The organism is Criblamydia sequanensis CRIB-18, assembly GCF_000750955.1.
Lineage (GTDB): Bacteria > Chlamydiota > Chlamydiia > Chlamydiales > Criblamydiaceae > Criblamydia > Criblamydia sequanensis.
Map to the genome: position 1 here is coordinate 1 of NZ_CCEJ010000011.1, position 101,262 is coordinate 101,262.

Genomic DNA, 101,262 nt, shown 5'->3' on the forward strand with positions numbered 1-101,262 from the left:
GTTCTCTGTAAGGGCTTTTTTTTGCCCTCAAGTTTTTTATATTTAGGCTATGAAGATTTTTTTTCACCTATTTTAATTAGTAAAAAAAAGTCTTCTTTCTTATATGTGAAGATTTTTCACTCTTAGATTAAATCGATCGAATATTTTTAGTTAAGTTTCCTAAGAAAAGGGATTTTTTTTAATTCGTTAAATACATCTTCAGAAATTTCAGCATCTGCGAGAAACTCTTTTGGATACGCGCCCCAACTTCCCCCATTCTTTATTAGAAATTTTATGATTTCCTGAGAGGCCCCTAGTTTAATGCACCATTCAATAATTCCTACTTCACCCCCAAGATAGGCGGGCAACTCTACATTGATAGGGGCTTTATGAGTGACTAAGGCTTGAATGGTTTCTAAATTGCAACCGGCTTGGATTGCAAGGGGAAGAATATAACTTTCTTGAGGGATAGACCTGGACATTTTTTTTAGTTTGCTAAGGGTAAATCGGAATGCGGCGTGTTTGGAAGTCAAACTTCTCTCATCGTTACAATAGGCATATATGGAGGATAGTTCAAACTCATTTTCCTCCTTAAACCAGTACGAAAGTTTTTTTTGCTTGATCGTGGGCTTTGAAAGGAGCGCTTCACTCACTCTTTCAATAGCTATTCTTAAAATAGATAAAATTTCTTTATTATTCTTTGGTTTTTCATAGCTTAGAGGAAAATATCCCGATACAAAATCAATCACCTCATGGATTTCTTTAAGAACTTCGTTATCTTTCGCGTTCCTTCGCACTCTTCCAAGAAGACTTTGAGCCAAGATAATAGCATATTCATTAGTCTTTAAGAGAAAGTTTACTATTTGATCAAAACGAAGGCAAACGAGGCGGGTAGTCTTCAGCTCATCTGGAGACAGATGAAAGAAAATCGCAGCTATTAGTTCATCTGGCACGACACTTGTATAATTTGGTGTTTCCATAATTATCCTTAAATTTTATTAACTAATTTGTTAATAACAGTAAGGAAAAATTATTATAACTTAAAAGAATGGTTGTGCCTGAAGCTCGGTGAGTTTATTCATTAAGGCTTCTTCTGAAAAAGGAAAAGCGGAGCCAAGCTTTAATTTTTCAGATCTCCAAAGACAAGATTGTTGATCAAGAAGAAACCCTTTGAAAAGGACAAGTCTAAGCGAGTCTATTGTAAGAGAGAAGTTCAAATGTCTTGAAAAAGCCTCTATAGTTCTTCTTAAGGTTAATTGAAAGGCGCTATTTTCTAACCCTTCTAAGGGTTTTGAATAAGCTATGACTGAATAAAAAACGTCATTTAACCCATGACGATGTAGAATTTTTCCTCGTTCATAAAAAAGGGATCTCATTTTTAAAAGAGAATTTTCTTTTGTTTTTCCAATAAGCAAAAATTGTCCTGACTCAGTAATCGTTAAAGAAGTTTCTCCATTAAACGAAATTTCGAAAGGGGGGCTATTTTCAATAATAGAGGGGGCGTAATCCATAAACGTCTTTTTTTCTGGCGACTTTGGTTTCCCCCTTTCTTCAAGAAGAGAACTAAAAAGTTTTTGAGGTTCTTTCTCTCTTTGTATCTCAATAAGAGTAGCGTGCACTTGAAAATCCGAATCATAAAGGACTAAAGCTTTTTCCAACTCAAAAATCACAAATACTTTTTTAATAAGTTCTTGGGCTTCCTGGATCAGATTTTTCATTCGAGAATCTTGAAAAGGAAGCCCCATGACAAGGGTCATCCCAGCATACAAACTTGCATAATTCTGGTTGGTTTTCTCAACCTCCTCTAGTTTAAACAAAGGCGTTTGAGATTGTGAAGAACTTTGTAAGATCTGCATGGATTTTCCGTACTATTAGAAAATTAATTATTAAAAATAGAATTTTTACTAGAAATAATAGAAAGCTATAACTCTATTGTTTTTTTATTGGGGATCTGGTCCTTCAAACCTTCTAAAATGAATGTCCTTTTTTGTCTTTACTCGCAAGCCGAGCTTATGACTTATCAGAAATTTATACAAAAATCAATCGCAGAAAAGCATTATTAGAGTTTTAGCTTTTGGTGCTGCAAGAGATTTTCTAATTAAAACCAATCCCGATCTTTTAATTCATTTAGAGGGGTTAGAAGAAATAGGTGAGGAGACTCATCGAGAAGTCTGATATTTTTGTCCCAGGTTTTGGATCCGCTATTTAATTGGAGATTTTAAAGAAAATAACCCAAAAGTTGAAAATTTTTCAATTGGCTACTATGAGCCTTTTCAATCTTTTCAAGACCATGCGTTTGCAAACAGACTTTTCCAAAGAGAAGAACCCATTTCTCTTGATGCTCTTTTAGACCCATGCTTTGGAAAGGTAAAAAATTAGACAAAGCTATTCTTACTATATACTTGGCAAGGCATGCCCAAATAAATTTCAATATTCAAAAAAGGCCTGCAGCTTTTGTTGTAATCATTTATCAGATGGAAAAATGTTCCATAAAAGAAATGACTTGGATAACTTTCTTAAAAAGCCTTAAGCAAAATCGAAGAATGTCTTTTTACAGGAAATCTATTTGAAGCAAGGACCGGGGCTTTCTCATCATCATCAAATAAATCATCCGGACTTGTATTGGCTGTATTGACAATCAAATACCATCGTTGGCCCTTTGGGGGCTGTGGGAGTTGTGCTTGCGTGTCTGTTTCGCAAGCATTAAAAGCCGCATAAAAATAATGACCGTTTTCACGATCATCTTTAAAAGTACAGGCGATAAATTTGGTTTCCTCTTCCCAGTTAGGAAAGTAGGGTTTTTTACTATGCCAATCAACATCTTCATTGGTTAGAAAACGACCCATTCTAAAAATAGGGTATTTTTTTCGTAAGGAGATTAAGCCTTTATAAAAGCGATAGTAATCTTTTTTAGCTTCAAGCTCATCCCAAAGGAACCAATTAAGATCATTATCTTGACACCAACTATTATTGTTGCCATAGCGAGTATGACCATATTCATCTCCCATAAGCAACATGGGAACGCCTTGCGACAGCATTAAAGCAAGGTGGAAATTCTTCATTTGACGAAGGCGAAGCCTTAAAATTGCGGGATCTTTGGTTTCACCTTCAACCCCTGAGTTCCAACTTAAATTATTAGGATTACCATCCCTATCATCTTCCCCATTAGCAGAGTTATGTTTTTGATTATAGGAAACAAGGTCTCTTAGCGTGAAACCATCGTGGGCAGTAATGAAATTTATCGATGCTTTTGGAGATCTATTCCCAAAAATATCATCCGATCCGCAAAACCGTCTCGCAAAATCGCGGTTGACACCTCTATCCCCCTTGATAAATCGCCGCATGGTATCGCGGTATTGATCATTCCATTCACTCCATCTCTCTTCATCAGGATTAAATTGACCAAGCTTATATAAACCCTGGACATCCCACGGTTCTGCGATTAATTTTGTGTCTGCAAGCAATGGGTCTTCACTGATCTCTTCAATAAGTGGAGATAGCCCCAAAGCTTCTCCTTTAGTTCCCCGATTCATGATGGTCGCTAAATCAAATCGAAAACCATCCACATGCATTTCAGAAACCCAATAATGAAGGCAATCAATGATCATTTCACGAACAATCGGGTGATTGGAATTAAAAGTATTTCCGCATCCTGTAAAGTCCATAAATTTGGATCTTGAGTCCAGCATGTAATAAACAGGTAAGTCGATCCCTTTAAAGGAAAGGGTTGGCCCAAATTCGTTTCCTTCGGCGGTGTGGTTGAAGACAACATCCAAAATGACTTCAATCCCATTTTTATGCAGTTCACGAACCATAGTTTTAAATTCTTTAACGCATGAAGCAAAATCTTTCGAAGCTGCATATCGGCTCATCGGGGAAAAAAAGTTTACTGTAGAGTAGCCCCAATAGTTAAATAGCCTTGACCCGTTAAAGATATTATAGCGTTTAAACTCGCACTCGTTAAATTCGTGGATCGGAAGAAGCTCAACGGCATTGACACCAAGATCTAACAGGTAAGGGATTTTCTCGATAATTCCAAGGTAGGTGCCTGCATCTTTGACATTGCTTGAGGAGTGTTTTGTAAACCCTCGAACATGCATTTCATAAATAATTGTTTCTTCCATCGGGATTTTGAGAGGCTTATCATTTTGCCAATCAAAAGAGGGGTCTTTTAAAATGCACCCAAGAGGCTGATAGGGAACTTTATCATCCCCCCATTCCTGTCTTGCAAAAACAGCTTTGGCGTAAGGGTCTAAAACAGGGGTTTCGACATTTTCATAAAATTTTGTATATCGGCCTTTTTGTTTAATCTTAAAAGCATAGCAGCTATTATCCGGAATATTTGTGATAAAGGTATGCCAAACATCGCCTGTTTTGTTATTGTTTCTATCGAAAACAAATTCGCCAATGACTTTTCTTTCTAAATCATAAAGCAGCAAGGTTACTTCTTCAGCATGCCTTGAATAAAGGGCAAAATTGACACCGCCTTCTTGAGAGCTCGCCCCATAGGGAACAGGATTTCCCTCGGATTGGATCATTTCCGCCATATTTTAAAGTCCCTAATTTTCTTAGATATCTAACATATCAAAAGTTTTTTTCATAATCGCAATTTATTTACCTATTTTTTTTTAATTGAGCTATCGTGAAGTTACTTAAAGCTACCAAAAATAAGTTAAATTTAAGCGGTTTATATTTAAGAGGTTGTTTTGCATCGCGTGCCTGTTTCAACCTATCGTTTACAGCTAAACTACCTATTTGGCTTAAGGGACTGTTTGGGGTTACTGGATTATTTTCAGGAACTTGGGGTTGATTTCCTCTACCTTTCTCCTTTGTTTGCAGCTCGGAAAAAAAGCTTGCATGGTTATGATGTCGTTGATTTTTCAAGTATCAATTCAGAAATCGGGTCAGAAGAAGACTTAAAAAAACTCTCGGAAGAATTAAAGAAAAGAGAGATGGGTCTTCTTCTTGATTTTGTCCCAAATCATATGTGCGTAGAAAGCTTAGATAATAAGTGGTGGCAAGATATCCTTTTTCGGGGTGAAAAATCTATTTACTCAAAAGTGTTTGATATCGATTGGCAATCTGAAAAAAAGGAACTTAAAGGTAAAGTTCTGGTTCCCTTCCTCGGGATTCCTCTAGAAAAAGCATTAGAGAAAGGGGAAATTGAGGTTAAGACTTTCGATAATACTCCAAAACTTTGTTATTTTGAGTCTCAATACCCCATTTGTGAAGAAAGCACTCCCTTTTTAAAAGCCTTTCCCGAACTTGTTTTTCGCCAACATTATTTGCTTTCAGATTTTCATCGAGGCTTTGTTGATCTTAACTATAGAAGGTTTTTTTATATTACTGATTTAGCAGCTCTTAGGGTGGAGGTGCCGCAAGTCTTCGATGCGGTTCATGAAATTCTCTTTAAGTGGATAGATAAGGGTTGGATTCAGGGTTTAAGAATAGATCACATTGACGGACTTTATGATCCAAAGGGTTATGTTAATAAATTAAAAGAAAAAAAAGACATTTATCTTGTGGCAGAAAAGATTCTTGGCTTTAAAGAAAAGCTCTCAACAGATTGGTCGTTTAGCGGTACCACAGGCTATGAATTTTTAGCTCAATCTCAAACGCTATTTTTAAAAAAAGAAAATAAAAATGCCATTCTTGAAACCTATCAAACCTTTACAAATGATTTTAGCTCCAAAGAAAAGATTGAAAGAGAGTCTCGCAAATTTGTTTTAGACCATCCTTTTCAATCTGAAGTGAATAGACTGATCAAAGAATTTAGTGCCTTGGATCTTGGGATTGACAATAAAATGGCTCAAGAAATTATTATGGAGCTTCTTTTATCCTTTCCGATCTATCGAACCTACCTAAGAAAAGGGGATTATCAGGAAGAAGACATGGCTATTTTGAAACAGGTGCTTAATGAACTTGAGAAAAAGTTTTTGTCACTTCCAAAAAAGCAATGGGAAGCTTTTAAAAGTTGTTTTCTAGACCAGGAAAAAGCTGAAAATGCTTTTGTCATGCGCTTTCAACAAACAACCCCCTCTGTTATGGCAAAAGGGATTGAAGATACGGCCATCTACCGATTTTTTCCTTTACTATGCTTATCGGAGGTGGGCCTTTCTTATGACTATTATGGCCAGGATAAAGATGATTTTCATGAACATAATCTTTGGGTGAATAGCTCGTTCCCAAACTCTCTTTTAGCCACTTCAACCCACGACAGCAAATATTCTGCCGATGTCAGATGCCGTTTATCGGTTTTAACCGAGATTCCTGAAATTTGGAAAGAAACCCTTTTTTCCTTCTCTGAAATGAGTGCGGGATATAAGAAAAATGGAACTCCGGACAAAAGGGAAGAGTATTTTATTTATCAGACGTTAATTGGCCTTTGGCCCTTACATGATCTCAAAGAGGATGAATGGCAATTTTTTCATGATAGGATTTGTCAATTTCTACAAAAAGCTATGAGGGAAGCTAAGCTTAAAACTTATTGGATTGAGCCTAATTTAGTTTATGAAAATGAAATAGAACAGTTTGTCAGCAACCTCTTACGGGACAAAACGTTTAAACAATCGGTTTATTCCTTTGTTCGAAAAATTGAAACGGCGGGCTTACTCAACTCTCTTTCTTTATTAGTATTAACACTAACCTCGCCCGGTGTCACAGATATTTATCAAGGGAGCGAAAGTTGGAATTTTTCTTTAGTCGATCCTGACAATCGCCAAAAGATAGATTTTAATAAGCTTAAAGATTCCCTTTCTGAAATTTTTAAAGTGGAAAATTTCGATCCCAAAAACCTCATAGGTGACTTAGAGAGCGGCAAAATCAAACAGTATCTTTTAAAAAAAGGGCTTCATTTTAGAAAAAAGCAGAAGGATTTATTCTTAAAGGGATCCTACATTCCATTAACGCTTTCCGGCTCTAAGGCAAATCAAGCGCTTTCTTTTTTAAGAAAAACTGAAGAGAAAGCTTTTATTACGACAGTTGGCAGGTTTTTTCAGAACGAATCTGATCCTTTAAAAATGGATTGGGAAGATACGGCCATCATTTTGCCGCAAGAAGAAAGCCATGCCTCTTTTAAAGGTCTTTTTTTTAATGAAGAAATCGAAGGGAATAAACTCTATTTGAAAGATCTTTTTCAATTACTGCCAGTCTCTATTTTAGAGAAGAGCTTTCAAAAGAAGTAAACTTCTTTTGAAAGCAATTTTTTAGCCTATTAATTGAGAAAGAGTTTCCTCTTTCAAAAGCTCTAATATCGCTTTTGCAATATGAGGATGGTAATCCTTGACAATCTCTTTTCCTTTCAAACTGACAATAAATCTAACAACAAAATTCTCCCACCGTTTTGAGAAATTTTTACCTTTAGACGGAAAAATTTTTCCAATAAGCTCAGAAAATATGTCCTCTTTTGAAAGCATTTTCTGTAAAACCTCTTTGACTTCGGGAATGGCATCTTCAATATTTTCTGAGTTAGAAATTACGGTTTTAATAATCTCTACATCCTCATCAGTTAGAATATTTTTTATAGCTTCAATAGCTTCTCGTTTACTCAATAGAATAATCAATTTATCAAATAACGAACCGCTGCCTTCCATAATTTTCTCAAACCTTTGAGCAAATTTTTTTAAAGAAGAAGGATCCCTTTTTTCTAACAGGGGTTCTCTTTGCTCAAAAATACGACAAACAGTGTTCATTAAGTTTATAGCAAATCTTTTTCCGGGGCATTCTATGGAAACTGGCCTAGGCCTATCTAAAGCAGCTTCAACTTGTTCAAGAAATTTTTCAGGGTCGATTTCTTCGCCAAATCCTTTTGCAATAGCAAAATCCATATTACCTGCTTCCCAAGGAAGCGCTTTATTGGCTTCGCCGTTAAATAAGGTGTAGATTTTGCTTGCGATAGCTTCATTAACAGTTGATCCGCCCGGCTTTGAAATCAAAAGGTTACCCATACGCATTAAAGCCGCAATGTATTCCCCGTCTTTTCGTCCAAGGGCATGAACTGCAACATTAGGGTTAGTGTGGCCTTCACAGGCTTTTATTGTGGATTCCTTTTTTTCTTCACCACCGCATAGAGCAATGACATGAACTTTTTCCTTGAAAGAGTTTTTGTGGTTAGCGATAGCTTTGGAGTAATCTTCAACAGCAGTCCCAACTCCTTGAGCACCCATCATAATAAGAACTACCTTATCCTCTTCTCCAATTCCAAGTTCGAGACGAATTTCATCTATTTTTTCCTGCATGTCTTTTGTTTTTTTTCCAAAAGCTTCCCGAAGTGGATAGCCTATAATCTCAAAATTTTCTTCATCGAATTGAGAACTTAGCGGTCCTGTTATTATTCTGTCAGAAAAAGGAAGACCGATGTGAAAGTCTTTCCCCGGGTTCTCTATGCCTCTAAAAAAGTGTCTTGCTTCGATGTCTGTTGTTAAAACGAACATGGGGATGCCGGCTTCTTTTGCAATTTCCCAAGTCATCCTATTTGCGATAGGAAATACACTGATAATGAGATCAGGTTTAAATTTTTCAATTTGGTCTATTAATACAGGTCTAACTTGGATAGGGGCTGCCGTAATTTCAGCGATGGGCTGAAGATAGGTTAGGACTTCAAGCATCCCGAGGTGTCCGCCCTTTTGAAAGGTATTAAACAGTTCATTGCCGCCCATTTCATCAAAAGAATGGTCAATTTTTACTTTAAAAAATTCTCCAAGTGCTTTTTTCACAGCCTCAGCTGATGCTAAGTGGCCGCCGCCGCCGCCGTTTGTCAAAACTAAAATTCGTTTTTTTTCATTTCCGAAGAAATCATACCATTTTTTAGAGGAGGGGTCCCAGGTATTTAAGGTTTGCATCTCTATAATTTCGGAGCCTAGGCTTAGAGTTGTTTCTAAGGCTTCTCCTCCAATCTGGTTTAAATTTTCACCATTTAAACTTCTTCCAATTAGGTTTGTAAAAGAAGAAGCAGCTTTTAAGACAAAATCATTAATCATATGTATTATCTTTGTGTTTTTTTATTAATTAACACACAAATTATAATAAACATCTTTAAAGATTGTATTAATATTTTATTTTATTTAAAATAATTATTATTAAATAAATTAATTGGAATAGTGTTACAAAATTGGGAAGAAAAGGGGGAGTTGAATGCCCGGGGTAGAAGCCTTGACCCCCGGAGCAAATGAGTAAAAAATTATTCCGAAAGCAACTGTTCGGCTATTTCCTTAGCTAATTTTCCATCTACAGTATTATTGATCTTCATGATGCTTTTCATAACAAAGCCAAGATCTTTTTTTGTCTTAGCTTCCGAATCAATAATCGCCTGTTCGACAATTTTTCGAGTTTCCTCGGGAGAGGGGGTTTTGGGTAAAAATTCCTGAACGATTTCGATCTCGCTTTTTAAGCGTTCGACAGCTTCTCTACGATTAGCAGAGTCTGATAGTTCCATAGCTTCTTTTAAACTGCCCAAATAAGTTTTAAAAAGTTTTATCACTTCGCTATCCGGAAGATTGCCCCTAGCATCGACAGTTAATATTTTAGACTTCAGCATGCGTAAAGTGTCGAGCCTTAATTGATCACGGTCTTTCATGGCTTGTTTGATATCTTCATTGATTTTTTCTATGAGTGTCATGAGCGTTCCTTTTATTAGTTTTTTTAAGGTTTATGTTCAAATGCCTTCAACAGCTTAAATAGCCTTATCATTTTTTCCCTAACCCAAAGTTTAGATTCTAAAAAAATTTCAGTAACAAAAAAAGATGGTTTGAATAACTAATTTATTTGATTCTTTAATGATTCTTAATGAATTTATTTTAAAATAAAAAGATAATTTAACAAAAATTAGAGATTTATATGCTGGATAATTCACTCGTCAATCCCTCTTTAACTTCTGAAAAATACACCAAAAAATTTAACTATTATGCGACGGCCCTTTGTAGTTATAAAGGAAATGATATAAGAATTTTTAAGTTTGATTCTGAGGATTCTATAGACCTAAATGGCAAAGTGGTAATTCAGATAGAGAAAATTACATTAAATAAGGCGCTTGAGAAGCTTAAAAAGAATTATGAAAAACTTTCTGAAGAGAAAAAGAGATCCTCGGAGGTAGCTGATAAAGTTAATAGAGTCCTTGAAAATAGCTACCTTAGAGGGGATAAGAGGCTTTCCTTCTTTGAACCTATTTTTAATCTTAAAGCTGAAGACTCTCTTCTTTTGAAACAACTCTTGGAAAATTTAAAGCTTAAAGAAGAAGAAACTTCTTTTTCAAAAGACGGTTTAAATTTTAGCAGCTATATCTTAAAGAACTCTCTAGTTTTAAAAATGATAGACTCTGATAAAACCGAAATCTGCTTCAAATTATATCCAAAAGCTAATGGCAAAGTTGAAATTATAGCCAAAGGTGAGCAAAAGAAAGTTTTAATCAAAAAATTAAAAATAGAGGGAATTTATGATGAGCTTGTGCCGGCAATTAAACAAGCGATGAAATCCGGTGTGATTGACGCCATGAATAACTCTTTGTGCGTTAGACTCGGGTTCACAAAAAATGAAATCCTTATGGATAAATCAGGGATTGAAATAGAGGTTCAGCCAAAATCTGAAATTCTGTCTTTTGCGCTAAGAAGAAATGAAAAAGAAACTTCTTTTACATTGATAAGAAGCGATAATGCAGTCTTCTTAAAAAAAGAACCGGAAGGTAAAATAATTTACCAAACTTTTTTTGAAAAGCTCACGCTTGAAAATATCCTTAAAAGGATGACTCAAGAATTTGATTGGAGTGAAGAGGCTCTTAAGGGAGAAAAAGAAGATGAGCATGAAAAAATCGCTTCCGATAAATTATTTTCTCTTATGGGAATTAGAAAAAACTCATTTGTTTCCTATGTCGATGGCATTAAAATAGGATTTTTTAAATTAGACGAAACTATAATTGCAATTAATGCCGAGTCTAAATTTGGAAAGCAGGGTCCATTTTTTGTATTGACTTTTGCTAAAGGAAGATTAGATCTATTTGATGTTACTACAAGAAGCCTCGTTTACAGGACTTCCCTTCAAGATTTTGATTTAGAGAAATTAAAACAAGTAGTCGCTTGCAACTCAAACATTGTCGATTCAAAAGACCTATTTGAATCCTCTGTTCTCAGGATGCTCGGTTCTATGGAGATAACTAAGAAAAAGCTTATAAAAAAGACGGTAGAACTAAGCATAGACCCGAAATCACGAGTGGGCGACTATAAAAAAGAGGGATATAGAAAAATTTATGCTCTCTTAGATGCCTATAAAGTAAGAGATAAAATCAAATTAGATGAATCGATGACGGTAGGGGAACTTTTAACAAAAATTAAAAAACTTAAAAAAAACGGTCTAACGGACTCTGTCGGTTTTAAAGCGATGAAATTGGTATTGGATGAATCCCTTTTAGCCAATGAAGCTCTATCCTTAGATGATAAGTCTCTTTTAGAAAAACTGATACAAAGAAACAAAGAACAGAGAAAAATCCAAAAAAAACAAGAGACTTTATTCGAAAATTGGGAAAAATATAAATCGACTTCCGATATCAAAGATAAGAAACATTTCCAGAAAAATAAATCTAGCCTTACTGAAAAAGTATTAGAAGAAGTACTTCGCCATGAAAATGAAGAGGTCGGAGTTCTTATTTCGACCGGATGGAAAGGTCATCATGTGAATGTTGAATGCCTTTATGAAAATGGCACCTATAAAATTATTATTGCAAATGCGGGGGATGGTTCTGAAACAAATAGACAAGTTTATGAAGCAAAAGGCCGTCATAAAACCCCTAGGTTAAATAAGAAAAAAGGAATTACCGTAAAAATCTTTGAAACAAAAGACAGGGAAATTTTTAGAAAAACATTAGGCAATGTTTTGGCCTTCGAAGGGGTTTGTTCTAAGAAGAAGGTTGAAACTAAATTTGATGCTCTCTTTGATGGTTTAACTCTTGTGGAAGATTATTCCATCCCTCCAAGGCCATGGCAGACGACATCAAACTGTGTGGTTCGAAATCAACAAGAGTCTATATTTTATATTTGCCAAAGAAATGATAGGGTGTCTCTTGCAAACCAACTCCAAAAAAATTTAGAAAAGAATCTAATCAATAGAGCGGCCTTAGTGGAATCTGAGTACCCTTCTTTGAAAGATGGGTTGGAAGCGCATAAAAAAATTCAGATTGAGCCTTTACGAAAAGGCTCTTGCACTATGGTTTTAAAGGACCATAGAAAAGATACGGTGCATTACATCCCCCTTGGAAATGGCATCAAAATGGTTCTTGGAAGAAAAGGGGATATGCGTGTTTCGGATTATAAAAAATCAATTTCAAAAAGGCATGCTGTTTTAGAAGAGAAAAAAGGAAAGTTTCTTCTCTCTCTTCATCCGAAGAGCCATTCGGAAGCAAGAGTTTATATTCACAGAAATGACAAAAAAATAAGTCTCAAAAAAGAGAGCAAGGTTAAAAAGATACCTCTTAACAAAGGGGATATTCTTTACTTTAACCATAAAGCTCAATTTTTGATAGTTTAACCGATTGATGCAGAGTTATTTTGAGACGGCATTCATGATAGCCAAAAGATCTTTATCGCTCGATATTTCTTCGACACTTGGCTTAAAGCGATAACACCAATTCGGATAGGAAAAATCGGCAGGGTTATTAATCCGCTCTTTGGAAGGGTCTTTTTTTGAAAGATGAGGAACAAAAGAAAGATATTCTTGCAAAAGATTGATGTGAAAAAGACTGGAACTTTTGTGGCTTGCTTCTAAAATTTGAAAAAGCAGATTTTCTGAGCTTTCGCTTAAGTCAAGATGTTCATCATGGCAGTATCTTTTAAAGTCATGAGGATGTGCTATTGCCCAGCCTTTCAAAGTCTCTGTGTCATGAGTCGACACCGTCGTCATGCTGATTTTAGAAAAAGAATTCAAGGGATGAAACTTTCCATGCAAGCCTTCTCTTTCCCATCTTAAAACCTTTGTCCCGGGTATTCCAAGATTTAAAAGAGCTGCCCTAACGCTATCCGGAACAACTCCTAGGTCCTCAGCTATGGGAAAAAGAGGCGATGCTTTTAAAAACTCAGATAAAATTTTTGTCCCCGTCGGAATCCAAAGCGATTCATCAGAAGGCAAGAAAACACCTTTTGTTGCCGGATCGCCTTTATTAATGGCCCAAATGCGAAATAATCCGACCAAATGGTCTAAACGATATATATGATAAAACTCGCTTGCGATTTTAAGTCTTTTTTTCCAAAAATCTAAAACTTTTTCAAATTTGTGTTCCCAATCATAAACAGGAAAGCCCCAGTATTGACCTTCTTCTGAAAATTGATCCGGAGGCGCTCCTGCGACTTTTCCTTTAATAAAGAGATCTTCATTTTCAAGGACATCGGCACTATCAGAGGAGAGAAGAATCGGGATATCCCCCTTGAGAAAGATTTGATTTTCTTCGGCGTATTCCTTCACTTGTTTTAATTGCTTAAAAGAAAGGAATTGCAAAAACGAAAAGAAATCCATTTCCTTTTGAAGGTTATTTTTATTTTTTTTAATTAAGAGCCATTTCTCGCGTTCAAAAACACCCAAATGCTCTCTTGCAGCTCTATATAAAGCGTAAGATTCAAGCCATGAAGAATGGTTTTGAGTGAATTTAAGGTATTCGGGCGAATTTGAAAGGGATGGAAAACATTTATCGAAGTATTCTTTTAAAAATTGAGTTTTTAGTTTTGCAACCTTTTCATAATCAATTATTTCTTTTTGCCAACCCGGTGGAAAGATCGGGTAGGGAGGATGCAAGTTTTTTAAAGGAAGGTCATGCAAGGATAAATGAATGGGGTTTAAGCCATTGGCAGTTAAAGCGCTGTAAGGGCTAGGAAGGCCTCCTGTATCGTTAAGTGGAAGCAACTGAATGACATCAAATTTTGTTCCTTTTAACCAATCGATAAGAGGGATTAAGTCTAGAAACTCGCCGATGCCTGAGCTTTTCTTGCTATGGAGAGAAAAAAGAGGAAGGACTATTCCATGGTGGGGACGAAAGCCGACTTTTTGCCATTGCTTTTTTGAAGGCAAGTTAGAAATTGGATCTGAGACCATTTCCTTTAACTCTTTAAAGTTCAAAACTTTTAAAATTTGTGTTCTATCGTGTTTAAATTAAACTTTATTCTAAAAAAACTTTTGAGTTGAATTAAAAAAGTATAAATATTTATTTATTTAAAAATAAGCTATTTATACACAAAAAACCTTACTCATGGTGCTAAGTTATGTCTAACGAAAAGAGTAGAAGCATTGCTTATTTCTCTATGGAAATTGCTCTAGAATCAGCTATGCCTACTTATAGCGGCGGTTTAGGCGCCCTTGCAGGGGATACAATACGTTCTGCAGCAGATCTTAGAGTACCTATGGTTGGGGTTAGCCTTCTTTATAGAAAAGGGTATTTCTTTCAGATCTTTGATGAAGAGGGCAATCAATCGGAAAAGCCTGCAGAATGGGTGATTGAGAATTTTCTTATTAAAACCCCGGGCAGGGTCACCCTTAATTTAGAAGGGCGAGAGGTTATAATTGAAGCCTGGAGGTATGATGTCCTCTCAGCGCATGGTTTTGTGATTCCGGTATATTTTCTTGATACCGATGTAGAGGGTAATGATGAAGAAGATCGAGTCCTTACCCATAAGCTTTATGGTGGAGATGCAAGGTATAGATTATGCCAGGAAGCCATTCTCGGCATGGGCGGGGTCCGTATGCTCCGTAATTTGGGCTACAACAATCTTCATACTTTTCATATGAATGAGGGCCATGCAAGCTTATTAACTGTCGAGTTATTGGAAGAATCCGCAAGACAAGAGGGAAGGTCTGAAGTTGATCAAGCAGACATTGACAAAGTAAGAAGAATGTGTGTTTTTACAACCCATACGCCTGTCCCAGCAGGCCATGATCAGTTTCCCTTAGAGCTTGTAAAAGAAGTCTTAGGCCAGCGCGAAATCTTCGAGCTAAAAAACGTCTTTTGCCATGAGAGCATGCTCAATATGACCTATTTAGCCTTGAATTTAAGCGATTATGTCAATGGTGTGGCGAAAAGGCATGGTGAAATTTCAAGGTTAATGTTCGGCGGCTATGCGATCGAGGCCATCACAAATGGCGTCTACGCACCTTTTTGGGTATCTCCTCCTTTTCAGGAGCTTTTCGATCGTTATATCCCAAATTGGAGGGATGATAATTTTGCTTTTCGCTATGCCTTAAGCATTCCTTTAGAAGATGTTTGGCGCGCCCACTTAGAAGCGAAAAAATTGCTTGTCGATTATATCGCTCGGAAAACAAACATTGCTTTAGATATGCATGCTTTCACGATTGGCTTTGCAAGACGGGCGGCAGCTTATAAAAGAGGTGATCTTCTTTTTTATGATATCGAACGATTAAAAAAAATTGCTAGATACCATGGCAAAATTCAGATTATTTATGCCGGCAAAGCGCACCCAAATGATAAGGAAGGAAAAGAGCTCATCAGGCGCATATTTAAAGCAATGGATGAGCTGAAAGAAGACATTAAGGTCGTTTATCTCGATAATTATGACTTAAAATTGGCAAGACTATTAACGGCCGGATCTGATATTTGGCTAAATACGCCGAGAGCTCCGATGGAAGCCTCGGGAACAAGCGGCATGAAAGCTGCCTTAAATGGGGTTCCCTCGCTAAGCATTTTAGATGGCTGGTGGATAGAAGGGTGCATAGAAAATATCACCGGATGGGCGATCGGAAAGGCTCCGAACGGAGATGATTTTGATTTTGAACAAAATGGCAATTCAGAAGATCAAGAGGACGCGATTTCTCTTTTAGATAAACTTGATAATGTTATTTTGCCCATGTATTACGGCGATAGGGAAGATTTTATTCATGTTATGCTAAATGCTATCGCCTTGAACGGCTCTTTTTTTAATACGCAGAGAATGGTTCAACAATATGTTCTTAATGCCTATTACAGGTATCGAGCCCTTGCTGACTGATCCACATTTTTGAAGCCTTCATTTCTAAGTCTGCAAGATAAGCATTCTTCGCAGCTTAAGCCCTCTTGGCTTGGTGAATAGCAGCTGAAAGATAGTTCTATGGGTGCTTTCAGTTTTTTTCCAAGCTGAATGATCTCGCTTTTATCCAGATGAACCAATGGCGTGCAAAGCTTTATCGGTTTTCCGAGATTGGCATTTTTTGAACCTATATCTAAAACCTTTTGAAAGGCCGAAATAAATTCGGGGCGGCAATCGGGGTAAGCATTGTAGTCCAATTTGTTGGCGCCATAGTGAATCTCATTTGCGTCTATGGTTTCTGCAAAACCCATGGCAAAAGCAAAAAACAGGGTATTTCTTGCAGGGACATAAGTCGTCGGAATATCATTTACTTTTAATTCTTTTATCTCACGGCTTACCTCGCCATCTCCTATAAGACTAGACCCCCTGAAACAATCATTTGGCAGCTTTAGCGTTTTTATTGTTAAACCATAATGAGAAGCTATTTTTTGAGCCGAACTAAGTTCGACAATGTGCCTTTGGCCATAATCAAAGCTTAAGAGGAAAACTTGTTTTTTTTCTTCGAGGGCCTTGGCAAGTAAAACAGTCGAATCAAGTCCGCCGCTGAAAAGAATAATCGCTTTCATACCCCTTTAGTATCCTTTGACCAGATAAATTTATGGATTTGAAGATTAAGCCTTACCGCGATTTTATCTCTTTTTATCCAATCTATCAGCAGTTTTGAATCCAGCTCATCGTGGACAGGAGAGAATAGCGGCTGTTTTTCTCTTTCAAATAGACCGAATTTTCGACAAATATCCAAAGAATAGCGATAGTCAATTTCGTCTTTGATCACGAATTTAACTTCATCATTATTTTTTAGATGGTTGAGGTTTGAGAAAAGATTTTTGGACTCCATTCCGCTTCCGGGGCATTTGATATCAAGAATGATAGCGACTTTTTCAGGTACCCTTTGAGTGCAAAGCGAACCGCTTGTTTCAAGGGAAACTATATAACCAAGGTCTATTAACGCTTGCATTAGAGGGTAAACGTTTTCTTGAAGCAATGGCTCACCCCCTGTGATACAAACCCATTTTAAATGGTTTTCTTTCACTTGTTTTAGAATTTCTTCGAGGCTATAGGCATCTCCTCGGCCAAAAGAGTAGGGAGTATCGCACCATGTGCATCTTAAATTGCAGCTTGCGAGCCTAATAAAAGTCGTTGGAAGACCGCTAAAGCTTGTCTCTCCTTGCACGCTTCCAAAAAGTTCAATAAGTCTTAGTGTTTTTGTATTGGTTTCCATACAAGATCATTTTTTAAAAAAAGATATTGTAAATCATTCACCAATAATAGAAAAGAAATTAGAAAGAGAGAAAGCTAGAAAGTAAACAGTAAAATTGGCAAATTTTAAAAAAAGCAAAGAAATAATTTAAAGGGGTAAACAGCATGGAAAAAAAGCTGATGAGGGTTGCGGTAACCGGGGGCGCCGGTCAAATTGCCTATAGCCTTCTTTTTCGAATTGCCTCAGGGGAGCTCTTTGGTAAAGATCAGCCTATTGCTTTGCAAATTCTCGAAGTTCCGGAAGTTTTAACTCAACTTGAAGGAGTTAAGATGGAACTTGAGGACTCAGCCTTTCCTTTGCTCAAAGAAATTACAATAGGGAGCGACCCTTATACGATTTTTGAAGAGGTGGAATGGGCCATTCTGATTGGGGCAAAACCAAGAGGACCAGGAATGGAGAGAAAAGACCTTCTTTTGGAAAATGGTAAAATTTTTGTTGAACAGGGTAAAGCGTTATCAGAGTCAGCTTTAAAAGACGCTAAGGTTCTTGTAGTTGGAAACCCTTGCAATACGAATGCCCTTATCACTCTCGACAATGCGAGGAATCTAAAAAAAGAACATATTTTTGCAATGACCGCCCTTGATCAATCAAGAGCTGAAGGGTTTCTTGCAAGTAAAGCGAATGTTGGCGTCAGTGAAGTTAAGAATATGACGATTTGGGGCAACCATTCCTCAACCCAAGTCCCCGATTTTTATAATGCTAAAATTCATAGTAAAAGCGCAGCCGAAGTAATTGGCGATGAGGCGTGGTTAAAAGATGTTTTCATCCCAAAAGTGCAAAAGAGGGGAGCTGAAATTATTAAAGCTCGAGGAAAGTCCTCTGCAGCCTCGGCCGCAAATTCGATTATCAGAACGATTCAATCCATCATATATCCCTCTCATCCGGGAGATAGCTTTTCACTTTGCATTTTTAGTGAAGGCAATGAGTATGGAATTGATGAAAATTTAGTTTTTTCTTTCCCTTGCCGATCCCTTGGCGGCGGAAACATTAAAATCGTCTCTAAAATGAAAATGAATCCTTTTCTTGAAGAAAAAATTAAATTATCTGAAAAAGAGCTTATAGAAGAGCGAGAACTTGCATTTGCAAAAACCATCTAACAAAAGAGCTTGCGAGAGAGAAACGAATATGGCAGAACAACCTCAACTATCCGAAGAAGTTCTTTTTACAATTAAAAGGGAAAACTTAGACTCAGGCCTAAGAGGTTATCCTGTTGGGTATTGCACCTCATCTTCTGTGGATCCGAATAAGGGGCTTTTTTACGTCGGCAGAAAAGTGCCCGATCTTGTTCATTGGGAGCCTGAAAAAGTCATTTTTCTTCTTTATTATGGCTATGAAGGGACGGATCAGGAAATTAAAGCTTTTAAAGAAGATTTGAAAAAAAGGGCGCCCCTAAGCGAGAAGACCATTCAGCATATTAGACAGCTTCCTAAAGATGGCCATCCCATGAAGCTATTTTCAGCAAGCCTTCTTGTGCTTGGGATGATCGAAGGCAAAAATGACTATCATGAAGATTGTTTGAATGTGATAGCCAAAATTCCTCTTCTTGGAGCAGAAGTCATTAATTATCATGGTGGTTTTAAGGGAAAACCCTTTGATCCAAACCTTGGCTATATGGAAAATTTTGCCAATATGCTGGGGGGACCGTCTTCCGGAAGCCCTGATTTAAAAGAGGCCCTGACTCTTTTTAACATCCTTCACTATGACCATGGAGGAGGGAACCTTTCTACTTTTATCGGCAAAGGAGTAGCATCAGGGCTTGAAGATATGTATGGCTCGCTTGCAGCTTCTATGTGTGCGCTAGCCGGGCCAAGACATGGAAGGGCCAATCAAGATTGTCTTGAGTTTACAGAAAAAGTATTAAATGAAGTCGGCGAGAATGCAACAAACAGCCAAATTGAAAATTTAATCAGAAAACGATTGGCTGATAATGAACTTATTTTTGGTTTTGGGCATGCCGTCTTAAGAGTTGAAGACCCAAGAGCCACCATTTTATATGAGCTGGCAAAGAAAAAATATGCCGACAAGCCTCTTGTAAAAATTGCTTTAAAATTGAAAACCGAAGGCACAAAAGTACTTTCGGAAAACCCTAAGATTTCAGACCCTTTTCCAAATGTGGATGCCATATCAGGAACGATTCTTTCGGTTAGCGGTTTTCCTTATCCTGAATACTTTACTATTCTATTCGGGATTTCAAGATGTGTTGGCATTGCAAGACAAATTGTTTATGAAAGGCTTGAAGCTAGGGATAAAAAGGGAACCCCTATTTATAGACCAAAATATCTTTACAAATCTCGTGAAAGCAACTAATCTTTTCTAAAGATAAAGACAACAAAAGAACTACTTATGACTTTTGATGAATTACGCCTAATTTTTAACCGAGCTTTGAAGTACTCTTTTAACCTTCGAAAAAATGCCGTGGTCTTCGGGGTTCTTTCCCTAGCCGGACTTCTCTTTGTTTTTTTTAGGAGCCTCTCGATCGGTGCCGGTAGATGGTTAAGCCTAAGCTTGACTTTCCTCCCCATATTCCTGGGGGCGGGTCTCCTGCTTTCTTTAGGGGTTTTTTTAATTCGTATGTATCATGATGAAATTAAAGGCAAACCCATCGGGATTAAGGCTTTATTTTCGAAATCCTGGGATGTCATTTTAGGTTCAAGCTATTTCTCCATACCTATTGTCTTGCTATACTTAATCTTATGGATGATTCTTGGCATTTTTGTGCTCCTAAGCGAAATCCCGCTCCTCGGGCCATTTTTCTATGCCATATTGGCGTTTGGTCCTTTTCTTATAAACTTTTTATCCTTGGTTCTTTGTATCTTAAGCGGAGCGCTTCTTTTTTTTGTGGCTCCTTCTATTGCCTTAAGAGGCTTAAATGCTCTTAAACTCTCCCAGACTCTGACGGCTCGTTTTAAAGATGATGCTTTTACGAACATCTTTTTAGCGATTGTCGGGTTTCTTCCCTTTGCCTTAATGCTATTTTTCTTGATGCTAGCCGCTGAAATGAGTGGAAAACTCGCTTTTAACCCGCCTCAATACCCTGCTTTCGCAGCTTTGCAATGGTTTTTCATGATGATTCCCTTTGCTGCGTTATTAGCTCCTGCCGTGACTTTTTTCTTTAATTTTTCTGCAGAAGCGCATGTCATGATGAAAAATCGATTGAAATCGGAGCCTAACCCTCAAAAATAGACTTCTTTTAAGAGAAGTCTAAAAAATAGACTTCTTTCAAAAGAAGTCTAATAGGTTCGTTTACAGCTTAAATCCTCTAAGATAAGCTTGGCTAACATTTCTCCTAAAAACGAGTGGTAGAGAAGCCCTTTGGAGCCAAGGGCAACAAAAGCATAAACCTTACTTGAAATCTGTTTAGCAATTGGAAAGTGGTTTGGAGCAGTAAGCCTTATGCCGCTTTCAACTTTTACAGGTGTTTTCCCGGCAAGAGGCGGATAAAGCTCTTTAATAAGGGGCATCAAATGAGTATAGGCGAATTCTAGATCGGCTGTATTATCCTTATTGTTTCTCTCAAAAGTCGCCCCTGCATAACAGGTTTTCCGCCCCTTTTGCATAACGATATAGCACTTTGAATTCAGAGCTTTTGCCAAAGGGGTCCACTCGCTCGGCCAATCAAAAATTAGTCCTTGTCCTTTTACAAATCTCAAAGGAAGGGAGCTAAGCTCTTGAAAGCTCGGGCTATAGCTTCCTGAGGCTATCACAATGGCGTCAAAGCCGGTTAGCCGACTAATATCCTCACCTTTTTCTTTAAGAAAAATAGCATTTCCAGCCCTTAATAGATTTGCAAGACCGTCCAAATAGCTTGGCACATCAATGGCAAGAGCCTCTTCTATGTAAAGGGAAGGGGCGTAGGGTGCGCCTTTTACCGTTTCAATGGTTTCTTCAGGGCTTAGCCATTTTAAAGCGAGATGAGATTTATTTTTTTCATAAGACTTTTTAAAGGGGTCTACTTGCTCTTCTTTTGTCGCTACACGCAAAATTCCCTTATGCAAAATACAACTGTCAATAAGCTTTTGATCCACAGTTTCGATAAGTTTTTTTGAGGAGTAAAATCCTTCCAATCCCTTCGGGCTTAAAGAGGCTCTTGCGCCTCCAAGGGGATGCAAAAGACCCGCTGCCACTTTTGATGCTCCGCCTCCAATTCCTTCCGGATCAAAAAAAGTCAATTCAAGAGAGGGCAAAAGGGAACTTAGATGATAGCCGAGAGCAAGCCCTGCAATACCGGCTCCTAGAATGGCTATTCTTTTTTTTTTATTCTGCATGAAAATAAGTCGTGCTTTTGATAAAACTTGTTTTTCCAATTAAACTTATATTTTAGTTAAGTGAATAGGATATCGTAATTAATCAATCATTATCAAGAGTTTGAAGAAATGGATCCCAATATTTCCCCAAATGTCAGAAAAAATATACGCAACTTTCTGATGGTTCTTTTCTCCGCTGTTGTCTTTGGACTTTTAATCTCTCTTTTCTTTGTTATTTACTATAGCCCTTTAGAAAAATATCGAGCTAAGGATACCCTGATTTCACCCAAAACGGCCGCCTCTTTAAAATTGAATCTTCCTATTGATTCAAAACAAACAGCCACTTTTTCCTTTAGCGGAATCAGCTTCACCTATAAGGAAAATAATTCCCAAAAAGATGTGACCCTTCCTGTCAAACTTGAGGATTATCATAAGTTTTACGATTCATTAAACCATGACTTAAGTGAAACTAATAAGGAAACAAGAGAAATCCCTTTTCAAAATGGGCTATCGGCCAGTATTGATATCAAAGTGAATGACCCCTTCTCAAACCACGAAAAGGTGCTCCAGCATATTGAAATCGGTAAGTTCGGGGATCATTACAGGGTTCAGCTTTTTCAAGATAACAAGCAAGAGCCATGGGCTTATTTTTATCACCCCGGCGTTCTTCAAGAAGCAAAGTCCCTATTTATTCAAAGCGGGTCTCAATAGATGGAATCCACTTTTTTATTTTTGGGGACAGGAGGCTCGCTTGGGGTGCCTGTTGTCGGATGCAGCTGCCCCATATGTTTATCTCATGATAAAAAAAATAAACGGTTAAGGTCGTCGGCTCTTATAACCACTCGAAACAAAAAATTTTTAATAGATTGCGGCCCAGATTTTAGACAGCAAGCGTTAATACATGGCATCAACTCAATTGATGGTTGTCTTATAACCCATATCCATCATGATCATACCGCAAGCATTGATGAGCTTCGCGTATTTACATTTACAAATAAAAAATCTTTGCCTTGCTTGATGTCACCTGAAACTGCCTCTGACATTAGAAGACGTTTTGATTATCTTTTTTTAGAAAGTGAAAGGGAAAAAAGGAGCCTTTCCATTTTAGATATTCATGAGCTTCCAAAAAAATCAGGAAAGATAAATTTTGAAGGAGTTGAGGTTATCTATGTCGGATATGAACAATCGGGCACATCTGTAACAGGCTATCGTTTCGGAGATCTTTCCTATATTTCTGATATTAAAATCTATGATGAGGATATTTTTGATTTTTTAAAGGGGACAAAGATTTTAATTGTATCTGCTCTTCGGTTTACCCACTCCAATTTGCATTTTTCTGTGGATGAGGCTATCGATTTTTCCAAAAAAATCGGAGCTTCAAAAACTTTTCTCACCCATCTTTCCCACGAACTTGATTTTGAAAAGACCTCCGCCTATTTGCCGGATAACGTACATTTAGGCTACGATGGCCTTTCTTTTAATTTCTGAACCGCTGCCTTTATTGATTTAAATCGCTGACTTGATTTAAACTTATTTCAGAAAATCAAGTTTAATCACCAGGGGTGCTGAAGCTTTTCTCACGAATGGGAAATGTTTTTAGCTGAGAGAGTCCCTAACAACCTGATCCGGATAATACCGGCGGAGGGAGAGTGAAGATGTTCCCAAAAGCATCCTTTTATCGGCTTTTAAAAGCCATTTCCAAATGCTGTAAAGAGAGAAATAATTTTATATTTTCAGGCGGTAGAAATGTCTGAAAATATTCTAATTCCCGAGATCAAGAAGAAGGCTTCTCTGCCAAAAGAAGTTTTTATAGGTTGGCTCACAAGCTTATCGGAAGCTTATAACACTGCTATTTTTAGTTTCCTAGCCCCGATGCTGGCTCTTTTCTTTTTTCAAAATGAAAATAGTTTTACGTCCCTTTTCTTTTCTTATAGTTTTGTTTTTTTAGGCTCCTCTTTGTTTTATCCCCTGGGCGCTTTTTATTATGGAACTATGGGCGACGCGAAGGGAAGACAAAAAACTTGCGTCTATTCCACCCTTGGACTTGCAATTTCAACAGGGCTCATTGCTTTTATTCCCGAAGGCACCTATGGTGCTTTCTTCCTTCTTATCCTTATTTGCGCGCAACATTTTTTTTCAGGCGGGGAATACTATGGCTCGATTGTGTTTTCGATTGAGCATGCAGACAAAGAAAAAAGCGGGATTTTAAGTGCCTTAAGCTGTCTTTTTGCAAGTTTTGGACTAGCGCTTGCCAACGGCCTTGCGTACTTTCCATTATTGAAAGGCAATGAACTTTGGATGAAAAGCTGCTTCATTATTGGAGCTTTAGGGGGGATGGTAAGCTATCTTCTAAAAAACTATTGTCAAGAAACTCCGGCTTTTAAATCCTTACCCTTATTGGCGGGAAAAGAAACAAAAGTCTTTGAATTCATAAAAAAAAGAAGCAAAAGCCTTTTAAAAGTTGTTATCGTTTCAGCTCTATTTATTATTTCTTATAATTTTATTTTTATCTTTCTCCCTTTACATCAAAATGGAAGTGAAACAAGCGATTCTTTTAAACCTCTGATTTTTTATGGTTTTAGCATTCTCTTTGCAGGATTTCTAGCTGATAGATTCGGTTTAAAGCGGGTCTTAATGTCCGGAATTCTTTTGTTTTCCCTAACAGTGACCCCTCTTTGCCTTTTTAAAATGGATTTATGGGTTAGACAGATTATTCTAACGTCTTTTGCCTCTCTTATTATAGGGCCCATTCATAGCTTTATGATGAATCAGTTTGAACCAAAAGAGCGCTGCAGAGGTCTTTTCATAGGATCTGCCATAGCTATGTCCTTATTCGGTGGAAGCACGGTACCGATTTGCTTACTACTTTTCTTTAAGTTCAACTCTTTGGCGGCAGCCTCTCTTTATCCAATGTCCATAGGGGCAGCATCGTTTATCTATCTTTATCAAGAGATTGAAGATTGCGGCATACGGATTGTAAAGATTCCGGCCAAGTCCGCCTAATCCTTAGGATAAGCGAGGAAAAAACTTGTTAATCAATTCTTTAAGCAATCAAAGGCTGTTTGCTTTCAAATAGCCGCATCCCTTACCATATAAGCGTCTCATTAACATAGTTCTTTAAGGAAAACCCCTATAACACATATGACAAATACTTTTTTAAAAGACGAGTCCCAGTTCAAAAAAAAGAATGCTCTTCTTGTTTCAAGCTATCAAGATTATAAAGAGAAGGAACTATGTTTAGAGCACCTGAAAGAACTTCATTTGCTTTGTGAAACTTTTGGTTTATACCCGCTTGATCAGATGGCTTGCCACTTAAGAAATATCTCTTCGGCCACCTTTTTAAGTAAGGGGAAGCTTGAGGAGATAAAGGAAAAAGCTCATGCGCTTCAGGCAGATGTTATAGTCTTTGATGATGAGATAACTCCTGGCCAGCAAAGAAACTTGGAGAAGCTATTAGAAAAACCTGTCATCGATAGGACCGAAATTATTATTGGTGTTTTTGCGGATAGAGCGGAAACTAAAGAAGCAAGACTTCAAGTTGAATTGGCTGAACTTAAATATCAGGCTCCTCGTCTTAAAAGGATGTGGACGCACCTTTCAAGACAAGCGGGTACTGCAGGCGGCGGCAAGGGAGGGGGAGGAGGCTACCTTAAGGGCGAAGGCGAGAAGCAAATTGAAATCGATAGGCGTATTCTTAAGCGTAAAATTGCTCAGCTTGAAAATGAAATTGCAGAGGTTCGAAAAACTAGAAATGTTCAACGGGCTCAAAGGGAAAAAACGGGAATTCCGGTGTTTGCCATCATTGGGTATACAAATGCCGGCAAGTCGACTTTATTAAATGCTTTGACAGGCGCATCAGTTTTTGTTGAAGATAAGCTTTTTGCCACACTTGATACGACAACAAGAAAATTTACCTTGGATAATAACCAGGAAATCTTATTGATCGATACGGTAGGTTTTATCAGAAAATTGCCTCACCATTTGGTGGCAGCCTTTAAAAGCACTCTTGAAGAGGCACTAAGAGCAGATATCTTGATTCATCTAATTGATTCGAATCATAAGATGTCCTTAGAACATGCAGAAGTGGCTACAGATGTTTTAAAAGAACTCGGGGCTAAAGATAAACCCATTATTACAGTTCTAAATAAGATTGATTTAGCTTCAGAATCCGGGCAAATCTCTAAACTTCGTCTTCAATACCCTAAAACAGTTAGGATTTCAGCTCTCAAACAGATTGGGTTTGAAGAATTAAAAGAAGCCATTAAACAGGAGATTAAGTCCTTAAGACAAAAGATGCGGCTTAGAATCCCTCAAAATCAATACCATCTTGTTAGCGAAGTTATTCGAGAGGGGACTGTTTTATCTCAGGAATATGATGAAAATGACATTCTAATGGAGGTGAATTTGCCTCATCGCCTTGCAGGAAAACTAAAGCAATATGAGAGGAGTTAGACTTCTTTTTAAAAGAACCCTAGATAAATTTTCGTTTTAATTGACCTCTTCTTTCTAAAGATGCTAGAAAAGAAGCTATCTTAAATCAAAGGCAATTTTTTAAATGGCATCACTAAATTCCATCGGGATCCGGGAAACATCCGCACACTCATTAGAGGATCCAAAAAATGAAAATGCAAGTCCCATTTATACTCTTGCTAAAAGAGCCCTTCTTTTTGGCACATCAAGCGGTTTGTCACTGATAAAAGCAAGCTTGATCACCTCAAATTTTGAAAAAGAGATTGACCTAGAGCTTAACAGGATCATTAAACTTTCTCCGCCTTCATGGCATTTATCAAAGTTTTTACACCTCGTATTCCAATATGTTTCACCGCACCTTGTGAAAGCTTTACTTAATTATTTGCAAAAAAGCCATGCCGATAAGTCTATCCTTAATCATTTTGTAAACAGCCAACGCACTTCCCTGGAAAATTATGCCATTTTTATTTTTCTAAGATTATCCGGCAATCTCATCCAATTTTATAAAAACGAAGATGTAAGAAATAAAGAAGAGGATGTTTTTCTAGGAACTTTAGCCTTTTTTTTTCGATTTCTTAAACAAAAGCTAAAACCCTTACAAAGCGAGCTTAGAGCCCTTGACGGAGAGGTATGTGAAGAGGCTAGAAGAACAAAACTTGAAATAATAAGACCTGTCTCGGAAGAAGTTTTAAGAATGCTTGCACCGGAAGATCATTTTGAGCTATGTCCTGAGAAAGGAGTCGCTCTTAAATTGCTCTTGGCGCCTTATTTTTGGACCTTCGTAAAAGAAACCGGCTTTCCTCAATTGATTTTATTTTTAGATCAATTTTTCTTTGGCGGGCTTCCTTTAGATAAGAAGGAAAAAGAATATTTAAAACTGCCGGGCGGCGAGCTGCTTTTAAAAGCAGTACAAGGGACAGTTGATGCTTTTTTTACGCAAATTAATTTTGCGGCTAGCCCTATTTTTGCACAAGTGATTGATCTTGGTATTAAGTTCATTTTACCTAACCTTTCAACCTCTTTAATACACGATTGGGTTAAAACCCGGGTGATGCGAATTCACCAAGTCGACCCTAAAGCTTTCCAATTTGTTTTAAGTGCTATTAAGAAACAGATAACTGCGCTAATAATAAAGCTGTCGCTTGCAAAAATTGATCAAAAAAAAATTAAGAAAGAAGGCAGTCTCTATAAATTCTTTTTAGACTCCTTTGTTAAGCGGGGAGAGTTTTCCTTTGACTTTCTAACATCCGAAGAATTTTTGAATAAAAAAATCCAATCGATTCTGGAGCCTTTCTATTCCTTTTCGAGCCACCCCAAAGTCATGGATGAGATTTTTGATTTATTAAAAGGAATTTCTCATTCATTTTGTAAATTTGCTGAAGAGCAATCTCGGTTTTTTGAATCGGAAGAGCAGGTCAAAAATCAACTTTGCCTGGCCTTATACAACAAAGAAATTTTTTTAGATTTGGCAAAGGAAGGTTCCAGTAACTTATTTAAGGAATTTCTTGAAGAAATCAGTGAAGTAAAAAGAGAGGATTTGAAAGATCGATCGCGTCTTTTTGAACTGACAGGCACAGCAAAAATTGTTAATGAAGTAAATAAATTTTTGGAATATTTAAGTAAAAATGCGGTTTCAAACCTCTTTAACGGGGACTTAATCGCTTTATTATCAAAAAGCAATGAGGCCTTCCTTTCAACAAATGAAAAAAAATCTTTTCAAGAGTTTCTAAAGCTTTTAGCAAACTCAAATGACCCGTCTCTTATTAGCTTAAGAGCTCTTTTAGAAAAACAAACGAGATTATTTTTTTTGCGCGGCTTAGCGGTTTTAATAGAGAAAACTCCTGACTTATTGGATGAAGGAGAATCTTCTAAAGAATTTTTTTTAGTGAATATTTTTTTCTATCTGATAAAACTTTTCGAAAAAAGAATAAGGTCTCTAAAGGATCTTTTCGATGAGGATAATGCGGAAGAAAAGAAAGCTGCTTTCATAAATTTATCGAAAGACTTTGCATCCTGGGTATTAAAAGAGCCTGAAACTTGCGAAAACACACTATCAAATAACATGGGGGCTTTTCTTAGGGAAATTGTCGAAACAAAAGTTCTTCCGCAGGTTTTAGAAGAGCTCTTATGGCACTCCTCAAAAAGGCTTCGCTATATAGAGGATTTTGACACAGAGTTAAAATCCATCTATGGAACAAATTACCCATCCGAAGCTTTTCATCTTTTAGAAAGTTTTTTATTGGAATTTCTTCCTCACCTTTTTAGGAGCAGGAGCGAAAAAATATCCGAATTTTTTATGGAGGTGCTATTAAAAAATTTAAAACCCATACCTGATTTCGAGCCGGCCTCAAAAATTGTTTCCGATAACAAATCTGACCTTTTAGCTTTTCTAAGTAAAAATTTTTCAAGGCTTGGTCAGCTTAATGAAGCCATAACGCTTACTGCAGAGAAAAGCAATAGTATAAAAGCCGGATATTCTTTCTTTGTAAGGTATGTCCTTTATGAGGGCTTGCCTAACTTTATTAACTTCAGTCATAGATTCAAACTTATCGATAGGGAAATACAAAATAACTCCGATTTTATTTTACCTGTGGTTATTAGAGTTTTAGATTTAGCGGCAGATCACTTTCGCCACATCAATAAAGTGACAAAAAGATTAAATAAAAAAGCAGCCTTTGATGTCACTCAAACTGAAATGCTTTTAGGTTTTAATGTGAAAGTGCACCCGGCTCTTTCCCTTGATCCAAAAGCTTCCTCCCAAGAGATTGACAAGATTAAATTAGATAAATTCTATCGACCGCTAACTAAGAACTTATTTGCCCTTTGCAATTCAACAAAAGAAAGTCTTTCCGTACACCCCTTGCTGCAAGGCCCCATCTTTAAATTTGTGGAAGAAGACCTTTTCCCCATGATCCTTTATGAGGTATTAGACTCTATTTTAAAGCCGGCGACTTTAGATACTTTTACAGCTCGGGCTTTATCTTCAGTACAAAAATCTTTTTCTTTAGTGATTCGAGAAGCCGAAAAAGAAGAAGAGGATAATTTAATCGAAGATGAAAAGCAAAAAGAGTTGAATCGAGCTTCAGGCGCTTTTGTGCTTCAGCTGATTGAACTTATCCCTAAAACTCTAGGAAAATCCCTTTTTAAAAGTGATAAAATTAAAAATTTGACTGCCGAGAAAGTAGGCCGATCAATTAGAAAGCTTTTATTAAAAAAAATATCCCTTATAGAATCTGTGAATACAACTTTTCGAGATGGACTTGCTCTCGCGCATCCCGGACAATTTGAAGGGGAGAGAGAGAAAGCCTCTTTTAAAACGCATCGGGTTAAAACACTTGCTAATGGAGAAACGGAGTTAGAGCCTTGTCCTCCTTCTTTTAATTTTCCGAAAACAGAGGACGCTGTAAAACAGAAAGATGCTGAAAATCAAAAGAATTCGTTTGAAAAAGAAAAGGAATTACAACGCCTTATGGCCGATACTTTTATGAATCAATTGGAAACTGCTATTTTTGGATTTATAGACAAGAATTGGACTAAATTCCAGGCGGATCTAGATCAAACAATAAAAAAAGCCTTTGGACATGTGGGCTTAAAGATAAAACGCATTTTAGACCTTGTTTTTTGCCTTGTTTTTATTAAAATCATAGGCACGATACTCAAGTTAATTTTTCTTCCCTTCTATAAGATTTTTTGGGGCTTGCTCTATTTACACGCTCTTGGAAAAGCTCGCGATATTCTTCTAGGAATGCATATGCCTGTGCATGAGTCTTTATTTTATAAGGCAACAGAGGCAATAGTTGAGGATTTTAAAAAAGCTTCCCATTAGAAGACCTTATAAAAATCTATATAATAATAAATAAACACAAAAAAAATAATTTTAAATCCTTCCGTGTATTTCTAAAAAGACCCATGTAAAATCATTTCTGACATTTAAAATTTACATAAAATTAATTTTAAACCTATTCTAATGGCTTTTTTTCTAATTATTATACTTATCTTAATATATAATTAATGATGAATAGATAATCTAATAGTTATTAATAAAGAACTATTTTCGAGGACTTATGCAGTTTTTTAATGCCATATGGGGAAAAGGGGCTGCCCCTGCGGAGACAAAACCTACCCAAGGTCAAGCAGGATCTTCACATGCCGGAGGCGTTTTAAACACAGATAATGGACCAAAAAAGGTTCAACCAAAAAAAGAGACCGGCGGTCTTCTTGGAACTTTATTTAATAATAGTTTCGTTCAACAAGCTGTCATGTGGTCCGCCTTTAAATCAGAAGATCAAAAGCCTTGCAGGGAAAAAGTTGAAAATACCCTTGGTCCCGATTTTGTTAAAGTCGCGGAAAGTTTTGTCCCTGCGTCCGAGGACCTTGTAAAAAACTCTCTCCAGGAGAACTGTGCTTTTTTACTGCCTCTCCTTGAAAATAATAAAGAGTTTCTTCGTGAATTCATCACCACCGCTTATTTAAAACTTTTTGGAAATGTAGCCGCTAATATTCAAGAAAGCGGAAGAGCCACAGGCGATGGTGGGGAAGTGATGGGAAAGTTGAATTTATAGATGTCTTAAGTTTCCTCTTTGAAATCTCAAATCGTCATTTTGATATTATCCGTGAAGACTATTTAGAGATTGAGCAATCTTATCAGGAGCTTTTGGGTGCGGCTTCATCAGATGAGCAAAGAAAAGAGCTTGAAAAAGAGAAAAACGCAAAACTTGCGGCTCTTTTTGAGCCGATGTCGGAAGAAATCCTGTTAATTTGCTACCCGAACGGAAAAGAAGATTTAGGGGTTGGCAAACTTTATAGTGGAACTTTATGGAGCGCTTTAAAAGCGTCGGTGATGCCGGCTTTTTCTGAAGCCCTCTTTACTTTGATTGATAGAACCCACCATGAGTCTGATAAAGATATCAGGGCTTTAAGACAGCCGGGCGGAGCAGCCTTAAAGGAGCTTGCACCATTACTTGGTAAAAAAGGGATAGGGCTTGCAAAAGAATCGCTACAGGAAGAGAAAGTCGCAAACCTTCTTTTAAGACCCTATCTTTCTTCAAATAAGGACCTTGCCGATACCACAATTAATGCTTTTGTCAGAACAATGAGCCGTGCTGCAAACTCATCTGATCCAAACATTCAAGAGGTGTTTAATAGATTAGAAACCCAGAGCACAACTCTTATCCTGCACGCTTTAACACAGCTTGGAGTTCAAAATAAAGAATTTAAAGGCAATCTAACTGCCAAAGCAATGGATGCCCTTCTTGATATTTTTGCCGAATTTTTCGTAAACCAGAACGAAACTCTTTTGCATAAGCTTAAAGAATTTGAGCAAATAAGCGATCCGAAAGAAAGGGAAAAAGCGCAACATGAGCTTTTTAAACCTCTTGTAGAAGAACTTTTAGAAAAAACCAACTTAAAAAATGACCCTCTAGTCCGATTATTCGGAAAGCCGCTTCTTTATAACATTGTTTTTAGCTTGCATGAGAAGTTTATCGGTTCACAATCTACTCTTTCTGACTACAAAGAAAGAATGCTTAAGGTGATGCTCGGTCAAACAGAACCGTCTGAAGTGGTATTTCAAGATAGCCAAGTTTCCTTTGATGAAGAAATTAGCCGTACATTTGAAGGCCATAAAGAAAGCGACGTTGATTTAGAGTTGGGAGATCCCTCATTAACGCCTTCCAAAGAAAAAGAAGTGGACGACTCGGAAATTATTAGGGAAAGCGCCCCCTTAGCTCGGGCTCCAATTGAAACTCAAGAAAGAATGCCTGCGGAAGTACAAGAGAGCAGGCCGGCTCAATTATCGGTTTTAGAAACCTTGCTAAACGCATCTGAAAGCGAGGAATCGCTTGATAAGTATGTTCTATTTTCAGATAGTATCGACGGGGTTGAAAAATCTCTGGGGATTCTTGCAAAAGATATTACAGACCTTGCAGCAAGCACCGTTCAAAAAAATAAGGCAGCCATTGCTGAAACCATAGCTAAAACTGCAGGTCTTGGAAATAAAGCGGAAGGTGAGCTTGTAGATGCGATTCATCAAGTTGTGGGTGAAAGAGTCGAGGCTTCCGAGAAGTCCTTGCAGTACGCACAAACTTTAATTCAAAACACTCTTTTCCGAATCTTTGTCCTAACTGCTGAAGCGGAAGGAAAAGATCCTGATCTTTTAGCGGCCAAGGTCATTCATCGAATCACTTCTAGACTTGGAGAGCAAATTCCGGTTGTTGAAAAAGACATACGTGCGATTCTTGCAAGAGACGATCTTGCAGAAGAAGAAAAAAAAGTTGAAATTGCTAAACTATTTATTCCGGTAGCCCGTGAAATTTTGGGAGTGGCCGGTAAAAATTCAGACGGGTCCTTAAAAATTTGGAGCAGCCTTGGCATTGCTAGGGAATGGGAGCCTCTTGTTGAGTCTCAAGTCGAGCAAATTCTACCTCAATTCTTAAGCCGGCTTTATATGGATATGACAAGCTGGGTTAGAAGCGGCTCTAAAGTTGAGCCTGTCTTAGAAACTGTTGCATCAAATGTACCAACAGTTACAAAAAAACTGACAGACTTTATTGAAGCTTTTATACCTCTCTACGTTAAGCAAAATGCAAAACAAATCAATAAGCTTGTGATGAACAATGCTAATAAATATTTTGCCTACCTAAGTCCGGACGATAGAGCTAAACTTGGCTCCCTTATAGAAAGAAATATTGTGGCTGTTTCGCAAGAGGAAGGGATGAACCCGGCTTACCAAGCCGTTGCAGCTTATGCAAAAGGTTTTGTGACAAATGTTTTAGGTCAAGGCCTTATCAATTTAAATGAAGCCGAGAATATGGATAAAGTAAGAGACGTGAAGACCGGGGATACCCTCTTGAATCCGTTCCTTTTGAATATGTTTATATCGGTTATGAGCGAGTCTTCAGAACACTTTAAAAAGATTTCTAGCTTGCAAACAGCCGGAAAACCTTCTTATGCTCTCGATCACCAAGAATTGCTTAAAGAGTTTAATAAATCAGGCCTTTTGCACCAAGCTCTGGCATTCGACATGGATCCAACTAAATCAGAGGCTGAAAAACGTCAACAGCGACTTGAAAAATTCTTTAAGCCGCTCGCGGCCGATCTTCTTGCCATCGGGGGAAAAACGACTGTCCCGGATGATTTCCCGATGACTGAGATGCTGGATAAAGAAGAAGTTTGGACGACTTTTAAAGAGAAGATGCTGCCTGAGATGTTAATGGGTCTTTATGACGAACTCTTAAAACCTTCCAACATCCATAAGGTGATGGGGAATGTTATAGACTCTCTTTCTGAAACCTTAAATATGATTGATGAGAATGATGCAGAGGAAGAAAGAGAAGTCGCTACCTTAAAAAGCCTCAATCCGGCTCAAAGAGCCCTTAATGAAGAAGCAGGTAAGCTAATTCATAATCTTGTGGGCATGTTTCCGGTTTCTGCAACCAAGTTCTTATTCAGCGTTGGAAAAATCAATAAAATGTCGGCTGAAACTTTAGGGGCCAAAATTCTTGAACAAACTAATTCCAATTCTCTTGCGGACCTTGTGAATCATCTTTTAGCGGGCGTTGAGTTTTCTCTTCCAAGCGACCCTCCGAAAACAGAAGCTGAGATTAAAAGAGAAGAAAAAGCCTTAAGTCAAGAAGTTAAAGACAAGATGAGAAACTTAATTAGCAGCGAAGCTAAAAAACAAACTAGAAACTTTGTAAAAAATACCCTTAACAGTTGGAATAAATCTTTAGAGAGCTCGGTAGAAAAATACTTTGGAAAACCGGGTCTTGCCGTAAAGAATTTCTTCGGGTCCATCTTAAGCGGCATTTCAAGTTTTATTATGCCGGTTCTTAACTTTATTGTTTTCAAATGCCTATGGGTGATAGTGGACTGGTATATCGGCTTTAGAGTAAGCGAAGTTATGAAAGACACTTCCATGCCTATCCATGAGAATCTAGCTTTTCGAATGACCGAAAGAGTGGTCAAACAGATGAGAACTGAAGTGGATGCAACCCAAAAAGCTAAGGAAGAAGCGCTTCGCGCTGACAAGATACGAAAAAAAATGGATGAAGAAAAGTTGAAGCGGGAAAGAGAAGCAGCTCTCAGATCTCAGCTTGTCCATTAATTTTTTTCGTCGAAATCCTATATTAGACCTTTTTACGAAAACCTCTCATATAACTTGGTTCTCGCAATTCATAATTAGCGTAAATTTTAGCTTGTTGTCGATGGCCTGATCAAGTAAGTAGAGTCGTCCCGAACCGGAGAAAATCCTCCTACATGAGAGCCTTCTTTTGAAATTCGCAAAAGCGTTTTAATTATCAACAATTGTTTAGATCATGATAGAAAACTTCCTGAAATTTAAAAGGAAGTTATTGATGACCTGCCATTCATTAACCCCCTGGATATATAAGACTTGAATAATACACAATCGTTAGGTCCCTCATTTTTCATGGTTGGATTATAAAGGATTTGCTAAAATTTACGGCTTAAAACAGAAGAAAGTTGGGTAAAGCGATATCTTCTATTTGTGCTATGTTCAAATTGTTTTGGTCTTTCTTAATCAACTGATCCTAATTCCTATTATTTGATGAACATCGCTTTCTACTATTCGGGAGTAAGAAATCCTCAAGGGGTAAAGACTTTAAACTGGTTGTTTTCCCTTAGAGGCTCAGGCTGTGAGCCTTCTTCTTTATTACACCTTGCTCAAATGCTTGAGCTACCCGGCAATCTGTGTTTGGTCGATTTTCCAGGAAATAGCTTGCAATACAGAAGGAATCTTTAAAGATTATGATTGTCATGAGTGGTTTAATTTGATGATAGGGTAAGCGCTTTGAAAATCCGGGTGTTGTCAGGCCTTCTTTTGGGGAATTATCTCCCTTTTAACGAGAGAACTCGAAAACCATTTAGTTGGGTTTGTGGCTTTGAACTCGACCCCGAAATTATGGCTAGAACCCGCCGCAACATGTGCTAAGGAATATAACTTACCGGACTTTGATCCAAAAATGTAAACATTCATCCAGCATCCTTCTTAAGAAACATTCGATAGAATTATGGATGGTTACATTGCTATCTCCTTAATAATAAATAAGCAAAAAATGGGTAATTCAATTAGGTATAATTATGAATTTTGAAACAAATTCTTTTAGTATAGATAGAGATAGCTCTTTGGATATTTTCAAATGGGGACCGTATGTTTCTCATGTTGAGCCTGAACCTGTATCCAATATCCTTAATTCAAGCCCAAAATCCGTAAAACCTAAGAGATATCGTAGATCCTATAATACAAAAGATGAATCCCGTGTAAAAAAGGCTTGGTTTATATTTTTAGAATTGCTTCCCCGATTTATTTTGTTTAGATCACAAGAACAATTACTTTCGCAACGTTTTTTGAGGGAGATTGAGTTAGATGATGACAGTGATGTGATGCAAAAAATGAATGATTTGTTTTCAGACTTGCCTCATACAGAGGAACAACTGCTTAACCTTGATGGAAAGGTTAATATGTTTTATTCAAAAGAATTACATCCATCAGGTTCAATAGGTAAAATGATCCTTCTTGCTAAATCTTCTAGGGGGAAATATAAATTAACTCCTCACAAAACTCTTATGAACCGTATTTATGAAGAAGTGCAAAAGTTTAACACGGAAATTTGCGAACGCTGGGAAGTCTTTATTTTAAAGCATCATTTTAGACTTGTTAGTCAGGAAATAAGTGACTTTCAAAAAGGGTATAGACTTTCCAAGGTAACACTTAGGGAATCAAATCGAATTATTACATATGTATTAAATAAATATTTTCGTTCGAATTCACCTAAACTAAGAAGTTCTTTTTATCATCTTCTTAATCCGGCGGTACAACAATTAACAAATTGTGAAGAAAAACTAATTAGCGATTTGTGCGAGTTTGAAAAGAAAGAAATTGATATTCAAAATAGTGAGATTCAGCCTGAATTGAATAGACTTACTGCTGCTCGTGAGGCCTATTTGACAATTTTAGAGGATATTGGGGATGTGGTGGAAGAATCTATTCCTGAAATCAGAATAGAAGCTGAGAGATCAAGAGAACTCCTTATAAAGAAATTGGTAGGATTTGATCAATTTCTTACAGATAAAATGAACTCAACCCAAAGTGCCTTTGAGTCCCTGAGCCTCTCTTTGAAGGGGTACGATGACACAAGTGAGATATGCAGAAAGAGAATTGCAACTCTAAAGAAAGAAATCACGGAAAATGAAGATAAAATCAGAGTTCTTGAAACCAAGATTAGCGCCTTAAGAGAAGAGCAGCGATCTAAACTTACAGGGGTCATTTACCAACTTGAGGAAATGATAAAAGAACATAAATTATCCTATTCGGCAAGTCTCATTCAGCCCGGACAAGTTCCAAAAATGCAAAAAGGAATAATCAATAAAGAAACAAGAGAGAAGTTTTTTAAATTGATTAGGGAACGTGATTGTTTGACTTTAATTATAGAGACGGAACATTTTTCAAAAACAAGTGCTGAATATTATCAAGAGATTTCAGAATTGGAAGATGAAAATAAAAAAATGTTGGTACAAATCAAAGAAGAAGAGTTGAGTCTTGCTCAATGTGAAATGGGTAAATCTTGTGACTCATTTAGTTTTTCAGACAGTGAGGAGCAAATTCGCTGTCTCACGAATATTCAAGATTATTTTCGGGGATTTTTAAAAAAAGAATTATTATATAAAGAAGGTCCTTGCAAAAAAGAAAAACAGTCTTCCGAAGGAGAAAAAGAAATCTAACCAACTGTTCATCACATTTCTGATGGGTATCAATAACAAGGTAAAGACTAAGAACACAAGTTGAGATCGTTGAATGACCTCTAGCATAAAAAAAACTCTAAAATCGAGTCTGTAAATTTTTATCTGTAAAAAATGATTAACTGAATTTTAGTAAAAAGCCGGCACTTATAACTCTCCATAGCCAAAACCTCCTTAGGTCAGGGCGAAGTGCCCCTGGCTTTAGATATAAACTTCCAACCTGCTTAGCCAGATTTAAATTCCAACTACCGGCTTTTTTATAAAATTCCGACTTTTGAAACACATTGTATATATATTCTTTTTAAGCTATCCTAATTGACCTTAAAACCTTAAAAAAAATGTTATGACTCACCAAGAAAGACAGAAGTACCGCGTTGTTTCCCTGGGCTGCCGAACCAATCAATATGAAGGGCAAGCTTTTCAAGATCAATTAGAAGCCTCAGGCTTTAGTTTGGCAAGTCAAAATGAAGCTGCCGATATTTGTATTGTTAATACGTGTACTGTTACAGAACAGGCGGATTCGGCCAGTCGGCATGAAATAAAAAAACTAAAAAAAGAAAACCCCAACAGTAAAATTATTGTCACGGGTTGCTTTGCTGAGAATCATCCGGAAGACGCCGCTTCAATTGCCGGAGTCGATAAAGTCGTCTCAAATAAGGATAAGGAAAACCTTTTATCTCTTGTATACCCTGAGAAAGAATTTCCTGAATTCAGCGTTAAAAGATTTAATGCCAATACAAGAGCTTTTGTAAAAGTCCAAGATGGCTGTAACTCCTTTTGCAGCTATTGCATTATTCCCTATGTGAGAGGAAGGTCTCGCTCAAGATCTTTAGACGATATTCTAAAAGAAATTCAAGACCTGATCGATAATGGCTTTAAAGAGATTGTCTTAACCGGAATTAATATTGGAGACTTTGACGGCGGTTCGGAAAATCCACCTGTACGGCTTGCAGAACTTGTTCGAAAAGTTGACAGTATGGAAGGGATACATCGTATACGAGTTTCTTCAATTGATCCCGATGAAGTGGACGAAGACTTAGCCGACGCCATTTTAAACGGAAAAAAGACCTGCCATTCCATGCACGTCGTTCTTCAATCCGGCTCTAATGTTATTTTAAAGAGGATGAATCGAAAATATACAAGGCAAATCTTTTTTAAGACGGTGGATTTTTTAAGAAGCGAGAGTCCCGACTTTACTTTTACAACAGACATTATCGTCGGTTTCCCGGGTGAAACAGAAATAGACCATCTAGATACTTTATCTGCGATGAGAGAGGTCCGTTTTGCAAAAGTCCATATGTTTCCCTATAGTGATCGAGAAAGAACTAAGGCGTCATCCATGCCAAATAAAGTCTCTCCTTCCATTATCAGTCGAAGAAAACAAGAAGTCTTACGTTTATCCGAGAAGCTAAGTTTTGAGCTGAGAGAATCTTTTTTAGGCAGAGAAATGACAGTCTTAACAGAAAAAAGAGAAGGTCAGGGAAAGATAGAGGGGCATACCGAAAACTTTCTAAATGTTTTGATCCAATCGGACACACTTAAACCAAATGAGATTGTTCGTGTTAAATTAATTGAAAATACACCTGCCGGATTGATCGGAGAGCTTCTCTAGAATTTCGAAAGAAGTCCAATATTAAAAAGAAAAAATAGTTAAAGAATATGCATATCAGGATAAACGATCGTTTTCGCCCCTTCACAAGAAAGCCTGGAACACTTTTGCTTATCCCCGGCACTTCTTTAGGGGTTAAAATTTATCCTGCGAAACTTTTTTTCTTCGAGTTGGATTCTAAAACTCCAAATCCCTTATTTGAGATGGACTTAAATTTTGAGGGGATTGCGAGCCGTTTTTTAGCCCTTGCTGATCTAGAAAGAGGCAGAATCCAAGTACAGTTTAACACATCTCAAGGTGAAAGAGTGGTCTATCGATTGCTTAGAGAGGAGAATAAAATCCTATTTGTCTTCGATAAAAAACCAAGTTCACTTACCCTTTGGCTTAACAAAAACCCAACTATAGAAGAAGAGTTCTTTGTACTTCCCTACAGTCCGAAGGGCGAGCAAATTCCCGTCAAGGAGAGACTTTCTTTAGGTGTCAATAAAGCCCAAGATTTTGATAAAATTAAAGAGAGAAGCTCTTTAAAAGAGTTAATACCCCTTTGGTTTTTCCTTGGTAGTCTGACCCCGAGAGGCAAAGACCCTTTGCAGTCTTTCTCAAAAAAAGAAGAGCTTGAGGATTTCCTTGAGAAAACGCTTCAGCTAGAGTTTTCTGGGATTCTTGCCCCTGATGCTTCAAAAACCTCTTATCTAGCCCCTCATAATAAGCCCTTAGAACACTCTCCTTTTTCGATTTTAAACGAGGGCTATCTTCTTATTAAATCCCTCTTCATTCAGGAAACGGAAGACACCCTCTTCATTCTTCCTCATCTTCCTCCGTTTTGCAAGACAGGACGTCTTAAAGCTGCTCTAACTAATGGGTTTATAGAGCTTGAGTGGAGAAAACATAAGGTCTTAAAACTAATTTACCATTCTTTTGAGGATCAAAAACTCAACCTGAAGATGGGAACTCTTATCAAGCAATGTCGTTTTTCTGACTCAAAGGAAAGCAAAATTAACATTACTAACTTTCTTAATATTTCCTTTAAAAAAGGTCATTCTTATTACTTTGATAAATTTATCATTTAAAATACTATAAATTACCTCAAAAAAATGATAAACTTATCTTGGAGGTAATTATGGTGTTTTTACCTAAGGATTTGCCTGCTCCCTTACAAAAAAAGCTATCGGTTTTGTCGGAAACAGAAGTCGTTCAGCGACTTAAGGAATCCAATGAAGACCTTGAGCTTTTCCTCTCCGCGGCCTCCGTTGATAAGGCTTGGGCAAATGATAGAAAAGCTTTTGTCTTACATAAAAAATTAATCCAAGTCATCCCTTTTTCAAATAGCCGGACTGCTTTAAAGATTCTGGAAATTTGCGAATCCTCCGATTTTTTCTTTGATCGATTTAAAGAAATTGCGGGCTCTTCAAAAGAACTTATGAAAAGCTGCTTAAAATCAGCTTTGAAAAATCCCAAGTGGTTGCAGGAACATGCCAAAATTCGAAATCAACTGGTTGAAGTTTGTTTCAACCATCAATTTAACCGGGGAAAAATTTCTTCAGCTTTAAATAAGTTGGTTCAAAGCCAGGACTTCTTTCTTGAAGGGTCCGCTGATAAACTAATAGAAGAGGCTATAAGGAATAAGGATGATAATTTAGCTGCTTTTTTAATCGAGAAAAAAGCTTTTGTTCAACCGGCAGTAAAAGAAGAGCTTTTTTCTCTTTTAATTCAATCGGGTAAAGCAGAGCTTGTTGAATCGGTAAAGATCCTCTTAAAGCTTATTTTGCTTCGTTCTATTGAAGATAGACCTCGAGACATAATGAAAGAATTACTCTTCCATTATGATTATTTGATTCGGTTTGATAAAAAAGAAATTGAAAAACAAAAGAAGAGCCTGCTTATCGTAAAGTTATGTGCTGCTGCAGGTTTCAAACAGGAAGAGAGCAAACCATCCCAAACAACTTCCTTCTTAAGAAAAGATAGCCTTCAAATCGAAAGAGAGAGAGTCCTTGAACCCGTAAAGAAAAAGGCGGAAGATTTAAGCATAGGGTATGAAGCTTTTCATGCGCTTCCGGAAGAGGAAGTTCTAAAAAAAATATCTTCTTCAAAAGAACTTATAAAATTGGTGGAATGGCTTAAATACACACCTTTAGCAAAAACATGGCTTGAAGAGCATCCAAGAGTACTAAATATTATAAAAAATGAATTAAGCAACGCCAAGTTGATTGATCAAAAAAAAGAGTTTTTTAGCGTTCTCCATACCTTAAAAATCCTAGAAAATAAGGATTATCAAATCTTATTAAAAGAGGCGATAGAAAATAACGATGAAAGTTTTGCCTTCTATCTTATTTCGGAGCTAGACCCTTTTGTTTTAAAAGGCGGGTTTCAAGGTAGATCCTTTATAGAAATAGCCGTCGATCATTTTGGTTTTTATTCAATTGCGCTAAAGCTTATAGAAAAAGGGGTTTCAATCCTTCCTCTGCTTAATCAACAGGGGATCCTTTTTCAAACCCTAGGCAACGCTTTAGGAACGCTTAAGAAATCAGAAGACGCGATTAAATTTTTAAATGAGCTTGTAAAAAACAAAAGAGTCTTTCAAGGGTTGGATTCTAGTGATAGGTTAAAAATTTTCAATTTACTGCTATCTGACGAGTCGAATTTAGGTGAAGAATTAGCTATTAAATTTGTTCTAGTTGACAAATCCTTCATTACCTTAAGAGATGAAAACGGAAATACTCTTTTGCATAAAGCCCTAATGGAAAGGAACTATAAACTGGCAGAAGTTCTTCTAACTCTTGCAGATGAACATCTTCTTAAAAGTCCCAATAAGGAGGGGATAACACCCCTTTATCTAGCTTTAGAAAAAGAAAGAACAGAGTTTATCTATTTTCTTTTAGATAGCGGGGTGTCCTTAAGCGACCCGGTAGACAAGGATGGAAATACAGCTCTTCATTTAGCTTATATTAGAGACGAATATTTTGTGATTCAAAGTCTGCTTAATTATGGTGCACACCCTTTTATAAAAAATTATAAAGGCGAAAGAGCAATCGATTTATCTAAAGAGACTGATGACAGACCCCCTCCCTTAATTGATAACGAAGAAAGTTTAGAGGACTTAACTACAACCATAAACCTAGCCAATTTATTTGCGGATCATTTTTTCCAAAACATGAAAGATGAAGAGGGGCGAAACCTAGAGGGCAACGTTTTTTTTCTTTCTATTCGATATTTTAGAACTCTTTTAAAAACTTCCTTGCAAGATTCTGAAAACTTAACAGTAAAATCCTATAAAAATAAATTAAAGGAGTTGGAAAATCGATTAAAGAAACTGGAAGCTTTTGCTAAAACACTGGCAGACATCCCTTTAATAAAGACTGAGTATGATAAAAAAAGGGCTTTTACCTTATTAGAAGATCGAATCCGTCATCAGGTTAAGCGGCTGAAGGAAGGTGAGGCTCTTTTAATACCCTCCGGTTGGGTAAATCATGCGATGCTGCTTGAGGTTAAAAAAGAAAAAGAAGGCTATGCCCTAACTATTTTTAATACGGGGGATGGGACACCTTTTCATGAAAGATTTGTCACTCATTCAAAAACTTATATTAATCCTGTCCAAATTTACGAAAAAGTGCCCTTAGAGCGGATTATCGAAACTGGCTTTTTAAAGACGCTTTTAGAGATTAAAACAGAAACCAAGGAAGCTTCGTATGGAGCAAGTGATCTTTATATGGCCGCTTTCAAACGTTTCGAACCTTTTAAAAAAGAAGTGCCTAAATCCGAAAAATTGTTTTTAACGGGACAAAGAGCCGGAAGCTGTACTATGAGGGTACAAAACGCTTATGTGAAGAATTATTTTAAAAATGAGCCTAACGGGGCATTAATCCTTTACGAAATGAAAAAAAATGCCTTAAAGGAAGTACTGAAAAAAATTAAAGCAAGTCCCGAAGTTCCAAAAAACGATTCATTTGTAACAATAGTTAAGGGAGCTCTAGAAGATTTTAGCAGAACCACCCTGAGCCATTTTTTAACAGGGGTTGGTGAAGAAGAGGATTTTTTTAATCACGTCTATCTATCAGATTTTAAAGACATCCTAAGAGAGTTAAATATTGATACGAAACTAAAAAGATTCGAGAATCTTAAGAATTCGGAATTACAATTAATTGAGAAAAGACTTTTTGCCCATGCTAAAGCTAGGAAAAAAGGAAAGAGAAAAATAAAAGACCCCCTAGGGAATAAAACGGCTATAGAATCCCTTTTTCTCATACACGAAATTTTTGATTTAATGCCGGCTTTAAAGGATTCCTCTTCACACCCGGATTTTAGTTTGCCCCAAGGTCTTTTATCTAATAAAACGGTTTTAAAAGAGAGTGTAAGCCGTCTTTTATCGGGGTTAGAGAAACCGGGTAGAATTTCAGGTGAAAAGGAAGAGCCGGCAGCTCAAATATCACCTTATTTCGAATGGGGTAAAGAAAGCAATCTCAAAGACATCTTGAAAAACCTTCAAAATCAAACTGATTTTATCGATAGCTACGCCAAATTTGAAACGACCCGAACTAAAGAAAAGAAGGTTCTAGATTTATCTTCAAAAGTGCTATCGGAAATGAGTCTGCCCCCTATAGATCGTGTGGCGCTTAAAGATTTGTCTCTTATTGAAGTTAAGAATGCCCTAGAAAATCTTGATCGCTTAACCAAAATAATCATGGAAAATATAAACCATGATCCTATTGCTTACCCTGACAGGATCATCGCATTATATGCAGCTATTGCTTGGATTCATGCTCTTTCTGAAGTTTACGATCATGAAACGACCCCCGATATTTTTCCTTTAAGGGATTTTGCCATAGACACAACTCTCTTAACAGATCTAGAGCAAAACTTTCATAATGTGATTTACGATCCTGAACTTAAATCCAGATTGAATGGTTTGATCAATTATTTTAATCAAGTGAACTCATCAAAATCCACCTCTATGACTCTTTTTGCTTATCCCAAATGGCCTGGAAAAGAAGGGAGCATTCAACTCCCTCTTCCGGCTTTTGGCGAACACCAGTACTTGCAAGAAATTGTTAGAGATCTAGAGAAAAAGGAAAGCGGGGTTTTAAAGCTGATAGATAAGAGGTATGAGAAATTAGATTACTCGATAAGAAAAAAAATCACTTTAAGTGACTTTAGAATCGCTTCCCTTTTAGTTTCAAAATCCCAATTGCCGCTTACATTTTCAATGGCGATGACGGTATTTAACATGGCTTATTTCTTATGTCATGCCACATCTAGTGATATTGAAGACAAAGGTTCCTTGCCTCAAGGCCCTATCCTAAAAATTACGGAAAAAAGCAGCGATTTAAAAGGTGAAAGAGATTTTGTATTAGATTATAACTTTGCTATAAGAAGAACTCTTAGAGATAATATTTTAAGAAAACACCTTTCTTCAAATAAAATAAAGGGAATGGGCTCATATGCCAAGACACATGGACCTTTAGCTGAACACTATTCTGAAGGGTCTTTACCCACCCAAACCATCGATGCCTTAAGCCCCGTTACTTCCGAAAATCAATACACCTTGCAATCTCCAACAACCCTACGAGGCATTCTTGCAGTCTCACTGAGCCATCCACTTAAGTTTTATCATTTGATCGATTGGTTAAAAAACTCTTCAAAAGAGCTTTTTGAGAAAGAGAAAAGAGTTTTTCTTTCATTAATTTTATTTAAAGGGAATGACCTTGCTAATGCTTTAAAAGAAGACCCCTCGCTTGGAGATAAACTTTTAAAGGCTCTTTCTGTATCCTTAGACGAGATCTCTTTTTCATTAATTAGTTTAAAAGAGAGTGTTAATGAAAAAACTAAAGGGGAGTTAAGTTCTCTTTCTGAAGCTAAATTATTTTTAACCCATCAAAAAATCAGATTTCTTAAATTTCTCCAAAATGAAGGGATTCTTTCTCAAGAAGAGGCTCAAAATTTAGTCACTAACGAAAGGTCTCAAATACTCGATTTATTGAAATTCGGAGAATCATTTAAGATTGAAGCCATTAAAAATTTTTCAAGGGATTGCTTCCTAGCAAGTTTTCTTTACTTTCCCCCTAAAGAAAAAAGCGAATATTATTTATTACTCGACCAATTCCTTTCGCAGGAAGAAGACCAAAATACTGTTTTAGACCCCTCCATACATCATGATGCCATAAAAGGCTTTTTAAGAGCCTCTGATGGGTTGTCTTTGCTCTTTGAGGAACCCGAAAATGAAAATGGTTCTTTTATCAGACATTTTCTTAAGCAAAAATTTGATATCATAGTTAGCCAAGGGACGAAGTTTCTCATTCGGTACCCCATAGTTGAATTTAGCGCTTTTAACAGTGAATTCAAGCTTGATTTAATGACCGGGTCTTTAAGGCAAGATGGCCTTCTTCTTCAGGACTTAAGCGACATTGAGAGTCATTCTTTGTATATCGAGCTTTTTAAAGACGAAAAATTAAAACCCGGAAAAGTCATTAAGGGCAACGATGAGATTCTATTTGAAGGATGGAGAGGAAAAAATAAAATCATCTTTACTTTAGGTCAAATTTCCAAAAAAAAGCAGCGTTTAAAAATCGAACAGGAATTTGAAGGGGAACTTTTTAAATACATTCCCAATAAAAAAATTCCTAAATTCCCTGACTGGTTTCCTTTAGAAAAATTACCTGTTACAGAAAATTATACTTTTTGGGCTTCTAACACTAGTGAGAGAGTTCTTATCGTTGATAAGACAACCAAAGAGATCAAAGAGGTTGATAGCTTTGGGGCGATTAAAATTGAAGGAGAGCTTTATGATTGGTTGGAGGCTTCAAAAATTCCAAGCGCCAAAAGTTTATTCCAATTAGATGACGTCCCTTATGTAGCTGTTTTAAAAAAAGAAGAGGGGATTCATGAATTTGATCTTAGGATTAAATATAACAGGCTTATAGATGAAAAAGGCATAAAGCTTGAATTTAGAAGAAACACTCATAACCAGTGGGTTTTTCTGCAAGATCCCAACTTTCATATAGCTGAAACGCAAAAAATCCGGGGAATAAGCCCTACTTTCAAAAATTTTCTTGTGCTTGAGAACGATAAAAAGGAAAGGAAGGTCTTAATTTCCCTTAAGACCTATAAAGACAGGCATGAAACCGAACAAAATACTGAAGGAAAGTCAAGTTTTGAAACAGCTCTAATCGATTTGACAAAAGAAGGTAAACTAAATCCCAAAAAGACAAAAGATATCGTCATCGCAGCTTATTATTACACCTTAGATGGGAATTTGGAAGCAGCGCTTAGACTTTTAAAAGGGTTAAGGGGCCATAGAAGATTTTCAGGCGAAGAGCTTAAGTATTTGGGGTGGATAATTTTTAGCGGTTTAGAAACAGGTAATATGATTCCTGAAGCCATAGCTTTACGCAATTTTACCATTTGGCTTGTGCAAGAAAACCTTTTTCGGCATCCAAAACAGGAAAAGATTAAAGTGGATGCAGTTTCTATTTCTGATTTTTATGAAGCTCCGGAGTTATTTGAAGCCTTTTTTGAAAATCTAATTTTTTGGGGGGAAAAAGACAAATTCAGCGCCCTTGCCACAACTTCTTATACCGATTATTTAGATATTAGAAAAAAAGTAGATAACCGATTCAGACTCGATTCCTCAAGAAGCGAGAATCGGGAGGCTCTTTTAAAATGGCATGAGGAAAGCGCTTTCCTAAGCCATTTAGTTTCACATCCTCAGATTATCCTTCGTTTTAATCATATCATGAGTGAGACAAAGATCTATCAAAGACAAAAAATTGCCCCAAAATCTATTGGACGTGAGATCAAGGCTAACATCAAAGCTTTTGGTTCCACCTCTTCGCCCTTTGGCAAAGCAAACCTAGAGTCAACTCAAAAAGCGATAGACTGTCTTAGGAAGATAAGTTCGAGAACACGTCCTCAACATGAACTAAGGGACAATTTTTTAAACTTTTTGAAGGTCGCCGAGGAGGGGACTGCCAAAGAAAAGCAAGAACTTTTGTTTTTTCTTCAAGATGGCCGATTTGAGCCGGATGCTATCAATAAAGCTATTCGCGTTCTTCTTGAATCCGTTATCTTAAAAAAGGAAAATTATAAGCAAATGCTTCAATTGGTGAATCGAATTGCTAGTAATAGAGAAGCCAGGGAGTCGTTAGAAAGATTAAATGAACTTCTTAAAGAAGAAGAAGACTTAGAAATACCTGATTTGCCGCCTCTTGATTCCATTAAATTGAAGGATTTACCTGAAAAACCGATTCAGAGCCCCTTAAGTTTTGAACTCAAAGAAGGAAGTCGGGACTATTTTCTTAAAAAAGCATCCCTCGGAAGTCAGATTCTTATCTCCGGAAATAAAAAAAGAACCCATAAACCTTTCCCTGAATATAAGCCAAAAGACTCTTACTCTTATGAAAGATATCAAAAGCTTAAAAGAGACTATGAAGAGGGGTGCAGGCTTAATGATGAAAGCTTGATCTATTATTTAAATGAGGACCAGGAGCTAGGTTCGCTTCTTAAGGATTTAAAAGAAGGTCATAAAGAAGAGGAAATTAAAATAGGGGATCTCCTTTTAAAAGCTTGTCAACTATGGCTAAAAACCGATTATCAAGAAGATTTTTCTAGGGGGGTGGCGTTCAATTTAGAGCTTCTGGGAAGAAAAAAATCACCGCCTACTTTTCAAGAAATGGTCTCTATTTTCTTACAAAAAAATAAGCAAGGGTACACAAGATTTAATCCTAACTTAACCGAAGAAGAAGTTCAAACCCTCCACAATTTAATAGGTGAGATTGTAGTAAGAAGTGTCGATCATTCGGAAATTGGCAAAAGAATCGGACATTTAAAGAATTTGAAAAAGATGAAAGAGAAAGGAGATGAAACGTTTCAATTTGACACCCTCCAAAAACTTGGTTCATCCTATGCGGAAAACCTTAGTGTGGATCCTTCCTTAGACCCGGAGCTTGTTGTCTTTGAATGGGCAATGAATATGAGAATTCGTAAAGATCAGGTCGATGCCATTAAGCAATTTATGGATAATTCTGAAGGAAAGCCCAAAAATATCTTCTTACAAAAAATCATGGGAGCTGGAAAAACACTCGTTCTCGGCACCCTTCTAGCTTTAAAAAAAGCTGATGGGTATCATCTATCCGTATTAGTCCCTACCTCCTCTCTCTATGACCCGAGTGTAGATGATATGAGGATCCGATCTTCAAAAGTATCCGGTCAAAGAACTCAAAGCCTAAGCTTTAGAAGAGGGCCTGAACACTTTAATAAAAATTTCCTGATCTATTTCTACAATGTTCTTATCACGGCGATAGTAGAACAAGACTCTGTAATCCTGTCACCTGAAACCTTGCAATCTTTAGAAAACCAGTACCTCGATGCAAGAGAATCCTTATCCTTGCTTTACAGAAAACTAAAGCGTGAAAGCTCCAAAGGATCTATTTCTGGAGAAATTCAAACTTTAGGAGAAATTGAAACACTTGAAGCTTCGGCGCATATTCTTAAAAAGATTCTAAACTTATTTGCTGAGAGAGCAATTTTTACACTCGATGAACCGGACCAGACCCTTGAATCAAAAAAAGAACTTAACTTCCCTTTAGGAGATAAAGTTTCGCTTCCGAAAAAAGGGTTATATTTTGTTAAAGAGCTCTATTTACAAGCTGCATTGGATAAAGAAATTAGTGAGCTTGGATTGGATTTAAAAGCTAATAATCAAAGCGAGGTTCAAGAACCTTCTTTGCAGCAAATTGTTAAAATCATGACAAAAAAAGTTCTTCAACGTTTTGCGCTAAATGAGGAGTCGGCTGAATCCCTTGGCCTTAAGCCTGAAATAATACGTTCTATTAAGGAATTAGACTTATCTGATTTTCCCGATTCTTGCCTTCATAGTTTTAAAAGATCACTCTCTCACAATGTTTTGGAAGGGCTAGAAAAAGCCGTCGTAAAGCTTGGTAAAGACGCTTCCTTTGAAAGTGTTAGAGGATTTTTAAACGATAAGGAAAACAAAGAAGTTGAAGAGGAGGATTTTTACGAAAAATACTTACAGTACTCTGAACTCCTAGAGCTAAAAAGGATCTATCAATACTGGTCTTTAGAAGATAAAGATAGTCCGGAAGTCAAGAAAGCAAATGCTTTATTTATAAATGAATTGCATCAAAGAAATGCAGAAGCTGCCGAATCGGTGATACTAGTTAAACAAGAGCTTCAAGAATGGTTAAAAAGTAGTTTTGAAAAATCTTGCGACCTTCATTACGGTTTTTCAGAAGCAGATAAAACAAAACGGATTGCGATCCCTTATTCTGCTAATAACACCCCTAGCGAGAATTCTGAATTTGCCGATCCTTGGGAGATGGCTAACAGAACTTTACAGCTCTATATCTATAAAGGTTTGAATTTCGATGAGACTGTAAGTTTAGTTGAAAAACTTAAAGTAAAGGTAAAGCTTGAGCGTACCGAGTCGGGCGGCGGGGATCCGGATGAGACACCAACGGCTATTCTATTTTTTAAAGCCACAGGCCATCGATTATTAGCCGTCTCAAAAGGAGACATAGAACTTATTGAAGAGATTCAAAAGAAATTAAAAATGGGTAATGAGCAGGCTTTAGATTTAATGCTATCTTTTGTAATTGAAAATGTCATCGGGAAGGCTCACTTTTACACGGAGCAAATTAACTCAAATGCTCAAAATCTAGCTTCCATTCCTTTTTGCATTCAAGGGTATACGGGGACGATGGAAAACGCCGATACGTTTCCGGAACGGGTTGAACCCCATTTTGATTTTGGGACAAACGGTCGAATATTGGATGTTCTTTTAAATCGAAATAATGTCGTTCATACCCTTAAACAAGCCTCTCCTTTAGAACACTTAAAAGAGCTGCTTGGCTATGAAACCCTAAGCTCGCCAAAATCCTTAAAGGTTCATGCCCTTGTGGATTTAGGGCCCATCTATAAAGGAGTAGACAGTGTTTCAACAGCAAAAGAAATATTGCGTTTTTTCACTCATCATCCGGTTATGGAAATGAGAAAGATCAAAGGGGTTTTGACTTGGGATGATAAAACTAAACTCCTAACTTTTATCAAGCAAGGTCATGAAGAGAACCCGATTGTTTTGCCTTCAAGTGATAGTGAGACGATACAGGCCGTGACAGGACTAACAAAAGAAGAAATTTTTGTGTTCTACCCTCATCATAAGCTAACAGGGGCTGACGTTGAGCTTCCGGATGATGCCGTTTTCTTAACGACTTTTTCGGAAAAAACACCTTTAAGAGATTTCTTGCAAGGAAATATGAGGGCTAGAAAATTATTTCATAATCAAAAAGTTGAAGCCATTGTTTTAAATACTGTTGCTGACCTTATTTTAAAAACATTTGAAGATGAGGGTCAAATTTCTCTTGATCATCTAGTTCTTTTCTCTGAAATGAATGAAAGCGAGCGGCAAAGCCATGATTATCTGCAATCCGTCTTACAAAAATTAAACAATGAAGTTCGGAAATACGCTCTCGTTACTCTTTTCAAACAAAAAGATAGTTCTCAAGAAAATGAGGAATATGAAAAAGCAAGAGCTCTTTTTATAAGAGCTTCATATTTCAATTTATTTGAAACTTATGCAATCCCTCCAGAAAACCTTCCGAAAGCGGATTATATTAATGGTGTCATTGATTCCTATCTAAGGCCCTACCTTGGAATGACTATAGAAGAAGCTCTTGCAAAAAAAGGAGATGAATTTCACCCAAGGCTTCAAGAGTTGATTAAAAATTTATCCGTCATTAGGGATAAAGCTCTTGCTAAACTTCCTGAGACCATACCAGGGAAAGCAAATGAATTATCAGGAAAAGAGATAGTGGCCGAGCGATTGGAAGAAGTAGAAAGCTTAAAAGAGCAAAATTTAGAAAGCCAGTATCAAATTGAGTTAGAAGGGATAGAAGACGCTAGTAAAAAACCTAAAGCGGCTATTGAAATTCCTTGGAAAGAAAGCGCAATTCTTGCTTTTGAAAAGCATGGGTTAGTTCCGGTGGCTTTTCAAAAGCAAGAGAAAGGACAAATACCTGCTATTTTCCGACTCTCAGATGTTCTTAGAGCAAAATCTCCTATTTCCCAATTTTCTCATTGTTTTTCAGACAACCTTTTAGCGACTCAAAACTTTTTAAGTGTAATTGAAGGGGAGATAAATATTTTTGATTCGAATCAGAAAAAGATTTATGAGGTCTTAGTAACAAAAGATAAGGATGAGCAGTGGCAGGTTCTTCTTCTTTCTATAGCTGAAGCGGAAAGTTTTAAAAAAAATCTTCCCGATTTAAATAGGCCTGCTTGGCTTCTTTCTGCCGAAGGAGAGTTAATTCAAGCAAGCAAGAACAGTCCTTTTGATCCGGACTCTGAAATCCAAAAGTTATTAGTTGAGGTTCTATTTCTAAAAGGCAGCAACAAAACTTTAAGTCAGAGAAACTGGCGCCCCTATGTGGCTTCTTGGCTTGAAAATGAAGCAAAAATTAAGAAGTTTTTATACGAAAATGTTCTTCTTGCCGAAAGCGAGGAAGCCGAATCGACCTACTTCGGAAGCTTTTTTAATAAAATGCTTGTTGAGGCTAGCAAAAAAGATCGGGAAGATTTAGAAGTTGATTTCTTTTCAACTCTCGGTGTTTTAGCTGCCAATAATAAAACTCAAAAAGCGCTTATTCTTTTGCGCGGTTTGAAATCTTTAACCCCCTTGCCGATCGAAAGCTTTCCGATTCTTCTTTCTTCTTTGGCTTTAATTTTAGTAAATAGCGAAGAAATAAAATTTAAAAAGGCAGCAAGAACTTATATTTTTGAGGTTTTGTCAGAGCTTTTAAAGAGAGGGGAGGAAGAAGACTTAGGTTGGCTTCCTGATGCTTTGAATAGTTTAAATGGGGTTCATGACCTTGAATTTTCGAAAAAAATGGTCGAGGTTTCAGAGTGGCTTGTAAAGATTGGGAAAATTAAAGAAGCAGAAAGTCTAATTCTTTCACGGATTACAAATTTTAAATCCATACTTAAAGGAGACCTTTTAAGAGAAGAATCTTTCAAGGAAAAAATTCTTGAATTACGATATTTGCAATTAAAAATGATTTCCCTCATCGAAAATGAAGAAAATGCCCTTCTTATTAAAAAAACTTTTATGGGCTCGTTACATCATTTGGAAGAGTCTGCCGACCTAAAAGGTTTCTTTAAGGAATTGGCTCAAGATAAAAAGCTTCATCCGGCCCTTGATTTGATTGCAATGGAAACATTCGGAAAAATTGAAAATAAAATTTCTCAAGCGATAGACACCTCTTTTGGTAAAATGACCTGGGCTTCAAAAACTTTAAATGAGTTTGAAATCATAGCCCTTCTTGATGAGACTTTCTTCCAATATAAAGAGAGTTTACCTCTTCACTATGCCTTGGGATTAAAGTTACTTGAAAAAGTTGAGAGATTTACACAGGAATATGACTATTTAAGACAGCCCTATATATCAAAAAAAGCGATCCCCATTGCCGAGACTCTTGTAAAATCAGGTCAGATGGAGGCCGTCGAGTTAGGGAAAAAAATCGCTCGTCAATTTATAGCAAATAGCCCGGATTTTGAAAAACTTAATAGTGAGAGCAAAATAACGCTCGATGAGATTTTATCTCTATCGTAAACTGATTTCCATCTAATCTTTATTTGTCGATAAGCTCATGGAAAAAATACGCACAAAAGAAGAATACGATCTTCTTTGCCAAAAAATCTGGCATTACAACACTCTCTATTATAGCAAAAATAGGTCTGATATTCCTGATGAGGAATTTGATGCCTTATTGAAAAATCTTGAGAAAGTGGAACATGAGCATCCCGAATGGGTATCGCCAAACTCTCCTACGCAACGAGTAGGGGAAAGTTTAACTATTGGTTTTAAAACAGTTAAGCATGCCCATCCCATGCTTTCTCTTGCCAACACCTATTCGAAAGAAGAGGTGGAGGATTTTTTTGAGCGGATTAAAAAATTGACCGGAAGAGAAAATTCTTCGTTTTCCTGTGAACTAAAGATGGATGGCATTGCTGTCTCTCTAATTTATGAGAAGGGCGACTTTAAACAAGGCGTCACACGAGGCGATGGAAAGCAAGGGGATGATATTACCGTTAATTTAAAAACCATTCGTAATCTTCCTCTTAAACTCTATGGAGCTCAGGTCCCTGAAATTTTAGAGCTTCGCGGGGAGGTCTTTATGACACACGCCTCTTTTCAAAGGCTTAATAAGCAAAGAGAGTCAGAAGGCGAGGATCTCTTCCAGAATCCAAGAAATGCAGCCGGCGGTACATTAAAGCTTTTAGACCCAAAACAAGCCGCTCACCGAGATTTAAGCATTATATTTTACGGGTTGCAAGACGGCTTGAGACTCGGGATCCGAACACAAACTGAAATTCATGACTACCTCAATCAACTGGGCTTGCCCACCCTTGAGCTTACCAAAAGCGCACAAACTATAGATGAGGTTTGGGCTTTTGCCGAAGAGGTTCGACTAAAAAGAAATTCCTTGCCTTTTGATATCGATGGGATTGTCATTAAACTTGATGACCTTAAAGAGCAGGCAAAGCTTGGCGCTACTAATAAAACTCCAAGGTGGGCTGTAGCCTATAAGTTTCAAGCAGAGAAAGCAACGACAGAGCTTCTTGATATTACCTTGCAAGTTGGGCGAACAGGTATCCTGACGCCTGTTGCAGAGCTCGCTCCTGTTTTTTTAGCAGGCAGCACTATTGCAAGAGCTACTTTGCATAATGAAGACGAAGTGATGCGTAAAGATATCCGAATCGGCGATCTCGTATTAATAGAAAAAGGGGGGGATGTCATCCCGAAAGTAGTTGCTTCAATTCCTGAAAGTCGAAAAAGCGGCTCTAAAAGATGGCAGATGCCGGAATTTTGTCCAAGTTGCGGTTCGTCCTTAGAAAGAGTTCCGGGAGAGGTCGCCATACGCTGTCCGAATATTTCCGGCTGCCCCGCCCAATCCTTAAGAAGGCTTACTCATTTTGTGGGCAAGGGAGGGATGGATATTGCAAGTCTTGGTGTAAAGGCCATTATCCAGCTCCTTGAAAAAGGCTTTATTAAAACCCCTTCAGATATTTATCAGCTCACCAAAAAGGAAGTTGCTGAACTAGAGGGTTTTAAGGAAAAGTCAATCCAAAATCTTCTTTCCGGCATCGAAGCTTCAAAGGAAGTATCCCTGGATCGTTTTCTTCACGCTCTTGGCATTAAGCATGTCGGTCTTGGCACGGCTGAGCTATTATCGAAAAAAGCGGGAAGTTTGGAAGCCCTTCAAGAAATGACGTTTGAGGATCTCTATAAAATTGATGGGGTTGGAGAAAAAGTGGCTAGTTCCGTTTTTGAGTTTTTTAACGATCCCAAAAATAGAAATGAAATAAACAAATTACTTGCCGTCGGTGTAAGCCCAAGCTTTCAAAAGCCGCAAGGTTTTGAAAATCATTCTTTTAAGGGAAAAACTTTTGTTCTAACAGGCTCTCTTGATAAATATACAAGAGATAATGCCGCGAAGCTGATTAAGGAAAGAGGCGGTGTGGTATCGTCGTCGATTTCAAAGAAAACCCACTACCTGCTAGCCGGGAAAGAAGCCGGATCCAAACTTGATAAGGCTAAAGATCTTGGGGTTACAATATTAAGTGAGGAAGAGTTTGATTCTTATCTTTAAAAAAATGAAATGGCTTTATAACTAAACCGGATTTATTAATTTACAGTTATTTTCTTACTTGTTATTTCTAAATAATAAGTTTCTCCATTCAATTCCTAATTTTTTTCCGAATAGTCTTCTTACTTTTTCAAGAGGTTCTAATGAAGAAACAAATGGCAATTCTACAAATAAAAACGAATCTAAAAAAATCGACGGAAAAGTTTCTATCGGCATGAAGTTAGAAAGACGCCATAGCTTTGTAATAAGATGCGAGAGGAATGGAGGGAAAAAACAAAGTGTTGATTTAGAGGATTTTAAGCAATAGACTCCTTTCGAAACTCCGCTTTGATAGAGATTCAGTCACCCATTATAGCTAGAGGAAGTAAGAAAAAAACCACCAAGTCAGAAACCCCTTCAAAAGGATAACTCATGAAAGCCTTAGTGTTCCATCACCCAAAAAAAGTTAAGGTTGAAGAAGTTAAAGATCCGAATATTGAAGATGACAAAGATATTATAGTTAAAGTTACCTCGACTGCCATTTGTGGTTCTGATCTTCATATTTATAATGGATTTATCCCTCAAGCAAAGGACATGGTATTAGGTCATGAATTTATGGGTATTGTTGAGGAAACCGGAAAAGGAATTAAACACTTAAAAAAGGGTGATCGTGTGGTAGTTCCTTTCCCCATCGCTTGCGGCAGCTGTTTTTTTTGTAAGCACGCCTTGCCGACCCACTGTGAAACTTCAAATGATAATTATGGCCCTGAAGGGGGGATGCTTAAAGAAAAAGGCGGAGCTCTTTTTGGCTATACCGATCTTTATGGCGGCTATCAGGGAGGGCAAGCGGAATATGTTCGAGTGCCCTATGCTCATTTTGGCCCAAGAAAAATTGAAGATAACTTAAGGGATGAGGAAGTTCTTTTCCTATCCGATATTTTTCCAACGGGTTGGTCGGCAATTGATTGGGCAGAGCTAAAAGGAGATGAAACCGTTGCGGTTTTTGGTTGCGGCCCCGTTGGCATAATGGCTCAAAAAGCCGCTTGGTTGAAAGGAGCTAAACGCGTGATTGGAATTGACCCCTTAAATTATAGATTGGAAATAGCTAGAAAAAGCGCCAAATCCGAAACTATTAACCCGTATGAAACAAATGTCGTAGAATTCTTAAGAGAAATCACTGAGGGACGTGGGCCGGATGTCTGTGTCGATGCGGTTGGCATGGAAGTCGATCGAAACTTTGGGGAAAAAATTTCAAATACCCTTCATGGGCAAGCAGGGTCTATAAAAGTTATAGACCTCGCTGCAAGTGCAGTTCGTAGAGGGGGTATCATCTCAATTGTCGGGGTATATGGAAGCCCTTACGATAATTTTCCTTTTGGTCAAATTTTTGACAAGGGGATTGCTTTAAAGACAGGTCAAGCTCCAGTCCAACACTATATAGATGAGCTACTTAATCTCGTAAGAAGCAATAAAGTGACATTAGATGATATTATTACGCATGTCTTACCTTTAGAGCAAGCCGAGAAGGCCTATGAAATTTTTTGCAAAAAAGAAGATAATTGTTTAAAGGTTATTTTAAAGCCCTAAAGAAGGCAGGTTTTAAATAATTAGCTTATTTTTAGTTAGATGAGGAAGATAACTCTCTTGCAATTAGCATAACCCTAGAGAATAGAGGCATAACTTCCTCTCCTCTTGTTAGCTATTAAAATATATTTTATAGTTTTTTTAGTAGCCCGGGTTGAGAGGTTTAATGTTATTTGAGAAGCATCTATTCATTTTTTTAATGGGGTCTTTGCTTGTCCTTGTCCTAAGTTGCGAGTCAAAGCCTCGCATCTACCCGGATTATAAAAGGGCTGAAGCTACCCTTATTTCAGCGGAAGGCAGCTCGGTCCAGGGGATTGTGACTTTTACAGAAGTTGAGGGCGGGGTTAGAATTGTGGCTGTTGTTGAAGGCCTGCTTCCCGGAAAGCATGGCTTTCACATTCATGAGATCGGCAACTGCTCTAGGATGGAGCAAAGGTCCTACGGGAATCATTTTAATCCCGATAACGAGCATCATGGGGGGCCGAATGATAGTCCAAGACATGCGGGAGACTTAGGAAATATTACAGCTAATTTAAGAGGAAGAGCCCATTACGATGCAGTAGATAGATTAATTACACTTGACGGACCGGAATCGATTGTCGGAAGATCCATTGTTATTCATAAATACCCTGATGATTTTATTTCTCAACCTTCAGGAAATTCAGGCCCGGCTGTTGCTTGCGGGCTTATTGAACCTAAAGAATAGTAGTTTTTAATAATAAGAAACGAGGGGAGTCCATGAATCAAGTTTTGAGGTTTCATATACTGCTTGCGGCAGCTCTAATTTTTTTCGGATGCCAGTCTAAAAAAGAGGAAAGCGCACCACCGATTAAAAAAGCCAAAGCCATCCTTCTCCCAACAGAAGGAAATGAGGCGGTCGGAGAAGTTTATTTTGAAGAGACGGGAGAGGGGGTTTTGATAACAGCTGTCATCACCAAATTAAAAACCGGAAAGCATGGGTTTCATATTCATGAAAAAGGGGATTGCTCTGCAAAAGATGCAAGCTCGGCGGGCGCCCACTTTAACCCCGATAATGAGCCTCACGCAGGCCCATTAGACAAAAAAAGACATGTAGGCGATCTTGGTAACCTAGAAGCTGATGAATCAGGGGTCGCGCGCTATAAACGAATGGATAAAGTGGTGCAGCTAAATGGCTCAAAATCAATTATTGGAAGAAGCGTTATTGTCCATGAAAAAGAAGATGATTTTGTGACGCAGCCAACAGGAGATGCCGGCGGCAGGCTTGCTTGCGGGGTTATTTTACCCTTTGATGAAGAAGCCAAATAAAAAAAATTTAAATGCCCTCGCTCTGGAGGGCATTTTTTTATGCCACGCGAAGAGAATTTTTTTCTAAAGTTCCGCGTAGCGTTTGGTGGTTGAATCCATGGATGCGAACCGTTTGAAGAGTCCCGATAAGTTCTTTGGGCCCTTCAAACACGACATTTTTCCAGCAGCGTGTGCGCCCTTTTAAAAGGCCGTCATTTTTCATAGCTTCATTTTCAACAAGGATTTCAACGGATTTATCGAGAAATAATTGTCGGTGCTTTGCATAAATGCCTTCTTGAAGTTTTAAAAGCCTTTGAAGACGATCGCTTTTAACCTCTTCCGGAATGTCATCCTTCCATCTCATGGCCGGTGTGCCTTCTCTTGGGCTATACTCAAAAAGGAAAGCGACCCCATACTCAATTTCTTTTAAGGCTTCATAGGTTTCGAGAAACTCTTCCTCCGTCTCAGTTGGAAAACCGACTATAATATCTGTTCCAAAGACGACATCCGGGCAAATCTCGCGGAAAAGCCTGATTTTTTCAAAATATTGCTCCTTCGTGTAAATTCGATGCATTTTTTTCAAAATGCGATTCGACCCGGCTTGCAAAGGGAAATGAATGAATTCACAAAGACTCGGGAGATCTCTTACAGCTTCCATAAGCTCCCTTGTAATATCGATTGGGTGGCTTGTCATAAAACGAACTCTTTCAAGACCCTTAATAGCGTCCAATTTGTAAAGAAGGTCGTGGAAAAGACAATTCCACTCCGGGCAATCCTTGCCGTAGCTATTCACATTCTGTCCAAGAAGCGTGATTTCTTTGTACCCTTGATCGACAAGACGAGAAGCTTCTTCTATAATGTGGGAAGGATCGCGTGAGACTTCAGGCCCTCTTGTATAAGGAACGACACAGTAAGTGCAAAATTTATCACATCCTCTAATGATCGAAATGTGGGCTTTATGCCTATCTTCTCTTCGAGCTACTAAGTAATCAATTTCATGCTCGAACTTATTTGCTAAGCGAAACACTTTTTTTCGGGACGCCAAGACTTCATCGATCACGTTATTTAATTCGTGGATATTATTAGTTCCTAGGACAAAGTCGATGCGAGGCAGTTTTTTAAAAAGAGTTTCTTTTTTTGCGTTTGCCATGCAGCCTGTGACGCCGATGATCGCTTCTTTTTTTAAAGTCTTTCCGAGTTTGCCGATTTTTCCCAAAGCCTTGCGCTCCGCAAGGTCGCGAATCGAACAAGTATTAAATAAAAGAAGATCGGCCTCATCCTCACTTGCTGTTTCTTCAAGACCGCGCTCTTTTAACATCCCTGCCATGACTTCAGTATCAAGTTCATTCATTTGGCAGCCGTATGTTTTCACAAAGAATGTTTTTGGGTTGTTCATTGGACTCTCTTTAAATCTTTTGAAAGTCTATGATCATATACTCTTTTAGGCAAAAAAAAAAGCCTCTTTATAGAATTTCTTTAGGGATAACGCCCAAGGCTAGCCTTAAAATAGACAAAAATTTTCGATAGATTGTAAACATTTTATTTTATTCCAGGGTAAAAGGGTGTTCTAAAATATTTATTTTACTTCTCTATTTTAAAAAGAGCGTCCATAGCGATTTTATCCCACTATTCATTCTTACAGCGCTTTTTTTACGATATATTGAGTAAATAAGTTGGCAAAAAATCGAAAAGAACTGTATGATTGTGGACTATTGAATTAAAGAGATTAAACAAATCGTTAGGATTTACGACAATGACAGCAAAAAAAGAAAAAGCGATGTTGCATGAGACGCTTCTTTTAAAAAAGGAGCCCAGTGACGTTAACTGGATTTTAATCGATGCAGAAGGCAAAACGCTTGGTAGACTTGCAGCTGAAGTAACAAAAATTTTGCGAGGCAAACACAGGCCTACTTTTACACCAGGTGTTGACCTTGGCGATGGCGTTATTATTATCAATGCTGAAAAGGTTTATACAACAGGAAACAAGGGTGCCCAAAAAATCTATAGACGCCATACCGGCTATCTTGGAAATATGAGGGAAGTTCCTTTGAACGTTGTGCTTGCACGTGACCCGCAAAGACCAATCACGCAAGCTGTAAAGGGAATGATGCCAAAAACGCGTCTCTCAAATGCTCAGTTAAGACGTCTTCGTGTTATTGCTGGTAGCGAACACGGGATGGAAGCTCAGAAGCCCATCCAGGTAAATATTTAAATTGTGAAGAAGGAGTTTTGCTTTGTTGCAAGAATACGTAGACACAGGTAGACGCAAAACAGCCGTTGCGTCAGTACGCTTAAGATCCGGTACAGGAAAAGTTGACATTAATGGCAAAGCATTTGAAGAGTATTTTCCTCTCGATATGCAACGTAAATTAGCTTTAGCTCCCTTAGGAGTTGTAAATGTTACAGGACAATTCGATTTATTGATCCGTGTTAAAGGCGGTGGCGTTGAAGGACAAGCGGAAGCTGTTCGTCTTGGTCTTGCAAGAGCGCTTATCCAAGTTAATGAAGCTTTTAAACACGAATTTAAAGTTCTTGGATTCTTAACTCGTGATTCCCGTATGAAAGAACGTAAGAAATACGGACGCGCTGGTGCCCGTAAGAGATTCCAGTTCTCCAAACGTTAATTCAATTTTGGAATTTTTATCAGTTCAACCTTTGAAGTATTACTTCAAAGGTTTTTTTTTGCTTTTTTATCCTAGACTTTTTCGAAATTCGCTTTTGTTCGGATAAAATCTGTTTTTGAGATTTTTGATAATTTTGAAAATAATATAAGAGCATAGAATTGCAAAATTAAGTAAAAAAGAGCCTATTAAACAATCAAAGGCGAATTAACGAAAGAAATGTAGTTAATTAGAGCGCCGGTTAAAGTTCAATTTAGAGAAAGGTCTTCCGGAATCATGGAAATGGTAGCGTACTTGCCCCCCATCTCGCGGAGAAGAGTTTGCCAAAGCTTATCATGAGGGATCTCGAAGATATGTCTTTGACTTGCGGGGTGCAAGAACCAGTGCCCGTCTAGAAATTCTCTTTCGAGCTGGCCTGCTCCCCAGCCTGAATATCCAAAACAAAGAAACATTTCAGGCCCTGTCGAGTCGGTAATCGATTCTTGTAAAAATTGTAAATCTCCTCCTAAATAAACATTCTGACAAACCTCAAGAGTCTGCTGAGGAATCTTACTTGAAGTGTGAAGAAGCATCATTTGGTTGGTTTGAACCGGGCCCCCGGCTCGAATCTCTACATGCGGATTGGCAAGTTCCTCAACATTAATGATTTCCTCTGGTAAATCAATAGATAGGCTTTTATTAATAACAATCCCGAAGGAGCCGTTCGGGTTATGCTCGCAAACCAGGACAACTGCCCTAAAGAAGATTCCTCCCTCAATATCCGGGGTAGCTATAAGAAAAGTACCTTTTTGAATTTGAGCGTAAGGTAAACTTTCCATCACAAAAAGCCTTTGGTTTCTAACCTTCTTTAAGGTTATGGGTTATTGACAAAAGCAACTATTGCTGCAAGGGTCGAGTTCCGTTTCTAAAACTCTAAAGTCATTAAGTTGAGTATTATACATCTTTAAGTACTCTTCAACTTCGCCTATTCTTCTTAAGAGTTCACTAAATACCTTATTGAATTCAAGATTCTGGATAAGGCAAGGATTCATAGTACAAGTACCTGTTTCATCTAATACCATAGTGACTCGAGAAAGGGAAGTTGCGATTTGATCAATTTCATCATTAAAGAAATTTCTAAATTCTTGCGGAGTGCAGAGTTTCATTAATAGGTTAAGTCTGCGAGCTCTTAAACGCTGCCAATTCTTATCTAAATGGAATAAGATCCCATAATGATTGACATCATTCATCAGAGTTTCACCTTTTGCTAGAAGAGAAGAAAGCTGTAAGTAAAGTTCATCACCAACAAGAACCCTTCCGACAGTTCCTCGTCCAAGAGAAATATCATGAACAATTTGTCTTGCATCTCCGGCTAAGACAAAAGCGTGATCCATTGTGGAGTTTAATGTTTTGGCGGAGGCTTTAAATTCGGCAACCGTTTCCTCAATTTCAGGCCATAAGTCGATGACATCTTCTGTTATCGTCTCTAGATTCTTTGTGAAAGCTTCGACACTATTTAGCGTATTATCCAATTTTTCAGGTTGATTTAAAGTGGTTGTAATTTCTCCAAGATTTGCAAAAGTTTGCCCGATATTTTCGATAACGGAGTTATCTTTAACCGCATTTAAAGTGCTGATGATGCCATCGAGAGCTTCTTCAAATTTATCGGAGAGTTCTTTGAACTCCTTTAAAGTTTCTTCAACCCCGCCTGACTCATCGGCAAAAATAATATCTTTGCTTGTTAATAGTATTAAGGGTTCGCCTTCCCTAGGTGGTTGAGGACGAATATTTACAGAGCGTTCACCAAGTAAACCTGAAGTTCTTAGGGCTATTTCATCGCTATTGAACACTTCAACGCTTGAGTCAAGAGTAAGGGTCAGCTCGTAGGGGTAAACAATGCCGTTATGGGTAGGCCTTGGATCTTCTTCACCTAGAATTTCTCGGATTTCAATGACTTCTCCAACCGCTCTTCCGCCAAAAGTGACACGCGTTCCAACAGTCACCTTGTCAATATTGGCGAAGCGAACTTTTAAGCTTCTGCCATCATCACCAACTGTAGGGTGTATGAATAAAAGAATAAAAGCTATCAGTGTGGCGGCTGCTATAACAAACACACCGATCATCATGTTTTTTGTATGGTCGACCATTCTAGTATTCACTCCCTAATGAGATAAAAACATGCTCTCTGAAAAAGCGGCATTTTCGAAAAATCCCTGGATTTGAGGATCCTTATTTTTAAAAAATTCTTCCTTGGGCGCAAAATGAGCCAGCGCTTTATTATAATGCAACGTTAAGTAGTCGCCGACTGTCCAAGCAGATTTTAAGTCGTGTGTCACAACAATTGAAGTGGCTTGAAGCTGCTTTTTGGTGGCGATGATAAGATTATTGATTTGCATGGAAGTGATCGGGTCAAGTCCTGTTGTCGGCTCATCATAAAGAATAATCTTAGGTCTATAAGCGATCACCCTTGCAAGTGCCGCTCTTTTTCTCATACCTCCTGATAGATCGGAAGGCATTTTTTCTTCCGTGCCGGAAAGTCCGACCATTTCAAGAGCTTCTTGAACCCGGTGTCTTATATCTTCTTCCGATAAATTTTTTTCGTGCTGCCTTAGATAGAAAGCGACATTATCACCAACTGTCATAGAGTCAAATAATGCAGAGCCTTGAAAAAGCATACCCATTTGTTTTGTGATTGTATGCTTCTCCCTTCTTGGGAGCGTTAGAAGATTTTGATTATTGATTTCTATAACCCCGCTATCAGGGGTTTCTATACCAATAATTTGTCTTAGAAGAACACTTTTACCAACCCCTGATCGCCCAAGAATTACAACGGTTTGACCGTCTTTCACCTCTAAATTTAAGTTGTTCAAAACTTGATTGGAGCCATAGGATTTATTTAAATTTTTAACGACAATCATGCTAGTAGAGCCTCTCAAGATAGTAATTGATATACGAGTAGGAACTATTGAGCATCATAGTTAAGAAGAAGTTCGAGATTAATATGACGGAATAGCAAATAACGACGCTATTTGTGGTCGATAAGCCGACCCCGGCCGCGCCGCCTCTTGTCGTAAGGCCCTTGTAGCAGGAAATAGTCACAATAATGATCCCAAAAACAAAAGCTTTAGTAAGTCCGCTAAAAACATCAAAGTTGTTGATATGGATAGGCAAAGGATCAATAAAGCTTGAGGAGGGCATGCCATAGTAATGAACTGCTATTAAATACCCCCCAAGGATCCCCATAATCGAGCTAAAAATAGTAAGGAGGGGCATCATTATGGTTCCGCCTATAAAACGAGGGGCGACAAGGTATCTTAAAGGGTCTACCGTCATAGACCGCATCGCGTCAATCTGTTCTGTCACACGCATAGTGCCAAGCTCAGCGCACATAGATGCACCCACTCTCCCTGTAACCATGAAGGCTGTCAAAACAGGGCCTAGTTCTACAAGCATAGCTTTTGCTACCATGATTCCGGTAGCGCTAGCAAGACCTTTATCTTGTAATTGGAAAAAGGATTGAGCGGCTAATACCATTCCGGTTGAAAAGCCGGTAATTGCAACCACGGGAAGGGATTGTACTCCGATGGCATAAAATTGATCGCGGATAAGCCACCATTTTGGGGGACGTCTTAGAGAAACCCAAATGACTTGAAATATCAGTGTAATGTAATCGCCAAGGGCGACAAACGCGTCAGTAAACGAAAATTTCATGTTTCAATCTAATACTTTTCACTAAAAATATCTTAGTTAACTTTATGGTTAAGCTGCAAGTAAGAACGTGAAGAAATCTTTTTAAATTAATTTTATTACTCACAATCAAGACTTTCCTTAAAGGAAAGAGCTCTTTCAGAAAAATTATTTTTGAGTTTTCTTTTTCTGTTTTAATTTTTATAATTCTAATAATTATATTTTTTTAACTGACATTTTTCATAACAAAAGAGAATTAAATGAAGGTTGTAAATTCTGCCCAAAATGATTTTCAAGAAGGACTTTACTCCACTTTTGATTTGGATGATTTAGGGCTTCAAAAAAAGAGCAAATTTGCAAATCTAAGAGGCTGTTGTAATTTTGATATAACAAAGATTCAGCAAGTGTATATCGATTTCAAAGTGAACCTGAGAAACACTTATATCATCATTGCCGGCGTTTTAGAAGAAATTGATACCCAAGCTCAAGAAAGAAAGAGCAAAGTTAATGCTAAAGAAGAATAAAGGACGTTTCTCTAACCCGCATGACAGAAAAACGACAGATAAACGATAAAGGAATTACAATTTTCCCTATCTTGAAGAAGTTATTAAATTTCTTGTTTAAACCAATAAAATAAGTTAGTGCAGGGGGATGGCATTTACTTTAATTTCATCCGATTAAACTATAGCAGCATTATCACTTATTGAGTCTTTTTAGCTTAGAATACAAGCAGATTCAATCTCATCTGGATCTTCTTCCTGAGGTAATGGCTCCATCCTATTTTTAAACTCAAAGTGAGAGGCAATAATTTTAAGCCACTTTAGGGAGGAGTCTTTAGGAAGGCTTTCCGCAATTCTTAAGGCTAAAGGCTCAACATCTTCCTCCTTAAGATTTCTTTTATAGAGACTTGCAATTTTGGTTGTTCCAAGTAGAATGTCTATAAGCTGGATCTTCTTATCATCTGAATAATGAAGGGTTGCAATATCGCCCACTTTTTCGGCATTTCCTTTTTTAAGGAATTTTTCAATGAATTTACGATAGGATTCTTCGTTAAGAGGAATATCTTGGACAGCCTCCCAACCTTTTTCTACATAGCCCATCTTCACCAATTCCAAAATAACTTCGGTGAAACAGGATAAGGTTTTTGGATCATCCTTAAAGAAAGACATTACTTTTGAACCCAAGTATTGGGTGTCAATAAAAATACCTTCTACAAAAAGTATTGTTAAAAGACATTTTAAGGTTACTATGGGAAGCTTTGCTAAAGTGGAATAAAGGGAGTCTTTTAATGATGTCAGTTCTTTAAGAGAGGAGGGATTTCCGCTTAATTCTGTAATAAGTTCATCAAGGGAGGGATTGCCTAATTTTTCAGCTAGAGTATAAACCCAATTTCTAAATTGAGTAAGTTCAAGATAGATCACTTCCGACCGCCAGCTTCGGCATACGCTGGCAGTAACTTCTCTTGAACTTGCATTTAATTGAGAAAAAATAAGGACTCTCAATTCTTTCGGAATAGCAACAAATTTTTCAGTTGAGCCTTCAGGAACAGGCCCTAAGCATGGTATAAAGGCAGGGGTAATTTTTGCTGAGGAGACTTGTTGCATTTTATTTTTCCTTATTCTAATAACTTTTTCGCCAGAAAAGAGAGACTTGGCCTTCGCCATTATCTTGCGCTTCAAGTTCGGCACGGATATTTTTTCTAAGTTTTGCTTCTAAAGCCACCCGATTCATATCGTCATTAATGCCGCGGTCAAGATAAAGGCAGATGTTGGGGGTTATATATTTGCCGACCCTTAAACGGACAGAGCCGTCGGCTGTATTATTATGAAGAAATTCGATATGGTCAATCCCTAAATTTTTTTGAATTTTAGTTAAAACCCCGCCGCTTGTATTAGCTTGTGAGAGTTTGCTCAAAGATTGAACGATCTGATCTTCGCTATTGCTTGATGCTACAGAGCTTGAAAAGCTTCCAAAGATAATTAGGGATAGGATTTGCTGTCTTGAAAGAGGAGGGCTTGCCCTTAATATAATATCCGGGTTTAAAAGCTTGCCTTTTACAAGTATTTCAACTTTATAGTCTTCAATTTCTTTCGAGGCCAAAACAGAAAGGGTTGTTTTTTTATCTAAATTCCCGCCAAAGTGAATTCTGCCTTGGCTTAATTCGTAATCTTTTCCATTTAATCGATAGTTTCCTTGAATCAGCTTAAGCTCTCCATTGACCACAGGCTTTTCCCCTTTCCCTTCAATCAACGCATGGCCCCGCCATTCCGAGTAAAGATCATCATGGAGTATAAGAATGGGCTTTTCTGTTTTAAGGTCGATATGGAAATCCACGGGCGCTTCCATCAAATTATCATGCCTTGCCGGGGTGGGAGGAGACTCATCTTCATTTTGATTTACATAATGAATGGGAACGGCATCTAAAACCTCAGGGATTTTTTTTGGAATGCTTAATGTGGTTTTTTCTAAAGCGATCGTTCCATTAATGGAAGTTTTGTTTTTTGAACCGTTGACAACAAGTTGGCCTGAGCCGATAGCATCCGCTTCATCGATTTTTATAAGACGAGCTTTATTTAATTCAAAGTTCACTTGATAGTTTAGATCTTTATCGAGAATAAATTCTCCATTTCCGGATAGCGTTCCTGACTCACCATCCGTGCCGCTAAGCTTTGAGAGCTTAATTTTAGTGCCTTCAAGCAAAAACTCGGCTTTAACATTTCGTAAAGCTGTGCCCCAAACGTAATGATCGAAAGTTCCATTCGATAGCTCCGCTTTCCCGGAAAATCTCGGATTGTTCCACGTCCCATCAATAAGAGCATCAATCATGCCGTACCCTGATAAAGCTGTGACATCTACAAAGAAAAGCTCTAAAATAGGAGTGACCGGCCCATCGGCATAAATCCTGCAAGAAAAAGGCTGCTCTTTACGTATCCTAAAAAACCTTTCGTCCAGTTTAAAGCGGAAAGGAAGCTCGGCTTCAAAAGTTAGAGGGTTTTTGCCGACTCCATTAATAAAAGCTTTTGCAAATACCGCGTTATCTGCAATTTCTGCCGTCACTTTTGCATGGAGAGGGGGCAGTTTTTTATCAAGATCTTCAATGGCGATGACATTTTTAAGTTCAAGCTCGAGATTGCCTTTCATGGAGTTCTTATCGCCATATAGCGATAAATGGCCGCTCCCATGTCCCTCAAGGGTTTGATCGAAATAATCTTTAAAAGGCAAAAACCTGAGCGGGAGATTGTCGACTCTCATGGAAGTATGAAGAAACCCTTCTATATAATCGGCAGAGAGAAAAAGTGTGGCTTTTCCAAATGAGAAAAATAGAGGGGAGAGGAGCATCTGACTTTTACTGAATTTTAAAGAGAAAGGCTCTAAAAGCTTAAAAGAGTCTCCTTTTAGATTACCCTCGATTAGATCAACGTAAAGTTCGTAATCTTTTTGATCATCTGAAAAAATCTGTCCCTTGAGGGTTAGAGGACTGTCTTCAATCAACCCTCGAATTTCGGTATCCCAAACCTCTTTATTTTGAACAATTTTTAAGTCCACGTTTCGTAAAGGAATGTTCTCTATTTCAATTTTTTCAGCATCTAATTTGATATTTCCTTTTGAATCTTTAGTTTCATCATAAAATAAAAGAGCTTTTGCTTCTTTAAAAAGCACCCCTTCGAATTCCATAAGAGGGCTTTTTAGGTCTGCCTGCAAAAAAAGATCTTCTTCTTTCTTATACTCAATCTCAAATTCGGCGCTGCCTTTTAATTTACGATTAACAAGATCCCCAAGAATTTCAAGCTTGTTAGACTTGCCCTTCAAGCTTGCTTCTATAAATTTTGTGTTGTAGTCGTAGGACACTTGACTTACCCCTTGCAAGAAAGGCAGATCAAGGGACAGGTTTTGAAGACTGATGGATTTTTGGTCCATAAAAAGATCGCTTGTCGAAGAGTAGTTTTTTCCCTGCCTTGAAAGAGCGAGCTCAAGCGAGCCAACAAAACCGGTGTCTGTGATATTTCCTCTTAAAAAACCTTCGACCCATTCCGGATTTTCAGAAAATAAGATGGGGTTACTCGATTTAAGACGAAGTTTGATATAGGGCTTGCTCAAAGTTCCCTGTAAAAAAAGATCCCCTTCGGCTATGCCTTCAATCTTTTCTATGAGGTGCTCTTGTTTTGAAAGAGGGATAATTTTTTCTAAATTAAGCTTAAACTGAAGGTTGGCAAAATCAATCACGAAACCTTGATTTAAGCTGGCATTTCCATGCGCGCTTCCAAGGAGGGACTTCACATTAAAGTCAATGAGGCGAAGAAAAGAGGTTCCGCCAAGCTCAATCAATGAGGATAATTCATATTCTATAGGAGAGTTTAAGCCTTCTACGCAGTAAGCTAAAGACTGTTCTAAATATCCGGAAAGTGAATAAAGATCGGTCCTACTCGGGTTTTTAATAACCTCTGTCCAATGATCTAGGGTTCCAAGAAACCGCCCGTTTATTTTAGAGGAAAATCCTTCAGGAAGCGTACAAAATTCGCCGGTATTTTTAAAGCCATTAAACCCAACCATAAGTAAATCTTCTTGCTTAATGGCTGTCACATCCAAATCTATTAATCTTTTAGGGTTGTCCGTATAGGAAGCTTTAAAATTAAATCTTGCTAGCTCCTCGTTTGGATCGTAGAGGACGCTGCCGTTAAGGTCAATCGAAGGAGCTTCATAGTTGTTGAAAAAATTTTTTAAAGTTAACCGATCTACTTTTACTTGGCCTATAAAGAGAAAAATATCGGGTAAATCTGAAAAGAAATTTTCCGACGGATAAGAAAGAGAGATCCCTTCTTCATTTTTTACGAGGGCTGGGTTATTTTCTTTATATAGAGTAAGGTCTTCTATAAAAATAGAATGGAGATGGAGTTCTTTTTTTAAAAGGGAATAGGGACTGATTCTAATGATGGCTTGTTTTGCTTCCGCAAGCAGTTGACCCCCTTTTGAAATTTCTAAATCATCGGTTTTGATCTCGAAAGGCAGCATGAGATCTATAGCTTTAAACCTGATCCGAAAACCTGTTTTTTCTTCGGCGTAAGAAACCAGGCTTTCTGCAATTTTTTGTTTTACAGAAGGCAGCTGGGTCAAACCGAGGGATAGAAAAACCAGGATTATGACCGCAAGGAATAGATATCTAATTATTTTAGCGATCATTTTATTAATTATTCATCGTTTGTTTTATTTGTTTTACTAATTTTACATAATACTTAATTTTTTTTAAAAGGATTGTCCAATATTTAAATATAATTGAAAAGCGCTATCCAGGCCCTTCCTCGGTTCCAGCGGGAAGGCGATATCTAAACGAATAGGCCCAACTGCTGTATAATACCTTATGCCAAACCCGACTGAATTCAACAAATGGTATCTAAAATCAGGAAAAGAGGTTGAGTAAACATTGCCAAAATCGTGAAAAAGAACCCAGCCGAAAGTTTCAGTAGATTTAAAACGAAGCTCGGATGAAAAAATCATCATGCTTCGGCCGCCTGTCGGGTCATTCTCGTTATCAAGAGGGCTTACCGTTTTATAGTGATAGCCTCTTAAAAGGGAATCGCCTCCGGCGTCAAAAAGCTCTGATCGGGGAATAGTCTTTTTAGCAGCGCCTATGATAGAGCCGAACACCCCTTGCATCGCAAAAGTAAGTCTATTTTTTCGTAAAGGCAGATAGGCAGATAAAGAGAGAATATTGATGCCGTACACAAATTCGCTTCCTGTAATTTCCCAAGAAGGGATGCATTCGATATGAAGCGCATACCCGTTTTTTGGATCCAGGAGGTCATCGGTGGTTGTGTAAGATAATGTTAGAGGGAATTTGCCGAGGTTAAACTCTTCATTTTTATGCTTTTGTTTCTGATGGTTCTCGGCTTCATGAATGTTTGTATCTCTAAGGTGTTTAAATTGAACTCCATAGGATGTTTTAAAACAGCAAGAGTGAAGGGTGTCTATTCGTAAAAGGGCGCTACCGTAAGTTGCGGTATAACCTTTTGTTTCATCTTTACTGGCTTCAAGCTGATAAACTAAATTTTCATTAGGCCTAAAGTAATCAGGAATCAGGTAGGAAAGCTTGGCAAGGTGCGTCTCTTTAAAAAAAGTGGCTCGAAAATTTAAGATTTCGCCCATGCCTCGATAATTTCTATGCTCCCACTCGCCTGTAATACCGGGACCTCTTTGTGTGGCATACGCAAGACCAAGTCCAATGCTTCTCATTTTTGCTTCTTTGACTTGAATTTTAATTGGAATCTCGCCATCTTCCGGGGCAGTTTCCGGCAGAATGAAATCCACGTAGCAAAATAGCCCGCTTTGCTCAAGGCTTTTTTGTGTCTTTTCAAGCTGGCATGGAGAGTATATAGCGCCTTGCCTCCAAGATAGCTTTTTAAAAAAATATTTTCTTTTAACCGATTGGTTGCCTACTATTTCGACAGGCCCGAAGAGCATCTTGCCATTTGTTCTAACATAAAGTTTAAAAGCCACTTGCTTTTCAGTTTGATCGGCCGTGGCATCGATTTTAGAGCAGACAGCGAAAGGATAGCCGGACTCATCCAATAACTCGAGAAGCGCGATTTCAATATTCTTCATAAGCTTCGGGGTGGCATCCCAGTTGATATACTCTGAAAAACAATCTTCCGTGATACCGGGGTGTCCATGTTCTGCAAGGTCCGTATAGATAATTTCAATGGATTTGAGAGGGTAGGGTTCTCCCGGTTCAATGAGAACTAAAACTTTTGCAGGTTTTGATTCGACCTCATAGTCGAGTTCGACATGGGCGTTGTAAAGGGCTAAACTATGAAGGGCGGTAATAAGGTTGCCGACATCTTTTTCAGCGCGTCTTTTAAGGCCCGAGAGGGTAGTCGGCGGGTTTTTTTTAAGAGTTTCAAGCTGCGAGGCCGCTTTTAGAAGATCGAGTGTTTCAGAAGACAAATTGCCTTTAAATTCTACTTCATATTCAATTGAATGCAAAAATAAAGCGATGAGACAAAAAACAACCAGCCAACTGATTTTGGAAAGAATTATGCTGTTTATTTTTGACTTAATCATCATCTTGTGAATTTAAGAGAAATCCTTGGCTTTTCCTCTTCGCATGTTCTTAAAAAAGTTATCTTAAGAGTTTTTAAGCTTTACGCCCACATTTTATTTAATGGCCGGGAAAGAGAATCATTTTGTGGAGAATTATCCCTTTTTTGCGAGTGAGAATTCAAGGAAAAAGAAAAATAAATTCGAGACATAAGAAAAAATCCGGTTGTCATTTTAGTTATTTTTTTAAATCCACTTCATCAGGTTTATCAGACGTTGTTGCAAAGTCTTTTTCAAACTCCTCCAGGAATTTCAAGAATAATTCATCGCTCATGTCTTCACATTCGCAAGGCTCCTGAATGACTTCCTCTTCAATAAAAAGATTTTTAGCTGCGGTTGTTTTTTGAGAAAAAGTGCCGGCCATGACAAACGCCATTTTTTGTCGGATGGCCCAAAGATCCCCATTAGAAAATTCCAGGGTAGAAATTTCTTTAAACTCCAAGCCGAACACCCGAAGGAAAATGTAGTTGGCTATTAAAATACCGCAGCTATGGGAATCTGTCTGCTGTTTCTTGTTGTTGATTAAAAATTTTACTTCACTTTCTTCCGGAAAAAGATTTTTTCCAATCATTTCAAGCGAGGCTTTCATAGAAAAGTCTGAGTAGCAATACCAGTCCTCAGGTCTATGGCCTTTCGGGTCATAGTATTCAATTGTTTTATCCTTAAAAGAAACGGTAATTACTACAATATGGCCGGGGAAGACAAAGGGAATAAAAAATAAAGGGGCCTTTTCTTTTCCGGTTTTTTCTTGGAAATGAAGGGTTGTGAGCTCATCCGGTTTTCTGCCTTCAATAATGTCTGAGCGAACGAGAGCGTTTGGAATAAATTCAAATTTTTTCGGAAAAAGAGCATGCAAGCATTCGATAAAATGCTGCAGATGCTGGCTTTTAAGCTTAAGATAGTCAGCATTTAATAAAAAACGAATGGTATTTCCATAAATGGGTTCTGATAAAAATCTTTCCAGCTCTTCACAAGTTTTAATAGTGTTCCTCTGCATAAGATAACTATATATGGAGTTCAAGGGGTCGGAAAGAAAAGATAGCGAGGGGGACGTAAGTACTTCGGCTTGTTGAAACCGGCTTAAGCAAAGAGAGCAGGCAGCTTCAATTAAAGAAAGCTTTTTGACCTCTTCTTTTTCGAGACTGACATTAACAAAAATTTTCTTTACAAAGTTTCTAATTTGAGAGACAAGCATTATGAGTTTTCCACCTTCGCTTTCAAGGGTGGCATCTAGACGTAGCCTTGACAAAATTGCCGTGTCCTCAAGTTTAGCAGTGTGTTGCAAAAAAGATTGATATCTAGGTTCTTTCTTTGATTTTTCCGCAAAAGTTTGCAATTCTTCAAAAAATATAAGAGAAGGAGAGGCGGTAAGAGGATCATTTAACATGAAATAGACTCCGGAACTTTAATTTTTCTTAACCTTTAAAAGAATATTGTATTAAATTTATACCCATTAGGAAATTAAAAAAGATCAAAGGGCATCCCGTATGAAATTCATCATTGCGACTCAAGAGCTAAGCTATCTTCTTAGCAAAATTTTGAATGTGGTCTCACCTAAAGCTACGATTCCCATTCTTGCCAACATCCTTATCGAGGCGCAAGGAAATGAAATATGTCTTTCGGCAACCGATTTGACAGTTGGAGTTCGCTGCAAGACAGAGGCGAAAGTGTTAAAGGAAGGGGCCACAACTTTACCTGCAAAGCGCTTCTCTCAGCTTATCAAAGAATTAAAAAGTGTCAACGTTGAAATTTCAACCAATGAAAATGACGTCACAGAAATACTTTCCGACTCTTCCCGTTTTAAACTTTTTGGAATGAATAAAAGCGAATTCCCGCAGCTTCCCGACCTTGGAAATGCTAAAAAAATATCCATCCAAGAAAAAGATTTAAAGGAAATGCTTTATCGGACTTCTTTTGCTGTGTCGCGCGAGGATAACCGTTATGTGTTAACCGGGGTCTGCCTTAATGTGGAAAATGGCAGGGCTACTTTTGTTGGCACCGATGGAAAGAGACTCTCCAGGACTTTTCTTAGCTTGCCTGCTGATTTGTCCTTCAAAGGAAGCTATATTATTCCCCTGAAAGCCGTGGAAGAAATCCAAAAATGCCTAAAAGATGAAGGGGAAGCGTCCCTCTATCTGATGGAAGATAAAATTGCGGTTCATTCAGAAGACACGATGATTGTCTCGAAACTTTTAAGCGGAGAGTATCCCGATGTAGACCGTGTTATCCCTGAAAATCCGGAAACTGTTGTCACCTTGGATCGGGAAGAGCTTATGACTCTCTTAAGACAAGTGTCTCTTTTTACAGCGGATACAAGCCACTCAGTTAGGTTCTCTTTTACAAAAGGCGAGCTTAAGCTGACAGCCAATACCATGGATATAGGCGAAGGCCTTGTCAAGATGCCTGTTAATTATCATGGAGCAAAGCTTGAAATTGCTTTTAATCCGAATTATTTTATGGACATTTTAAGACACAATAAGAGCCATCTTGTAACGATGGGAATTACAGATTCGTTTAACCCGGGTGTGATTAAAGAGCTTATGGAAGCGCAAGAAAAACCTGAAAAGAAAGAAGAATCAGCGGTTTTTGTCTTGATGCCTATGAGACTTGGTGAAGAATAAGCTTAAAAATTGATTAGAGGCTCTTTAAAATGAGCCTCTTTCTTACCTTAAAAACATATGCATTTAAAATCCCTTCGCCTTTATCAGTTTCGCTCCTTTCAAGACCTTTGCTTGGATTTTTCAAGTGAAATAAACGGGCTTTACGGAAAGAATGCCTCAGGAAAGACAACCATCCTTGAAGCTATTTATTTCCTATCCTCGGGACGCTCTTTTAGAACGTCTTCTTTAGAAGATCTCATCAAAGATGGAAAACAAGAGTTTCATATAGAAGCAGCCTTTGTTAAACATGGTGTAGACCATATTTTAAAAGTGTCTTGGAGTAAAAGCCAAAGAAAAATTGTTTATAATAGAACGGAAAGCCATAACTTCGGATCTCTTTTCGGGCTTTTTCTCTCAATCCCGCTTATACCGGAAGATATAGACCTTATTAAAGGCCAGCCTCAGCAAAGACGCCACTATATCGATTTAGTGATTGCCAAACTTGATCCTCTATATGTCAGGCATAGTTTTCGTTTTGAAAGAGCGATGAGACAGAGAAACGCTCTTCTAAAAGCAAAGGAATTTTCCATAATCGAAGGGTTTGAAAGGGAAATGGCAAAATCAAGCAGTTATATTGTTCAAAAGCGCTATGAAGTAATTGCCGAATTAAGCCAAACCCTTTCCTCAATGTACCCGCGATTTGGAGAAAAGACTGAAAAAATAAATCTTAAATATGAAACCCGATTTTCGCTTGAAGAAACGCATGAGGAGCATCATTTTCAGCAATTTGTAAAGGATAGACATAAAGACGCTTATCATGGAGTGACCTCAAGCGGGCCTCATAGAGATGATCTAATTCTTGAAATAAATGAAAAAAAAGCGAAGTTTTTTGGTAGCGAAGGACAAAAAAGAAGTGTGGCAGCAAGCTTAAAGCTTGCGGAATATGAAATGATGAGAGCCTCTCACGGGGTAAGTCCCATTTTGCTTCTAGACGATATAGGCCTTGGCTTTGATGCTCTTAGAAAAAAGAGGTTTTTTTCATTAATTAGAGAGCCTGCTAAAGATAGTAAAACACCGCAGATTCTTCTTTCAAGCGCTGAAATTCCCGAGGTCGAAGAGAGGGAAAAGGGTCATTTTATTAATTTAGAAGCGCTATCGAGGTAGGCTTATTCATCGCCTAGGGAGAGCTTTCCAAAGGAGGTTACTTTAAAGCAGAGCCTTCCGTCTAAAGAACCTACCGAGACCATGCCGGCAGAAAATAAGTGTTCAAAAATCCATTCCTGGACAAAGAGCTTTTCTTCTGTAGAGTATTGAGGGATCTGAAAGGCTGATTTCTTACCTTTTTTAGAAGAGACAGGTGCATCTTTTACTCCGATAGGCCCTCTCAGTCCCGCAAAAAAATCATCAAAATAAACCCAATCCAAGTGAAGAATATTTTTAAGGCTTTTTTCGACTTCCCTTGCGTCTCTATCTGTAAACCTGGAATCATTTTGCTTTGTTCTCAAAGAGCCGATAGCATGAAGATAAAGAGCCATGGATTGGCTTGGAGAATTCTGTTTAAGAAAATCGACCCCATGTTTTGTCAATATAAGCTCGGAAGGGTTTTTTTTAAAAAGATTCATTGAGGAGAGTTTTTCAACCACCTTACTAAAATTTAAAAGAGGAGGAAAAAGAGTAGAGGCTTTGGCAAAGCAAATACTTGAGGTATCAAAAGCCTTAGTCAAGCACTGAACGACACACCCTAAAAAGCCGAATTCATTATCAAATATTTTTTCTATTTCTTGGGGGTTGGATATTGAGCTGCACTCTGTACGATCAATAAATTCAAGATAAGATTTCCACTCAGAGAAGGGAGTTACGAACTCTTCCCACTGATCCTTTACCGGTTTATAAATTAGAAAAGCCGCAAAATGAAATTCCAGTTTAAGAAGAGCTTCTGCAAACTGCTCTTTTGTGAGTTTGAATTTTTCTCTTAGAAGAGAGGCCTTAACGATATAACCCGGTGTCTTGAAGACTTCTTGGATAATATCATTTAAAAGAGGCTCTTCAAGCTGCAATTCCTGGAGGTACTTTTGATAAATCTTAGGGGAAGCAAAGGTTTTTTCCTGGATGGCTTCAAAAAAACCGTTGGCGGTTTTTGGGATTTGATACCAGTTTGGAAGGACGTTTAACGGTAATTGGTTTAAAAGGGATTGGACGTAATCAAGGTTAGGCTCAAAAGTTTCCGATAATCTTTCTATTTGGATTTCATAATATTTTCTTAGGTCTTTATCAACAATAATGGTCTTATCATTTAAATCTAAAAGCTTGATTTCCTTTAGCCGAAGAAGAAAGGGGTGGATTTCCGATTCGCTAATGGCGAAAATTGAAGTTAGTTCATCGATATTAAATTTTAGAGAGTTGTAAATAATTTCTTTTAAAATATCTGCTTCAAATAAGGTGAGGCTTGATAAAAAAACTCGGCTTTCAATGTCTTTTTTATAGTTATAGTCTGAGAGTTCGATTTTATTCTTCTTCGGAGGTGACAAAAATGACATTTTTAGACCTTTGTATTACTAAATTTTTATTTAAATAAAAATTTACTGTTTGTTTTATAAAAAACAAGTTATGTGACAAAATATTTTATTAAATACTCTTAAAGAGTTTATTGATTATTTTATTTTGATGCAACTAATGTATTTGTAATATGGTAATTATTAGTATTAATTTTAAAAAGAAAGGGATTTTTTTATAAAAATACTCTTTAGCGGGTGTAAAGATAATAATTTTCATCTATAATAAAGAAATAGTGAAAAAAGTTCAGGTTGGCTTTACCGGAGGAACTCTATAAATGGGTATTGAAGGTCCAAAAAAAAATCTTTTTAACCCGCTTCACCAAAGACCGGCGGGTCAAAAAATAGACCCGGCTTTCATAAAAAAAGAAGACATGCCAAGCTCTTCCGGGGAATCTGTTCCTAAAAAAAATCTTTTTAATAAAACCAACAAAGTGGAAATATTGCGTGTTGCGGCAAGTATAGGCTTTGAAAGGGAGAGATTGCCGGAATCAATCTTATTTCCCTGGCTTCTAAATGATAAAAAAACAAGAAATGAAGCTGTAAACTTGCTCTCGCGTATTATCGGGGATAGAAAGAATAGAGGTCGTAATGAAAAGTAAAGCAACACAGGAAGCTGAAGTCTTTGATGAAGAGTATGACGGTCTAATTGAAAAACTTGCAAAGGCGATGGTTGAAAATCTCGAATCTACTTATTCAAATGAGTATGAGCCTTTTGAAAGTTATAGAAATCGAGTCCAGCTGAAGTTTTTTAAAGATATTCAAAATTTTTGCAAGAAGTTTAAATCAGGTCATCAAACTCTTCTTGAAGAAGTTGAAAAAGAAAACCCTGCTTCCAAGAAAAAATAACGCCTAATTCTTCCTGGAGTTCCTAATGGAAAATATAGAAGAATTTGAAATACCGGAAGAAGTTGTCGAGAAATTAAAAAACCCTGAAGTGATACAAAAACACGTAGAAGATGGGAAAACCTTTCAGGAAATTCTAGAATTCAGCGCTGAAAAAATGGAAAAATTTTATCAGCATGCTAAATTTCTTTTCGATCAAAGCAAATATAAAGAAGCCTCTGAAGCTTTTACCTTTTTAACTACCCTTAACCCGCTTATACCTAATTATTGGATTGGACTTGGGCTTTCCGAGCTTAGTCAAGAAGAATACCATGGGGGGCTTCTTAGCTTAGCTATGGCTATAATGAGCGATGTGGCAAACCCTTTACCTCATTATTATACAGCTTTATGCTATCGGGCACTCCTTCAACCTGAAAGCGCTCTACTTTCTTTAGATTTAGCTCTTATGCATGCAGAGGAGGATGAAGATCTACATAAAAGAGCAACTCTCCTTAAGGAAAAGATATTCGAAGAAAAAAGAAAGAAAAGAGAATCCTCTTAATTTTCTAATAAGTTGCGAGAGGTCATCCAAACTTCAAGGTTTGGAAAAAGTCCATCCAAAGAAAAAATTCCCTTTAAAGCTTCCTCATAGTTTGGAAAGAGCATTAAGCTTGTGGCAATAGCATCGGCTGCCATGCAGGAATTTGCTTTAACGGTCACAGAGCATAAAGACGCAGGTGTAATGGCAAGGGGTTGTGCGGTTTTTGGATCAATCACATGGCAAAGTTTTAGCTCTTTGCCATTATCGGTTTTTAGAGTCCAATATTGCAAATAATCACCGCTTGTTGCCAAAGCATCCCCATCATTTAGATTAATAAAAGCTATAGCTTGATTTGGATTTGAGTCGTCAAGCTTAGCTATAAAAACACGCCAGGGCCTGCCGCTTGGATGTTGGCCTTTCACCTTGATTTCTCCACCCCATTCAACATAAAAGTTATTAAGCCCAAGTTCTTGAAAGCGGTCTACCAATAAATCGACGGCAAAGCCTTTTGCGATACCGCCAAGATCTATTCTCGTTAAGCTGCTATCTTTATAAATAAAATCTCCGTCAAGATGAATTTTATCCCAACCGAGGCCTCTTGAAAATAAAGTAAGCGTGTCCCTATCGGGAAGTTGATGATTATTTAATGATTCTTTCCAAATGTCTTGAATGGATTCAATCGTCGGATCAAACTTATTTTCCGTAAGTTCAACAAAAAGCGAGGTTGTTTTAAGAAAAGAGGAAAGCTTTTTAGAAATAGGCTGTCTTTCGTTTTTTTGAAGATCGTTGATTTTTGAAAGTTCCGAGTCCTTATTCCATTTGTTATAGAGAGAATCAATTTCATCAAAAGTTTCACTAAGCCTTTTTTTTAATCCCTCAAGATTTTTTTCACTCAATTCTTCAATAATAATTTTATAAGGCACTGTCATGGCAACGCCTGTTATTACCATCACTTCCGGTTCTTTAACTGGCCTATCGCAAGAGAAAAAAAGGGTTGCAAAAAGAAAAAAAGGTAGAATTTTTTTCATAAAGCTTTCTTCCTATTTGTTATGAAGGTGAAACCCTTTCAACGTGTTATGAATTAGCATGGCAATAGTCATGGGTCCAACTCCTCCGGGGACAGGAGTGATATGCTCGCATATAGGGTGGACGTTTGTAAAATCAACATCTCCAACAATCCGATACCCTTTTTTTGCTTGAGGGTCTTCTATGCGATTGATACCGACATCAATGACAGTGGCGCCTTCTTTTACCATATCGCTTGTGACAAAATTTGGCTTGCCGACGGCCGGGATAAGGATATCGGCTTCTCTTGTAATTTCTTTTAAGTTTTGTGAAAATCTATTAATTACCGTGACTGTGCAATTAAGGTTAGCTTCCCTTTGCATGAGAAGCGCAGCTAAAGGCTTTCCAACGACGATGGATCGTCCGATGATCACAACGTGTTTGCCGTTTATATTTCCGAGTGTTTCCTCAAGTAAAAGCTTAATTCCAAGGGGAGTGCAAGGGACAAATCCTGAAGTATCGCCAATTAATAATTTTCCCATATTGAGCGGATGAAATCCGTCGACATCCTTATTTGGATCAATAAAAGAAATGACTTTGTTTGAATCAATATGAGGGGGCAAAGGCAGCTGGACTAAAATCCCATCCACCAATGGGTCATTATTTAGTTTTTGAATTTCTAGAAGAAGATCTTTCTCGGAGATATTTTCAGGCAGGCTTCTTTTAAAGGAAAGCACCCCTACAACCTCGCAAGCCTTTATCTTACGATCGACGTAGATGGCTGAGGCCGGATCATTTCCGACAAGAACAACGGCAAGTCCAGGTTTTCGTAAAAGTAATTCTGAAACTGCAGTCTTAAAGCTCTGCAGGTAATTATGGCTTATAGTGCTGCCTTGAATGAGCATAAATTCAACTTCTTTTAATGGTTTAAATTAACTATTGTAGCGATCGCTTTTTTAGATTTCCTTAAGTTTTTTAAAGACTCATTTTTTCGCCTTGTAGTTTTTAGAAAGCCTTGCTAGATTTTGCCTCGTTTATCCAAGCAAAGGAAAAAAGATGCAGAAATCAGAATCTTTAGATGCTCAAAGAAGCCCGCAACCTTTTTTTGAGAAGAATAATCCTATAAATTTTGGAAAGTTGGTTGGAAGAGAGGTAAAAGACGATTCTAGGCTAGAAGAGCAAAATGAGTTTGTTAAAAATTTATTTCATCGAATTTTAAGTCTTGAAAGCGCCTTAAGCGCCTGCAAAGAATCCCATAAGAAAAAAATCGCCAAAATAAATTTTGAGTTGGAAAAGTCCTCCAGAACGCAGCAAATTAAAACAGCCGCTATTCAAGATTCCCTGGAAGATATAAAGGGGATTCTCAAGGGGTTAAATCAACAAATCAGACACTTGGAAAATGGTCCGGATCAAGTTTTTATGGACTCTATAAATGCTATGAATACCCTAAAAACTCAAGTTTCAATTCTCGAAAAGAACATAGCAAAGCGCTTAGAGGATTTAGAAAGCGAGGTTGAATATAATGCGAAAGAAACCTCAATTGCTTTTGATAAAATTTGTCTTACAAAAAGATATATCGAAAGTAGAACAGGGGAAGAGTTAAGCGAGAGCAATATAGGCAAACCTAATAAGATCAAAAAAATGAAAGCGGCTCTCTAAATTAAACTAATAAGTTTTTATTTTAACCACGAAGCCTTTAAGAATCGTTGCTTGAGTGCTCATGTTATATTCCTAAGGAAAAAAAGATGCAAAAAGTTGAACACGTAACTGTAGTCAGTCCACAACCTTGTTTTGAAAGAGAGGAATCTTCTAGCGGAAATTTGGAAGGAAGAAAAATTGAATATCTTTTTAAAGAAAATTTAAACAACAAAACAAATGACCATGTGATTTTCTTATTAGGTCTTATTATTGAACTCGGGAACTTACTAAAAGATGTTATCGAACGTCAAGAGAAAGAATCAGAGGAAATAAAATCTAAATTTGCAAAATCTTCTTTGGAAATAGCAAAACTCCAAATAAAATCGAACACTTTAGATAGCGAGCTTGAAACTATCGTTGATATTCTTAAAGGTTTTAATCGACAAATTAGTCATTTAGAAAATTGTGCAGATCAAATCTCTCAGGACTCTATAAATGCTATAAATGTTGTAAAAACTCAACTTTCAATTCTTGAAAAGAACCTATTAAAAAGAGTAGAGGAAATGGAAAGCGAGGTTGAATATAATGCGAACGAAACTTCAAATGCTTTTGATAAAATTTGTCTCATAAAGAGATATATCGAAAGTAAAACAGGGGATGATTTAAGCGACAGCAATAATAGCAAGCCTAATAAGATAAACAAATTTGTGAAAGCTGCGCTTTAAGATTTAATTATCTTTTTTAAAAAAAGAGTGGTAATTAGATTTTAAAATTTTTTTAAAAGGAAAAAACTTATGTTTTCAAAAAATTTTAAGATTTTTTTACTCTCTTTTTGCTTTTTTGGGTTTTTTTCTAGCGCCTCCCTTAAAGCCTATGAAGACATTCCGGCTTGTTTCAAAGATTTAGAACGCAACTTCTTTACAAGAAAAGACGTATTTCAAGCCCTGGATATGTATCCTTTAATGGTTTACACAAGCACATGGGATGCGATTTATCAAGAGATTAAATATCAGTCAGCATCCATTCCGGATAGAGTTAGAGCGGAGGCTAAACTGTTAAACCCCAATCCCTTGCAACATCCGTTCGATCCCAAGAAATCCTTAGATATCCTTAAGGTTGTTCTCTTTACTACTTTTAAAGAAGCTGTTCTAAAATATACTGTTGAGCGTTTTGATGGCGCTATGGAAACTATGTTTGATTACCTATTGGAACAAAATGAATATCAATGGCAATTATGTCTTCGATCTAAAAAGAGATAAGGATAGTCATTCCAAAAAAAATCTTACTCATTTAGATTAGCGGATTAACCATAGAATTTGTAGGAGGTTTTGTGAAACGTATTAGACTTATTGCTATTGCCTTTGTTGCGGCTTTGCAATCAATGCAATTTAATGCATCTCATGCTGAGGAAGTGCAAGAATGTTCAAGAGAATTATTGTTGTCTTATTTCCCTGAACCTTTTGTAAAAAATTCGCTCGATAAATTTGATGTGAATCAAGCTGAAAGAGCAAGCATTATCTCCGATCTTGAAAATCAGGATCAGGAAGTAATCAAAAAGGTTGAAGAAAAAGCCTCTCAAAAAGATCCGAATCCTTTAAAGACGCCTGTTAAGAGAGAAGAGGCGGTAAAGCTATTTCGTGAAACTTTATTTGAAGTTTTCTCCGATGTGATGAAAAAACATGGAGAAACCGATGATAAAAGAATTCAATTAATGCTAGATGATATTCAACATCAAAAAGCTAAGTACTTTGTTCGATGCATGGAACAGCAAAGAGGCAGCATTATTCCAACGCCTGCTTTGAATAAAAATAAAGAACCGGACACTGAAGCCGCATCAAAAGCGTCTTTAAATAAATCAAACCCAAGTAGTTATGGGGCTGATGACAAAAATAGTAATGACGACGACGATGATGATGACGACGATGACGACGAAGATGATGACGATGACGATGACGAAGATGATACCGATAGCGAAACTGATCATACTGATAAAGAATCGCTTAAGTCAGACTCGTCTTATTAAGCCCCACCTTAAGTACCCTTGTTTTTAACAAGGGTATTTTTTTTAATTTTTCAAAGCAGACCTTTCTCCACTTTTCGTAGTTTTTTGTTTAATTTTGCTTGTAAATGGTACAACTCGCTATAGTAGGGTTTAAGAATAAACTGTATTTCGGAATAAAATAATGAAAGAAAAAATAGTAAAAGCCTTTGAAATTATTACAGTAATTATATGTGCTCTTTTGTTTGCCCAGTTTCCGCTGTTTGTAAATGAGTATCAATTACGACTTGGCGGCCATGTCGATGAGCTGACTTATCAAGTTTCTTTAATGAGGGATGCTGCCAAACAATCAAGCAAAGATCTTGAAGAGTACATTTCAAAATTTGTCACAAGTAAAGATGAAGATTTTGAAAGGCAAGGGCAAATCATGTTTGCCATGTCGAAACGTTTAGAGGCTCTTTCAAATGCTTATGATTCTTTAAGAAATAGCTCGGCTCTAAGTCGTCCTTTTGCCTATTTTTTGAATGCCGATCCGCAAATATCTAAAAATGCTCTTTCCCACCATCGCTTGGGCATTCCAATTACTTTTGAAGGGGCTATTTATGCCATCATGGGGTGCTTTTTTGGTCTTTTTGTCTTTAGAGGCTTTTATCGCATGTTTGAGAGGGGAATAGACGCTTGGCAAAGCAGAAGAAGAAAACAAATAGGCACTCAGGAAAAACCTTAAGTGCCTATATAATTAATGCTTATTTGCCTTTTCGCTGCAAACTTGCATCCTTTTCTTTCCCTTTTGATTCAGTTTCTTTTTCTTTACCGGCTTCTTTTTTTTCCTCTAAAGGATAGGCTATTGACCACTGGTCTATCTCTTCATCCCTGATGCCGCCGCCAACTAAAGGAGACCGATTAAACCAAGTCTCGGTGATATGCTCCCCATTTCTTTTGCAAGCATCATGGAGCCTTTGGACTTCTTGAACTGCTATCCATAAGCTTTTTGTGGAATCCGTTTGATTATATTCAGAGAGGTTGCTTTGGATCGCTTCCAGTTGATGAGATCGATTACGATGCTCTTCTAAATAGGGTTCATAATACATACCTTTCACTTGTTCCGGGTTCATTTTTAAAATGATCGCTATCTGCTCAAGTCTTTTTTCCGGAATAACCGGGTCTAGTTCCCATTTTTTTACTTGCTCTTCGATGGCATTTTTTAGTATTTCCACATCCGGCATCAATAGAGTCTTTTTCCTCATTAATTCACCAAAAGTGGCTTTAATGAGTTGATAAGAACTTTGGAGCTCTTTTGCTTCGATCTTTCTCAAATACCTTCTTGTTTGAGCCGCAAACCCAATAAAAGCTCTTAATGAATCCACTTCATATTGAAGCGAAATCATAAGAAAGCTTTGTCTTAAAGTTGGAAGTTCTATAACTGAAAAATCAAGGAAATGCTTTCTTAATTCTTCAAGTTGTTCCCTTACTTCTTTTGTAAATTCTGTTTTTTCAAAAGCAAGAGTGTTGAATAAAATAAAATTTCCGTGGCTATTTAAGGAGTCTTCAAGACCTTTCCACTGCAATAGAATCGTCTCTAATAATTTATAACGGCTATTATGAGTATCTAATTGTTTTTCTAATCTACTTGCTATTTCAGCAGAACCAATACCTTTTAAAGCATTTGACACTGAATTAATCGCTTTCATAGGAACATCTGACACACGCTCTTCGCCGTTTTCAACTTTTTCAAGAAGAGCTAAGAAGAATTCTTCAAAATTCTTCTTTTTTTCAATCATGGTTTGTACAACCGTCGACCATTTCTTTTTGGCATCTCCGAAATCGCTAAATTCAAGGTTATTTTTGGATCCTTTTTCTTCTGCAAGCTTTCTTTTTATGTAATCCAAAGTACCTTCTAATTCACCTTTTTCTCTATGAAGATCATTTAGTTCATTCTTAATAGACTCTTGCCACTCTTTAAAAGTTCTCTTAGGGGTAGCTAGAGTGTCAATTTTTTGAATATTCAATAACTTATAGAGTTGCTCAACTTTTTTGTTGCAGTCTTGAATGATGATACGAACTGCTTCCTGGGTTAGCTCTACTGAATCGGATTCTTTCTCTGTTTCCTTATCAGTGATTTTGTCTAAGCTTGCCCCAAGAGTTGTGACAAGAGAACGCGCAAGCCTTATGTTTGCTTCTTTTCCTTCTTTTTGAGAAACGACCTCCTTTAAGTTCTCAAGCTTTGAGTGGAGAGTTTTAATTTCTTCTTGTTGCTCCTCAAATTTTGCCTTTTGAGCTTCTTCAAGGTTTTTAATTTTTTCTAAAAGCATTTCCTTTTCAGAAATTTTTTGTTTTAGCTCGGCATCAATTTTTTTAAGAAGTTCACGATCCTTAGAGAATTCTGAAGCTTTGCCTAAGCTTTCTTCTCCCAACTTGATAATTTGGTTCCTTAAAACCTTTTTGTCTTCTTCCAAAGCTTTAGCTTGAGCTTCCAACTCTTTTATTCTAGATTCGTAAGAGCTTTTTACTTCTTCTTCTATAGCTTCCACTTCTTCTCTTTCTAAGGCAGCTGATAAGGCATCTTTCAAAGAAGCTTCATCTAAACTTGCGTTACTCGCAATGTCTGGAAACACTTGCATAAACAGTTTTACACTGGGGCTAAGGACGGACGATTCAGAACTTGGTGCTGTCACGCATTTTTCGGTTGTTTCTTTAGGCGGATCTTTAGGAGAAGCCTCATCAACTGGAGCAGATGATGTTTCCTGAGAATTACTTTTTTCACCCGCATTTAAAGTAACAGCAGGTTTTGAAGCTTCTTGAGCTAAGACAGGCTGTGATACTTTTTCAATAACTTTTAATTCAGTGTCTTTTGAAGAATTAGTTCCGCCCCCGTTTCTATTTCGGCGTTTATGCTTTCTCCCATTTGATGTCCCTTCTGCTCCTGCCGTACTCTTGTTAGGCGTTTGCGGTATAGGGGGCATGTAGCTGCCAAGTGTATTTGGTGGTAAGGTAGCTCCAACTGCTGTACTGTCTGGTGAACCCATTTTTCCTCCTAGGTTAAAAAAACAATTTAAAAAGTCAAGCTTGAAACACATTGGTTCTTGATATCGTTGTTAAATTTTATGGTTCTTAAACCTCCAAATCGAAAGCTACTTAATGGAAATTTAAGAAATCCGATCGTTCTTACTTACTTTGGCTTCAGGTATTATTGGTCTAAGTGTTTGCCAAAAAAATTAGAAACCTATTTATATCTATATAATGGCAAAAACTACGCTTTTCAGGGCTTTAAACAAGTACTTAAAATGGTTGTTTTAAATTGAGTATGAAGTTTGTTGTAACCGAAGAGATCATTTAATTTAAGCAGAAAAATTTTTTGTCTTGTAAAACAATAATTTAAAAATGAGGTGTTTTTCATTACAAGCGCCTTCGTTTCAAAACTTTGCCAGTGTTGAAATTTAGCAAGCCTTACCACTATTCTTAAACAAGTTATAAGAGTTGGCTATTTAGTCTGATTTAAGGGTTTTGAAGGCCAACGGGTTTTATTTCGAAAGTAAGTCATTACAAGCATAAATAAACTTAAAATAGCCATCATCCCGGCAGGAAAAAATTGAAATGAATGGCTATATCGATAGCAGAAAAATAAAAAAAGAAAGGAAGCTATGACTACAAGTCCCTTTAAAGCGACAGGACGATTTTTCCAATAGAAAAGAGATAAGGCAAAGATAAAGAAACTAAAGAGCGTTCCGGAGATAAGCGAAGGCATGCTATTTTTTAAAATATAACCAATGAGCCCTCCTGTCAAAATGAGAGCGCCATAACTTAAGAAAAGTACTAGAAGGGGTCTATCGCATAGGTTGTCTTTCATACATTACCTCTAAAAACATTCATAAAAAAAAGACGCATTTCACTCCAAGATCGCTTGTCGACCTCAGGATTATAAAGCATGCCATTTTCAGGGTCATGAGCATCAGGATTTGTGAAAGAATGTGCGGTCCCGCCGTAGATAATAAGCTGCCAATCAATATGGAGCTTTCTAAATTCATTCTTAAGGTTAAGAAGGTCTTCTTCTGTGACTAAGGGGTCTTCATCCCCATGGAGAATTAGAGCGGACGCTTTAATGTTTTCTGCATTTGGAATTGGGGTAGCCGCAAGATCGGCTAAATGATACCCTAAGACGCCATGAAAGCTAACGACGCCTTTAACAGGAGAGCCGCTTCTAAGCAATTCTAGAACGGTTAATCCGCCAAAACAATAGCCAATTGCGCCAATGAGATCAGGGTCCACAAAAGGAGATTTTTTTAAAGCCTCAAAGCTGCCTTGAATTCTTTCCCTCAATAATTTCCTATCTACAAATAGGGGAGAAATGAAATTGAAGGCTTCTTTTTCATCTGCTGCAGATTTCCCGTTTCCAAAAACATCCGCGACAAAAGCGGTGTAGCCAAGTTTAGCGACTTGCCTAGCTTTATTTATAGCAAACGAGTCCATTCCCTTCCATGTGGGAACGATAAGAATTGCAGGAGGTTTTTTTGCCAGACCTTCATGAGTTATTAAAAAACCCTTGAAGGATTGGTTACCGACAGTGTATTCCAGGTTTGATTCTTGCATAAGTTAACCTTAAAGAATAAAAAGTAAGAAGGTAACTTATGTGTTTATTTCGAGAAAGTCTTTTTTTTTAATGGGCTTCTTTCGAAAGCCGTTAGGGATTTCGAAACAAGTCTAAAACACACTTCTTTCGAAAGCCGTTAGGGATTTCGAAACAAGTCTAAAACACACTTCTTTCGAAAGCCGTTAGGGATTTCGAAACAAGTCTAAAACACACTTCTTTCGAAAGCCGTTAGGGATTTCGAAACAAGTCTAAAACACACTTCTTTCGAAAGCCGTTAGGGATTTCGAAACAAGTCTAAAACACACTTCTTTCGAAAGCCGTTAGGGATTTCGAAACAAGTCTAAAACACACTTCTTTCGAAAGCCGTTAGGGATTTCGAAACAAGTCTAAAACACACTTCTTTCGAAAGCCGTTAGGGATTTCGAAACAAGTCTAAAACACACTTCTTTCGAAAGCCGTTAGGGATTTCGAAACAAGTCTAAAACACACTTCTTTCGAAAGCCGTTAGGGATTTCGAAACAAGTCTAAAACACACTTCTTTCGAAAGCCGTTAGGGATTTCGAAACAAGTCTAAAGTCTTCCTTTTTGAAAAATCAAAGACAGATTTTGAAGTGTCAGTTCCGTTAGTGTTGATTTTATCTCTGTTTTAGCCAAATATTCCGCAAAGGCTGACCTATCATAGATTTCTTTTAGCTCTAACTCAAAGGTTTTGCTTAAGCCCATCGTTTCCAAATTATCAAGGGCAAGCATTCGAAAGTTTTCCTCATATTCGTTTTTTTCAATTTTCAGAGATTCAAGCGGGATGTCTCCATATAACCCAATCGCATGAAAGTCTTCAATTTCAACTAAGTCCCAAACTTTGAGCAGATCTATAGTTTCTTTTAGGAATATTAAAGGCAGAACTTTCTTTGTCCTTTCTGTAAGTTCTAGCTTTATTTCCTCTTGCATGAGATAGCCTCTTAAGCTTGACAGACTATAAATTTCTTTTTGCTGCAGATCGTCTGTTTTACTTAACCCAATCGCCTCCAAATTTGCAATCGCAAGGCTTCTAAGGCTTGTTTCGTATTCTTCGTTATTAAGTTGAAGATGATGGGGGGATATTTCACCATACAGGCCGATAGAGTGGTAGTCTCTAAGTTTACTTATAAACCATTCCTCGAAAAGGTCGAGAGTTTTTTCAAAATAAATCAGAGGAAGATTTTGAAGCGTTCTTTTTTTAAGCGCGGCTTGAATGTTTTTATCTGCTAAATAGCTTGCCAATACTTTTTTATTATAAATTTCTTTTTGCTGTAAGTCTTGTGTGCTGGCTAAATTAACCGCCGCCAAATTTGCAGCAGCGAGCTTTATAAGTCTTACTTGGCATTCGTTTTTATCAAGGGGAAGCTCCTTAAGAGCTATTCCTCCATAAATACCAAACTTATGGTAGTCTTCAATCCCGCAGATAGACCATTGTCCAATAAATTCTATAGTTTCATCAAAGAGGCTATCTTCAAAAATGATGCGATTTAGGATAGCAAGAAGGGCGCCGCCTGTTTGCTCTTGTGTTGATTTTTCAGTTAATCGCTTTAAGAAAATTTCATGTTCATGAAGCAAGTCTAAAAGAATTACATGCTGCGTTTCAGCTTTGGATAGAACCTCTTTAAACAAGTCTTTAAATAAATGGAAGGTTTCGATTTTTAAACGGACATGCTGTCTTAAAGAATAAATTTCTTGTAAATCTAACGAAGAGAGATTGTTGCCGGAGAAGGATCTAAATTTTTCGGCATAAGCATCGATCCTGTCTCTTAAAAAATTAGAAGAGAGGACGAGCTCTTTAGATAATTTCTGAAATCTGCATTCGGCAAGTTTGGGCCTTCTTTCCTTAAAGTGCTTAAACAACAAATTAAGTTCAGAGATTCTATCTTCAGAGGCGCTTACGACAGCTAGAAAAACCTCACCTTTTAGCGAACAAAGAGTGATCGCTAATTTTTCAAAAACCGTCTCATCTCTTAAAAATTGGGTGATTAACGAGAGTACTTGAGTTTGCTCACAAATTCTTGCTGCCGCAGTTATTTCTTTTAATCCGGGAAGCTTTTTAAAAGCAGCCGCTAAATGCTCTTCCCAATTGGGGCCAAAACTTGGTAAAAGGTAGGTAAAAGGTTTAACCTCAGGCATTTCTAAGCGAGGAAAACAAGAATAGTTTGGTTTATTTTGTTTTAAGCAACTAAGTTTTGAAAGGTCGCTTTCGCTTTTAGATTTCTTAAGCGTTTTTCGGGAAATCCTATTTTGTATCAGTCTTTTATTAAGAAGGCACGCCCGGGTCACGGCAAAAGGGGCTAAAGATCGAAAAACAGGGCTTGTTAAAGCTGCTAGTGCAATACTTGGAATAATTGGCAAAGATTGCTTTTTTTCAAAGTTGCCGCTTCTTATTTGTTCAATAGTTGGAGTTTCCAGCACTTTTTTAAGAAGATTTTCAAATTGATTAAAAGCAAGCTCTGTCTTTTCTGAAAAAAGCTTATCATCCATTAACCTAAGCTTCACGATAGCTAAATTAACATTTAAAATGGGCTCAACGATTTTCTTTAACCTTTCTAGTAGATAGCACCTTTCGTCATAACGCACCCTATCAAGCGTCTCATCTAAGCTTTGACGCCATTCTCTAAATAGATTTTTGAATTGCTTGTTTTTGTCTTGGGAACGGTTAAAAATATTGCTCCAGGATGATTTTTCTGCGCCTTTCTCTATTAAAGAAAGGACGTCTTTTCCCTCATCAAAAGCTCTAAGCTCCGGGAATAACTTTGAAAAATGATCTTCTTGATAACTTACAAAAGAATGGCCCCAGTTTCGGACTTGGGATCTAGAGCTTAAGTATAGGCCGGCTCTATATTGTTCTGTATCGCAGTTAATTGTAAGCGGATCATCGCCCCACATAACTTAAACCTCTTCTTTCTTGGTAATCAATAAAGTTTAAAATTTTCTTTTGTCTGATTGATATTTCTTATTCTTTATCGGATAAATATTTTTCGATAAAGCATTTAATTTTTTTTATTAACATTAGTTGATTTGATTATATTGATTTGAACCAAGTAAATAGTTGTTTGTTTACTATCTATTTAATAATTCGTAAAGAATGATCCTTGCCATGATAAAATCTAGACAGTAACTTAAAAAAAAGATTAAGTTTAAGTTTTGGATCTGATGGAAAATTTTGCTCATGAAATTTATTTTTGCCTTTTTTCTCTTGTTATCAGGGTCTCTTATTTCCTCGGAAAGAGAGAGTTTTGCGAGGAGCAAGGAAGAAAGCTTATTTTTTTTACAGCTAATTGATTATGAGGCGTATGATGAGGCATGGGAAGAAAGTTCGCCTATCTTTAAAGAGCTTTACCCAAAAAGAGAGTGGATTCGTTCGCTTGATAAAGAACGTTTGCCTTACGGGAAACCGGTTGCAAGAAAGATGACTAACCAGCTTCGAAATGTGAATCCTAGATATTTTCCAAAAGGAACTTATATGATGTTCTCGTTTAGGACTCGATTTGAAAAAGGCATTGAGATCGATGAGCTTTTAAACTTAAAACAAGACAATCAAAATAATTGGAAAGTCGTTACTTATTATTTTCAGAAGGGTTGGAATCCTGGGGATGGTTGGAATCCGAATGAATGATGTGAATCTCTCTTTTCGGGACGGGAATCACAATCTTTTCATTATTAAGAGCTGTTTCAATAGCCCAAAGATAGTCTGAAGAGGCTTTACCGAATCGTTTTGTGTATTGCTCTGAAACCCAAACCACAAGCTCGAATTCAAGGCCGTTTTCTCCAAGATTAAGAAGCCTTACTTGAGGCTCCGGGATGCCAATTCTAGCAAGAGTATGAGGTACTTTTTTAGCAGCTTCCACAACCACTTTCTGAACAAGCTCCTTATCTGTTCCATACGCTGTTTTAAAGGGAATATGAAAACGCCTGTAAGGGCTTTTCATGGTCCAGTTTAGAACCTTCGAGCTTATGATTTCAGAATTCGGGATTAAGACATCAATGCCGTCATTGTCTGTAATAACGGTATTTCGAACATTGATTTCCCGAATTTCTCCTTTAAGTCCCGATTCAAGTTCGATATAATCTCCGACCTTCAGATGGCTTTCAAAAAGAATAATGATTCCCGAAATAAAGTTATTAAATATCGATTGGAGGCCAAAACCTAGACCCACCCCAAGCGCGCCTGCAACAAGTAAGAAGTTGGAAAAATCAAACCCGAGAGTCGAAAGGGCAAAAAGCATTCCGATAGCAAGGAGAAGATAATTAATAAGCCTTGTAATACGATAAACGAGAGATTTTTTTATGCCTCGCCGATTGATGGCAAGATTGGTTAGAGCTCTTAAAACAATTCTTGAAAGCCAAATGGTTGCAAAAATAATAAAGATAAATTGCAGGATATTTAAAAGCGTGACAGGGTTTTTACCGATATAAAATAGCTCTTTTTTAAAGCTATCCTGAAAAGATTTCCAAATTCTTTTTCCAAAATCTAAAATATCCTGGAGCCATCTCTCACTGGCAGCGCTTTTTAAAGAAACTTGCTTTTCTAAAAGGGTATTTATAAAAAGAGTGTCTTCCATCTCATTCTTTAATTTTTGGATAAGAAGAAGGTTATCTTGAGCGGTTTTTAATATATTGCGCTGCTTTTGATTAAACCCTTCAGAGGAGGTTTCAAGCGGCTCTTGAGAGAGAAGCCCGCCAAGCCTTTGAATTTGTCTTTCTGATAATAATTGCCATTCAAGCGATTTTTTTCTTATGGTGTTTAACTTAGCTCTATTAGAGTAGATGATTTTCCGAATCTCTTGCAAATTGAGGGATTGACTTGAGAGAATGACTTTACTCAAATAATATTCAGAAGAGGCAAGCAACGCTTGATTGTGTAATAAAGCTTCATTTATTTCAGCGCGATCTTCTTCAATTGAAGCAAGCAAGCTTGTTTCAGCATCGTTTTGGGATTCGGAGAGGATTCTTGTTTCTTTAGCTTCAGCTTGCCTTAGAAGTTCTTTCGATAAAATCCATTTTTTTTCTATCTCTTCAAGTTTAGAAAAGAAAGCGTCGCTTTGCTCTTCTGTGCTGAATAAGTTGGCATTGGCATTATTAAGACTTGCCTCTAAAAGGGAGATCGTTTTTTCTTTTTCAAGAGCCCTCTCATTTAAATTGATAAATTTCAATCGGGTAAGCTCTAAAGTAAGCTTCTCTAAAAAAAGTTGAATGCCTGAGACAAGCTTAGCTTCAGAAGGTTCTTTGATAGACTCATAAGTTCTTTTTTGCTTGATAAAAGCATCCTGCAAAGAAGCGAGCTCTTCTTTACTGTCTACAAGGTCATCTTGAATATTTTTTAATTCGATTTCGAGCGTTCGAATAGTTCTTTCTATCGTTAAGGCCTCTTCGATGGAATAGGTTGATAAAATAAGGGGAGGGGCTGTTTTCTGCGATGTTTTTGCTTCTAAAAGTTGTTCATAGGATTTTAGATTTAGAGCAATTTTCTCGATGATGGGCTTTAAAATTTTACTTGAGTCTTGAGACACTTCCTGCAAAAGAGTCTTTAATTCCTCTAGTAATTTTATATTTTGATTTTTGAATTCGGCTATAGTTGATATTTTAAAATAATTGTCGAGATTCTCAATGTTTAAATCGAGAAAATTAAAAGGCGCTTCTGAAACAGGCTTTAAAGGGGAGGTTTCTTTCTCAATGGCTTCATCTGAAAATCCCTTAAATTCAATAAAAAGGGATAGGCAAAGTAAAATGATGAAAGTCAATTTTCTCATAGATAAAAGGGAGGCCTTTTCCAATAAAAATAGTATTTTAGAGAAATACAACCAAGCTGGCCATTACCTCTCTTTTTTAAGCTGGCACGAGTAATCGAATCCTGTGTATACTTTGCAATAAATCTTTTAAAGCTAAAAGAAAAAATTTTAATTTAAGCCTTTCGGAGACTGAAAATGGATATTCTTGTGGTCGGAACAGGGTATGTCGGACTTGTTACAGGAACTTGCATGGCTGAAATGGGCCATAAGGTGATCTGCATCGATATCAATAAGCGGAAAATCGATGACTTAAAACAAGGAAAAGTGCCTATTTTCGAACCGGGTCTTGAAGAAATGCTTAGGCGTAATCAAGCCGCAAAAAGGCTTCATTTTTCAACGGATTACGACGAGGCTTTGGCACGCTCTTTTGTCTGTTTTATCACGGTCGATACACCGATTAGCGCTGAAGGGACGGCTAATTTATCCCAGCTTGATGCCGCATTGGAAACCATCGCAGAAAAAATGGTTGAAAAAAAAATTATCGTATTAAAATCAACTGTTCCCGTTGGGACAGCCGAACATGCCAAAAAGCTCATTTCCAATATTTTAGAAAGTCGTGGAGTTGAGATTCCTTTTGAGGTCATTTCAAACCCTGAATTTTTAAAAGAAGGGAATGCGATCAATGATTGTCTAAAACCTGATCGCGTTGTGATCGGAGTTGAATCGGAAGAGGCGCTTGAAATTATGAGAGAGATTTATGCGCCCTTTATGATTTCAAGGGAAAGACTCATTATTATGGATATCAAATCTGCCGAGATTACCAAATATGCGGCAAACATGATGCTAGCTTTAAGAATTTCTTTCATGAACGAGCTATCCGAGTATTGTGAAAAAATGGATGCCAACATTGATAAGGTGCGGCTTGGAATAGGTTCAGACCATCGTATCGGCTATCATTTTCTATATGCAGGAGTAGGTTTCGGTGGCTCTTGTCTTCCAAAAGACATTAAGGCCTTTAAAGCTCATGCCGAGCATAATGAAATACCGGTTGATATTGTATCTGCAATCGATGCCGCAAATGAGAGGCAAAAAAGAAAAATGTTTAAGAAGATTAAAGATTATTTCAGCGATCTTTTGGGGCTTAAAGGAAAAACTTTTGCTATCTTAGGGCTGTCTTTCAAACCGGATACCGATGATATGCGTGAAGCGCCATCGTTGACCCTTATCGACGATCTAAAAAAAAGCGGAGCTTTTTGCCGTCTTTTCGATCCCGTTGCAAGCGCTAAAGCAAAAGAGCTCCTTGAACCATCGCCCCTTATTTATTTTGCTGAATCAGAAGAGGATGCGGCTAAGGGTGCAGACGCGATTGTTTTGATAACAGAATGGAAGCAATTCCGATTTCTTGATTTTGAAAAAATTATTCCTTCTATGAAAGGCAGAGCCTTTTTTGATGGAAGAAACCAGCAAAATCCTGAAAAAATTACCCAGCTTGGGATGGATTACATTTCAATAGGTAAAAAAACTTTCTTCTCAAATCAACCCCTTTTGGGCATCAGTCATAAATGATAAATTTTTAAGTATTATGGAAAAGTTGATCGAAAAAAAGATGTCTTTAGACGAAAAACGAGCTCTTATTAATGCAAGGCTTTCAGAACTTGTCCCGGAAACTTCTAAAGAGCATGCCCTATTATTTGAATCCGCAAGGTATTCCTTGCTTGGCGGTGGAAAGCGGCTAAGGCCTCTTTTGATGCTCTCTGTTACAGAGGCCTATGGTTTAGATTGTACTTATGGGTTGGATGCTGCTTGCGTTCTTGAAATGATCCATACCTATTCTTTAATTCATGATGATTTACCTTGCATGGACGATGATGACTTAAGGCGCGGACAACCTACTTTGCATAAGAAGGTGGGTGAAGCGATTGCATTACTTGCAGGGGATTATTTGCTCACTCATAGTTTTGAAGTTTTATCTAAGATGGCGGATGTTTCATCCGACAAAAAAGTCGCTCTTATTCAAAATCTTGCTAAGGCAGGAGGTGGCTTTGGAATGATAGGGGGTCAAGTGATGGATATGGAATCCGAGTGTAAACGGAAGCTTTCCTTAGAGGAATTAAATGTCCTCCATCAAAAGAAAACAGGCGCTCTTATTATCTGTTCTTTACTTTTTGGAGGAATTCTTGCTGATGCGAAAGACGCTGACTTGCAAATTCTTCTAAACTTTGGCAGGTGTTTAGGAGCTGTTTTTCAAATCATTGATGATGTTATAGATGTAACCGAGTCTACCTCTACCCTTGGTAAGACGGCTCTTTCTGATGTCAGCAATAATAAACTTACTTATGTATCGCTTCTCGGTGTTGAAAAAAGTCTTGAAAAGGCAAAGGAATACCAGACGGAAGGATTAAAATACCTTGATGAAATGAGTATAGACACGGAATCTTTGCGATTGATAGCGGATAGTTTTATCACTCGGAAATGTTAATCTTTACAAAGAAACCTTTCTCCTGTTAAAAAAATTTGAACCTTAAATTAAAGCATTTAGCCAAAATGAACCTAGACACAGTAACCGATCGATTTTCTTGCAAAGACGAGCTCAAAAAAGCTGATTTATTCTTAACGGAATGTTTTAAAGTTAAACACATTTTCATTAAGCGAGTGTTTGACTTATCTTTTAGTCTGCTCGCTCTTTTTTTTCTGTCCCCGTTACTTTTGTTAATTGCCTTATTGATTAAATTGACCTCTAAAGGGCCCATCTTCTTTCTACAAGAACGTATAGGAAGAGGGGGAAAGCCTTTTATCTGCTATAAATTTAGAACCATGTATGCCGACGCTGAATTTCGGCTTTCTGATTTATTAAATTCTTGCTCGCTTCTTAAAAAAGAATGGGAAGATAGTCGAAAATTGAAAAAAGATCCTCGAATAACAACGCTTGGACACCTTCTTCGCAAAACTTCTTTAGATGAACTTCCCCAATTTTTTAACGTCTTGAAAGGGGATTTAAGTGTGGTAGGACCAAGACCTGTTGTCAAAGATGAAATCATTTCTTACTTCGGCGAAAAAGCCTATAAAATTTTATCCATCCGTCCCGGAATTACGGGCATTTGGCAAGTTTCAGGAAGAAACGACACTTCTTATGATGAGAGGATTGCTATGGATGAAAAATATGTCGATACAAGAACTTTTCTTTTGGATCTCAAATTAATTATAAAAACTGTCTATAAAGTTTTTAATCCAAGCGGAGCCTATTAGTTTTGAGTCTCGATAGGGTTAAACTTTGGCCGGTATTTTTTATCTGCTTCTTCTTTTTTATGACACTCCCCATTTTTTTACCGAAATTTAGAATCGATGTTTTCGTTTCTCTTTTTGTGATCGCGTGTTACAAATTAAGTCTTTTTGAGTGCTTGTCGCTTGTGATTTTAACGGGCTTCCTCTATGATCTTTTTGCTCCTCAAGCTCATTTAGGAGCGACCTCATTTATTTTCTCCTTATCTCTTCTTTTAATTTATCAGCAAAAAAAACGGTTTTTTAAAGATAACCTTTCAACTTTCCCTATCATGTCTTTCTATTTTTCAATTACTTCTTCTTTTTTTCGGATCTTTTTCTATGAAAGGGAATTATTTCGGCAAATCGACCTTAATTGGATCTTTTCTGATTTTATGCTGATGTCCTTTGCTGATTCCGTTTTCGGTTTTGCAGTCTTTATTCTTCCTCTCATTTTATTCAAGGGAAGGTCGAAACCCGGAAGTGAATACTTCTTACGCGAAACTTAGTGGTCGTCTTCATAGTAAGGCTCAATATGGACGATGACATCCCGGACGCTTGGCCATTCTTTTTGAATTTCATAACGCACGCGCTGACTGATCTCATGGGCTTTTTCAACAGAAAGCTTAGGGTCCACTTCAATATCAATATTGACATGGGCATCCGGGCCATACTGCTGAATTCTTATCTTTTCTGTGCCAAGAACCCCTTTCACATCTAAGCTTGCTTGTCTTACGATATTAAAATATTTTTCTTGAGGCTTTTTATCCATGAGCTGCTCTGCGTTTTTCCGTATGGCTGAAAAACCGAGAAAAGCCATGATAAGGCTGATGCAAAGAGCGCCAATCTTATCAAATAGAATAATTTCTTTTTGCAATACAGCCCCTGAAAAAAGGGCAATGGCTGCCACAAGGCTTGTTAATGAATCAATCCTAAAATGGTAGCTTTCCGCTAATAACACGGGGCTATCTTGTTTTTTGGCTTGATAAGAAATGTATTGATAACTGGCTTCAAGAAGAAGAATGCAAAAAACAGGGACTAAAAATAGATACCTGGCATTTTCTTTCATCCCTTGATCATGAGTTAATTCAACACTTTGCTGAAGTCCCATTCCGATGCCTATGGCAACAAGAAGAAAGCCAAGCTGCATTCCGGCTAGAGGCTCATATCGGCCATGACCATAAGGATGGTCTCTATCAGGGGGTTTTACAGCAAGTTTTATAAATATGAATAGGAGAATAGAAGACACTATATCAATAGCTGTGGCCAAACCATCCATGAAAAGAGAGGCGCTTCCATAATAAAGATAGGCAAGCATTTCAACGAGCACAATAAGGACTCTTGAGGAAATACCGAAAAATAAACTCATGGTCAGAGCGCGGGCTCTTTCATTTCTTGCTTTTTTTGCGGAAGGGGGGGGTTTTAAAGCTTTCGGAAACATCAATAATACCTAATTTTAAGAAAACGCTTGATCCCATTCCGACTCTTTAAAGCCGAGAAGTTTAATCTTGGGTGAAATAACAAAGGGTCTTTTTACAAGCATCCCTGATTTATTGAGAAGCTCTAAAGCCTCTTCGTTTGATAGCGTTGGAAGAAGGTCTTTTAAGTTTTTATCCTTATACTCATTCCCTGAAGTGTTAAACAATTTTCTTACTTCCCCGTTTTTTTCATCCAACATAAGCTTTAGTTCCTCTAAGCTTGGCGGCGTTTCTTTAATTGGAATGGCTGCAAAGGGAATATTGTTTTCTTTTAAAAAGAGAATTGCTCGTTTACAAGTGGAACAGTTTTCTAGGATATAAATTTTAATTGGTTCTTTATTCATGAGTCTACTGGCTTTTTAATTTTAGAGCTTAAATTGGCCCGCCAAGTAAGATTTTGGGCGGGCCGATAATACCTATTTAATAAACAAGTCATCAACTGCTTTTAAAAGAGCTTTTTTTAAAGGCTCGCAATCGGTTAGGAGATCCTCGGCTGTTAATTTATAAGGAATATCCGGTGTAACGCCTAAATTTTCAATAGGTTTTAAATTGGCTCTTTCGGCAATCGAGCCTGTATAACGGTAGTTGGCAATCCCTAAGATATTCGGGAAGTCAGCTGTAGCTATATAACCTCCGGCACCGGCAGTCCTTGATCCAAATATTTTAGCTCGCTTAGCATCTTGCATAATAGCCGGAAAAAAATCGGCGCATGAAAAATCAAGCGAGTTTGTTAAGATAAGAATATCTTTCGTATAGCGGCATTTTGGGTGAGGGTTGATATAGTCAAATCCAGCTAAAGAAAACGGCTTTGTGATGGATCTTCCGGCATTCCATTCGTCGATAATATAGTTATAATAGTTTATAAAGCATTGAGCCGTTTCAAAATCTACCGGGATGCCTTCGAGGGTGTCTCCTATTACTTCCTTAGCTTCAAGATCGGATTGGATCTGTTCTAAAATAGGCAAAACAATCAAAGACAGCATGACCTCTCTTTGCGTAATGCTCATTTTATGCTTTGGGGGATAAAGAGGTTTATCGGTCAGCATCGAAGCTAAAGCATAAAGATAAAAAGCGGATCCCCCCGGATTATTGACCTGATCTATAATCAAAGCGTCGCTATTTTTTTGCATAAAGGAGATCAAGGTTTCAAATTCTTCAATCTCTTCGGCTTCTCCATGATAGGAAGGGATGCGTAAAAAACCTATTTTTTTGTTATTATGCTCAAAGAGGTAAGCATGAAAAATAGCGGACTGCTTAGCTTCCCATATTTTTTTGCCAAGAGCGGGTATGTAGCTTATCTTAGAGCCGACATCATGCGGCCCCTCTTCAAAATCAGAATTGGCTTCTTTTAAGATAGGCCAAGAGGCTAGCTCAAATGGTTTTGCTATAAGTTCACGGATATAATCTTTATGGGTATTTTCTTGAGAGATCGGGGCTTTACGCGGAGATATTTTTTCATCAAAATAATCCCACTCTAGATTTAAAACCGAGGCTTTTTTATTCTTATGTTTAATTTTTAATTTTACAGGTCCTTTTGGAACGCTAAACCCAAGGGCTCCGATCCGAGAAGTCAAATTTACTTCGGCCAGACCATAATCGGTTTCTTCATTGGAGGAGAGCATTTCTTCATTTTTTAGTTTTGTGACTACTTCGTGGACAGGCTTTCCATTAAATTCCAAGAGTTCATCCCCAATTGCAAGGGAATGGTCATTAATCCTATCCTTATCAACCCAAGTAATAAAATACCTGCCTTCAGCTCCTTTCACTTTAAAAGGAAGGCAAGCCATTTCAGTGGAATAAAAGGTAATAGCGACATGGTAGTCTTTTGTTGAATTGAAAAAATCTCTTAGTATTTTATGAAAATCTTTTAGAGGCAAAGTTTTATTTTTGCTTTGCTTTTTTATTTTGTCTCTTGCTTTTTCAATTTCCCGGTTTAAATCCCAGCCCGCATGTTGTTTTTTCCAATCGCTTGGAGCATATTGTACTTTAAAGGTGTGCTTAATGATGTCAAGCGCTTCATGCATCATAGCTTCATTAGCTTTCATTGAAAAAACTTGGAAAGGTAGTAGTATGGCCATCAAAAAAGAGGTCACATTTTTCAAATTCATTTTAAAATTCCTTAAGGATTTTTATAAGAGACTTGAGAGATTTTACTTCTCAAAATTTGATTTTGTCAAAGAAAATAAGAGGGTCTAAAATTAATAAGAAATAAATATTATGTTTGTCATGAAAAGACATTTATTTTTATTATTGCTTATTGTTTTTTCCATAAAAAAATAAATAGGATCTTCAATGACTCCCATTCTAATGTCTTTTGTCAATTGTTACTATGCTCAAAAATTAGGAAGAGGGGACGCTCTTGCCAAAGCCGTGGCAATCTCCTCAAGTAGCAAATCCCGAATTAAAAATAGCCACGTCGCATACATTGCAGGAGCTATTGTGATGTTAGCTATTGCAAATTTATTTTCGAATGAAAGCAAAAAAAAAGCTGTAGAAAAAATTTTATCCTTCGTGACGTCATTCCCGTCTGTAAAATTTAAATTTTTTAATAATTTTGACACTCTAAGCCCGTCTACCGAAAGAAAAAATTCACTCTTTTTTCCAAAGGAAATTACTTTCCCTTCGGAAAATAACTCTGTCATTCAGTAGCGGAGACATTGGGAAGTAAATCCAGTAAGTTCCTGGATTTACTTTATTAGATCATTCTTTGAGTAATGAACCAAAAAAGCGTTACTAAAATTATTTTTAACTAAAAATTCGTCTAAACTTGCCGGGTTAGGGATCCAGAGGCCAATGTCAGGTTGCTAATAACGCCTTCCAAAATAATAGAGGCCTGACTCTTCATCAAAACGCTTGCTTGAGAATCTCCAAGGATTTCTTAAGGAAGGAAGGAGTCGGTTTCACCAAAAGCAGTATAGCGATACGTCTTACCGGTTGCAAATGATGAAAGACAGTTGCGAACATTGAACATCCTTATAGGAATCTCGTAAACTAAAATTGTCTTGAGTTAGTTACTAGCAATTTTTATTTAAAAATTATTCATTATGCTTTGATGATTCATTATGCGTTGATGTAACATTACGACTCTAAGAATCTTGCCCATTCTTGTTTTTTATTCTTTATATACATTTGTATTGCATTTCTTACAGCTGCTGGAAATCTACTATAAACAAGAAAATCAAATTGATTCTTTCTTATCCAAATTTCAATAATGGATTCGCCACAAGCATCTAAAAGAAATTCATTTCTATTCGAGGAGGCTACTTTTAGCAATGCATTTAAAGCTTTATCGTCATCAAAATTGCCTAAGTCCATTATAGCATCATGAATTTCATCTTCTCGAGCGGTTTCATCAAAAATTATTTCAATTAAATAATCAATTCTGTCTGCCATAAGCCTAAATCTCTGTAAATTTAATACCTAATACCTTATTTCTAAAGGTAGGTGTGTGCCCACTTCCTTTCCTCCTACCTTACCTGTAAATGGGTTAATGTATTGACCATGATTGATTCTTGCATCAAATCTTGGGATGTTACTACCACTTTGTAATCCTGGTCTGAAACTTGCTTCAGGTTTAATAATGACATGCCAAGTTCGGGTTTCAAGATTTCCCCATTTTTCAGGACCTCCATCGTTCGGAAAACGTCTCCAGCCTTTACTTTTAGCCCAACCTCTTAAACTTCTAATATTAGTTTGTCCGATTTCAGTTAAATTTTCTGCTGCTTGATGAAATCGATTTAGATGATCTTTAACTAAAATGCGTTCAGCGATTTTGTTAGTATCCTTGGATACTTTGTTGATCGTCTGACGGGTAAGCTTTTGCGAACACCAATTACAAGCTTTTTTTGTCGATTTGTAAACCACACTTCCAATAAGTTGATTGCGCGCATAGTTCATGCCGCTTGTAGCAATGGTTTTGGCGCTATTGCCAACTAAGGAATAGACGAGGCATCCTTGATGGACGATGGAGGAAATGTCGCCACTTAAAAGAACTGTCGGATCAATCGATCCGGTACCATTTAAACCGTGAACGGCAGCAGCTAATAGGGAGCCTGCAAGAGCACTGCCTGTATTTCTGTAACTAGAGGCACAAGATAAGGAAGAGAAAATTCAAAGTGCATATAGAGCTACGGGTACGATATAAAAAGCCTGCCATCCGGGTCAATAATAGGAAAATCAATTTTTATAAAAAATATGTTTTCATTAATCAGTCTATGAAAAATAAATCGATTAAATTTTCAAGCATTTCGCCTTCGTTGGTTAATTTATAGTTTAAATCAAAACCATATAATTGAAGCTGTTCACCAAAAAGATCTCGAAGTTGATCCGCATCATCTTCAGATATATTTAATAAATGTTTTTCTTTATTAATTTTATTTGATGATTTTATGACGGTTATTAACCTACTTGGTATGTATTCAGATTGTATTAAATATTTATATTCATTTTCATTTAATTTAATTTGTTTCATTTGTTTCCTGCGTTTAATAGTTTATCAACTTTTCTAGAAGAAGTAGCGTTAACTGAGATAATTCTTCTAGTTTCTGGATTAATAACTACTTCAGCTTTTGCTCCAATAAAACGTTGGCTAGCTCTTCCATAAGCATCAATTTTTATATCATTTATTTTGATAGGATTTTTTAACGTGTCTAATATATTCTGTGGATTAATTTCTCTTTGAATTGCTCTATTAACACCATGCTGAGTAAATCCTTCAATTTTTAATGATTGAGAAGCTTTTTCTAAACTCACTCCATCTTTTAGCAAGATGCGTTCAGCGACTTTGTTAGTATCCTT

Annotated in this window: 73 protein-coding genes, 1 pseudogene and 1 riboswitch; of the genes and pseudogenes, 40 read left to right on the forward strand and 34 right to left on the reverse strand. The window is 37.4% G+C overall.

Features of this window, described 5'->3' with window-relative positions:
• Window positions 1-146: 146 nt before the first annotated feature.
• The 4 genes from CSEC_RS10785 to glgX form a co-directional block, all read right to left on the reverse strand.
• Entirely contained in the window at window positions 147-959 is an 813-nt protein-coding gene (locus CSEC_RS10785) for an F-box protein (protein ID WP_041018497.1), read from the reverse strand.
• Between the two features lie 60 nt (window positions 960-1,019).
• Window positions 1,020-1,835, reverse strand: a complete 816-nt coding sequence (locus CSEC_RS10790) for a hypothetical protein (RefSeq protein WP_041018498.1) — start codon at window positions 1,833-1,835, stop codon at window positions 1,020-1,022.
• Between the two features lie 362 nt (window positions 1,836-2,197).
• Window positions 2,198-2,362 (reverse strand): hypothetical protein, encoded by a 165-nt coding sequence (locus CSEC_RS13185; protein ID WP_154017693.1) that lies wholly within the window; start codon window positions 2,360-2,362, stop codon window positions 2,198-2,200.
• 133 nt (window positions 2,363-2,495) lie between these two features.
• Window positions 2,496-4,526 (reverse strand): glycogen debranching protein GlgX, encoded by a 2,031-nt coding sequence (gene glgX / locus CSEC_RS10800; RefSeq protein ID WP_041018500.1) that lies wholly within the window; start codon window positions 4,524-4,526, stop codon window positions 2,496-2,498.
• A 168-nt stretch (window positions 4,527-4,694) separates the two neighbouring features.
• On the opposite strand from glgX, the gene treY reads away from it, so the two are divergent.
• Window positions 4,695-7,163, forward strand: coding sequence for a malto-oligosyltrehalose synthase (gene treY, locus CSEC_RS10805; RefSeq protein ID WP_237559241.1), 2,469 nt, complete (start codon window positions 4,695-4,697; stop codon window positions 7,161-7,163).
• 21 nt (window positions 7,164-7,184) lie between these two features.
• On the opposite strand, the gene CSEC_RS10810 is transcribed toward treY, so the two are convergent.
• Both CSEC_RS10810 and CSEC_RS10815 read right to left on the reverse strand, forming a co-directional pair.
• Entirely contained in the window at window positions 7,185-8,957 is a 1,773-nt protein-coding gene (locus CSEC_RS10810) for a glycosyltransferase family protein (protein ID WP_041018502.1), read from the reverse strand.
• A gap of 200 nt (window positions 8,958-9,157) precedes the next feature.
• Window positions 9,158-9,595, reverse strand: a complete 438-nt coding sequence (locus tag CSEC_RS10815) for a GatB/YqeY domain-containing protein (protein WP_041018503.1) — start codon at window positions 9,593-9,595, stop codon at window positions 9,158-9,160.
• A 218-nt stretch (window positions 9,596-9,813) separates the two neighbouring features.
• Between CSEC_RS10815 and CSEC_RS10820 the strand changes: the two genes are divergently transcribed.
• Window positions 9,814-12,489, forward strand: a complete 2,676-nt coding sequence (locus CSEC_RS10820) for an FHA domain-containing protein (protein ID WP_041018504.1) — start codon at window positions 9,814-9,816, stop codon at window positions 12,487-12,489.
• Between the two features lie 15 nt (window positions 12,490-12,504).
• On the opposite strand, the gene CSEC_RS10825 is transcribed toward CSEC_RS10820, so the two are convergent.
• Window positions 12,505-14,043 (reverse strand): 4-alpha-glucanotransferase, encoded by a 1,539-nt coding sequence (locus CSEC_RS10825; protein WP_041018505.1) that lies wholly within the window; start codon window positions 14,041-14,043, stop codon window positions 12,505-12,507.
• A gap of 167 nt (window positions 14,044-14,210) precedes the next feature.
• On the opposite strand from CSEC_RS10825, the gene glgP reads away from it, so the two are divergent.
• On the forward strand, window positions 14,211-15,947 hold the full coding sequence (glgP, locus tag CSEC_RS10830; RefSeq protein WP_041018506.1) for an alpha-glucan family phosphorylase: 1,737 nt from the start codon (window positions 14,211-14,213) through the stop codon (window positions 15,945-15,947).
• On the opposite strand, the gene queC is transcribed toward glgP, so the two are convergent.
• Window positions 15,920-16,591, reverse strand: a complete 672-nt coding sequence (gene queC, locus CSEC_RS10835; protein ID WP_053332016.1) for a 7-cyano-7-deazaguanine synthase QueC — start codon at window positions 16,589-16,591, stop codon at window positions 15,920-15,922. The two genes, glgP and queC, sit on opposite strands and share 28 nt — an antisense overlap.
• Window positions 16,588-17,247, reverse strand: coding sequence for a radical SAM protein (locus CSEC_RS10840; protein ID WP_041018507.1), 660 nt, complete (start codon window positions 17,245-17,247; stop codon window positions 16,588-16,590). Before CSEC_RS10840 ends, queC begins: the two co-directional genes overlap by 4 nt.
• A gap of 143 nt (window positions 17,248-17,390) precedes the next feature.
• On the opposite strand from CSEC_RS10840, the gene CSEC_RS10845 reads away from it, so the two are divergent.
• From CSEC_RS10845 to CSEC_RS10855, 3 genes are read left to right on the forward strand one after another with little or no spacing between them, the layout of a single operon-like run.
• Window positions 17,391-18,383, forward strand: coding sequence for a malate dehydrogenase (locus CSEC_RS10845; protein WP_041018508.1), 993 nt, complete (start codon window positions 17,391-17,393; stop codon window positions 18,381-18,383).
• A 28-nt stretch (window positions 18,384-18,411) separates the two neighbouring features.
• The gene (locus CSEC_RS10850; RefSeq protein ID WP_041018560.1) at window positions 18,412-19,593 is read left to right on the forward strand and encodes a citrate (Si)-synthase; all 1,182 of its coding nucleotides are present in this window, start codon (window positions 18,412-18,414) and stop codon (window positions 19,591-19,593) included.
• Window positions 19,594-19,629: 36 nt separating this feature from the next.
• On the forward strand, window positions 19,630-20,469 hold the full coding sequence (locus CSEC_RS10855) for a hypothetical protein (protein ID WP_041018509.1): 840 nt from the start codon (window positions 19,630-19,632) through the stop codon (window positions 20,467-20,469).
• Window positions 20,470-20,516: 47 nt separating this feature from the next.
• Here CSEC_RS10855 and CSEC_RS10860 read toward each other — a convergent pair whose 3' ends face one another.
• Window positions 20,517-21,551 carry an NAD(P)/FAD-dependent oxidoreductase gene (locus tag CSEC_RS10860; RefSeq protein WP_041018510.1) on the reverse strand — a complete coding sequence of 345 codons (1,035 nt, stop codon included), beginning with the start codon at window positions 21,549-21,551 and terminating at the stop codon, window positions 20,517-20,519.
• A 108-nt stretch (window positions 21,552-21,659) separates the two neighbouring features.
• On the opposite strand from CSEC_RS10860, the gene CSEC_RS10865 reads away from it, so the two are divergent.
• From CSEC_RS10865 to CSEC_RS10940, 15 genes are all read left to right on the forward strand, one after another.
• The gene (locus CSEC_RS10865) at window positions 21,660-22,241 is read left to right on the forward strand and encodes a hypothetical protein (RefSeq protein WP_041018511.1); all 582 of its coding nucleotides are present in this window, start codon (window positions 21,660-21,662) and stop codon (window positions 22,239-22,241) included.
• Window positions 22,242-23,018 (forward strand): MBL fold metallo-hydrolase, encoded by a 777-nt coding sequence (locus CSEC_RS10870; RefSeq protein ID WP_041018512.1) that lies wholly within the window; start codon window positions 22,242-22,244, stop codon window positions 23,016-23,018.
• 60 nt (window positions 23,019-23,078) lie between these two features.
• Window positions 23,079-23,195, forward strand: a riboswitch (TPP riboswitch).
• Window positions 23,196-23,276: 81 nt separating this feature from the next.
• Window positions 23,277-24,533 carry an MFS transporter gene (locus CSEC_RS10875; RefSeq protein WP_041018513.1) on the forward strand — a complete coding sequence of 419 codons (1,257 nt, stop codon included), beginning with the start codon at window positions 23,277-23,279 and terminating at the stop codon, window positions 24,531-24,533.
• Window positions 24,534-24,671: 138 nt separating this feature from the next.
• Window positions 24,672-25,982: a GTPase HflX gene (gene hflX / locus CSEC_RS10880; protein ID WP_041018514.1), complete on the forward strand. Its 1,311-nt coding sequence runs from the start codon at window positions 24,672-24,674 to the stop codon at window positions 25,980-25,982.
• 103 nt (window positions 25,983-26,085) lie between these two features.
• The gene (locus tag CSEC_RS10885; RefSeq protein ID WP_041018515.1) at window positions 26,086-29,826 is read left to right on the forward strand and encodes a hypothetical protein; all 3,741 of its coding nucleotides are present in this window, start codon (window positions 26,086-26,088) and stop codon (window positions 29,824-29,826) included.
• A gap of 238 nt (window positions 29,827-30,064) precedes the next feature.
• Complete coding sequence (locus CSEC_RS10890; protein ID WP_041018516.1) at window positions 30,065-30,562, forward strand: hypothetical protein; 498 nt, start codon at window positions 30,065-30,067, stop codon at window positions 30,560-30,562.
• A gap of 92 nt (window positions 30,563-30,654) precedes the next feature.
• A complete protein-coding gene (locus CSEC_RS10895; protein WP_041018517.1) occupies window positions 30,655-34,104 on the forward strand; it encodes a hypothetical protein in 3,450 nt (1,149 codons plus the stop codon).
• A 995-nt stretch (window positions 34,105-35,099) separates the two neighbouring features.
• Window positions 35,100-36,740: a coiled-coil domain-containing protein gene (locus tag CSEC_RS10900; protein ID WP_041018518.1), complete on the forward strand. Its 1,641-nt coding sequence runs from the start codon at window positions 35,100-35,102 to the stop codon at window positions 36,738-36,740.
• 361 nt (window positions 36,741-37,101) lie between these two features.
• Window positions 37,102-38,370 (forward strand): tRNA (N(6)-L-threonylcarbamoyladenosine(37)-C(2))-methylthiotransferase MtaB, encoded by a 1,269-nt coding sequence (gene mtaB / locus CSEC_RS10905; RefSeq protein ID WP_041018519.1) that lies wholly within the window; start codon window positions 37,102-37,104, stop codon window positions 38,368-38,370.
• Window positions 38,371-38,417: 47 nt separating this feature from the next.
• Entirely contained in the window at window positions 38,418-39,437 is a 1,020-nt protein-coding gene (locus tag CSEC_RS10910; protein ID WP_041018520.1) for a hypothetical protein, read from the forward strand.
• A 50-nt stretch (window positions 39,438-39,487) separates the two neighbouring features.
• Window positions 39,488-51,982 carry an ankyrin repeat domain-containing protein gene (locus CSEC_RS10915; protein WP_041018521.1) on the forward strand — a complete coding sequence of 4,165 codons (12,495 nt, stop codon included), beginning with the start codon at window positions 39,488-39,490 and terminating at the stop codon, window positions 51,980-51,982.
• Between the two features lie 37 nt (window positions 51,983-52,019).
• Window positions 52,020-54,023, forward strand: a complete 2,004-nt coding sequence (ligA, locus tag CSEC_RS10920) for an NAD-dependent DNA ligase LigA (protein ID WP_041018522.1) — start codon at window positions 52,020-52,022, stop codon at window positions 54,021-54,023.
• Between the two features lie 408 nt (window positions 54,024-54,431).
• Window positions 54,432-55,586 carry a zinc-dependent alcohol dehydrogenase gene (locus tag CSEC_RS10930; RefSeq protein WP_041018524.1) on the forward strand — a complete coding sequence of 385 codons (1,155 nt, stop codon included), beginning with the start codon at window positions 54,432-54,434 and terminating at the stop codon, window positions 55,584-55,586.
• A gap of 163 nt (window positions 55,587-55,749) precedes the next feature.
• Window positions 55,750-56,289: a superoxide dismutase family protein gene (locus CSEC_RS10935; RefSeq protein ID WP_041018525.1), complete on the forward strand. Its 540-nt coding sequence runs from the start codon at window positions 55,750-55,752 to the stop codon at window positions 56,287-56,289.
• 32 nt (window positions 56,290-56,321) lie between these two features.
• A complete protein-coding gene (locus CSEC_RS10940) occupies window positions 56,322-56,870 on the forward strand; it encodes a superoxide dismutase family protein (RefSeq protein ID WP_041018526.1) in 549 nt (182 codons plus the stop codon).
• A gap of 37 nt (window positions 56,871-56,907) precedes the next feature.
• Here CSEC_RS10940 and miaB read toward each other — a convergent pair whose 3' ends face one another.
• The gene (gene miaB / locus CSEC_RS10945; RefSeq protein WP_041018527.1) at window positions 56,908-58,245 is read right to left on the reverse strand and encodes a tRNA (N6-isopentenyl adenosine(37)-C2)-methylthiotransferase MiaB; all 1,338 of its coding nucleotides are present in this window, start codon (window positions 58,243-58,245) and stop codon (window positions 56,908-56,910) included.
• A 357-nt stretch (window positions 58,246-58,602) separates the two neighbouring features.
• Here miaB and rplM point away from each other — a divergent pair, with 357 nt between their 5' ends.
• Together rplM and rpsI are read left to right on the forward strand one after the other, a co-directional pair.
• Entirely contained in the window at window positions 58,603-59,061 is a 459-nt protein-coding gene (gene rplM / locus CSEC_RS10950; RefSeq protein ID WP_079978054.1) for a 50S ribosomal protein L13, read from the forward strand.
• A 22-nt stretch (window positions 59,062-59,083) separates the two neighbouring features.
• Window positions 59,084-59,473, forward strand: a complete 390-nt coding sequence (rpsI, locus tag CSEC_RS10955) for a 30S ribosomal protein S9 (RefSeq protein ID WP_053332017.1) — start codon at window positions 59,084-59,086, stop codon at window positions 59,471-59,473.
• A 245-nt stretch (window positions 59,474-59,718) separates the two neighbouring features.
• Here rpsI and CSEC_RS10960 read toward each other — a convergent pair whose 3' ends face one another.
• From CSEC_RS10960 to CSEC_RS10975, 4 genes are read right to left on the reverse strand one after another with little or no spacing between them, the layout of a single operon-like run.
• On the reverse strand, window positions 59,719-60,288 hold the full coding sequence (locus tag CSEC_RS10960) for a YqgE/AlgH family protein (RefSeq protein ID WP_041018528.1): 570 nt from the start codon (window positions 60,286-60,288) through the stop codon (window positions 59,719-59,721).
• 42 nt (window positions 60,289-60,330) lie between these two features.
• Window positions 60,331-61,596 carry an MlaD family protein gene (locus CSEC_RS10965; protein WP_041018529.1) on the reverse strand — a complete coding sequence of 422 codons (1,266 nt, stop codon included), beginning with the start codon at window positions 61,594-61,596 and terminating at the stop codon, window positions 60,331-60,333.
• A 15-nt stretch (window positions 61,597-61,611) separates the two neighbouring features.
• Window positions 61,612-62,367, reverse strand: coding sequence for an ABC transporter ATP-binding protein (locus CSEC_RS10970; protein ID WP_041018530.1), 756 nt, complete (start codon window positions 62,365-62,367; stop codon window positions 61,612-61,614).
• Window position 62,368: 1 nt separating this feature from the next.
• On the reverse strand, window positions 62,369-63,160 hold the full coding sequence (locus CSEC_RS10975) for an MlaE family ABC transporter permease (protein WP_041018531.1): 792 nt from the start codon (window positions 63,158-63,160) through the stop codon (window positions 62,369-62,371).
• Between the two features lie 236 nt (window positions 63,161-63,396).
• Between CSEC_RS10975 and CSEC_RS10980 the strand changes: the two genes are divergently transcribed.
• Window positions 63,397-63,660, forward strand: coding sequence for a hypothetical protein (locus tag CSEC_RS10980; protein WP_041018532.1), 264 nt, complete (start codon window positions 63,397-63,399; stop codon window positions 63,658-63,660).
• A gap of 189 nt (window positions 63,661-63,849) precedes the next feature.
• Here the strand turns inward: CSEC_RS10980 and CSEC_RS10985 are convergent, their stop codons facing one another.
• The 4 genes from CSEC_RS10985 to CSEC_RS11000 all read right to left on the reverse strand — a co-directional run bounded on the left by CSEC_RS10985 (window position 63,850) and on the right by CSEC_RS11000 (window position 71,615).
• Complete coding sequence (locus CSEC_RS10985; protein ID WP_154017694.1) at window positions 63,850-64,740, reverse strand: F-box protein; 891 nt, start codon at window positions 64,738-64,740, stop codon at window positions 63,850-63,852.
• Window positions 64,741-64,756: 16 nt separating this feature from the next.
• On the reverse strand, window positions 64,757-68,314 hold the full coding sequence (locus CSEC_RS10990) for a translocation/assembly module TamB domain-containing protein (RefSeq protein ID WP_041018534.1): 3,558 nt from the start codon (window positions 68,312-68,314) through the stop codon (window positions 64,757-64,759).
• A gap of 63 nt (window positions 68,315-68,377) precedes the next feature.
• Window positions 68,378-70,192: an autotransporter assembly complex protein TamA gene (locus CSEC_RS10995; protein ID WP_161780990.1), complete on the reverse strand. Its 1,815-nt coding sequence runs from the start codon at window positions 70,190-70,192 to the stop codon at window positions 68,378-68,380.
• 214 nt (window positions 70,193-70,406) lie between these two features.
• Entirely contained in the window at window positions 70,407-71,615 is a 1,209-nt protein-coding gene (locus tag CSEC_RS11000) for a Ulp1 family isopeptidase (protein ID WP_041018535.1), read from the reverse strand.
• 100 nt (window positions 71,616-71,715) lie between these two features.
• Between CSEC_RS11000 and dnaN the strand changes: the two genes are divergently transcribed.
• Both dnaN and recF read left to right on the forward strand, forming a co-directional pair.
• Complete coding sequence (dnaN, locus tag CSEC_RS11005; protein WP_041018536.1) at window positions 71,716-72,849, forward strand: DNA polymerase III subunit beta; 1,134 nt, start codon at window positions 71,716-71,718, stop codon at window positions 72,847-72,849.
• Between the two features lie 57 nt (window positions 72,850-72,906).
• Window positions 72,907-73,992, forward strand: coding sequence for a DNA replication/repair protein RecF (gene recF / locus CSEC_RS11010; RefSeq protein ID WP_041018537.1), 1,086 nt, complete (start codon window positions 72,907-72,909; stop codon window positions 73,990-73,992).
• A gap of 2 nt (window positions 73,993-73,994) precedes the next feature.
• On the opposite strand, the gene CSEC_RS11015 is transcribed toward recF, so the two are convergent.
• Window positions 73,995-75,365 (reverse strand): hypothetical protein, encoded by a 1,371-nt coding sequence (locus CSEC_RS11015; RefSeq protein ID WP_041018538.1) that lies wholly within the window; start codon window positions 75,363-75,365, stop codon window positions 73,995-73,997.
• Between the two features lie 293 nt (window positions 75,366-75,658).
• On the opposite strand from CSEC_RS11015, the gene CSEC_RS11020 reads away from it, so the two are divergent.
• From CSEC_RS11020 to CSEC_RS11030, 3 genes are read left to right on the forward strand one after another with little or no spacing between them, the layout of a single operon-like run.
• Window positions 75,659-75,982 (forward strand): hypothetical protein, encoded by a 324-nt coding sequence (locus CSEC_RS11020; RefSeq protein WP_041018539.1) that lies wholly within the window; start codon window positions 75,659-75,661, stop codon window positions 75,980-75,982.
• Window positions 75,972-76,229, forward strand: coding sequence for a hypothetical protein (locus CSEC_RS11025; protein WP_041018540.1), 258 nt, complete (start codon window positions 75,972-75,974; stop codon window positions 76,227-76,229). Before CSEC_RS11020 ends, CSEC_RS11025 begins: the two co-directional genes overlap by 11 nt.
• A gap of 25 nt (window positions 76,230-76,254) precedes the next feature.
• Entirely contained in the window at window positions 76,255-76,767 is a 513-nt protein-coding gene (locus CSEC_RS11030) for a hypothetical protein (RefSeq protein WP_053332019.1), read from the forward strand.
• Here CSEC_RS11030 and CSEC_RS11035 read toward each other — a convergent pair.
• Together CSEC_RS11035 and CSEC_RS11040 are read right to left on the reverse strand one after the other, a co-directional pair.
• Window positions 76,764-77,774, reverse strand: coding sequence for an FAD:protein FMN transferase (locus CSEC_RS11035; protein ID WP_053332020.1), 1,011 nt, complete (start codon window positions 77,772-77,774; stop codon window positions 76,764-76,766). The two genes, CSEC_RS11030 and CSEC_RS11035, sit on opposite strands and share 4 nt — an antisense overlap.
• A gap of 12 nt (window positions 77,775-77,786) precedes the next feature.
• Complete coding sequence (locus CSEC_RS11040; RefSeq protein WP_041018541.1) at window positions 77,787-78,656, reverse strand: bifunctional 5,10-methylenetetrahydrofolate dehydrogenase/5,10-methenyltetrahydrofolate cyclohydrolase; 870 nt, start codon at window positions 78,654-78,656, stop codon at window positions 77,787-77,789.
• Between the two features lie 151 nt (window positions 78,657-78,807).
• Here CSEC_RS11040 and CSEC_RS11045 point away from each other — a divergent pair, with 151 nt between their 5' ends.
• The 5 genes from CSEC_RS11045 (at window position 78,808) to CSEC_RS11065 (ending at window position 82,115) form a co-directional block, all read left to right on the forward strand.
• Window positions 78,808-79,410 (forward strand): hypothetical protein, encoded by a 603-nt coding sequence (locus CSEC_RS11045; protein ID WP_041018542.1) that lies wholly within the window; start codon window positions 78,808-78,810, stop codon window positions 79,408-79,410.
• 86 nt (window positions 79,411-79,496) lie between these two features.
• Entirely contained in the window at window positions 79,497-80,114 is a 618-nt protein-coding gene (locus tag CSEC_RS11050) for a hypothetical protein (RefSeq protein WP_041018543.1), read from the forward strand.
• 69 nt (window positions 80,115-80,183) lie between these two features.
• Window positions 80,184-80,648 carry a hypothetical protein gene (locus CSEC_RS11055; protein WP_041018544.1) on the forward strand — a complete coding sequence of 155 codons (465 nt, stop codon included), beginning with the start codon at window positions 80,184-80,186 and terminating at the stop codon, window positions 80,646-80,648.
• Window positions 80,649-80,719: 71 nt separating this feature from the next.
• Window positions 80,720-81,412 carry a hypothetical protein gene (locus CSEC_RS13390; protein ID WP_053332021.1) on the forward strand — a complete coding sequence of 231 codons (693 nt, stop codon included), beginning with the start codon at window positions 80,720-80,722 and terminating at the stop codon, window positions 81,410-81,412.
• A gap of 160 nt (window positions 81,413-81,572) precedes the next feature.
• Entirely contained in the window at window positions 81,573-82,115 is a 543-nt protein-coding gene (locus tag CSEC_RS11065) for a DUF2937 family protein (protein ID WP_041018545.1), read from the forward strand.
• A gap of 19 nt (window positions 82,116-82,134) precedes the next feature.
• Here CSEC_RS11065 and CSEC_RS11070 read toward each other — a convergent pair whose 3' ends face one another.
• The 4 genes from CSEC_RS11070 to CSEC_RS11085 all read right to left on the reverse strand — a co-directional run bounded on the left by CSEC_RS11070 (window position 82,135) and on the right by CSEC_RS11085 (window position 88,886).
• On the reverse strand, window positions 82,135-84,414 hold the full coding sequence (locus tag CSEC_RS11070; RefSeq protein ID WP_041018546.1) for a hypothetical protein: 2,280 nt from the start codon (window positions 84,412-84,414) through the stop codon (window positions 82,135-82,137).
• Between the two features lie 455 nt (window positions 84,415-84,869).
• Window positions 84,870-85,235, reverse strand: coding sequence for a TMEM14 family protein (locus CSEC_RS11075; RefSeq protein ID WP_041018547.1), 366 nt, complete (start codon window positions 85,233-85,235; stop codon window positions 84,870-84,872).
• On the reverse strand, window positions 85,232-85,975 hold the full coding sequence (locus CSEC_RS11080) for a dienelactone hydrolase family protein (protein WP_041018548.1): 744 nt from the start codon (window positions 85,973-85,975) through the stop codon (window positions 85,232-85,234). Before CSEC_RS11080 ends, CSEC_RS11075 begins: the two co-directional genes overlap by 4 nt.
• A 571-nt stretch (window positions 85,976-86,546) precedes the next feature.
• The gene (locus tag CSEC_RS11085) at window positions 86,547-88,886 is read right to left on the reverse strand and encodes a hypothetical protein (protein ID WP_041018549.1); all 2,340 of its coding nucleotides are present in this window, start codon (window positions 88,884-88,886) and stop codon (window positions 86,547-86,549) included.
• A gap of 283 nt (window positions 88,887-89,169) precedes the next feature.
• On the opposite strand from CSEC_RS11085, the gene CSEC_RS11090 reads away from it, so the two are divergent.
• The gene (locus CSEC_RS11090) at window positions 89,170-89,616 is read left to right on the forward strand and encodes a DUF4019 domain-containing protein (RefSeq protein ID WP_041018550.1); all 447 of its coding nucleotides are present in this window, start codon (window positions 89,170-89,172) and stop codon (window positions 89,614-89,616) included.
• Here CSEC_RS11090 and CSEC_RS12830 read toward each other — a convergent pair.
• The gene (locus CSEC_RS12830) at window positions 89,558-91,750 is read right to left on the reverse strand and encodes a mechanosensitive ion channel domain-containing protein (protein ID WP_053332022.1); all 2,193 of its coding nucleotides are present in this window, start codon (window positions 91,748-91,750) and stop codon (window positions 89,558-89,560) included. The two genes, CSEC_RS11090 and CSEC_RS12830, sit on opposite strands and share 59 nt — an antisense overlap.
• Before the next feature lie 174 nt (window positions 91,751-91,924).
• Here CSEC_RS12830 and CSEC_RS11100 point away from each other — a divergent pair, with 174 nt between their 5' ends.
• The 4 genes from CSEC_RS11100 to CSEC_RS11115 all read left to right on the forward strand — a co-directional run bounded on the left by CSEC_RS11100 (window position 91,925) and on the right by CSEC_RS11115 (window position 95,496).
• A complete protein-coding gene (locus CSEC_RS11100) occupies window positions 91,925-93,295 on the forward strand; it encodes a UDP-glucose dehydrogenase family protein (protein WP_053332023.1) in 1,371 nt (456 codons plus the stop codon).
• A gap of 16 nt (window positions 93,296-93,311) precedes the next feature.
• Entirely contained in the window at window positions 93,312-94,208 is an 897-nt protein-coding gene (locus CSEC_RS11105) for a polyprenyl synthetase family protein (protein ID WP_053332024.1), read from the forward strand.
• A 65-nt stretch (window positions 94,209-94,273) separates the two neighbouring features.
• Window positions 94,274-94,975 carry a sugar transferase gene (locus CSEC_RS11110; protein WP_079978056.1) on the forward strand — a complete coding sequence of 234 codons (702 nt, stop codon included), beginning with the start codon at window positions 94,274-94,276 and terminating at the stop codon, window positions 94,973-94,975.
• Window positions 94,976-95,034: 59 nt separating this feature from the next.
• Window positions 95,035-95,496 (forward strand): hypothetical protein, encoded by a 462-nt coding sequence (locus CSEC_RS11115; protein WP_154017695.1) that lies wholly within the window; start codon window positions 95,035-95,037, stop codon window positions 95,494-95,496.
• Here CSEC_RS11115 and CSEC_RS11120 read toward each other — a convergent pair.
• The 3 genes from CSEC_RS11120 to CSEC_RS11130 form a co-directional block, all read right to left on the reverse strand.
• The gene (locus CSEC_RS11120) at window positions 95,493-96,428 is read right to left on the reverse strand and encodes a cation diffusion facilitator family transporter (protein WP_041018552.1); all 936 of its coding nucleotides are present in this window, start codon (window positions 96,426-96,428) and stop codon (window positions 95,493-95,495) included. The genes CSEC_RS11115 and CSEC_RS11120 overlap by 4 nt on opposite strands.
• 15 nt (window positions 96,429-96,443) lie before the next feature.
• Window positions 96,444-96,809 carry a Spx/MgsR family RNA polymerase-binding regulatory protein gene (locus CSEC_RS11125; RefSeq protein ID WP_041018553.1) on the reverse strand — a complete coding sequence of 122 codons (366 nt, stop codon included), beginning with the start codon at window positions 96,807-96,809 and terminating at the stop codon, window positions 96,444-96,446.
• A 72-nt stretch (window positions 96,810-96,881) separates the two neighbouring features.
• Complete coding sequence (locus CSEC_RS11130; RefSeq protein ID WP_041018571.1) at window positions 96,882-98,573, reverse strand: protease-like activity factor CPAF; 1,692 nt, start codon at window positions 98,571-98,573, stop codon at window positions 96,882-96,884.
• 184 nt (window positions 98,574-98,757) lie between these two features.
• On the opposite strand from CSEC_RS11130, the gene CSEC_RS11135 reads away from it, so the two are divergent.
• Window positions 98,758-99,114, forward strand: coding sequence for a hypothetical protein (locus CSEC_RS11135; RefSeq protein WP_041018554.1), 357 nt, complete (start codon window positions 98,758-98,760; stop codon window positions 99,112-99,114).
• 429 nt (window positions 99,115-99,543) lie between these two features.
• Here CSEC_RS11135 and CSEC_RS11140 read toward each other — a convergent pair whose 3' ends face one another.
• The 4 genes and pseudogenes from CSEC_RS11140 to CSEC_RS13255 all read right to left on the reverse strand — a co-directional run.
• On the reverse strand, window positions 99,544-99,858 hold the full coding sequence (locus tag CSEC_RS11140) for a hypothetical protein (protein WP_041018555.1): 315 nt from the start codon (window positions 99,856-99,858) through the stop codon (window positions 99,544-99,546).
• 27 nt (window positions 99,859-99,885) lie between these two features.
• Window positions 99,886-100,362 carry a hypothetical protein gene (locus CSEC_RS11145; RefSeq protein WP_041018556.1) on the reverse strand — a complete coding sequence of 159 codons (477 nt, stop codon included), beginning with the start codon at window positions 100,360-100,362 and terminating at the stop codon, window positions 99,886-99,888.
• A gap of 310 nt (window positions 100,363-100,672) precedes the next feature.
• Complete coding sequence (locus CSEC_RS11150; RefSeq protein ID WP_041018557.1) at window positions 100,673-100,936, reverse strand: hypothetical protein; 264 nt, start codon at window positions 100,934-100,936, stop codon at window positions 100,673-100,675.
• Window positions 100,933-101,262 (reverse strand): annotated as a pseudogene (locus CSEC_RS13255) (hypothetical protein); the annotation flags it as partial. The pseudogene CSEC_RS13255 and the gene CSEC_RS11150, both read right to left, overlap by 4 nt.

What these genes read in the sequence shown, in the direction of transcription:
- CSEC_RS10785 (WP_041018497.1), bottom strand. Translation starts at nt 959, where the DNA reads ATGGAAACACCAAATTATACAAGTGTCGTGCCAGATGAACTAATAGCT.
- CSEC_RS10790 (WP_041018498.1), bottom strand. Translation starts at nt 1,835, where the DNA reads ATGCAGATCTTACAAAGTTCTTCACAATCTCAAACGCCTTTGTTTAAA.
- glgX (WP_041018500.1), bottom strand. Translation starts at nt 4,526, where the DNA reads ATGGCGGAAATGATCCAATCCGAGGGAAATCCTGTTCCCTATGGGGCG.
- CSEC_RS10810 (WP_041018502.1), bottom strand. Translation starts at nt 8,957, where the DNA reads ATGATTAATGATTTTGTCTTAAAAGCTGCTTCTTCTTTTACAAACCTA.
- CSEC_RS10815 (WP_041018503.1), bottom strand. Translation starts at nt 9,595, where the DNA reads ATGACACTCATAGAAAAAATCAATGAAGATATCAAACAAGCCATGAAA.
- CSEC_RS10820 (WP_041018504.1), top strand. Translation starts at nt 9,814, where the DNA reads ATGCTGGATAATTCACTCGTCAATCCCTCTTTAACTTCTGAAAAATAC.
- CSEC_RS10825 (WP_041018505.1), bottom strand. Translation starts at nt 14,043, where the DNA reads ATGGTCTCAGATCCAATTTCTAACTTGCCTTCAAAAAAGCAATGGCAA.
- glgP (WP_041018506.1), top strand. Translation starts at nt 14,211, where the DNA reads ATGTCTAACGAAAAGAGTAGAAGCATTGCTTATTTCTCTATGGAAATT.
- queC (WP_053332016.1), bottom strand. Translation starts at nt 16,591, where the DNA reads ATGAAAGCGATTATTCTTTTCAGCGGCGGACTTGATTCGACTGTTTTA.
- CSEC_RS10840 (WP_041018507.1), bottom strand. Translation starts at nt 17,247, where the DNA reads ATGGAAACCAATACAAAAACACTAAGACTTATTGAACTTTTTGGAAGC.
- CSEC_RS10845 (WP_041018508.1), top strand. Translation starts at nt 17,391, where the DNA reads ATGGAAAAAAAGCTGATGAGGGTTGCGGTAACCGGGGGCGCCGGTCAA.
- CSEC_RS10850 (WP_041018560.1), top strand. Translation starts at nt 18,412, where the DNA reads ATGGCAGAACAACCTCAACTATCCGAAGAAGTTCTTTTTACAATTAAA.
- CSEC_RS10855 (WP_041018509.1), top strand. Translation starts at nt 19,630, where the DNA reads ATGACTTTTGATGAATTACGCCTAATTTTTAACCGAGCTTTGAAGTAC.
- CSEC_RS10860 (WP_041018510.1), bottom strand. Translation starts at nt 21,551, where the DNA reads ATGCAGAATAAAAAAAAAAGAATAGCCATTCTAGGAGCCGGTATTGCA.
- CSEC_RS10865 (WP_041018511.1), top strand. Translation starts at nt 21,660, where the DNA reads ATGGATCCCAATATTTCCCCAAATGTCAGAAAAAATATACGCAACTTT.
- CSEC_RS10870 (WP_041018512.1), top strand. Translation starts at nt 22,242, where the DNA reads ATGGAATCCACTTTTTTATTTTTGGGGACAGGAGGCTCGCTTGGGGTG.
- CSEC_RS10875 (WP_041018513.1), top strand. Translation starts at nt 23,277, where the DNA reads ATGTCTGAAAATATTCTAATTCCCGAGATCAAGAAGAAGGCTTCTCTG.
- hflX (WP_041018514.1), top strand. Translation starts at nt 24,672, where the DNA reads ATGACAAATACTTTTTTAAAAGACGAGTCCCAGTTCAAAAAAAAGAAT.
- CSEC_RS10885 (WP_041018515.1), top strand. Translation starts at nt 26,086, where the DNA reads ATGGCATCACTAAATTCCATCGGGATCCGGGAAACATCCGCACACTCA.
- CSEC_RS10890 (WP_041018516.1), top strand. Translation starts at nt 30,065, where the DNA reads ATGCAGTTTTTTAATGCCATATGGGGAAAAGGGGCTGCCCCTGCGGAG.
- CSEC_RS10900 (WP_041018518.1), top strand. Translation starts at nt 35,100, where the DNA reads ATGAATTTTGAAACAAATTCTTTTAGTATAGATAGAGATAGCTCTTTG.
- mtaB (WP_041018519.1), top strand. Translation starts at nt 37,102, where the DNA reads ATGACTCACCAAGAAAGACAGAAGTACCGCGTTGTTTCCCTGGGCTGC.
- CSEC_RS10910 (WP_041018520.1), top strand. Translation starts at nt 38,418, where the DNA reads ATGCATATCAGGATAAACGATCGTTTTCGCCCCTTCACAAGAAAGCCT.
- CSEC_RS10915 (WP_041018521.1), top strand. Translation starts at nt 39,488, where the DNA reads ATGGTGTTTTTACCTAAGGATTTGCCTGCTCCCTTACAAAAAAAGCTA.
- ligA (WP_041018522.1), top strand. Translation starts at nt 52,020, where the DNA reads ATGGAAAAAATACGCACAAAAGAAGAATACGATCTTCTTTGCCAAAAA.
- CSEC_RS10930 (WP_041018524.1), top strand. Translation starts at nt 54,432, where the DNA reads ATGAAAGCCTTAGTGTTCCATCACCCAAAAAAAGTTAAGGTTGAAGAA.
- CSEC_RS10935 (WP_041018525.1), top strand. Translation starts at nt 55,750, where the DNA reads ATGTTATTTGAGAAGCATCTATTCATTTTTTTAATGGGGTCTTTGCTT.
- CSEC_RS10940 (WP_041018526.1), top strand. Translation starts at nt 56,322, where the DNA reads ATGAATCAAGTTTTGAGGTTTCATATACTGCTTGCGGCAGCTCTAATT.
- miaB (WP_041018527.1), bottom strand. Translation starts at nt 58,245, where the DNA reads ATGAACAACCCAAAAACATTCTTTGTGAAAACATACGGCTGCCAAATG.
- rplM (WP_079978054.1), top strand. Translation starts at nt 58,603, where the DNA reads ATGACAGCAAAAAAAGAAAAAGCGATGTTGCATGAGACGCTTCTTTTA.
- CSEC_RS10960 (WP_041018528.1), bottom strand. Translation starts at nt 60,288, where the DNA reads ATGGAAAGTTTACCTTACGCTCAAATTCAAAAAGGTACTTTTCTTATA.
- CSEC_RS10965 (WP_041018529.1), bottom strand. Translation starts at nt 61,596, where the DNA reads ATGGTCGACCATACAAAAAACATGATGATCGGTGTGTTTGTTATAGCA.
- CSEC_RS10970 (WP_041018530.1), bottom strand. Translation starts at nt 62,367, where the DNA reads ATGATTGTCGTTAAAAATTTAAATAAATCCTATGGCTCCAATCAAGTT.
- CSEC_RS10975 (WP_041018531.1), bottom strand. Translation starts at nt 63,160, where the DNA reads ATGAAATTTTCGTTTACTGACGCGTTTGTCGCCCTTGGCGATTACATT.
- CSEC_RS10980 (WP_041018532.1), top strand. Translation starts at nt 63,397, where the DNA reads ATGAAGGTTGTAAATTCTGCCCAAAATGATTTTCAAGAAGGACTTTAC.
- CSEC_RS10985 (WP_154017694.1), bottom strand. Translation starts at nt 64,740, where the DNA reads ATGCAACAAGTCTCCTCAGCAAAAATTACCCCTGCCTTTATACCATGC.
- CSEC_RS10990 (WP_041018534.1), bottom strand. Translation starts at nt 68,314, where the DNA reads ATGATCGCTAAAATAATTAGATATCTATTCCTTGCGGTCATAATCCTG.
- CSEC_RS10995 (WP_161780990.1), bottom strand. Translation starts at nt 70,192, where the DNA reads ATGATTAAGTCAAAAATAAACAGCATAATTCTTTCCAAAATCAGTTGG.
- CSEC_RS11000 (WP_041018535.1), bottom strand. Translation starts at nt 71,615, where the DNA reads ATGTTAAATGATCCTCTTACCGCCTCTCCTTCTCTTATATTTTTTGAA.
- dnaN (WP_041018536.1), top strand. Translation starts at nt 71,716, where the DNA reads ATGAAATTCATCATTGCGACTCAAGAGCTAAGCTATCTTCTTAGCAAA.
- recF (WP_041018537.1), top strand. Translation starts at nt 72,907, where the DNA reads ATGCATTTAAAATCCCTTCGCCTTTATCAGTTTCGCTCCTTTCAAGAC.
- CSEC_RS11015 (WP_041018538.1), bottom strand. Translation starts at nt 75,365, where the DNA reads ATGTCATTTTTGTCACCTCCGAAGAAGAATAAAATCGAACTCTCAGAC.
- CSEC_RS11020 (WP_041018539.1), top strand. Translation starts at nt 75,659, where the DNA reads ATGGGTATTGAAGGTCCAAAAAAAAATCTTTTTAACCCGCTTCACCAA.
- CSEC_RS11025 (WP_041018540.1), top strand. Translation starts at nt 75,972, where the DNA reads ATGAAAAGTAAAGCAACACAGGAAGCTGAAGTCTTTGATGAAGAGTAT.
- CSEC_RS11030 (WP_053332019.1), top strand. Translation starts at nt 76,255, where the DNA reads ATGGAAAATATAGAAGAATTTGAAATACCGGAAGAAGTTGTCGAGAAA.
- CSEC_RS11035 (WP_053332020.1), bottom strand. Translation starts at nt 77,774, where the DNA reads ATGAAAAAAATTCTACCTTTTTTTCTTTTTGCAACCCTTTTTTTCTCT.
- CSEC_RS11040 (WP_041018541.1), bottom strand. Translation starts at nt 78,656, where the DNA reads ATGCTCATTCAAGGCAGCACTATAAGCCATAATTACCTGCAGAGCTTT.
- CSEC_RS11045 (WP_041018542.1), top strand. Translation starts at nt 78,808, where the DNA reads ATGCAGAAATCAGAATCTTTAGATGCTCAAAGAAGCCCGCAACCTTTT.
- CSEC_RS11050 (WP_041018543.1), top strand. Translation starts at nt 79,497, where the DNA reads ATGCAAAAAGTTGAACACGTAACTGTAGTCAGTCCACAACCTTGTTTT.
- CSEC_RS11055 (WP_041018544.1), top strand. Translation starts at nt 80,184, where the DNA reads ATGTTTTCAAAAAATTTTAAGATTTTTTTACTCTCTTTTTGCTTTTTT.
- CSEC_RS11065 (WP_041018545.1), top strand. Translation starts at nt 81,573, where the DNA reads ATGAAAGAAAAAATAGTAAAAGCCTTTGAAATTATTACAGTAATTATA.
- CSEC_RS11070 (WP_041018546.1), bottom strand. Translation starts at nt 84,414, where the DNA reads ATGGGTTCACCAGACAGTACAGCAGTTGGAGCTACCTTACCACCAAAT.
- CSEC_RS11075 (WP_041018547.1), bottom strand. Translation starts at nt 85,235, where the DNA reads ATGAAAGACAACCTATGCGATAGACCCCTTCTAGTACTTTTCTTAAGT.
- CSEC_RS11080 (WP_041018548.1), bottom strand. Translation starts at nt 85,975, where the DNA reads ATGCAAGAATCAAACCTGGAATACACTGTCGGTAACCAATCCTTCAAG.
- CSEC_RS11085 (WP_041018549.1), bottom strand. Translation starts at nt 88,886, where the DNA reads ATGTGGGGCGATGATCCGCTTACAATTAACTGCGATACAGAACAATAT.
- CSEC_RS11090 (WP_041018550.1), top strand. Translation starts at nt 89,170, where the DNA reads ATGAAATTTATTTTTGCCTTTTTTCTCTTGTTATCAGGGTCTCTTATT.
- CSEC_RS12830 (WP_053332022.1), bottom strand. Translation starts at nt 91,750, where the DNA reads ATGAGAAAATTGACTTTCATCATTTTACTTTGCCTATCCCTTTTTATT.
- CSEC_RS11100 (WP_053332023.1), top strand. Translation starts at nt 91,925, where the DNA reads ATGGATATTCTTGTGGTCGGAACAGGGTATGTCGGACTTGTTACAGGA.
- CSEC_RS11105 (WP_053332024.1), top strand. Translation starts at nt 93,312, where the DNA reads ATGGAAAAGTTGATCGAAAAAAAGATGTCTTTAGACGAAAAACGAGCT.
- CSEC_RS11110 (WP_079978056.1), top strand. Translation starts at nt 94,274, where the DNA reads ATGAACCTAGACACAGTAACCGATCGATTTTCTTGCAAAGACGAGCTC.
- CSEC_RS11115 (WP_154017695.1), top strand. Translation starts at nt 95,035, where the DNA reads ATGACACTCCCCATTTTTTTACCGAAATTTAGAATCGATGTTTTCGTT.
- CSEC_RS11120 (WP_041018552.1), bottom strand. Translation starts at nt 96,428, where the DNA reads ATGTTTCCGAAAGCTTTAAAACCCCCCCCTTCCGCAAAAAAAGCAAGA.
- CSEC_RS11125 (WP_041018553.1), bottom strand. Translation starts at nt 96,809, where the DNA reads ATGAATAAAGAACCAATTAAAATTTATATCCTAGAAAACTGTTCCACT.
- CSEC_RS11130 (WP_041018571.1), bottom strand. Translation starts at nt 98,573, where the DNA reads ATGAATTTGAAAAATGTGACCTCTTTTTTGATGGCCATACTACTACCT.
- CSEC_RS11135 (WP_041018554.1), top strand. Translation starts at nt 98,758, where the DNA reads ATGACTCCCATTCTAATGTCTTTTGTCAATTGTTACTATGCTCAAAAA.
- CSEC_RS11140 (WP_041018555.1), bottom strand. Translation starts at nt 99,858, where the DNA reads ATGGCAGACAGAATTGATTATTTAATTGAAATAATTTTTGATGAAACC.
- CSEC_RS11145 (WP_041018556.1), bottom strand. Translation starts at nt 100,362, where the DNA reads ATGAACTATGCGCGCAATCAACTTATTGGAAGTGTGGTTTACAAATCG.
- CSEC_RS11150 (WP_041018557.1), bottom strand. Translation starts at nt 100,936, where the DNA reads ATGAAACAAATTAAATTAAATGAAAATGAATATAAATATTTAATACAA.